Here is a 94,920-nt window from a genome sequence, read left to right as displayed (position 1 = left end):
GCCCTTCATGTTCCAGAACCTCAAGGTGTACCAGAAGGCGTTGGACTTCGCGGATTCCGTCGCCAGCTTGGTGGAGCCCTTCGACCGGCGTCACCGCGTGCTCGCCGACCAACTCACACGGGCGTCTATCTCGATCCCGCTCAACATCGCCGAGGGCAACGGTCGTTTACACGAGGGTGATCGCAAGCAGTTCTTTGCGATCGCTCGCGGCTCTGTGCACGAATGCGTCGCGCTGCTGGAACTGTGTAGGCGAAGGAACTTGGTGGACGAGAAACTCTGTTCGGGCCTCACGGCCCAACTCGAAACCGTAGGAAAGATGCTGGGAGGATTGATGTCAGGGCTCGAGCGGAAGAGCAGGTGAGCAGTGGAGCAGGGGAACAGGTGAGGCCAGGCGGCGGCTGCGGGAGCATTGAGGCGGCCATTCGCAAGCAAGGCGGCTTCTGCGCGATCACTACGTCTTGCACACCGAGCAATTCGCTGACTACGCGGCGGCGAGAGCCCGCGAAAAGCAGTTGAAGAGCGGGCAAGGGCGGGAATGGCTGGACAGACTGGAAAGGGGCTCGCGGGTGGGCGCGGTGAGCGCGGTCCACTTGCCGAGGACCACAGGACTGTGAACGGGATCCGGCGGTCGCCATGGCAGCGCGCGGCAGATGCGCTCGAGGCTGCATTCCTCTCGGGGCTTGCCGCCGCCGCGGTCGGCTACGGCGTGGCGACGGCGTTGGGATGCCTTCTGATGGGCACCGTGTCCGAGCCCCTCGAACTGGCCTGGCTCCTCTTCGTTACTCCTGGAACCGCCGTCGCTGGCGCTTTGGCTGGCGCGGTGCTGGGAGCGCTTCGACCCCGCCGAATCGGCCGCTGGCTGCTGCTGCTCGGGCTCATATTAGCAGCGACAGCCGTTACCGAGCTCGCGCTCATCGTCAGCGGACCCGTGACACCCGGGCGACTATTGCGCGATCTTGTCAATTTGCAGACGCTCGCTTTCTTCCTTGGGACGGCATCTGCGGGCGTGTTGACCGCCGCACTGGTATCATTGGTTCTCAGCGCGCGCGGCCCACAGGCGGTCAATACCAGCCGTCTGGTGATGGGCGGAGTTATCTTGGTGGCGCTTGCACTCGCGGGTGCACTCGCGCTCGCAGCATATTCAGCGGATTCTCGCAGCGTCAACGGTATATCGGTAGGTCCTGACGGTCGAATCTACGCGGCGACGAACGCGGGCCTCTTCACCGCTGATGCGGCTGCCACGAGATGGCATCGGCTGCCGTGCAGCGGGTGGCGGAACCTTGGCGTGCACGATGTTGCCGCCCACCCGCAGCGGCCCGGCATTCTCCTAGCCCAGCTTGCGGAAGCCGCTGTCAGCTCGGATGACGGCGGAGAAACCTGGCAGCCGCTGCCCGCGACCCCGCACCCCAGCGTAATCGCTGCCTCCCCTCACGGCCTGTATGCGGCGAACGATGAATGGCTGCTGGTTCGAGTCGATCCCGGGCACCGATGGCAGAGCCATCGGTGGGGTCGAGCTCAGGCAACTTGCCTGGCAGTGAGCGCAGACAATCCCGGCCTCATGCTAATCGGCAGCCGCGACTTTAGCGGCGGCAAAGGGCCGATGCTGACGCATGACGGCGGGAGAACGTGGCAGCGCACACGGCTGCCGGCGGGAGCGACTTCCGGCATTATGGATCTCGCCTTCGTGCCCACCACGCCGGAAGTCATGTTGGTCGTAGCGAGCAACGTCTTGCTGGCGTCCATAGACGGCGAAGACTCATGGCGTCCGGTTACAAACGTAGGCTCTACGTGGTTCTCTAAGGCGCGAATCTTGGCTGTTGCGGCAACGAAGCCTCCGACTATCTACGTCGTGACGGAATCATCGCTGCGGGTCTCCGCAGACCTGTGCCGGACGTGGAGAGACGCGCGCATCCGCGATGACAAAGATCGTTCCGGGGTACAGTGTGTCGCCGTTGACCCCTCCGACTCGCATACTGTCTATGTTGGTTTCAACGACGGTCTCTACCGTTCGCGGGACGACGGACGCAGTTGGCGGCGGATCAGGTAATTGCCGAGTCGACGCCGGCTGCACTTCAGAAGGCCCAGACCGGCGCTCGGTTCGTAGGAATGATCCCGGAGCAGAAGCCTGGCCGACGACAAGCTGCGCGCGCCCCACGATGAAATCCGCGCTGATCCCTGGCCGAAGTCTGCCCCTACATCCACTCCTGGAAGCGCTTGACCTCGGCCTCGATGCGAGCGCGGGCTTGGGTATCGGGCTGGCTCATGGGGCGCGCGGGGTAGGGCTGGCAAACGCCGATCATCTCCAGCGCCGCCTTGAGCGACCCGATGAGCGAGGTGCCCTCGAACCAGTAGATGCGGTTGAGGTCGGCGGCGGCGCGGTGGAGCTCGCGCACCCGCCTGAGGTCGCCCGCGCGCGCCGCGTCATAGATGGCGACCCACAGCTTGGGCGCCAGGTTGGCCATGCCCGGCACGCAGCCGTGGGCGCCCATGAGCAGGCTCGCCGCGCCGTGCATCTCGCTGCCCTGGAAGACGCGAAAGGCGGCGCTCTCCATGCGGGCGATGCCGAGGAAGAAGTTGAAATCCTCGGAGCTGTCCTTGATGCCTGCGACCTGAGGCAACTGCCGCATCTCGCTGACGAGCTCCAGAGTCAATGACTGCCCGACGCACGGGGGGATGTTGTAGAGCAAGATCGGCGCCGACGATGCCTTCGCCAAGGCTTCGAAGTGGGCTTTGGCTTCGTCCATGCTGCGCGGGACATGGTAGTAGGGCAAGATGGCGACCAAGGCGTCGGCGCCTGCGGCCTGCGCCTCCTCGACTCGCGCCAGCGCGCGCCGCGTGCTGGAATCCCCGACTCCCACCAGCACCGGCACCGCGCCCTTGACCTCGTCAATCACGATCTCGACCGCACGCCGCCGCTGGTCGTCGGTGAGCGCCGCGAACTCGCCGGTGGTGCCCATGACGAAGGCGCCGTGGACCCCGCCCTGCAACACGTGCTGCACCAGGCGTCGCAGCCCGGTTTCATCCACCGACTCGTCGGCGTGCAGCGGCGTCGCCAAGGGCACGACCACGCCTCCCAGACGTGAGACATCGAGCATTGCATCCTCCTCGCGCGCATGGGCGCGGCGAATTCGGTTTCGCCGGTTCGCGTCATCCTCCCACCGCCTGCGGTCAGGATGCGCTTGCCTTGGCGACCAAGCTTGACCCGATGACGGTTTCTGCGCCGCCCCCGCAGCAACCTGCGTCCGGGCGGCCGCGGTCACAACCGCGCGATGATGGCGTCCGTCATCTCGCGCGTGCCCACCGCGCTGGGGTCGTCGCGGGTCGGCTTCAGGTCGTAGGTCACGTCCTGACCCTCCGCGATCACCGCCGCCGTCGCCGCCTCCAGGCGGTCGCCGGCCGCCTGCTCCCCCAGGTGGCGCAGCAGCAGCACCCCGCACAGGATCAGCGCCGTCGGGTTGACCTTGTTCATGCCCTTGTACTTGGGCGCCGAGCCGTGGATGGCTTCGAACACGACCGCCTGGTCGCCGACATTGGCCCCTGGCGCCACCCCCAGGCCCCCCACCAGGCCCGCCGCCAGGTCCGACACGATGTCGCCGTAGAGGTTGGGCAGCACCAGCACGTCGTAGAGCTCCGGCTTCTGCACCAACTGCATGCACATGTTGTCTATCAGCCGCTCCTCGTATTCGACCCGCCCCGCATAGCCCACCGCCACCTCCCTCGCCGCCCGCAGGAACAGCCCGTCGGTGAACTTCATGATATTGGCCTTGGTCACCGCCGTCACTTTGCGCCGCCCGTTAGCGAGGGCGTAGTCGAACGCGAACCGGACGATGCGCCGGCTGGCGGTCTCCGAGATGGGCTTGATCGAGATCGCGGAGTCGGGGGCGATCTTCCCCCCGCTCATCTCGATGATCTGCTGCGCCTCGGGCGATCCGAGATCATACTCCACCCCGGCGTAGAGGTCCTCGGTGTTCTCGCGCACGATGACGAGATCCACGTTGTCGTAGTGCGAGCGAATGCCGGGGTAATACTTGCACGGGCGCAGGCAGGCGTAGAGGTCCAGGCGCTGGCGCAGCGCCACGTTGACCGAGCGAAAACCGGCGCCGATGGGGGTGGTGATGGGGCCCTTGAGGGCGACGCCGGTGCGGCCAATGGATTCGAGCACGGCATCCGGCAGCGGGGTGCCGTACTTCTCCATTACATCGGCGCCGGCTTCGACGGTCTCCCATTCGATGGCGACGCCGGTGGCCTCGATAGCGCGGCAGGCCTGGGCGATCAGCTCCGGCCCGGTGCCGTCGCCGGGGATGAGGGTGACGCGATGGGACAAGGTAGGACCTCCTCGGATGGGCTGAATCGTATTATAGCAGATGCGCGCGCGCCTTATCCCCGTCCATCCCGTCGTGACGCCCGCGGGTTGGGCAAGCGCGGGAAACGGAAGACCAGGAGATTGCGCTCGACCTGCAGCGGGGAGAAGGCGTCAACCCGTAAGGTCTTAGCATCCGGGGCCACTGGCGACAAGTCCCAGAGCTCGGTAGCATGATCGCCGTCCCAACTCATCTCGCGGCTATACACCGGAACCTGGCGCCCTTGGTCGTCGGACACGCGGAATCGCGTGTGGGTGCTCGTGGTGGTCGGGCGTTCAGTGTAGTCAATGGTCAACCGCACAGCGGCCTCGAGCGGCGAGGTGCTTTGAGACTGCGACCACTGGACCTCCGAAACGGCGAGAGTCATACCGTGCCCACGAGAGGTTAGCGGATGACGGTTCAGCCTGCCGCCCGGGCGCGGCAGGGGGAAGGTGACTGACGCAGCGGGTTTCGTTGGCCAGCGGGGGACTGTGACCACGTAGTCCAGCCTGCGGCTCCACGACGGAGGAAACGTAGACGCGATCACCGGCATCTCGTTCGCCGGGTATTCCTCGTGCACTGACCAGCGGTGTGGCTTCCAACAGGCGACCGGCAGGAGTCCCCAGACTGTCCGGCCCTCCATGCGCATATGGTCCCAGTCATACACGTGATCGAGCTGCACTCCGCGCCCTGTCACCAGTAGGAAGTAGCACGACACCTCTGGCCAAGACGAGCTTGACCAGCTCACAATGTAACTCCTGTTGCCGAGCCGGAGGATCTTCTTACCGCCCTCTCGCGGCCAAGGCTCCATAGTCCACAATGCCATACTCAGATGGCTAACCCGGACGGTCCTCGGGCGTCTCGCCCCAGAGGGTGGCTGCCGGGCGCCAATTGCGAACGAGATCGCGGCTGCGCACAGGCCGACAGCAAGCCACCGTTGCCGGCCGAGCCAGCTTCCCACAATCAGCGCGAGCATGACGAGTATCAGCACAGGCCACGGGAAGTCCCAGAAGGTTTGGTAGTAGCCGAAGAACGGTGCGCCCACAGCGGGCAGCGTGAGCAGCAGCGACACAGTCAATACGGCGCGGACAGGCCACCCGCGCGGCCGAAGCGCCGAGCGCCACAGTATCAGCGCCGCCGCGCCGAGGCCGAGAACCTCGACCATCACCCACTCGGTGTGCACATAAGCCGGGTGCGACCGGATAGTTCCCAGGGGCCACAGGAATAGGCTAAGCAACGCGGCGGCCAGGCACAGGCCCGCCCAGCGCCATTCGTGTCTCGCCCTTGGGGGCTGACTCGCATTCGTGCTCGCGGTCACGTTCCCAGACATTATTGTCCCCCTCCTGTCTGCGACACTGCGACGCGATCCCTGCTGACCCGTCCTCCTCATCTGCGCAATCTGCGTAATCTGCGGTTAGACGGTTGGCTTGCGGAAGATCAGCGCGAACTCGTGCACCTTGTTGATGCGAAATACCGCCGGATACCCCAGCGGGCGCAGGCGGTTGTATTCCTGGCGGCGATCCCAGATGAGCAGGTCGTCGTAGATGAAGCCGAGGTCCTCCAGCCGCCGCGCGAGGTCCGCGTGAAACGGATAGAAGCGCCCGTGCTTGCGCAGGTCCATCACTACCGCGATGCAGTACTTGCCCGGCCGCAGCGCCGTATGGACCTGCGCGAAGACCTCCGCCAGCGCCGCCAGGAAATCGTCATAACCGGCGATGCGCCCGAGGTCGGCGCCGTCGTCGCCGTAGTTGCGCACCGCCTTGCCATCGGCGCTGCGCCGCCGGGTCAGGATGTCCCAGTACGGCGGGGAGGTGATCACCAGGTCAACGGATTCCGGCGCGACGAAGCGCAGCAGCTCTCTTGCGTCGGCCACATGAATCGTGGCGGCCATCTTCTCGAACTCCTCTCCCTCGCAGGGAGAGGTCCTCCCGATTCCCATCGGGACGGGTGAGGGTGATTGGCGACTCCTGCCACCCTCTCCTTGATCCTCTCCCTGACAGGGAGAGGGGTTGTCGGGCGCGACCTCTCCCGAGGTCGCGGAGTTTCCGTCGCGCGCAAAGGGCGGTTGGATTGATGCCAGCCGTCGCCTAGCGATGGCCGCGAACTCCGCCGACAGCTCGATGCCGACACCCTGCATCCCCGCCTGCGCCGCGGCCATCAGGGTCGAGCCGAGGCCGGCGAAGGGATCGAGCACCACCTCATCCCCCGGCGCGGCGAAGCACGCGATGAGGCGGCTCGCCAGCGCCGCCGGGAACAGCGCCGGATGCTTCAGCCGCGCTTCCTCGGGTGTCTTGCGGAGGTCGCTCCACACGCTGATCGAATTGCGCGTCCACGCCTTGCCGTCAAGGCGGTTGGCGCGGGGCTGGTCCGGCTTGAGCATGTCACTTCTCATGGAGCGGCCGCCGCCACGAACCGCGCCATGCGCTCCAGCGCCTCCTCCAGCAGCGCCATGCTGGTGGCATAGCACAGGCGGATGTGCCCGGCCCCGCATGGCCCGAAGGCGTCCCCCGGCACCACCGCCACCTTATGCTGCATCAGCAGTTGCTCCGCGAACTCCGGTGAACTCAAGCCCGTCGGCGCGATCGAGGGGAAGGCGTAGAACGCCCCCTGGGGCTCGAAGCAGGGCAAGCCCATTTTCGCCAGCCGCGACAGCACCACCCGACGGCGGCGGTTGTACTCGTCCCGCATCTCCACCACTTCGCGCTCGGCCCGGCGCATCGCCTCGGCGGCCGCGCGCTGCGCGGTGACCGACGCGCACAGCGCGGTGTAGGCATGGATGCGGGTCATTGCGTCAATCAGCTCCGCCGGGCCGCAGGCGTACCCCAGCCGCCACCCGGTCATGGCGAAGGCCTTGGAAAACCCGCTCAGCAGCACCGTGCGCTCGCGCATCCCCGGCGCCGCGACGAAGCTCACCGGCTCCCCGTCGTAGCGCAGCTCGGCGTAGAGCTCGTCCGCGATCACCACCAGCCCCAGCTCCCGCACCACCTCCGCCAGCGCCGCCATCTCCTCGGCGTCCAGCGCCACCCCGGTGGGGTTGCTGGGGTAGCCCAGCAACAGCGCCTTCGCGTTCGCCGCCGCCTCCCGCACCTGCCGCGGCGTGACCTTGAAGCCCTGCTCCATGGTGGTGGCGACGCCAACCGGCGTCCCCGCGGCGAGGGCGACGCAGGGCCCGTACGCCACGTAGCACGGCTCGGGGAAGACGACCGCGTCGCCGGGGTCGAGCAGGGCGCGGCAGGCGAGGTCGAGGCCCTCGCTCACTCCCAGGGTGACGAGGATCTCGGTGGCGGGGTCGTAGTCCAGCCCGAAGCGCCGCCGCAGATAGCGCGCGATCTCGAGGCGCAGCTCCCAGGTGCCGCGATTGGGGGTGTAGTGGGTCTGCCCGCGCTCCAGGGAGTAGATGGCGGCCTCGCGGATATGCCAGGGGGTGATGAAATCCGGTTCGCCGACGCTGAGCGAGATGGCGTCGGGCATCGCCTCGACGAGATCGAAGAAGCGCCGAATGGGCGAGGGCTGAAGCGCGCGCACGCGCTGCGAGATGATGCTCCCGGGATCAGTCACGCCGAACCCCGCTCACATGCTGATGGGCAGCCGCTCGGCCTGCTCCGGCTGCTCGAGGATGTCGCCGTCCACCTTGTAGCGACGCAGGACGAAATGGGTGGCGGTGCTCTGCACGCCCTCGATGGTGGCGAGCTTCTCGGCGACGAAGAGCGCGACCTCGCGCATGGTGCCCCCCTCCGCCACCACGTGCAGGTCATACGCCCCCGACATCAGGTACAGCGAGTGCACCTCGGGGAAGCGCAGGATGCGCTCCGCCACCGCGTCGAACCCGCGCCCGCGCTCGGGCGTCACCCGCACCTCGATGAAGGCATAGACGCGCTCCGCCCCCGTGCGCTCCCAGGCGACCACCGCTTTGTACTTGCGGATGACGCCCGCCGCCTCCAACTCGCGGACGAGGCGGGTGACGCGGCGCTTGGGCAAGCCGGTGCGCTCCGCCATCTGGTCGGGAGTGGTGTGCGCGTCCTGCTCCAGGATCTGCAAGAGGTCCCGCACGCCGGGCTGCTTCATGACGCGAGTGATGTCAGCCATGTTCGTTCTCCCATGCGCGCCCAGTAGCACAGCCGTCCCGTTCGACAAGCTCAGGGCAGGCCTCGGCTGTGGGCGCCTCACTTACCGGCGGATATGGTAGGACAGCCGCCTGGCCTGAGCATCGCCGAAGGGTCCCGGCTGTCCTCGCGCTTGACGGGCGAGGACGCCCGTCCTACCGAATTGTGGCAGGCGAGACGCCTGGCCTACCGAATTGTGGCAGGCGAGACGCTTGGCCTACTTGTGCAGCGGATGCCCGAGGGCGTCCTCGACCGCCTCCGCGATCCCCTCGGCTATGGTCGGATGGGCGCGAATCCCGGCGGCGAAATGCTCGATCGGGGTATTGGCCCAGATGGCGGCCGCCGCTTCCGCGATCAGCTCGGTGGCGGAGGGACCGACGATGTGCGCCCCCACCAGGCGGTCGCCGGCGACCACGACCTTGATGAAGCCGTCCTTGTCGCCCATCGCGATCGCCTTGCCCAGGGCGCGGACGGGGAAGGTGCCGCCGCGCGCCTCCAACCCGCGCGCGCGCGCTTGCGCCTCGGTGATACCGACCGAGGCGATCTCGGGCGATGTGTAAACGCAGAACGGCAGCGCCCGGTAATCCATCTTCTCCTCGCCGCCCAGGGCATTGGTCACCGCGACTCGGGCCTCCGCGATCCCCGCGTGCGCCAGCAGCGGCGGGCCGATGACATCTCCCGCGGCATAGACGCCCTCGATTCCCGTCTCCATGCGCTCGTTGACCACCAGGCGGCCGCGCTCGACTTTAACCCCGATCTCCTGCGCGCCGCTGCCCTCAAGCACCGAGCGCCGCCCCACCGCCAGCAGCACCAGGTCCACCTCGACTTCGGCCTCGCCGTCGCCCGCGTCGTAGCTGACGACCTTGGCCCCGTTGCGCGCCGCGATGGCGGTGACCCGGGCCGGGGCGTGGATCCGGATGCCCATGCGCTTGCAGGCGCGCGCGAGCTCGGCCGCCAGCTCGGGCTCCGCCTCCGGCAGGATGCGGTCCGTCATCTCCAGGATCGTGACCTGGGAGCCCAGGCCCGCCAACGCGTAAGCCGACTCGCAGCCGATGAACCCTCCGCCGATGACCGCCAGGCGCGCGGGCGGCTGCGGGAGCGTCCACAGGTCATCGCTGGTGATGGCGTGCTGGTCGGCGCCGGGGAGGGGAATGACCGCGGGGGCGGAGCCGGTGCAAATGATCACCTTCTGCGCCTGCACCACCCGGCGCCCGTCCGCGCCCTCGACCTCGACGGTGCGCCGGTCCGCCAGGTGCGCGCGGCCGCGCACGACCGCGACGCCGTTGTGCTGCAGCAGGTACTCGACGCCCTTGCGCAGCCGCGTCACGGTGGCGGTGACGTGGCGCACCACCCGCGCCCAGTCCACCTCCACCGCGCCCAGGTTGATGCCGAAATCGCCGGCGCGGCGCGCGTGCTGGGCGACCTCGGCGCAGTGGATCAGCGCCTTGGCGGGGATGCAGCCGCGATTGAGGCAGGTGCCGCCGAGGAACACATCGCGCTCGATCACGGCCGCGCTCGCGCCGCGCTGGCGGGCGCGGATGGCGCCGGTGTAGCCGGCGACCCCGGAACCGAGAAACGCGACGTCCACCTTCAGCGCATCACCCATGCAGCTACTCCTCGGCGCCGATCTTGCCCGCGTCGCGCAGCTTCTTCAGCTCGCGCAGCGCCACGCGCTCGTTGGGCTCTATCTGCAGAATCTTGCGCCACTCAGCGGCCGCCTCGTGCGGCTTGCCCGCTCTGGCCAACGCGTGCGCGTAGCTGCGCTTGATGCGCACCGGCGAGTCCAATTCGGCCGCGCGTTTGAGATAGGGCAGAGCCGACTCGAGGTCATGCTTGTAGGTCCAGTAGTAGGTGTATCCGAACTGGTGCGGCAGGTCCCAGTTATCCGGGTTGAGTGCAATCCCCTGCCGGTATAACTCGACGGCCTCCTTTTCCCTGCCGACCGAGGTCGCAATCCAGGCGCCGGCGGAGTAGGCCTCGGCGAAATGCGGATCGAGCCGCACCAGGTCCTGGCAGATACCGACCACGGGCGGGATCTCGCCGGAGTGCCAGTACTCGTCGGTCTTCACCCACAGCGCGTCCACGATCATGCCCCGCACCGCGGCGATCTGCGCCTCCGCGGCCTGCTCCGTCTTGCCGGGAGCCGGCGCGGTCTCCGGGGCCGGCGATTGAGCAACCGCGCCCACGCCTACATCCAGCGCGAAGCCCAGTAGCACCACCACCACCACTACCACCACCGTCGCCGCCAGCCTGCTCCTGCTCATGCTCATCCTCCTCGTGGGTTCAGGGTTCTCGACAACGGCCGCGCGATCGCTGCCGCCGCCGCGGCCTTGAGCGCGTCGAGCGCGATGAACGGCATCACTCCCCAGGCGAACGCCGCCCGCAGCGGAGTCGCCTCTCCCTTCGCCGCCGCCCATAACGCCAGCCATGCCCAGCCGCACAACCAGATCATCGCCGCGCCCGCCAGCGCCGCCGCGTAGCTGGGCGCGCCGCGTCGCCCCCGGACCTCGCTCAGCCATCCCGTCAGGTACGCGGCGACCACGAAGCCCACCAGGTAGCCCCCGGTCGGCCCCATCAGCGCCCCCGGGCCGCCGCTGCCGGCGGCAAACACCGGCAGCCCCAGCGTCCCTGCCAGGACGTACTGCGCCTGGGCGGCCGCCCCCCAGCGGCGCCCCAGCGCCGCGCCGCACAGCAGCACGAAGAAAACCTGCAGCGTCGCCGGCACCGGCCACCACGGAATCGTCACCCGCGCCCCCAGCGCGGTCAGCGCCGCGCCCGCGGAGCTGATGAGCAGGCCGCGTGCCGCCTGCCGCGCCCGGTGACGAGCGTCGTCCTGCGTGCGAGCTTTCGTGCCTGTGAGTTCGGGTCTCAAGTCGTCCCTCCTCGCGGTCGAGGTTGCGGCTTTGGGGGTTTATTCGCCAAGCCGCCGAAATACCGCACATAATGCGACCCGGGCTCGCCCCGCCCCCGCCACGTTCGAGATTCAATCATTCCACCGGGCGCACTTTCCGCTGCGCCGCCGCTACCGCTGCCAGCTCCGTCGCGTACGCCGCTATCACCGCCTGCGCCAGCGCGCGCGGCTCCGCCCCCAGCTCGCACAGCGCGGCCGCGGGCACCGGCGCGCCCGCGGCGATCACATTCAGCCCCAGGTGGATCAACCCCGACGCCGGGGAGGTGGTGGCGATCGAGACCGAGAGCTTGCGCCCCTGCCAGAACAGATCATCGCCGCGCCGCTGGAGGTCGCCTGTGGCCCAGCCGCCCTCGGCTGGGAATGCGAGGCCGCCCGCGGCCGCCCCTGCAATCCGCGCCTGCAGACACTCCGCAGCAATGATCACCAGCAGCCGCTGGCGCAGCACGGCGCGCTCGAGGTCGGCGCCAGCGTGCTCGGCGATGAAATGCAGCATGCGCCGGCTGCGGATGGCGGCGCCGGCGGCGAGGTCCTCCAAGTCCACCATGTGCTCGGGCGCGACATCGCAGGGCCCGACGAACGCCGCGATGGCGTCGCCCTTGAGGCCGAAGGTCGCGCGCAGCCACCCGCTGCGCAGCTCGGCGCCGGTGTAGGCGATCTCTTCCTCAGCGAAATGGGTAAGCACCATCGAACCACCAAGGCACAAAGACGCCAAGGACAGAAGAGGACGAGCGAGGCGCCCGCCGCCGTTACCCATCCCTCCGACCTTGGTATCTTCGCGTCTTAGGGGTTGACGTCTTCTCGCCGGATCAGGAATACACGATCTTGAGCACCCGGTGGTGCAGGGTATCGGCGACGTAGACCGCGCCGTTGCTGACGGCGATGCCGGAGGGAGCGGCAAGCCGGCCGACGCCGGCGTCGTCGCCGCGGAAGGTGGCCAGGGAGGCGCCGCCCTCGTCGAAGACCTGGACGCGGTTGTTGCCGAGCTCCGCCACCCACATGCGACCGTCGCGGTCAACCGCCAGATCGCGGGGCTCCAGCATCTGGTTGGGCCCCGAGCCCGGGGAGCCGAGAGCCAGCATCTGCCGGCCCGAGGAATCGAGCTTGAGCACGCGATGGTTGAGCGTGTCGGCGATGTAGATGCAGCCGGCGTCGTCCACCGCCACCCCCTGGGGCTTGCGCAGCTGCACCGCGCCGATGTGCGACGCGCCGAGCGAGAAGCGGTAGATGCCCTCCGCGGTGAAGGACTGGATGCGGCTGTTGGCGGTGTCGGCGACATAGAAATTGTGGAACTTGTCGAGCGCGATGCCGGTCGGCGAATCGAACTGCCCGGGCGCTTTTCCCCGGCGACCGAGCGACAACAGGAGCGCGCCCGCGGCGTCGAATTTCTGCACCCGGTGCGTTCCCTGCTCGGCGACGTACATCGCCAGCGTGCGATCCACCGCGATCGCCTGGGGGCTGATGAAGCGCCCGCGCCCCGCGCCGTAGCGGCCGAGCACGAACAGCTCGCCCTCGCGGGCCAGCCGCTGCACGCGGTGGTTGTAGGCGTCGGCGATGTAGAGCGCGCCCAGATGATCCACCGCCACCCCGCCCGGGCAGTTGAGCTCCCCCGGCTCGCGGCCGAAGCTGCCGAAGAACTCCTCCACCCGCAGCCTCAGCTCCGCCGGGCGCCGGGGCGTCGTCGCCACCGGCCGCACCGCCGCCACGTGGCGCCGCGGCCGCCCGTCGAGCTCGAGATAGTCGAAACGGTCCCGCGTCATGGCTATTCGCCTCGGCTGTGTCCGGTCTGCTCGACGCAATCGGAGCATATCACAGGCGAGGGCGCCCTTCGACAGGCCCCTAAGCCCGCTGGGCCGGGGTGGCGGTCGCGGCGCGACCTAGCCACTCAGGGCAAGCTCTGTGCCACATCCGCTTGCGCCGCCAAACCCCTGGCCGCGCTCTAGTCAGACTCCTGATGCTCGCGCTGCGCGCTCGACGCCGGGCGCGTGCGCAGGTGCGCCCACTCGCGCAGGTAGTCAATGTCCTCGCTCATGGTGACCGACAGCGGCACCGTCTCGCGCAGGCTGCAGATGACGTCGTCGGTCGTGACCTCGGCGCCGCGGTCGAAAGCGCGGTAGAGGGCGGCGACCACCGCCTGCTCGACCTCGGCGCCGCTGAAGCCGTCGGCGGCCTGCGCGAGCTGCTCCAGGTCGTACCCCGCCGGATCGCGCCCCCGGCGGCGCAGGTGGATGGCAAAGATCTCGCGCCGCTCCGCGACCACCGGCAGGTCCACGAAGAAGATTTCATCGAAGCGCCCCTTGCGCAGCAGCTCGGGGGGGAGCTGGGTGATGTCGTTGGCGGTGGCGACCACGAACACGGGGGCGGTTTTCTCCTGCATCCAGGTGACGATGGTGCCGAACACGCGCGAGGTGGTGCCGGCGTCGGAGGCGCTCGAGCTCTGGGTGCCGGCGAGGCCCTTTTCGATCTCGTCCAGCCACAGGACGGTGGGGCTGACCGCCTCCGCGATCTTGATCGCCTTGCGGATGTTCTCCTCCGAGGAACCGATGTAGCCGGAGAAGATGCGCCCCACGTCCAGGCGCAGCAGCGGCAGTTGCCACAGCGAGGCCACCGCCTTGGCGGTCAGCGACTTGCCGCACCCCTGCACCCCCAGCAGCAGCAGCCCCCGCGGCTCGGGCAAACCGAACTGACGGGCGCGCTCGCTGAAGGCCTTGCCGCGCGCGGTCAGCCACGCCTTGAGCAGGTCGAGGCCGCCCACGTCGCGCAGGCTGGCGGCGGTGTGGAAGTACTCCAGCAGCCCCGACTTGCGGATGAGCTGCTCCTTCTCGGCGATGATGAGGTCCACGTCGAAGCGGCGGCGCTCGACGATGCACTTGGCGAAAACGTTTTCCGCTTCCGCCAGGGTCATGCCCGCGGTCGCCTTGAGCACCTGTTCGTGCTCGGCCGAGGTCAGTGACAGATCCTCGCCGGCGCGGCTGAGGCTCTCCAGCGCGGTGTCGAGCAGGCCGCCGAGCTCCTGCGGTCCCGGCAGGTCGTAGTCAATGACGGTGACGTCCTTCTCCAACTCGTCGGGCAAGCGCAGCACCGGCGACAGCAGGATGACGGTGACGTAGCTGGTGCGCAGGCGCTCGGTGAGGTCGCGCAGCTTGCGGATGACGGCGGAGGAGTGCTGGCAAATGTTGGGGCTAAAGAACGGGTGAAAGTCGCGCAGCAGGAACACCGACGGCTCGGTGGTAGTGCGGATGACCTCGAGCGCGCGCAGAGGGTCGCGAGTGCCGTCGTCGGGCGCGATCGGCGCGACCTCCAGCGAGCCCGACTGCAGCCCCATGGTCTCGCTCCACACCCAGAAGCGCTTGTTTTGCCGCGCCACCAGCTCGCGCAGCGCCGCCGTCACCCGCCCCTCCTCCCACGAGATAACGTAGAGGATCGGGTAGCGGGCGCGAATCAAGACATCTATCTGGCTGGCGACGGAATCAATCATGTGCCACCGCCTACGAGCGTGCAACCCCGGTAGGGGGTTCTTGGCTTACGCGCCCAAGCAACTGGCGGCCGGCCTGTCATTCCGAACGCAGCGCAGCGAAGTGAGGAATCCCCTACCCGGGATGCGCAAGGCCAACAACTGCAGCCGCGAGCAACCCCGGTAGGGGATCCCTCGCGTTGCTCGGGATGACGCACCCATTGGGTGAGCGACTCACGTTGACAATGCATCATCTGGGTCGAAACCACAAGTCCGGCATGCTGGCGATGGGCTCTTATCATACCCGGCCCGTCAGCTCCGCGCAAGGGCTTCGCCGCCCGCCCGCCGAAATCAAGGCGCCGGGAGCCTACCATGACCGACCGCAGTTTCGATTCGCTCGCATATTCCCTCGCCCGCTACGACGCCATGACGCCGCGCCTGCGCTTCAACGCGCAGACGCCGGCCGGCGCTCGCTCCTGGCAGCGCAGGCTGCGCCGGCGACTGGTCGCACTTCTGGGCGGCTTCCCGGCGCGGAAATGCGACCTCGCGCCGCGGGTGCTGGAGCGCCGCGAAATGGACGGCTACACGCGCGAGCAGATCACCTTCTGCAGCCGCCCCGGCCTGCAGGTGATCGCCTACCTCCTGCTTCCCGACGGCTTGCGGGCGCCGGGGCCCGCCATGATCTGCGTGCCCGGCCACGGGCGCGGGGTGGACGACATCGTCGGCATTGACGACGACGGCAACCAGCGCGCCGAATGGGGCGGCTACCAGAACGACTTCGCCCTGCAGGCGGTGGCCCACGGCTTTGCCGCGCTGGCGGTGGAGCAACTGGGCTTCGGCCGCCGCCGCGACCGCAAGGCGCGCGACGCGGGCGCCGGAAACTCTTCCTGCCAGCCGGCGGCGGGCGCGGCGCTGCTGCTGGGCGAGACCATGATCGGCTGGCGGGTGTACGATGTCATGCGCGCGCTGGACTACCTGCTGATGCGGCCCGAGGTGGACGGCTCGCGCGTGGGGTGTGTGGGCATCTCCGGCGGCGGCACCACCACCCTCTGCGCCGCGGCCGCGGACCCCCGCATCGCCCTTGCCTTCGTCAGCGGGTACTTCAACACCTACCGCGACAGCATTCTGTCACTGCCGCACTGCATGGACAACTACATCCCGGGCATCCTGCGCTGGGCCGAGATGGCCGACGTCGCCGGCGTCATCGCCCCCCGCCCCTTTTTCGCCGAGTCCGGCACCAAGGATACCATCTTCCCCGTCGCCGCGACGCGGCGCGCCTTCGAGCGCCTGCGCGAGATCTACCGCGTCTTCGGAGTTGAACACCGTCTGGGCCTGCACGTCTTCCGCGGCGAGCATCAGTTCAACGGCAGGCGCGGCTGGGCGTTCGCACGCAAACATCTCGGGTTGGGATGATTCCCGGTGGCGCCCCGACAGGTCGGGGTGAAATGGGTTCAGTTGGCCCCGAAGGCCGGGGCCCCACCTTGGTGTGACGAGAGGAGACGAGCATGTCCGACATTGATCTGAGCAAGTACCGCATAGTTGACCTCTCCTTCGAGGTGCGCCCGGAGGCGCCGGAGCCGGACCGGCCCTTCGAGATCGCGCGAGGGCTGCTGCACGACCGCACCTTCAAGTACGACATCCTGCGCACCCACACCCACGTCGGCACCCACGTCGAGGCGCCCGCGCATTTCTACGACGGGGGCAAGTCCATCACCGACCTGCCGCTCGAGACCTACATGGGGCCGGCGGTGCTGGCGGCGGTGGACCTGCCGCGCGCGACCGCCATTACCGAGGAATACCTGGAGCAGGTGATCGGCGACATCATGGCGCCGGGGCGAATTGTCGTCACCCGCGACGACCGCGCCGCACGCGAGAACGGTCGCACGCCGCACCTGACGGCGGCGGCGGCAGAGTGGCTGGTGGCGCGGGGGATGAAGATGCTCGTGCTCGACACCGAGATGGGCGCCGACATCGAGGAAGGGCGTGCCCTGCACGACATCATCATGAGCCGCGACGTCCCCATCGTCGAGCGCCTGGCCAACCTGGGGGAGCTGCGGCGCCGCGAGTTCTACTTCATGGCGCTGCCCATCAAGGTGCGGGGGCTGGACAGCGGCTGGACGCGCGCCATCGCCATCGAGGAGCGCTGAGGGGCGGGGAGGGATGTCATCGGGTGCAACCGTTCTCGGTGGAGATGGCCGGTACTACAGCGATACACGCGGCTCAATCAGTCCGGGAATGTGGCGCAGCCGTCTCGGCTGCGAATGAACTCAATTGGCGGGCGAGACCCTTCGGCGTCGCTCAGGACCGGTGTCCGCCCCACCGGAATGCAGTTGTCCACCTGGCAGTGAACATAATATGCGAGCCTCAACAAGATGACTGTTCCCCGAATTGTGGAGTGGCGGCGATCACAGCCGGATTTCGTCGTGTACCTCCCCCGTGACGCGGGCGGCACAGACGCTGAAAACCAGCACCTTAATGTCGTAGCCACGCCCTCGGGGTCTTTCCTCGCCTTCTGGACCCAGGCGACGGAGGAGAACGCCCCGGACCAGCGCGTGGTGGTGAGCCGTTCTACCAGCCGGGGCAACACCTGGTCGCCGCCGTCGGTCATTGACGGCGCACAGCCGGGCGATCCCCCCGGAACCGGCCTGGCGAGCTGGGAGTTCCCCATCATCGCGCCGGGGATGGCGGCCGACGGCGGAGCGCGGGTCTATTGCTTCTACAATAAGAACGTAGGCATCAATGACGCGCGCGAGGACACCACGGGCGTGCTGCGCGTCCGCTATTCCGACGACGACGGCCTGACGTGGAGCGACGGCACGTTCGACTATCCCGTCGCCCCCAACGCCTTGAGCAACCCCGACCTAGCGGTGCCCCCAAACTGGATCGTCTATCAGACCCCGGGGGCTACACGGGAAGGCCACGTGCTCGCGGGGTTCACGCGGTGGGCGAGCGACGCCATCTCCACCATGGGCTTGTTGGAGCGGTCATCGGAGGTGTGCTTTCTGCGCTTCGAGAACATCCTGAGCGAACGCGATCCGGCGCGGTTGGTGGTTACCACGTGGCCGCGAGCCGATCACAGTATTCGCATCCCCGCGCCGGGGAACCCCGAGATCAGCGTCGCGCAGGAGCCTTCGGTACAGGTGCTGTCCGATGGGCGGTTGATCTGCGTCATGCGCGCGCTGACGGGGATGGTTCACTTCGCGCTGAGCGAGGATGATGGTCGCAGTTGGGGCGAGACGGCGCCGCTGTGCCGCGAGCCCGGAGGCAAGCCCCTGCTCAACCCCATCGCCCCGTGCCCGCTGTACCGGTTCGGCGACGGGCGGTTTCTCCTCATCTTCTACAACAACGACGGCAGCGGCAACGGGGGCAGCGGGCCCACGGACTACCTGCGCAATCGCACCCCGGCGTATTGTGCCATCGGGAAACTAGGGACAGCTCCCTATTTCTCACTGCTGAGCAAGACGACCGACTGCCTGGAGGCGACACGAGTCCTCGCGCTCGACGCCCTGGCGCCCGTGGGCGGCCTGGCGGCGGATTACGAGGTATGGTACCGCTGAACGGCTCGGCAGGAACACTTAGGCAGCTTCCTTTTTCTGGTCCCCCAGCGACAGTCGCGGTTGCGCCCGCGCCGATGCGGCCCCTTCCGGCAGGACTCCGCGCGCTCGCGCTGGAAGAAAGACCCTGTTCGGGTAGGAGCACGGCAGGCCGCGACCCCACGGTTCTACCCCGACGAGAGACTACCGATGACCGATTGTCAGTCGCCGGTTGCGAAGAACAACCGCCGCTGCGTGTCCCGCGATGAGGGCGGCGCCGGCTGCGGGGTGCTGGTGGTGGGCAGCATCGCCCTCGACAGCGTCCAGACCCCCTTCGGCGCGGTGCGCGAGGTGCTGGGCGGGGCGGCGGTCTATGCCTCGGCGGCGGCGAGCTTTTTCGCGCCGGTGCGCATGGTGGGGGTGGTGGGCGGCGATTTCCCGCGCGAGCACCTGCGCCGGCTGGAGCAGTGGGACATAGACATCAGCGGGGTCGAGGTGCGCGAGGGACAGACCTTCCGCTGGAGCGGCTATTACGAGTACGACCTCAACCAGGCGCACACCGTCAGCACCCACCTCAACGTCTTCGAGGACTTCCACCCCAAGCTGGTTCCGGCGCACCGCGACACCCCCTACGTGTTCCTCGCCAACATTGACCCCGAGCTGCAGTTGGCGGTGCTCGACCAGGTGCGCGCGCCGCGCCTGACCGTGTGCGACACCATGAACTTCTGGATCGCCGGCAAGCGCGAGGCGCTGATGGAGGTGATCTCGCGCGTGGACGTGGCGCTCATGAACGACGCCGAGGCGCGCCAGCTATGTGATACCCACAGCCTGGTGCAGGCGGCGCGCATGATCCTCGACCAGGGCCCGCGCGCGGTGGTGCTGAAGAAGGGCGAGCACGGTGCCTCCATGTTCACCCGTGACGGCCATTTCTCCGCCCCCGCCTATCCGCTGGAGGAAGTGAAGGACCCCACCGGCGCGGGCGACTCGTTCGCCGGCGGGCTCATCGGCTATCTCGCCTACACCGACGACTTCAGCGACGACAACCTGCGCAAGGCCATCATCGGCGGCAGCGTCATCGCTTCCTTCGATGTGGAGGATTTCAGCCTCGAGCGGCTGGCGCGCCTGACGCCCAACGAGATCGTGGAACGCTATCGCCGCTTCCGCGCGATAACCGATTTCGGCGACATGTAACGGCAGTTCACCGCCGAGAACACGGAGACTTGCCCGCCTATGGCGGGGAACAGAGAACAGAGAGACCTAACCGCCGACGAACGCCGACAGACGCCGAAGAAGATGAACCACAAAGGCACAAAGGCACGAAGAGAAACAGCAATCCGAACCGCGGAGAACGCTGAGGAGGCGGAGAGGGATAATCCGCAGATGGCTAGGCCCTTCAGGCCGCCACGGCGGCAGCAAAGCTGCCTAGCGGTTTCGCAGACTGCGCAGATTCAGAAACCACGGAGAGCACAGAGGGCATGGAGGGAAGACGGCAGGGAACCGCCCATGAACGCTGAGGAGGCGGAGAGGGACAATCCGCAGATGTCACAGATTGCGCAGATTCCTGATCGAGAGGCATTCCATTGTCAATCTGCGTAGTCTCCGTAATCCGCGGATCAGATCCCTCTCTCTTTTCTGCGGTTGAACCTATCGGGAAGAGAGGTGAATGATGTTCAAGCTGGGAGTATTCACGGACGAGATTTCGCAGGATTTCGAGCACGCGGTGCAGGTGGCCCAGGAGTACCGGCTGCAGACCGTCGAGATCCGGTCGGCGTGGGACAAACGGCTGCACCAGCTCAGCGACGACGACGTCGCTCGCATTATGCGCATCCTCGAGCCCACGGGCATCAAGGTCTCCATCGCCTCGGCGCAGTTCTACAAGTGTGACATTGACGACGATGAGGCCTGCGCCGAGCACCTGCGCATCTTCGCTCGCTGCCTCGAGATCGCCCCCCGCCTGGGCACCGACATGGTGCGCGGCTTCACCTTCTGGAACACCGGCCACACCGACGAAATCTGGGGCAAGCTGCTGGAGCGCTACCAGCAACCGGTGGAAATGGCCGCCACCGCGGGCATCATCCTCGCCATCGAAAACGAGGCCGCCTGCAGCGTCTCCAACGCCCGCTATCTGCAGCGCTTCCTGGCCGACATCAATCGCCCCCACGTCAAGGCGCTGTGGGATCCAGCCAACGAGGTGTTCGCGGATGACGGCGAGCGCCCTTACCCCGACGCTTATCACCGGGTGGAGAAGGAGATGGTTCATTTCCATCTCAAGGACGCCCGCCGTGACGAGCAGTCGGGCGAACCGCGCTGCGTCGCCGTGGGCGAGGGGGTCATCAACTGGCAGGGGCAGATCAAAGCGCTGCTGGAATCCGGCTACAGCGGGACCGTATCCCTGGAGACGCACTGGCGCCCGACACAGCTCAGCGAGGAGCAGCTCAACCGTCCGGGCGGCGCCGAGTTCTCCAGCTGCGGGGAGTACGCCACCCGCGTCTGCCTCGACAACCTGCTGCGCATCGTCAAGCAGGTTACGGGGTAGGGGGCGGCAGCGCGCCGGCGGCTGGCGCCGCCGAGGCGGCGAACACGGAGGGGCGGCGGGGGCTCGGCGGGGGATCCCCTGGGATCCCCTACTGCGCGGCGAGGTAGATGCGGCCGCGGTCGGGCTCGAGGGTGACCTTTAGGCCCAGCGCGTCGCGGAACAGCCCCAGCGGCACCAGCGCCCGGCCCCGCATCAAGCGCGCCTCAGTCTCCAGGGTGAACTCCCTCGCGTCCACCAGCGCGACGCGGCTGCCCATGGTGAGCTTGATGTCATGCGCGAAGGCCCGCGCGCGCACGAGCTTGCTCGCCGGGATCCAGTGCACGACCCCCCCCGAGTGCTCCACGATCGCGCGGAACGGGGCGAGGGAGATGCCGCCCTCGGTCACCAGCGGGACATCGGTGTACACCGGCTCGCCGTTGAGAACCATCCCGGAGTCCCAGGGGATGCGCAGATCCTGACCTGCGGCGAGCCGGCCGCCTGTGAGCAGTCCGTTCAAGCGCGCGATCTCCTGTGTCGGCACCTGGTAGAGCGCTGAGACGCTGCCCAACTGCTCGCCCGGCTGCACCGTGTGCAGGATAAGCTCGCCCCGCTCCCCCCGCACGGCCAAGACCGCCGTCGGGGTCTCGGGCGCGCGCGCAATCTGCACCGGCGAACCCGCCGCGGGCGCCGGCGCCTGCGGCGCCAGGGCCGCGGCTTGGACCCCGACCGCCGGGGTCGCAACCGCGAGCGCGACGGCCGCGGACTGCGGAACTTGCGCGGCGGGGGGCAGCGCGGCTACCTGTACCACCCCCACCGGCAGAACATTGTGCGCCAGCGCCGCCTCCGGCGCGGACGCAACCGCGAGGGGCTCGTCCGCCGCGGGGTCGGCGACCGACGCGATGGCCGCCGTCGGCTCCGCCGCGCCCATGGGCTGCGCGGGGGCGGGAGCCGCCGTGACGGTCGTGGGTTCGGCGCGAGTCGCCGCCGGCGGCGCCGCGCCGGCGGGAGCGACGACTGACGGCCCGACCGGACTGCCGACCTCGGCGGATTCGAGCATGGACCCGATGGCGGCGTCGGGGGCCGCGGCTTCGGCGGCGGTGGCGGCGGCGAGTTCAACCCCCGGGAGCGCCGCCGCGGGCTGGCCGCGCATCTCGGTGCGCCCGCCGGGGTTATTGACGATCACGCTGACCAGTGCCGAATCGTGCCGCCGGTCGCCCAGATCGAAGGCGGTCGCCTTCAACGCGTGCGGGCCGTTGACGTAGCGCGTCGTATCCAGCGAATACGTGAACGGGGGCATGTTGGTCAGCGCGACGAAGGCATCATCAACCAGCAGCATGACGTAGCGCACGCGGCTCTCATCGGTATTCACGCGCACTTGGATGGGACCCGAGACCTCCTGTCCCTCCGCCGGGGCGGCGATCTCCACTCGCAGTTGCGCGGCGCCGGGTTGGCCGGCTTCGCCTTTCAGCGCGACCACCGCGTCCACGGCGTGGCTGCGGCCGGTCGAGTCATAGACGCGCGCCGTCAGCGTGTGGGAACCTTGCGCGAACTGGCCGCAGCGCCAGGTGAGCTTGCAACTGCCGGCGGCGACCGCGGGCGACATGGTGACGGTATCGTGCAGCTTGCCGTCCACGTACAGTTCCGCCGCGGTGACTTCGGCGTCCGCGCCGGCATCGAACAGCACGGTCACCGCCACCTGCTCGCCGACGACCACCGACGAATAGGCCGGGGAAGCGATGGCGGCGCTGGGGCCGTTCTCGCCCGCCGCCGCCGAGATCGTCAGGCCGGCCGCCAGAATGAGAGCGAAACCGAGGGTCATGCCGATGGCCGCAGCCTTGCGCATCGCGCTACCTCCTGCCGGGCGCTCGCCCGTGCTGCGTTTCGAGCCGGGGGAATGCTAGCACAAAGCCCCCTCCCCGTCAACCGAACCCCGGCGCGTTCGCCCCCGGCGCCAGCGCCCACCGACGCTGGCCGGCAGGATAATTCGACGCGCGCCGCGTAGTAATATGTCTATTGAGATACGGCGCGTATGCCGGTTCCACCTTACCCGGGAGGCCTATCGTGGAGGAAACCATCAACTTCGGAGTTATCGGGTGCGGGGTCATCGGCCCCTGGCATACGCGCGCACTGGAGCAGGCGCCTGGCGCCAGACTGGCGGTGGTGTGCGATATCGTCGAGCCCAAGGCGAAAGCCCTGGCCGAGCAGCACGGCGTGCAGTACCACACGGACTACCGGGAGGTGCTGGGGCGGGACGATATCCAAGCCGTGTCCATCTGCACCCCGAGCGGGATGCACGGCGAGATGGTGGTCGAGGCCGCCCGCGCCGGCAAGCACGTGTTGTGTGAGAAGCCGATGGAGATCCACGTCGCGCGAATGGACGCGATGATCGCGGCCTGCCGCGACGCAGGGGTGAAGCTGGGGGTGGTTTTCCAGCGGCGCACGCAGCCGGTGTGGCGGAAGGTGCGCGAGGCGGTGCAATCCGGCGCCCTCGGTAAGATGGTGCTGGGGGACGCGTACATCAAGTACTTTCGCAGCCAGGAGTACTACGACACCGCCGGGTGGCGGGGCACCTGGCAGTGGGATGGCGGCGGCGCCCTCATGAACCAGGGCGTGCACTGCGTTGACTTGCTGCAGTGGATCATGGGTCCGGTGCAGACCGTCTTCGGTCGCGCCGACCATCTGGTACGCAAGATCGAGGTCGAGGACACCGCGGCGGCGGTGCTCACCTTCGCCAGCGGCGCCTTCGGCGTGCTCGAGGGCACGACCTCGGTCGTCGGCATGGACCACCGGCTGGAGTTCCACGGCGAGCGGGGCACCATCGTCGTTGACGGCGACGATATCGTCAAGTGGGAGGTGCCCGGCGAAACCCTCGAGCAAGCGCGGTCCTGTGTCACCGTCGAGCGCGACGGCTCGGCCTCCGACCCCACCGCCATCGGCGCGGAGGGACACGTGCGCCAGATAATGGACCTGGTGGAGGCGATCCGACACGACCGCGAGCCTATGGTCAGCGGCGGCGACGCCCGCCACGCGGTGGAGATCATCCTGGGCGTTTACAAGTCATCGCGCCTCGGCGCGCCGGTGACTCTGCCGTTGGATTCGGAATAGGCGCGGTGGGGGGCGCCGCGTCCGCGAGGCGACTGCGATGATCACCGGCAGCCTCGCCGAGGTCTTCTCCGCCACCCAGGGCGAGGGGCTGTTCGTCGGGCAGCGCCAACTCTTTGTCCGCCTGGCGGGGTGCAACCTGCGCTGCCGCTACTGCGACACCGCCTGGGCGCGCGCGCGGACGCCCTGCTGCCGCGCCGAGCACACCCCCGGCGGTCGCGACTTCACGGCGCATGCGAATCCCCTCGACGCCGAAGGTGCGACGGCCCTCGTCTTGCGCCTGCAGGTGGGACGACTGCACGATGCGGTGAGCTTCACCGGCGGCGAGCCGCTGCTGCAGCCGGAGTTCCTGCGCGACCTGGCACAGCGACTGCGGGCGGCGGGACTGCGGGCGCACCTGGAAACCAATGGTACGCTCGCGGAAGCCCTCGCGCGGGTGTCGGATGCGGTTGACGTCATCGCCATGGACCTCAAGCTCCCCAGCGCCGCCGGGTTCGAGTGCTGGGACGAGCACCGCGCCTTTCTCGATGCCGCGAGACCCTTCATGCAGCGCCCCGGCGCCCTGCTGTTCGCCAAGGCGGTGTTCGCGCAGGCAACCACCGAGCAGGAAATCGAGCGCGCCTGTACGCTGCTGGCGCAGGTCAGCGCGGAGATACCACTCGTGCTCCAGCCCGTCTCCGCGGTTGCCGGCGGCCCCGAGCCGCCCGCGCCCGCCCACGCGCTCGCCCTGCAGGCCGCCGCAAAACCGCTTCTCGCCGACGTCCGCGTCATCCCGCAAACGCACAAGCTCATGGGGCAGATGTAGGAAGCCGTCTCACGATTTTGGTCCAAGAACCCCTTGACAGGGCGTTCATTCTGGATTATTATAGTCCATAAGAGAGGTGGAGATCTGCGTGGACGTCATCCGGCGAAAGACAGATTACGGGTTGCGCGCCCTGGTGGCGATCGCCCGGGCCGAGGGTCCGATGCGCACCGAGGAGCTGGCGGCGCAGGAGGGGGTTCCGGTAGCCTTCTTGCACAAGGCGCTGACCGACCTTGCCAACGCCGGGGTGCTCGACGGACAGCGCGGGCGGACGGGCGGCTTTACGCTGGCGCGCCCGGCCGACGAGATCACCGTGCTGGAGGCGGTCGAGATCATGCAGGGGCCGGTGGCGGTGAGTCGGTGTCTGCTCGGCGATGACGCCTGCCCGCGCCAGGAGAGCTGCGGCCTGCGCTGGGCGTGGGAGATGGTGCAGCAGAAGATCGCCTCCTTCTTGCGCGGCCTGACGGTGGAGGACCTGGTGCGGTCGCTGGGGCCGGCGCCGGGTGGAGGCAAGCGACGGCGCGCCGCGGTAAGCGCGGACCGCTGACGAAACGAGGAGAATGACATGAGCACCAAAGTTGCCAGGCAGATCATCCACATTGACGAGGACCGCTGCAACGGCTGCGGCCAGTGCGTGACTGCCTGCGCCGAGGGCGCGCTGGCGATCATTGACGGCAAAGCCCGCCTGATCAACGAGGTTTTCTGCGACGGCCTGGGAGCCTGCATCGGCGAGTGTCCGACGGGCGCCCTCCTCATCGAGCAGCGGACGGCCGACGAGTTCGACGAGGAGGCGGTCGAACGGCACCTGGCGCAGGCGACCGTTTCATCACGAGAGCCGCTGCCTTGCGACTGTCCGGGCTCGCTGGCCGAGGAGCTGCGCCCGCGGCGGGCCTATGCCGAGGCCGCGCCAACCGCGGCGGTCGCGTCGGAACTGCGCAACTGGCCGGTGCAGATTCACCTGCTGCCGCTGGAGGCGCCCTACTACGCGGGCGCGGACCTGCTGCTGGCGGCCGACTGCGTGCCCTTTGCGCATCCGGCGTTCCACCACGACCTGCTGCGGGGGCGCACGCTCGCCGTCGGCTGCCCCAAGCTCGACGACGCCGGCTTCTACGTCGAGAAGCTGGCCGGCATCCTGCGCGCCAACGACATCCGCAGCCTGACGGTGGCGCACATGGAGGTGCCGTGCTGCTTCGGGCTGCAGCGCGTGGCGGAGACGGCGGTGGCGCAGTCCGGCAAGTCCATTCCGGTGGAGACGACCGTCATCGGGCGCGACGGCACGGTCAAGTCCGCTCCCGATCGCGGGGCTGCGTGCCCGCACGCATGAATGGGGGGTAGGAGGTAACGCCCATGACGTGGGACAAGTGCCCGGGCTCCAGGCAGTTCTCCCAGCCGATGCCGGAGTTCTACCCGTGCCCGTGGTGCGGCGGCGAGGTCGAGATCTGGAGCGACGAGCTGCAGGCCAAGTGTCCGGAGTGTGGGCGCGAGGTGACGCGCGAGCGCATCCAGGGCTGTATTGACCACTGCGAGATGGCGCGCGAGTGCCTGGGCGCGGAGCGCTACCAGCGGCTGGTCGCCCAGAGCCGACAGGCCAAAGCGGTTGGCAACGCGCAGGCGGGGCCGACCGACTAGGACGACATGGACTGGGACCAGGAAGCCGAGGAGCTGCTGCGGCAGGCGCCGGTATTCGTGCGCCCGCTGGCGCGGCCGCGGACGCGCTTGCCCAGCATATCGCCGGTTGCGGCTTCCCCGAGTTCCTGGATCGCGGCTTGAGCCCGCGCCCCATCCTGTCGCACAATCGCTTTCAGGCGGCGGTGATGGAACGCGAAGGTGCTGCCCTGCGGCAACATCACCCCGACAGATCGGGGTGCTCAATCCGCCGGGGCATTCCCGCTTTCCGAGGTCACGTCCTGCCCAAGCGCCGGGCGGCCCCCACGCCGCCTGGGCAGGAGGCAAGCTCCCGCCTCACGAATGTATTTGCGAATCCACGCGCCGAACAGGGAGAACAACCATGCGCAAGGTCAAGATCGGATTCATTCCCTCCCACCGCGACCCGTTCAGCCGCAAGTGGGGGGCGCAGATGCGGCGGCGCTGCGCCGCCGCGCTGCGCAAGACCCCCGGGCTCGAGTTGGTCGCGCCCAGCCCGGAGCTGACCGCCGACGGCCTGGTGAGTAACATCGAGGAAGGGCGCAAGACGCTCGCTCTCTTCCGCGCGCAGGGGGTCGCTGGCGTCATCGTCGGCGGCATGACCTTCGGCCACGAGACCTCGGCCGTGGGAGTCGTGATTGCGGGCATGGCGCCGGGCACACCGGTGCTGCACTTCGCAGCCAAGGGAGCGCCCATCGGCGCGGACGGCCTGCGGGCCTCCGACTCGTGGTGCGGGCAGTTCATGCTGACCTCCGCCATGAAGCGCCGCGGCATCAAGTACGAGCATATCCCCACGTGCTTTCCCGAGGAGCCGGTGTTCGCCGAGCACGCCGCTCGCTTCGCGCGCGCGTGCGCGGCCCACCAGGCGTTCCACGGCGCGCGCTTCGGCCAGATCGGCGCGCGGCCGGAGGAATTCGAGTCGGTGTGGTGGGACGAGGCGTCGCTGCAAAAGCGCTTCCACCAGACCATCGTGCCGGTGGACCTCGACGAGGCATGGTCGCGGGCGGAGGCGATCCCCGCCAACGCGAGGCAGACGGTGGCGCTCGTGCGCAAGCTCAAGCGCGCCCTCGGCCCTTGCGACGCGCCGCCGGAGGCGCTCACCAACATGGCGCGCGTCGAGCTGGCCCTGGAGCAACTGGCGCGGGAGAAGGAGCTGGTCGCGCTGGGAGTCAACTGCTGGACGCGGGTGCAGGAGCGGCTGGGGGTATCGGTGTGCGGGGTGCTGGGCCGCCTCACCGACAAGGGCCTTCCGTGCGCGTGCGAGGTGGACATGTACGGCGCAGTCAGCATGTGGGCCGCCTACACCGCCGCCCTCGACCGCGTGGCGCCGCACTTCATTGACTGGACCGAGCTCCACCCCGAGCGCGACAACGTGTGGCTCGCCTGGCACTGCGGCAACTGCCCGACCAGTCTGTGCGAGAGCGGCTGCGCTCCGGCGCTGCGCGATCACAGCATCCTGCCGGTCAAGCCCTCCCACGGCACCGTCGAGTTCCGCATGAAGCCGGGGCCCGTGACCTGCATGCGCCTGGTGGAATACGACGGCGAGTTCACGATGTTCATCGGTCGCGGCGAGGTGGTAGCGATCGAGCCCTTCACGCGGGGGTCCTACGGCTGGGTGCAGGTCGGCGACGTCATGGACTGGGAGCGCAAGATGGTGGAGCACGGCATCATCCACCACGGCGTGCTCATCCACGACCCCGAGGTCGCCGCCGCCCTCGAGAGCTTCTGTCGCTTCAACGACATCGCCGTCGTCACCGCGGCGTAAGGGGGCGGCCGGCGGCGCCAGGGGGTGGCGGAGCCGCGGCCGCCAAGATCAGGATGTGAGCGGGCAGGCGGAAACGCTCGCGGGGCCGCCTGAGACGCGGCCGGGGGTGCGTGCGATTGAGGTGGGTGCGCGAGAACTGGCCGCTGGTGGTCGCCATAGCGCTGCTGTGGCTGAGCCTGGGGGTGATCCTCCATCAGTCGCTGTCTGTGACCGGCGGGAGCCTGGTCTACGGCCTGGATGACGCCTACATCCACATGGCGGTGGCCAGGCACCTGGCGCAAGATGGCATCTGGGGCGTCACCAAGTACGGCTTCAGTTCGTCCCAGTCCTCGCTGTTGTGGCCGCTGCTGCTGGCCCTTCCCTATCTGCTGGTGGGGCCGAGCGAGATCGTGCCCCTCGCGTTCAACATCGTCTTCGGGACGCTGCTGGTGGCCCTGATGTTCCTCCTGCTGAAGCGCGCGGGGCTGCCGAACGCCTTCATCCTGCTGGTGCTGGCGGAGCTGATCGTGTTCCTGCCGGTGCCGTGGCTGGCGTTCACAGGCATGGAGCACCTGCTGCAGGCGGTGATGGACCTGGCCTTCGTTTATCTCTGCATCCAGGCGCTCACCCGCCAAGAGCAGCCGCGCGCCAACGCAGTGCTCATGCTGGCGCTGACTCCCCTGATAACCGGGATCCGCTACGAGGGGCTGTTCCTGATCGCGGCGGCGATCCTGCTGTTCCTGCTGCGCCGCCGCTTCGCGCTGGCGATTGCACTGGCAGGCCTGGCGGCGGCCCCCTTGGCTGCCTACGGGGTGGTCGCGATCAGCCACGGCGGTTACTGGTTGCCCAATTCGGTGCTGCTCAAGAGCGCGTACTTGGACTTGCCGGGGGAGGTCGGGGGGCTGACGCTGGCGGCGCGCTCCCGCCTATGGTATCTGGTGGTGCCCTGCGTGCTCCTATACCTTTGGGGCCTGCGGGCGAGGCGCGGCATATGGCAAACGGAGCAGTTGGCGGTCCTGATTTTCCTGCTCGTCTTCGCGATGCAGGCCCTGCTGGCAAAGGTGGGGTTATCCCGCTACGACGCCTATCTCGTCGCCCTGGGCCTCTATGCACTCGCCGTTTCCGTGTTCGCGGCGCTGCGTTCCATCAGCATTTCGGAGGCAACCCGCGTCCGGGCGGCATTGCTGGCCATGGGGGTGCTGCTGGCCCTGCGTCCCGGCCAATGGGGCTTGTCCACCATGATCCTATCGCACGTGACCGTCGCGGACATCTACCAACAGCAGTACCAGATGGGTCGGTTCTACCGGCAGTACTATCAGGGGCAGGCGGTCGCGGCCAATGACATCGGCGCCGTGAGCTTCCTGGCGGACACCAAACTGTTGGACCTGTGGGGGCTGGCGAACACGGAGGTCACGACCGCGCGCCTGAATCGGACCTACAACACCGCGACCATCCGCCGGTTGGCGCGCGCCAAGGGAGTCAACGTCGCCGTGGTCTACTGGACATGGTTCACGCGCTTCGGCGGTCTGCCCCGCGAGTGGGTGATGGTGGGCAAGTGGCGCATACCGGCCAACGTCATCTGCGCCGAGGAGATCGTCACTTTTTATGCGGTTGACCCCTCGGAAGCGCCGATGTTACGCCGGCACCTGCTGGACTTCTCCTCGGAACTGCCGCCGCAGGTGGAGCAGTTGGTTTTTCAGTAGGTCCCGTGATTACGGCCCGGGTTGCAGACCGCCGTCCCCCATCAGCCAGGGACCTGATGGAAGGGGAGGGCTTTGCGAGGGCGAACAAGCACAAGGAGTCCCATACCGGGAACCGCTGAGCGATGGTGACCCTTGGTATGGAGGCGGGACCCAACCCTCGCGGGATCGCCTGAGACGCGGCCGGGGGTAAGTGCGGTTGAAGTGGGTGCGCGAAAACTGGCCGCTGGTGGTCGCCATAGCGTTCCTATGGTGGAACCTGGCGGTGATCCTTGAGCGCTCCCTGTCCGTGACCGGCGGGCGCGTGGTGTACGGCCTGGATGACGCCTATATCCACATGGCGCTGGCCAAGCACCTGGTGCAGGATGGCGTCTTGGGGGTCACGAAATATGGCTTCAGCTCCTCGCAGTCCTCGCTGTTGTGGCCGCTGCTGGTAGCCCTTCCCTATCTGCTGGTAGGGCCGAGCGAGATCGTGCCGCTTGCGCTCAACATCGTCTTCGCGACACTGCTGGTCGGCCTGATGTTCCTCCTGCTGAAGCGCGCCCAGTTGCCAAGCGTCTATATCCTGCTGGTACTGGTAGAGCTGATTATCTTCGTGCCGCTGCCGTGGCTGGTGTTCACGGGCATGGAGCACGTGCTGCAGGCGTCGGTGGACCTGGCCTTCGTTTGCCTCTGCATCCAGGCGCTCACTCGCCAGGACCAGCCGCGCACCAACGCAGTGCTCATGTTGGCGCTGACTCCCCTGATCACCGCCATCCGCTATGAGGGACTATTCCTGATCGCGGCGGTGATGCCGCTGTTCCTGCTGCGGCGAAGGTGGGCGCTGGCGATCGCGCTGGCAGGCCTGGCGGCGGTTCCGTTGGCGGCCTACGGGGTGGTCGCGATCGCCCATGGTGGCCGCTGGCTGCCCAACTCGGTGCTGCTCAAGAGCGCCTGCTTGGGCTTGGCGGGGGAGATGAAGGGGCTGGAGCTGGCGGCGCAATCCCGCGTGTGGCAAGTGGCAGTCCCTTGCGCGCTGCTGTTCGGCTACGGCCTGCTGAGGAGACGCGGCATATGGCGGAGGGAGCAGTTGGCGCTCCTGGTATTCCTGGTCGTCTTGGGGATGCAGGTGCTGCTGGCAAAGGCGGGGTTGCTCCGCTACGACGCCTACCTCGCCACCTTGGGGATCTATGCACTCGCCGTTTCCGTGTTCGCGGCGCTGCGTTCCACCAGGCTGTCGGACCGCGCCCGCCTGCGGGCGGCGCTGGCGGCGACCGGGGCGCTGCTGCTCATGCCGATCGGACAACACGGGCTGTACACGATCACCGTCACGCATATCACCGTCGCGAACATTTATCAACAGCAGTACCAGATGGGTCGGTTCTACCGGCAGTACTATCAAGGGGAGGCGGTCGCGGCCAACGATATCGGAGCCGTGGATTACCTGGCGGACATCAAGCTGCTGGACTTGTGGGGGCTGGGCACCCCGGAGGTAGCAGCCGCGCGCCTGAGCCGGACCTATGACACCGCAACCATCCGCCGGTTGGCGCGCGCCAAGGGAGTCAAGGTCGCCATCGCCTACCGGGGATGGTTCACGCCCTTCGGCGGCCTGCCCCGCGAGTGGGTGATGGTGGGCAAGTGGCGCATACCGGTTAACCTGATCTGCGCCGGCGACACCGTCACCTTCTATGCGGTTGACCCAGCGGAAGCGCCGATACTGCGGCGGCACCTGCTGGACTTCTCCTCGCAGCTGCCGCCGCAGGTGAAGCAGACGATGTTTCAGTAGGTGCGCCCGTCATCTTGCGATTCCGCCATTAGGATACGGCGGGGCCCAGCGTGGACCACCTGCAGCACCAGCCGACCGCTCTTGGTCGCGTGCACGATGCCGCCATTCAACGCCGCTGGCAGCTCCTGCGGTTGCCCCCAAGAGCGTCCGTGGTCGCGCGACCGCACCACGAAAGTCTGATCGGTCTCCACCGTCGGGATCGCCAGCAGGAGATCGCCCCCGGGCGTGCGGCACAGCGAGGGCATGCTCTGCCCCCCGTTGGCGCCCGGCGCGGGATGAAACCAGTTGCCCCGACCGGTCGGGGCGGTCTCGTCCCATGCGGGTGCCGGCGCCGCATCGCCGCTGACGCGCAGGTTGCGCAGCGCGAAGCCCCCATACCCGGCGAAGCCGATGCGCCCCGCGCCCGCCGTGATGTCGCTCACCACCGGTCCCGGGCGGCCCTCGACCCACACGCGAATCGTCGCGCCCGCGCACTCCACCCGCGCCTGGTACCAGCGTTCGGTCTCGCTCGGCACCCCCGGTATGATCGCCAGCTTGAGGTTGCGGACGTAGCCCGAGGAGTCAACCCTCGAGATCGCCGCCCAGAAGTGTTTGGCGCGCGCCTGCTGCGCGCACCACGGGAAGCTGACCCAATAGTAGTCATTGGCGCCCCGCGCGCGCAGGATGACCCCGACATCGCCGGCGCCGGTCTCGCGATAGCTCGCCAGGAACTCGAACCCCACGGTCGCGTCCGCGAACGCCTGCGGCAGATGGAACGCCAGGGCGTGGTTGTCAGGGGTGGTCGGGCAGTCAATCCGCCCTGCCGCGTCTTCGCTCCACGCGCCGTTGACAAAGGCCCAGTCGCGACCATCGCCGATTCTCAAGTTCATCGCCAGCGGTCTCCCATGGTGCACTTGCAGTCAACAGGCTGGCAGCTGCGCGTCTCCCGACCGGTGCTCTCCGAGGGGCCGACTTGGCGCCTCGAACCGCGCACGCCCAGCCTCCGCGACCCGCGCGAGGTCCGCGGAGACTACTCTCGTCCGCCTCCCAGCCGCCGCCACACCTCCGCCTCGCCCAGGCCGTGGACGCGCACGGCCTTGCGCCGCGATTTCTCCCCCGACACGATGTGCAGTGACGACCGCGCGACCCCCAGGTGCTCGGCGATCTGCGCCAGCATCGCGCGGTTGGCCTTGCCCTCGACCGCCGGCGCGGTGACCGACACGATCACCTCTCGCGCCGCGACGTCGGCCTCGATAGCATCGGCCGCCGCCCGCGGGCGCACGCGCACGCGCAGGGTCACCGGGCCTCCCGTGCTTTCCGTTTTCTTGCGCAAGTCGCCCACCTCACGGGCGCCCCGACCGGTCGGGGCGAGACAACCGCGACTTCAGCGAAGTCGCGCCCCTAGAGCAGGAATAGCGCGACCGCGGTAGCGAAGTTGAAAAGGCCGTGCGCGACCATCCCCGGCAGCAGCGACCCCGTGCGCTCGTAAACCACGCACAGCGCCACCCCGAGCACCAGCACCGGCACGAAGCTCACCCAGTTGAGGTGCACGAGCGCGAACACCACCGCGCTCGCCAGCGCCGCCACCGGCATCGTCCAGCGCTTGCGCATGCCGCCGTAGAGGGCTCCGCGGAACACCGTCTCCTCCACCACCGGCGCGGCCACGCACAGCAGCACCAGCAGCAGCGCGCGCGCCGCCAGCCCATGCGCCCGGGTCATCTCGGCCACCAGCAGGTTGACGGGCGGCGCGGGCAGCAGGCGACTGGCAACGACGACCGCCGCCATGGCCAGCGGCAGGGCCGCAGCGTAGGCGCCGATGCCGTGGGCGATGCTCTTGGCCACCGACAGGCGGCGCCAGCCGGCGGTGCGCAGGCCCGTGCCCGGCGGCGCCACCGCCGCGGCAAACCACCACAGGGCAAGCACCGAGGCCGCGATGTATGAGGCCAAGATGGCGGCGATGACGCCCGTCGTGCCCAGGCGACGCGCGAACGCAAGAGTGCCCCCTGCCACGAGCGTGCTCAGCACCAGCCACGCCCCCACCAGCTCCAGGCCCGCCCACGCCCCCCAGGGGCGTTCGGGCAGGCCGTGGTAGGGGCCGAAGCCGGCCCGCCGCAGGATTCCCCACAGCAGCACCCCGACCCCCAGCAGCATGAGCGCGATGAAGCCTGCCATCAACGCCCCCACCCGCTTGACCAGCCGCACCCCCGCCTCGAACATGCTCCGGCGCAGCTCGAGGTCCCGCTGCACGCGGCCGCCGCTGACCGCGATCTGCGATTCGATCAGCAGGTGCGCCGGCACCCGCTGCGGTATCCACGCCGCCGCTTCGCTGACCAGCCATTCCTGCGTGAGCCGGTTGTTGGCGTAGAGTTGAGCCAGCAGCGACAGGACGTCGCGACGGCCGATGTCCAGTGACCCCTGAAGCACCCGCAGCGCGCGCATGGTATCGCCGCCGTGGGCATAGAGCGCCGCCGCCGAGGCGATGGCGGCGGTATGCTCCTGCGGGTCCTGGAGCCCCTGCGCCGCCCGCTGGAAGTACGCCGCCGCACTCTGGACGCCCATGCGCGCGAAGCGCCCCGCCGCCTTGCGCTGCCGCAGGGCAAACGACCGGTCGGACTCAAGGCCCTCCAGGTAGTAGGTCAGCCCCAGCACCACCCGGCCCTGGAAGAGATCCATGCGCGCCTGGTGGGTGCGCATCTGGGCGCGGCCGGCGTCGGTGGCGGTGGACACCACGACCTCGGCGGTCAGCCCCAGCGCCGCCAACCCCAGCAGCACCACCGCTGCTGCGATACGGCCCCGCGAGTCTCCCTGCGGGGCCGGCTGCGGTTGCGGTCTCGGCTCCTCGCTCGCTAGCATGACTGATCCGGTACCGTTTCGGCGCGCGAGCCGCCCGCCAGCAGGTGGAGGTAGGTCTCCAGCAGCCCCCGGAACTCGGCCTCGAAGCGGGCTCGCTCGCGTCGCAGCTCCTCCACCTCGCGCGCTATGCCCTCCGCGTCGCGCCGGGCCGCCGCCAGCGTCTCGCGCGCCTGCTGCTCGGCCTCGCGCACCATCAGGCTCGCCTTGTCCTGCGCGCGACTGCGCGCCTCGTCCGCCGTCTTTTCCGCCAGCACCAGCGCGCTCTTGATCATCTCCTCCGTATCCCGATACTGGCGCAGCTCCCGCTCCGCCTTCTCCAGTTGCTGCTTCAGGCGGTCGTTCTCCTCCAACGCCTTGCCGTATGCGTCCGCCACTCGCCCCATGAAGTCGTCCACCTCGGTCTGCACGTACCCCCGCAGACCCTGGCGGAACTTCTGGTTGACGATGTCAATGGGCATGATGTCGTTGACCACTAGAACGCTCCTGCCACCAGATTGACGATTATCCGCTCCGCGACCCACAATAGGAGCAAGAGAACGATGGGCGAGAAGTCGAGCCCCATGCTCTGCACGCGCAGCATCGAGCGCAAGGGCCGCAGCATGGGCTCGGTCAGGTCGTGGATAAGGCGCACCAGCGGATGCCGGGCATCTACCCGGATCCAGGAAATGATCACTCGCGCCAACACCAGCAGCTGCAGCAGCCAGAAGGCCATGTGGATGAGCGATATCACTTGCATGTTCACGCCGATCTGCGCCGGGGTCACGGGTCCTCTGCTCCCAACTCGCGCGCGCGGCGCCAGGCGGCGACGACCGCCTCCATCGCCGCCGCGCGCAGCCCGCGCGCCTCGAGGGCGGCGACGCCGGCGGCGGTGGTGCCCGCGGGCGACATCACCGCGTCCTTGAGCTGCTCGGGGTGCCCCTCTCCCGCCAGCACCATGCGCGCCGCTCCCAGCACCGTCTGCGCCGCCAGCTCGATCGCCACCACCCGCGGCAGCCCGGCCGCAACTCCGCCGTCAGCCAAAGCCTGCATGAAGACGAAGGCATAGGCCGGACCGCTCCCCGAGAGCCCGGTGGCGGCGTCGAGCAGCGCCTCCGGCAGCTCGATGACCCGCCCCACCGCCGCCAGCACCTCTCGCGCGGCGGCGATGCCCTTCGCCGACGCGGGGCTGTCCGCGGCGATCACCGCCATCCCCTCGCCCACCACGCAGGGCGTGTTGGGCATCGCCCGTACCACCCCCGCCGGGCAGTCCCGCGGCAGCGCCGCGCGCAGCGCCCGCGTCGTGACCCCCGCGGCGAGCGACAGCACCGTCTGGGTTGCAGCAGTGAGGGAGGGAGCGACTTGCGCGAGCGCGGCGGGGACGTCCGCCGGCTTGACCGCGATCACGATCAGGGCCGCCCCGGCGGCCGCTGCCGCCGTGTCGGCGCACGGGGTCAAGCCCAGGCCCTCGACGGCGCGCAGGCGCGCCGGGTCGTGATCGAAGGCGCGAATCGAGGCGGCGGCGGCGCCGGTGGCGATGAGGCCGCTCGCCAGCGCCGTGCCCATGCGGCCGGTGCCGATGATCGCTATGGTGCGGGCGTCGGACATAGTAACGCCGCAGCGTGACGCCGCAGCCCCGCGCGCGGCCCGGTGTGGCGCGCCCGCGCCTGGCCTGCGCCCACCGTGGGGCTGCGAACAGCCGTCACCGCCGGCGGTGGGGACGCCGCGGCGATCCTAGGAGGGATCGCTCCAGAGGTCGGCGGCGACGGGCTGCTCGTCCGCCTCGGCGGTGATGAGCATGGCCGCGGGTGCGAGGACGTAGATGCCGTCGCCTGCCTGCTCCAGGTGGCCGTCAATGGCGTAAACGACGCCGCCCAGAAAATCGAGCACGCGGCGAGCCTGAAGATCCTCGAGCATGCGCAGGTTGACGATCACCGGCCGGCGCGCCTTCAAGCAATCGGCGCAGACCTGGGCGTCATCCAGCGACTTGGGCCAGCGGACGAAGATCTCGTCCTGGCGGGGATGGAGAAGCAATCGTGGTTTGGCGCCGCGGTCCGCGCTCACCGGCGCCGCCGTCTCATCGCCGTCGTCCTCGGCGAACAACCAGCCCTTGACCCGTTCCACTACGCCTGACATGCGACCCTCCCGGTTCTGTGATGTGTGCTGCAAGTGTGCTGTATGCCGTCAGCCTACGGCCGGCAACGGGTTCGTGGTGCCCTATTCGGTTGTGTTCGCCCGTGCGCAGCGGGCGAGCAGTTGAACGCTGAAGCGCCTGCAGGCCAAGCCAGCCGCGACCGTCTCGCCGATTCATCCGTTCCCCTGCTCACCGGCTGCGGCCGGGCGGGCGCCGAAAATCGCGGTGCCCACCCGCACCATGTTCGCTCCTTCTTCGATCGCGACCTCGAAGTCCTGGCTCATGCCCATTGACAGCCATGTCATCGGCGCCCCGGGGAGGGAAGCCGCGATCTGCTCGAACAGGCGGCGCAGCAATCGGAAATCGGGGCGCGCCGCCTGCCGCTCCGCGCCGAACCGCCCGATGGTCATCAGCCCTCTTAGCTCGAGGCCCTGCAAACCGGCCACGACTTCGGCCAGGCCCGGCGCGTCATCGCCGGCGACCCCGAACTTGGTCCCTTCGCCGCTGGTGTTGACCTGCACCAGCACCGCCAGCCGGCGCCCGGCGGCGCGCGCCCGGCGATCCAGCTCCCGCGCCAGGCGCTCGCTGTCCACCGTCTGCACGAGGTCGAACAGCTCCACCGCTTGCGTGGCCTTGTTGGTCTGCAGGTGTCCGACCAGGTGCCAGCGCACGCCGCGGCCGAGGCGCTCGATCTTGGCGCGCGCCTCCTGGACGTAGTTCTCGCCGACATCGGTGATCCCCGCTGCGGCCGCGTCGGCGATAAGTTCGGGGGCGATGGTTTTCGCGGCGGCGACGAGGGTGATATCCTCGGGGCGGCGCCCAACACGGGCGGCCGCGGCCGCGACCCGCTCGCGCACGCGCGCCACGTTGTCCGCGATATCAAGGTGCGATTGCGAAAGCGCGCACATTATACCACACGCTCTTGACCGGAGCAAACGCTTTTTTACCAGGCGGCGGCTGCGGCGACCATGACGTGATATGTTTCGCCGCGTGCGCTGCCTGGCCTTTCCGCGCAGCCGAATTCACGCTCGCGTTCTGCTATAATCTAGGCAGTCGCGGGCCGCCGACCATGGATTCCCGACCGCGGACGGCCCGCCGCGATCGCGAGGCTCGCGGATGCCGGAACTGCCGGAAGCGGAAACCATTCGCCGTCAACTCGCGCCTGAGATCAGCGGCCGCCGCATCGTCGCAGCGCTCGTCGGCAAGCGCGACCTCCTGGGCCGCCACCGCCAGTCGGCTCGCCGGTTTGCGCGCCTCGCGGTCGGCCGGCGCATCACCGCCGTCGGCCGCCGCGGCAAGGCCCTGGTGCTGACCCTCGACGACGCCGATACCCTGGTCGTGCGCCTGGGCATGAGCGGACGCCTGCTGGCAACGGCGACGGACGAGCCGCGAGCCACGCATACCCACGTCACGCTGCGCCTCGAAGATGGCCGCGAGCTGCGCTATGTTGACCCCCGCCGCTTCGGGGAGGTCTATGTCGCCCGCGGCACCGACCTGTCGGCGATCCCGGGGTTGACCAGCCTCGGCCCCGAGCCGTTCGGGCGGGGCCTGTGCGCGCATCTGCGCGCCCACCTGCCGCGCCGCTCCGCCGCCATCAAACCGGTGCTCATGGATCAGCGCCTGCTCGCAGGCGTGGGCAACATCTACGCCGACGAGGCGCTGTTTCGCGCGGGGGTACACCCCGCGCAACCGGCCAACACCCTGACCGACGACGAGACATTGCGCTTGGGCCGCGCGCTGCCGCAGGTCCTGCGCCGCGCCATTCGTCGCTGCGGCACCTCCTCCGCCGACGGGGGCTACGTTGATGCGCGCGGCGCGCCCGGGGACTTCCAGGGCTGCCTAGCGGTCTATCAGCGCGCGGGGCTGCCGTGCAAGCGCTGCGGGGCGGAAATCAAACGCATGGTGCTCGCCGGTCGCTCGGCGCATTTCTGCCCCGCCTGTCAGCCGCGCCGCCGCCGGCAGGGGCGACGCAGATGATCCACGTCGGCACTTCCGGCTTCAAGTTCCCCGATTGGAAGGGCAGCTTCTATCCCGGCGATATGCCCGCGAAGGAGTGGTTGAGGTACTACGGCGAACGCTTCGACTGCCTGGAGGTCAACTCGACCTACTACCGGCTGCTGCCCGCGCGCACGTTCCATTACATGGCGCAGAAGGTGCCCGCCGGCTTCCGATTCACGGTCAAGGCCTACGGCGGTCTCACTCACGAGCCGGGCGCGGGCGACGACGAGGACTTCCAGGCGTTCCTGGATTCGCTGCAACCGCTGCTGGAGGCGGACAAGTTCGGGTGCGTGCTGGCGCAGTTCCCGCACCGCTTCCACAACACCGAGGACAATCGCCGTTACCTGCTTGAGTTCAAGCAGCGCTTCGGCGCGCTGCCGCTGGTGGCGGAGTTTCGCAGCCGCGAATGGGCGCAGCCGGCGGTGTTCGATCTCCTGCGTGAGGCCGGCATCGGCTTCTGCGCGGTGGACGAGCCGCGCTTTAGCAGTCTCATGCCGCCCGTCGCCGTCGCCACCTCCGCGATCGGCTATGTGCGCTTCCACGGGCGCAACTACGAGAAATGGTGGAAAGGCGACGCCAAGACGCGCTACGACTACCTCTACAGCGAAGAAGAGCTGCGCGAGTGGACGCCCAAGATCCGCGGGCTCGAGGAGGAGACCGAGCGCGTGTACGTGTTCATGAACAACTGCTACGGGGGCCAGGCCGCCACCAACGCGGCGCAGATGAAGGAGCTGCTGCAGCGGGAGCTGGGCGCGTGACGCGGTCCGCGTGCCGGGCGCCGCGCGCGGTGGGAATCGGGGTCACTCCAGTATGCGCACCCGCACCGTGCGCCGCCCCCAGGCCAGCGCTTCGCGGTAGGTGTCGAAGCCGAGGTCTATGCGGCGGCCCTTGATGGCGCTGCCGACGTCGGCGGCGACACACTCGCCGTAGCCGTCAACGTAGAGCCGCGTGCCCAGGGGGATCACCCGCGGATCCACCGCCGCGATCCCCTTGCCCGCGCGCACCCCGATGGCGGTGTAGCCGCTGGCATAGCGCCCGCAGCTGCGCGGCCCGGGGTCATAGCCCGTCGCCTCCAGGTATAGCACCTGCCCGCCGCGCGAAGGAAAGGATACGGTCCCCCGCACCACCACCTGCGGCCGCATCGGCTCGAGCGTCCGCTGCGAGATCACGCTGCGCTGCGTCTCCGCGCCGTCGCGGCGCCAGACCTCCAGCGTCGCCAGCGCCCGCCCCGGCCGGCCCGGGCGCAGGGTAATCGGCCGGTGCACGCGACGATCAAGGCGCACGCGGGTGGCGATCGGGATCTCGATCTCCCGCTCGACCACTTCGCGCGTCACCCGCACCACGCGCACGACATCGCCCTCCGCCACCACGCGCTCCAGCGCAGGCTCGACGCGGTCGAGCTCGCCCAGCGCGATACCCGCGCTCGCCAGCAGCTCGGCGACCATCACCGGGTCGCTGCGAAGGGTTGATTGCTCGCCGTCGGCGAGCAAGGTGACCATCACCCGCCCGTCGTCGGGCGCGGCGTCGGCGCACAAGGGGGTAACGCCCGCGCCGCCGATGGACCACGTGATCAGGCAGAGAGCGGCAATCAGCGCGCTGAGCATCCCCAGGCGCCAGGCGCCGGGGAATACCGGCTCGAAGCGATGCATCCTACCCGGGCCGCGGCCGCGTGGTGCCATACAGGGTCCTCCCTCGGAGTTGTCCGCTCCGGAGCGACGCCACCGTCTGGCTCCGCCCGCCGCACCAGGAACCCAGCGCCCCGTCAACCGTGAGCTGATGGGTACGTTCCATGTCGGGGCGCAATTCTCGCCACGACAAAGGATATCCCATGCAGGTCAATCTTGACGCGGCACCAGCCGAGGCGCGACTTGAGCAGCATAGGTCGTGGTGGGACTGTGCGTGGGGCGGTGCTGCGATGCGAGGCGGCGATTGGTGCTGTCAGCCCTGGTCGGTGGCGCCGGTTGAGAACCCTTCGGCTCACTCAGGGCAAGCTCCGGGCCACCATGCAATTCCGGCCAAATTGTGTCGGACTCCAACGGGCGCCCCGACCGGTCGGGGCGAGATAGTCTCCGCTTCGGCCAGGTCGCCCCCTTGAGTCGCGACTCGTCAATCTAGCACAGGGCGCCATGGCCTGTCAAGGGCTGCGCCGACTGACTGGGGGCTGCGCCGACTGACCCAGCAGCTCCTGCCGAGGGGGTGTGAACTCGGTACGTTGGTGTGAGCCCTGCCATGTAGCACTGCCGGGGCTTGCCCGCCGGTCGCCAGGCGGGGCCCCCCTTCGACCCATTCGACGAGCCCTTAAGCCCGCTGGGCCGGGGTGGCGGTCGCGGCGCGACCTAGCCACTCAATAGGGCAGGCAAACCCGCGGTGCATCGCCCCCGCTCCGGCTGGCGGCCCAGCCCCGCGAACGGCTACGCCCCGAACTTGTCCTGCGTCATCACGAGACTGGTCAGAATGGGCATGATGTCGGCGCCGCGAATACGCCCCAGTCCGCCGACGGCGGTCGCCCGTTCGCCGAACTCGCGCACCGCGTCGGTGCGCACGCCCGGCCCCGCCAGCGCCAGCGGCAGCGGGTCGCCGGAGTGATCCTGCACCGCTACCGGGGTGGAGTGATCGCCGGTGATGACGATGTAGGCGTCGTCGCCCAACTGCTCGGCGATGTACCCGGCCAGGCGGTCGAACTTCTCCACCGCCGCGACCTTGCGCTGCGCGTCGCCGTCATGGCCGGCGAGGTCGCTGGTCTTGAGATTACACAACACGAAATCATTCGCCGCCAGCGCCTCCACCGCCGCCTGGGCCAGCGCCAGCTCGTCGGTGTCGTAGCCGCCGGTCGCCCTCGCCACCTCGGGCACCGCCATCTTCAAGTAGCGGCCGAGACCCTTGATCAGCCCGACCTCGACCACGCACGCGCCGCTCAGCTTGTGGCGCTGCTCGAACGGCTCCAGGTGGGGGGCGATGCCGGCGCCCCGCGGCAGGACGATACTAGCCGGCGGCTTGCCTTCCCGGCGGCGCTGTTGGTTGACGGGATGGCCCTTGAGCAACTCATACGAGCGGCGCACGAACTGGTTGACGGCGCGGGCGGTCTTCTCGCTTGCGGGGTCGCCGCCGCGGGCCTGCCAGACCTTCTGGCCGGTCTCGTGGGGGTCGGTGTCGGTGACATCGTGGCCGAGGCCTTCGCCGCGCAGGATGAGGGCGGCGCGGTGCTCGATGGACTCCTTGAAGACGGCGGTGACGCCATCGAGCGTCATGCCGTCGAGGGCCTGGGCGAGTTCGCGGGTGCCGTGCTCGATGCGCCCGGCGCGGCGGTCTTGGATGACGAAACCGTCGTCCACGGTGGCGAAGTTGCAGCGGAAGCAGATGTCGCCGCCGCGGACATCCATGCCGATGCCGGCGGCCTCGAAGGGGCCGCGCCCGGTGTAGGTGGTGTGGGGGTCGTAGCCGAGCAGGGCGAGGTGGGAGGTATCGCTGCCGGCGCGGATGCCGGGGGCGATGGGGTCCATGATGCCGCACTCGCCGCGGGCGGCGATGGCGTCGAGGTGGGGCTTGCGGGCCGCCTCGAGCGGGGTCTCGCCGTCGAGCTCCGGGCACGGGCGGTCGCCCAGCCCGTCGCAGATCAACATCGCTATCTTCGCCGTCGCGTGACTCACCTTGCGGCCTCCTTGCGTCAAGTCTCCTGCGTGTTCGGCACGCGCGGGTCATAACCCTTGCGCCCCGCGTTGACCGTGGAAACAGGGCTATGCTAAGATGCAATCGCAGCGTCGCGCCGCGTGGTCGGACCTCACGCCGCGCGCCTGCCGACACCCATTATGGGCGACTCCGTCAATACCATCCTCGCCACCGACTGCGGGAGCACCACCACCAAGGCGATCCTCATTCGCCGGGGGGATGACGGCTACCGCTTGGTCGCGCGCGGCGAGGCGCCGACGACGGTGGAAGCCCCCTTCGACGACGTCACCGTGGGCGTTCTCAACGCCGCGGGCGAGCTGGAGGACCTCACCGGCGAGTCGTTCGTCCACAACGGGCGGCTGCGGGTCGGGGGCAACGGGTCGGGGGGTGCCGACCTTTACGTTTCGACCAGCAGCGCGGGCGGCGGCTTGCAGATGTTGGTGACGGGCGTGGTCAAGAACATGACCGCGGAGAGCGCGCAGCGGGCGGCGCTGGGCGCGGGCGCGATCGTGATTGACGTGCTGGCGGTGGATGACGGGCGCGAGGATCACGAGCAGATCGAGCGCATCCGCAGCCTGCGCCCGGACATGATCCTCATGTCCGGCGGCACCGAGGGCGGCACCGTCAGCCACCTGCTCGACATGGCGGAGATCCTGCGCGCCGCCGCGCCCAAGCCGCGCCTGGGCAGCGGGTTCCAGTTGCCCGTGATCTACGCCGGCAACGCCGAGGCCCGCGAGCCGGTCGCCGAACTCCTGGGCACGGCGGTCAGGCTGACCGTGGTTGATAACCTGCGGCCGGCGCTGGAGCGCGAGAACCTGGGGCCGGCGCGGGCGGCCATCCACCAGCTCTTCCTCGAGCACGTCATGGCCCAGGCGCCGGGCTACGACAAGCTGCTGGGGTGGACGACCGCCCCGGTGATGGCGACCCCGGCGGCGGTGGGCGACATGGTGCAGATCGCGGCCCAGGCGCAAGCGCGCAGCGTGTTGGCGGTGGACATCGGCGGGGCGACGACCGACGTGTTCTCCGTCTTCGGCGGCGAGTTCACGCGCACCGTGAGCGCCAACCTCGGCATGAGCTACAGCGTCTCCAACGTGCTGGCCAAGGCGGGGATCGAGGGCATCGCGCGCTGGGTGCCGTTCGCGGTCGAGGAGGGGGACCTGCGCAACCGCCTGCGCAATAAGATGATCCGCCCGACCACCATCCCGCAAACCCCCGATGACCTGTTGATCGAGCAGGCGGTGGCGCGCGAGGCGCTGCGCCTGGCGCTGGCGCAGCATCGCCAGTTGGCGGTCGGACTGCGCGGGGTGCAGCGCCGGCGCACGGTGGGCGATACCTTCTCCCAGGACGCCGGCGCGGAGAGCCGGGTCAACCTGATGGAGCTGGGGCTGATCATCGGCAGCGGGGGCGTGCTGTCCCACGCGCCGCGCCGCGAGCAGGCGGCGCTGATGATGATTGACGCTTTCCAGCCCGAGGGCGTGACCGAACTGGCGGTGGACAGCATCTTCATGATGCCCCAGCTCGGGGTGCTGGCGCAGGTGCTGCCGGAGGCCGCGCACGAGGTTTTCCGCCGCGACTGCCTCATCCCGCTGGGCACGGTGGTGGCGGTGGTGGGCGCCTCCAAGCCCGGCGCCTCCGCGGTCGTGGTGAGCACCCCCGACGGCGACGTCGAAGCGCTTTTCGGAGAGCTGCGGGTGTTCCCCCTTGAAACCGGAGCCGAGGCCGAGGTGACGGTGCGCCCGGCGCGCGGCCTGGATGTGGGCGCGGGCGCGGGCCGGCCGCTAACGGTCCGCGCGCGCGGCGGGGTGGTGGGGCTGATCATTGACGCGCGCGGGCGCCCGCTGGAGCTGCCGTCGCAGGACCGCGCGCTGACACTGCGGCGGTGGCTGCGCCAGGTCGGCGCCGACCCGCAGGCGCCGCGCGCCGCCGACGCCCCCGGCGCCGGCGCAGGGGGAGAAGGTTAGCCATGCCCATCGCCTATGCCTGCGGTCTGACGGTGACCGCGAATATCGTCCTGCGCAAGGAGCGGCTACTGCCCGTCGCCGGCGAGGTGCTGGTGGCGCAAGGGCAGCAGGTGGAGGCGGAAACGCCGGTGGCGCGGGCAATGCGACCGGGCAATCTGACGTCGATCAAGGTGTCGGAGCGGCTGGGGGTGAACCCCGGCGATGTGCCGGGGACGATGCGCAAGGCGCCGGGGGAGGCGGTCACGGCGGGGGAGGTGATCGCGGAGACGCGCAGCTTCTTCGGGCTGTTCCACAACGCCTGCGCCTCCCCGGTGGCGGGGGTGATCGAGCATGTCAGCCCGCTGTCGGGGTTCGTGGCCATCCGCGAGGCGCCGGTGCCGCTGGAGGTGCTGGCGCACATCGGCGGGCGCGTGGAGCGCGTGATCGAAGGGCAGGGGGTAGTGGTGGAAACCCAGGCGGCGCTGGTGCAGGGGATCTTCGGAGTGGGCGGCGAGCGTCGCGGCGTGGTGCGCATGGCCGCGCGGGGGCCCGAAGCGCCGCTCGACCTCTCGCTCGTCGGCGAGCAGGCGCGGGGCGCGGTGCTGGTGGGGGGTGCGAGCGCCGACGGCGAGTCGCTGGCGGCGGCGGGGCGGGCCGGCGCCGCCGGGGTCGTCGTGGGCGGCATCGCGGACACCGACCTGCGGGCGTTCGTCGGCTACGACATCGGGGTGGCGATTACCGGCCAGGAGCAGGTGCCGTTCACGCTCATCATCACCGAGGGCTTCGGCAGCGTCGCGATGGCGGCGGCGACCTTCGAGTTGCTGGCGTCGCTGGCGGGTAGGCAAGCCTCGATTGATGGCGAGACGCAGATCCGCGCGGGGGTCATCCGGCCGGAGATCATCGTGGCGCGAGGGGGGATTGTTCCTGAACAGGGACCGTCATCTGTCGGGCGGATACAGTCCGCCTTGGGCCCGTCCCCGCCCGCGCAACTGGCGGTGGGGGCGCAGGTGCGACTGATCCGGGAGCCTTACTTCGGGCGGCTGGGGAAGGTGACGGCGCTGCCGGCGCAGCCGCAGCCGGTGGAGACCGAGGCGAAGGTGCGCGTGGTGGAGGTGGAGCTGGAGGACGGCCGCCGCGCGCTGGTGCCGCGGGCCAACGTGGAGATGGTGCACGGGTGAGCTCGGAGCATGTGAAGCCACCCCGGTGATGATGAGAAGCGGCGGAAGGCAGCGGTCAGGGGAGCCGCTGCGGGACGTGAACCAGCGTTGAACGGGGACGGGCGCTATCCGCGAACCGCATCCGCGTCGCCCGCGCCGCCGGCAGGGCTGCGGGGCTCGGCGCGTCGGCGATTGGCGGCGCTGCTGGTGTACGCGTTCGGCACCGCCTTCTCGGGCGCGCTGATGCCGGGGCCGCTGCTGGCGGTGACGGTGGCGGATGCCGCGGCGAACGGCTTCTGGGCGGGACCGCTGCTGATGGTCGGGCACGGGCTGCTGGAGCTGATGGTCATCGCCGCGCTGGCGGTCGGCCTGGGGGCGGCGCTGCGCAAGCGCTACGTCTTCGCCGCCCTGGGACTGATCGGCGGCGGCGTGCTGGTGTGGATGGGCTGGGGCATGCTGGTGTCGCCGGGCGCGGGTGGGGTTGGCTTCCTCGACGCGGGGAGGGGTCTGGCCGGCGGCGCACCCTGGCGCCTGGGCAGCGCCGGGCGCGAGGTCGCCCGCGGGCTGCTGATCAGCCTGTCGCATCCTTACTGGAGCTTGTGGTGGGCGACCCTGGGGATGGCGCTGGTCGCGCGCGCCAGGCGCGACGGAGCGGTCGGGCTGGGGGTCCTGTTCGTCGGCCACGTGGGTTCGGACCTGGTGTGGTACTGCCTGGTGGCGCTGGGGGTGTCGTATGGTCGTTCGTTCATGTCGCCGCTATTCTATCGGTGGTTGGTGGGCGCATGTGGGGCGTTCATGGTCGTGCTCGCCGCCTACTTCATCATCTCCGGCGCGCGCGAGCTCGTGAATCCTCGGGCGAGGCAAGAGCAGCATGAATGACAGAAGGCGCGACAAGGGCCTGCGCCGGGGGCTTGCGATCGCCATCGTCCTGGTGATGCTGGGGTGGCTGGGGCTGATCCTGATCCTGTCCCGCCGGGACGCGCTTCCGCGGCGGCAGCCGGAGGCCGTCTTGCCGATCTACCCGTCCGCCCTTGAGCTGCGGGAGAATTCGGTCCCGGACCGGGACTGGAAGACGGCCGCCTACTACGTCGCGCTCGACTATCCCTCGATCGAGGTCTTTCAGCACTACGACGACCGCATGACACAGCAGGGATGGTCGCGCGAGGGCGCCCCGGACCTGCCCCAATGGCGGGTGGCGCGCGACGACCACCGCCGCCACGCCACCCTGGTGGCAGCATGGCTGTCGCCCGACCACTTGCTGCAACTCGATTTGTGCCTGGAATGGAAGGAACCGGAGCGCGCGCCGCGAGAGGCGGAGAATGAGAAGCGGATGCGCGTGACCGCGACCATGCAGCGCACCGCCGCGCCCTTCCTCAAGCGGTCGCCCAAGCGCCCGGCTCCGGCGGACAAGGCGGAATCGCCTTTCGCGCACTGACGGGCGCCGTCGCGCCTCACCGTACAAGCCTGCCTCGAGCGGTCGCCGGCCGCGAGAGACGGGTCACGCGCCCTTCACCTCGGGGCGCCTTCGTCGGCCCCCGCGTCCTCTTCCTCGGCCGGCGCTTCTCCCGCGGCGGGCGCTTCCTCGCCCTCAGGCGCTTCGGTCGGCGCGGCGGGCGCGACCTCCTCCACCGCCCGCGGCAGGGTCATCGAGACCACCATGCCGCTCGCCTCGCTGACCAACGTCACCTCGGAGGGCAGGGAGAGATCGCTGACGTGCAGCGCGTGGCCGATCTCCAGTTTCGAGATATCGAGCTCGATCCGGTTGGGCAGCTCAGTCGGCAGGGCCACGACCTCGACCTCGCGCAGGACATGGTCGAGCACGCCGCCCTGCTTCAGCCCCGGCGCCTCCCCGATCACCACCACCGGCACCTGCGCCGTGATCTTCTCGGTCAGGGAGATGCGCTGGAAGTCAACATTGAGCACCTGGCCCGTCAGCGGGTGCACCTGGATCTCGCGCAGCATCACCGTCGGCGGCTCCTCGCCGCCGTTCTCCACCTCCAGCCGCACGACCGCATTATGGCCGCCCGCGCGCAAGACCTCGAGCAGGCGCTTGGCGTTGACCGCCAGCGCCACCGGCGCCCGGCCCCGACCATACAGCACCGCCGGCGCCAGCCCTTGGCGGCGCAGCCGCCGGGCGGCGCTGGTGCCCGCCTGCTCCCGTTTCGTCACCGCAAGTTCCCGCTGTTCCATTGCTTCCTCCGAAAGCGCCCCAGGGGGCCATGGCCGAACCTCGGGCAGACCCAGTTATGAACGACCAAGACCCCGGACCCCGGTTGTTCATCCCCCGGGCTGGAGCCCCGACATGTCGAGGCGGCCGCCTTTCCGCTCTCCTTTGGGGCCTGGTCTCCCGCGCCGGCCGCGCGCCGCCGGCTAGCGCTTGTCCTCGACCCACAGATGGTCGAAGAGGGAGCTGACCGACGCGTCCTCGTGCACGCGGCGGATCGCCTCCGCCAAGAGCGGCGCCACCGATAGCACTTTGATCTTGGCGATGCGCCGCTCCGGAGATAGGGGCACGGTGTCGGTGACCACGACCTCCTTCAGGGGAGCGTCGGCCAGCCGCGCAATCGCATCGCCGGAGAAGATGCCATGGGTGGCGCTGGCGTAGATTTCCGCCGCCCCGCGCTCCGCGACCGCGTGCGCCCCCAATGCCAGCGAGCCGGCGGTATCTATGATGTCGTCAATGAAGATCGCCCGCTTGCCGTCGAGATCGCCGATGACTTCCATCACCTCCGCCTGGTTGGGCTGGGGGCGGCGCTTGGCGATGATGGCGAGGCTGGCGTCGAGGCGGTCGGCCACGGCGCGGGCGGTGCCGACGCCGCCGACGTCGGGGGATACGACGACGGTATCGGCGTCGGCGAAGCCGCGGGTGATGAAGTAGTCGGCAAGCAGCGGCCCGGCGTTGAGATGATCCACCGGCAGGTTGAAGAAGCCCTGGATGGAGGGAACGTGCATGTCCAGCGCCAAGATGCGGTGCGCGCCGGCGACGGTCAGCAGGTCCGCGATCAGGCGCGAGGTGATGGGCTCGCGGCCGCTTGCTTTCTTCTCCTGACGCGCGTAGCCGTAGTAGGGCACGACCGCCACGATGCGGCGCGCGGAGGCGCGCTTGAGCGCGTCAATGATGATCAGCAACTCCATGATGTTGTCGCTGGTGGGCGGGCAAGTGGGCTGGACGACGAAGACATCCGCCCCGCGCACGCTCTCGTTGATCTTGACCCGGATCTCGCCGTCGCTGAAACGGCCGACCTCCGTCTCGCTCAGCGGCAGCCCCAGGTAGGCCGCGATGTCCGCCGCCAGCTTGGGGTTGGCGTTGCCGGTCAGGATACGCATGTCGTGGTTGCTCACACGCTGCCTCCGCTACCGGGACCTGCGCTGCAGGATCAGCTCCGCCTGCTCAAGTTCGGCCGGAGTGTTGATGCCCATGACCACCGCGGGATCGTCCGCCTTGACCACCGCTATCTCCAGCCCCCGCGCCGCGAGCAGACCGATCGCATCGGTGAGGTAGTACTCCCCCTTGACCGCGTCCGGCCGGATCTCGGCCGCGATCTCGAAGATCAACGGCGCCTGGAAGCAGTAGATGCCGGCGTTGATCTCCTTGACCGCCAGCTCGTCGGCGGTCGCGCCCGCCGCCTCCTTGATGCCGACAACGTGTCCGTCGGCGGCGCGGAGAATGCGCCCGTAGGCGCCGGGCTCGTCGAGCTCGACCGTGACCATGGAGGCCGCGGCATTACGCGCGGCGCACTCGCACGCCAGCCGCCGCAGCAAGTGGGCCGGCACGAACGGCACATCACAGTACAGCGTGATGAGGTAGCCCTCGAAGTCGCGCAGAGCATCCCGGGCGCAGCTAAAGGCGTGCGCGGTGCCACGCGGACAGTCCTGGACCGCATAGCGCACATCGTTTCCCAGAACCTGGCGGACAAGCTCACCCCGATGGCCGATAATAACAACAATGTTGTTGATCCCGGCCGCCAGCACCGATCTGACAACGCGCTGCACGACGGACTGCCCCCCGAGGCCTAACAGCGCCTTCGGGAGATCGCTGCCCATGCGCGTCCCCAGGCCGGCAGCCAAGATGGCGGCCGCGGTGCGGTTCTCTTGCGACATTTGCTGCGTTGATCCAAGCTGATGAATTGCCTGCGACCCGCCTGCCGGCCCGACGACCGCCGCCAGCGCTCGCGCCTGCCCGCGAGCAGGAACCGTGGCGCTGCAGTCGCCGTGTGGCTGGCGGGGCAGGATTCGAACCTGCAACCTAAGGATCCAAAGTCCTTCGCGCTACCGTTGCGCCACCCGCCACCGCCGCTGGATTCTAGCACAACCACGCGCCGCGTGTCCACCAGGACGAGCCTGCGGGTGGAACCGCGGAAAGTTGGGATGGGTCGCGAGAATCTGTAGGGGCGCACGGCGTGCGCCCGCTCCACCCCGACCGGCCGGGGTGCCACATTCGGGCACACAACCGGCCACCCCAACCAAGAACGGTCACACCCGCGTATCCCCGCGCGCAGGCCGGCGGCGCTGCGACACGGGCTCCGGGTCCGTGCCTTCGGCGGCAGCGCGCCAGAGGAAATCGCGCGCCGGGGTCTAAGTACCTACCTGACTCTCCCCCGTTGCACCGGGCGAGACCACATGATGTCCGACGAGCGATTGGATTTCCGCCTGCGCCACGTCGTCGGGCAGGGGCTGAACTTTTGTTTCTACCTGCTCGGCCGGGCGCAACTGCGCCTGCCCGCCCTCACCCGACCAGCGCTGTGGCCCGTGCCGGACGACGACCCCTTCGCCGACTTCGCGCGGCGCTTCGAGGTCGCCGACGCCGGTCAGCTCGAACCCCTGCACATCGAGCCGCTGTGGCGGCCGTGGCTGCAGGCGGTTGCGCGCACCTGCCCCGACTCCGCCGCCGACGCGCTCGCCGCCATGCCCGACCTGCGCGCGCGCCCCCAGGCGCGCAACACCCTCCAGCGCTTCGGGCGCATGCAGCTCAACGACTTCCTCGAGCGCTGGACCGGCATCCGCCTCGACCTCGACGGCCGCCTGGCCGACGCCCTGCGCACCTTCGATCTCGCGCGCATCCTCGTCCGCCACCAGGACGCCCTCGGCGTCGAGTACCGCCCCGGCCGCGCCACCTTCCACTATCACCTGTTGCGAGTCTTCACGGTCAACCGGTTCGGGCTCTCGGTCGTGCTCGGCGCCGCCTATCTGGAGCGGCCGGAGCGCCTGGCCGGCGCCGTCGCCCACGCGACCTTGCACGCGCTGGTGGGACCGGCGGAACTGTGGGAACGCGAGGAGATCAAGCCGCTGCTGCAGGCGCTGGGCCGGAGCCTGCGCATCGGCTATCTGAGCCCGCGCGACGCCGCCGAGGAGGCGCTGTGCATCCTGGCCGACGTGATCGAGCACGAGGGCGAAGCGGTGCCCTTCGACCGCATCGAGCGCAGGATTGGCGCGCCGGCGCTGCGCCTGCTCGCGCGCGCCTTCTACGATACGCGCCGCACGCGTCGCTCCCAGGGCCTGGCGCAGTGGATCTCCGCGGCCCTGCAGGAAGCCGCCCGCGCGCGGCCGGGCGCACTGGGATCGCAGATCTGAGAATGTCATTCCGAGGGGGACCGCACGACCGAGAGCCTGCCCCGAGCCCGCCGAGGGGAATCCCCTACCGCATCTGCGCGCCATCTTCGGCCATAGTTTCTCTCCGCCGGGTGAAACAAGCCATCGCCGAAATGCATACTACCATTGGAACCGCCGACTGACACCGACGAACGCCGATGGACATGACCGATGATCGCGAACTGATAAGGCGCACCTTTGACGGCGACCGCAGTGCCTTCGACGACATAGTGCGCCGCTACCAGGATGGGCTGTATCGCCATCTCCTGCGCCTTGCCGGCCGCCACGAGGAAGCCGAAGACCTCTGCCAGGAGGCCTTTATCCGGTTCTACCGCGCGTTGCCACGCTTCAACCGCGCCCGGCCGGTCGGCCCCTTCCTCTTCGCCATCGCCACCAACCTCTGGCGGGAAAGGGCGCGCAAGGCCCACCTTGCCGAGCAGCCGCTCGACGAACAGCAACCGGCCGGGGGTACGCCGGTCGCCGAGCAGGCCATGGCGCGGCTGGAGCATGAGCAGGTGCTCGCGGCGGTGGCGCGGCTGCGCCCGGAGCAGCGCGAGGCGGTATCGCTCTACTACGATCAGGGGCTGAGCTACCGCGAGATCGCGAGCATTACCCGCGCGCCAGTGGGCACGGTCTCGACTCGACTGCGGCGCGCGCTGGAATCCCTGCGCCGAGCGCTGCCGAGCGAGGCCGCCGGGCTGGCGATCATCGCCGGGGGACAGGCGCCGCCCGCTACGGGCCTCGTCACCGCGCTGCAAGGGCAAGGGGCTGCGCCGCCGAGCCTGGCGCCGGCTATCGCTCACAGCATCGGCCACGCGGCTCCAGCGACTGTCGGCTTGTTGCACGGTGTCTGGACCCTATGGAAGGAGGCTGGACTGATGGTCAAGGGGATTTACGTCGCGCTTGGTTTGGCAGTAGTGGGCGGAGCGGTGGTTGGCGTGCCGCGGTTGGTCGGAGACCATGGTGCATCGCCGCCAGCGCACCCGCGCTCGGGTGGCCGCATAAATGTCAAGCATGAAGCAGCGATAAGGGCGGCAGGCATGCAGCGAAACTACGAAGCCATACGCCATCTTGCTGCTGAGGTGGAATACACGCAGGAGGCGCCCCAACAGACCATGCGCAAGAAGTTCCTTATGAAGTATGTGGCGCCAAGCACTGTCTACTTCGAGGACCTCGAATCCACGATGTCGCCCGAATCCGTCATGCCGCGCATGAGCGTATGGACCGACGGTCGGGAGATACATCAGGCCGAAGAGATGAAGCAGCCGTCAGGCGAAGACTTGCTCACCGGCAAGGTACTCCATGCGACTGGAACCGCCATGGACTGGAGAGGGTTCCAATTGGGCAACCCTCTTTCGGTGATCCGCGGGACTGGTCCTAACCTTGTGCACTGGCGGGAGTTGCAGTCGCAGGCTGAGTCGGGACACGCACGGTGGGCGCGCCCCGAGACGCAATTCGGGGTCAAGGGATTCGGATTCCTCTTGGATTGGGCGAAGGGACACCAGGTGTACTACTGGATTGATGATGTCCACGGCTTCATCCCGAGGATTGTCAGCTTTCGCGTAGGTGGCGCGGTGCACGGTGAGCAGAGAGTGAAGGAGGTGAAGAAGGCAGGCCATGCCTGGCTGCCGACGCGGATGACGATGCACACGAAGAACGACGACGGGAGCACAACCATAGGGGAAATGCGCGTTCTGTCTTTCGATGCGAACACGAAGCTTTCGCCCAAGGACCTCGAGCTTCACTTCAAGCCGGGGACCGAAGTGAACGATGAGATACACAAGACGCACTATACCGTCGGGAGCGGCAGGGCACATCCAATCGCGCAGGGTGCCCTGAAGGCATGGGTTAGGAACGCTCAGCAACTCATGCTCGCTTTGCGCATGTTCGCCAAAGATCACGACGGGCGCTTACCTAATGCAGCTACCTGGATGGACGATATCAAGCCGTACCTCCGGAGCGAAGATGTGCTGCGCTGCGCAGGGGAGAAGCATAAGTACAGCTACGCAATGAATGTCGCAGTGAGTGGCCTGAACCTCTCCGACATCGCCGACCCGGCAAACATGGTCGTTCTTTACGAGTTCAGCTCGGACACGCGCAACGCCGCTGGCGAGCCGCCCAGCCCGAGCGTGCCCGGCCTGCGCCCCGGCGGCCGCCTCTACGGCTACGCCGACGGCCAGGCCGAATTCGTGCAAGCGAAGTAGAGGCTACGAGGTCCGTCGAGGTTCGAAAGAGTCGGCACAGATTCAGGCCAGGGGGTGTCTCCCACGTTGGGCGCACGCCGTGCGCCCCTACCTTCCCGTTCGGCGTCAATCGGCGTACATCGGCGGTTTGCTCTCATCCGCGTCTTCCGTGGCCAAAATGCTTGCCTCGTCGCCGCGGGTCACCCGATGGCCTGGGGGCACGACCAGGAACTCCGCCTCGTCCCATTCGCCGTCGAGCAGCTTGCACAGCAGGCGCAGATCGCCGGGCAGGTCGGTGAAATCCCACGACCGCTCCTGCGCCACCCGCAGCGCCTCGGCTCGCAGCGCTTCCTGCGGCCCCAGCCCCAGGCCGATGAACGCCGCCCGCGCGTAGTTCTTGATCCACGACTGGCTGATCTCGTACAGGTATTGCGCGTTGTCCTCGCCGTATTTGGCGACCAACTCCTCGTAGGGTATCTGCAGCCCTTCGCCCTCCTCGCGGGTGCGCGGGACGCCGCCGCCGGCGCGCTCCACCCAGCCGGAGGTGTAGTAATAGGTCCCCGGCTCGTCGTGGAAGTGGCGATGATAGGCGTCCTTGGAGCCGAGGAAGAAGGTGATGCAGTCGTGGGCGCGCGGGATCACCAGCGGCGTGTCACGCGCGACCAGGCCCAGCGTGCCGTTGCTGCATAGGCCGTAGCCGAGGGCGATGGCGTCGTACTTGACATGTGGCACCCCGATCCATCGGGGTGAATGGGCGCGATGAATCGCGCCCCCACGGGCGTCCGTCGCGTCTATCGCTTGCTGCACCTCCGCGCGCAGCGTCTCCGGGTTGTCGTGCAGCCCGCGACGCAGGAACTCGAGGTCAATGACGTGCGGCGACCGCGCCGCGCACAGGCAGACCTCGCGGAACAGCACTTCGCAGGCGATGACCTTGATTCGCATGTGCAATGCTCACCGCAGAGACGCAGAGGGCGCGGAGATTCGCGGCTGCGGATTGACGCGGATCAGCCCTGACGGTGGGAACGAGCTGCGGGCAGCACGCGGAGAAGCCCGCTCAGGTCGCTCGCCGCATAGTCGGGGGCATCATCTCCGGTCGGCACAGACTTCCCTTGTCGGTTTATCCAGAGCACAGGAATCCCCTCGGCCTTCGCTCCCCGGACATCAGCCCCAATAGAATCACCCACATGCAATACCGCCTCCGGCGGCAACCCCAGCAGGGAAAGAGCACGTCTGAACGGTTCGGGCCGCGGCTTGTAGGCTCTGCAGTCCTCGCTGGTCACGATCAGGTCGAATGACAACCCATTGTGCGCGAGGGCAGCCGCCAGATCATCGTTGTCAATGTTGCTCACCAGGCAGATCGGCACGCCGCAACTAGCGAGCACTTCTCTGCTCTCGGGGAACAGCTCCGGCTGCGTCCAGTAGCGCCACTGTGATTGACTCAGTGTGACCGCATCGAGACGCGGCCCGAAATGCAGCAGGGTCTCCCGCAAAGACGCAACCGCCAATTCCCGCTGACTTCCGAAGCTCTCCCCGTGGCTGTGCAGGCACATGTCTGCGAAGGCGCGGCCCCAGTACGAACCGATCCGGCGCGAGGCCGCGTCATTGCCGCACGCGCTCGTCACCTGCTCGCAAATGGCGGCGATCGCCACGTCGTCCTCTTCGACGACGGTGCCGTAGAAATCCAATAGTATGGCGCGCGGCCAAGTCATGGTGTTCATGCCTCACCGCAGAGACGCAGAGAGCGCGGAGCGGAAACGTAGGGGCACAGTACGCTGTGCCCGGCTCCGGAGGGCGCGATGAATCGCGCCCCTACCATCGGCGTCCGTCTGCGTTTGTCGGCGGTTCAATATCCCTCTCCGCGGCCTCCGCGTTCTCTGCGGTTCAACCCTTGCTTTCCACCTCGGCGGTCAGGTGGGCGACGAACTCGTCTAGCCCCTGCGCGCCGAGGTCGCCCGCGCTGCGGGAGCGGACGGAGACCTGCCCCGATTCCGCCTCGCGGTCGCCGACGACGAGCATGTAGGGCACCTTCTGCACCTGCGCCTCGCGGATCTTGTAGCGCATGCTCTCGTTGCGGTCATCGAGGTCGGCGCGGAAGCCGGCGGCCGTCAGTCGCTCGTGCACCCCGCGCGCACATTCCTGATGCCGCTCGGCAATCGGCAGCACCACCGCCTGCACCGGCGCCAGCCAGGCGGGGAAAGCGCCCCCCGTGTGTTCCACCAGCCCGCCGAAGAAGCGCTCGATGGAGCCCAGCAGCGCGCGGTGCACCATCAGCGGGGTGTGCGCCTGCCCGTCGGCGCCGATGTACTCCATGTTGAAGCGACTGGTCAGGTTGAAGTCGAATTGGATAGTCGGCCCCTGCCACACCCGCCCCATGGAGTCGCGCAGCTTGATGTCAATCTTCGGCCCGTAGAACACCGCCTCGCCCGGCGCGCGCTTATAGGTAACCCCTTTGTCGTCCAGCGCCGCGGTCAGCGACTTCTCCGCGATCGCCCAGTCCTCGTCCGACCCCATGTACTTGGCGTGGTCGGCCTCATCCCGCACGCTCAGGTCCACCTCGAAGTCCTGGTAGCCGAAGGCGTTCATCATGAACAGCGTCAGGTCGAGCACGCCCTTCACTTCGTCGCCGATCTGCTCCGGGGTGCAGATGATGTGCGCGTCGTCCTGGGTGAACCCGCGCACGCGCAGCAGGCCATGCAGCACCCCGGAGCGCTCGTAGCGATAGACGGTGCCCAGCTCGGCATAGCGGATCGGCAGATCGCGATAGCTGCGCATCCGGCTCTTATAGATGAGCAAGTGGAAGGGGCAGTTCATGGGCTTGAGGCGGTACTCGTCCTCGTCAATCATCAGCGGGCCGTACATGCCCTCCTTGTAGAAGCTGAGGTGGCCGCTGGTTTCCCACAGGTGGGCGCGCGCGATATGCGGCGAGAACACCAATTGGTAGCCGCGCTGGTAGTGCTCGCGGCGCCAGAACTCTTCGATCAGGTAGCGCACCAACGCGCCCTTGGGATGCCACAGCACCAGCCCACCGCCCAGCTCCTCGGGGATCGAGAACAAGTCGAGCTCTTTGCCCAGGCGGCGGTGGTCGCGCAGGGCCGCCTGCTCGCGCAGGCGCAGGAACTCGTCGAGCTGCTCCTGGGTGGGGAAGCTGACGCCGTAGATGCGCTGGAGCTGAGGGCGGCGCTCGTCGCCGCGCCAGTAGGCCCCGGCGATGCTGAGCAGCTTGACCGCGCCGACGCGCCCGGTGGAGGGCAGATGCGGCCCGCGGCACAGGTCCACGAAATCGCCGTCGCGGTAGATGCTGACGCGGTCATCGGCGATCTCCTGCAGCAGCTCGACCTTGTAGTCCTCGCCGCGCTCCTTGAAGAAGCCGACGGCGGCATCGCGGGCCATCTCCTCGCGCGCGAAGGGCAGGTCGGCGGCGATGATGCGCCGCATTTCGTCCTCAATGCGCTCCAGATCCTCGGGCACGAACTTGTGTGACAGGTCGAAGTCGTAGTAGAAGCCCTCGGCGATGGCGGGGCCGATAGCCAGGTGCGCGTCGGGGAAGAGCTGGGTGACCGCCTGCGCCATGATGTGGCTGGTCGAGTGGTGATAGACCTCGCGCCCCGCTTCATCCTCGAAGGTCAGGATCTCCAGGCGGTCGCTTGCCGGCAGCGGGGCGGTCAGGTCGAGCAACGCGCCGTCCGCGCGCGCTGCGACCGCCTGCTGTGCCAGAGGGGACACCCCGATCGGTCGGGGTGCCACATTCCCCTGGTCGCGAGTTTGCAGCCACTCGGCGATGGTTTGCTTCCCCGCCTGGGTCTGATCCACTTCGATGATAATGCTCATGAGTCCCTCCGGAATGGAGCATGGGCGCCCCGCCCGTGTCCGGCTCCCCCGCAACTAAAATGCCCCCCGTTGCCGGGAGGCGAAATCACGCAGCGCGCTGCTGGACGAGCCGACGCGCTACGCGTAGGTTGTCGTAATCGTGGTGATGGACAACATGTTTGGTGGTGGGCGGTGTAGGAATCGCACCTACGACCTTCTGCGTGTCAAGCAGATGTTCTCCTACTGAACTAACCGCCCACTTCGGCGTGATTATAGCCCGATCACTCGCCATTGTAAAGGACGGGCGGGCGCGCCGCCAACGGGGGTGAACGCGGCTATTCCCACTGGATGGCAGAGAGCCCCTCGACCGACATGAGGTCGAGGGTAATCATCTCCGTGGTCACCCCCGGGGGCAGGCGCACGACCAGGCTCATATCCTCCTGGCCCTGCTCGAGGTTCGGCACCACCTCCACCGATTGGATGCGCGCGCCGAGGCTATCTAGGACCGCCTTTACCTGGGGCAGAAAGCGGCGCACCTGCGGGGCGCGGATGAGCGCCAGGCGATACTGACGCTTGCTGACGATGCCCTTCTCGACCCGCCCCAGCAGCGTCAGCGTCAGCAGCACCATCACCGAAGCGAGCACCGCCACCACCAGCGTCTGGCCGCCGTGGGCGATGCACAGCCCGATCGCGGCGACGGTCCACAGGCTGGCGGCGGTGGTCAGCCCGCGGACGATGTTGCCATGGCGCAGGATGGTTCCCGCCCCCAGGAAGCCCATGCCGCTGGCCACCTGGGCCGCGATGCGCCCGGGGTCGGCATGGGCGTAGGTGGCTACCATTGACTCCGACACCATCATGTAAACCGCGGAGCCTACGCATACCAGCACGTGGGTGCGAAACCCGGCCGGCCGGTCGAGGGTTTCCCGCTCCCAGCCCACGGCGCCCCCCAGCACCACCGCGATCAGGAGCTTGGCCAGCACTTCCGGCGTTGACAGCCCCGATAGGAACATGCTCGCTTACCTCGCGGTGCGGGAGCAATCAGCGGCCCTCCGGGACGCGACCTCACGATCGCATCCCGGCCTCCGCAAGCTGCTCCTGCACCCAGGCGGCAGCCGCCTGCGCCTGCTTGAACTCGGCGCCCCGGTGCCCTCGCCGGCGCACCTCGGCCAGACCCTCGCCCGCGCGCTTGCCCGCCACCACCTGCAGGGGGATGCCGATGAGATCGAGGTCCTTGAACTTGACCCCCGGGCTCTGGTCGCGGTCGTCCAGCAGCACTTCGACGCCGGCTTCGTCCAGTCTCCGATGGATTTCCTCACCCAGGTCGCGCTGCGCCTGATCCTTGAGGTTGACGATCACCACCGCGCAGTGGAAGGGGGCGATGCCCAGGGGCCAGATGATGCCGTTGTCATCATGCCCCTGCTCGATGGCGGCGGCGACGATGCGGCTGACGCCGATGCCGTAGCAGCCCATGACCACGGGACGCGACGAGCCGTCTTCGGCGCGATAGAGAGCGTTGAGGCGGTCGCTGTAGTAGGTTCCCAGCTTGAAGATGTGGCCGAGCTCGATGGCGCGGCGCTCCTCCAGCGGCGCGCGGCAGCGCGGGCAGGGGTCGCCGCCGGTGACCAGGCGCAGGCTCGCCCACTGGTCAACGGAGAAGTCACGACCGGGGTTGACGTTGACCAGGTGGGCGTCGTCCTCGTTGGCGCCGGTGACGTAGTTGGCGCCGCCCCGCAGCTCGTGGTCGGCGATGATGGTCATCTGCTTCAGCCCCACCGGCCCGGCGAAACCGACGGCCGCGCCGGTTGCCTCGCGCACCAGCGCCGCCTCCGCCAGCGCAATGTCGGTCGCGTTGACCGCGTGCGACAGCTTGGCCTGGTTGAGGTCGCGGTCTCCCCGCACCAGCACCGCCACCGGCTTGCCGCCGACGCGGTAGATCAGCGTCTTGATGAGCCGCGCACTCTCCACCCCGAGGAAGGCGGTGACCTCGTCCACCGTCTTCATGCCGGGGGTGGAGACCTTCTCCAACGCGGGCGCGGCATGTGGCACCCCCCCGTCCTGGGGCGCCGCGTACTCCGCCATGTCCCCGCTGGCGGCGTAGCCGCACGACGGGCAGATGAAGACCAGGTCCTCGCCGCTGGGGGACGGCAGCATGAACTCCTTGGCCTCGACCCCGCCCATGGACACCGCCTCGGCGTCAACCTTGACATATTGGAGCCCGCAGCGCGCGAACACGCGCTCGTAGGCGGCCTCCATGCGGTCGTACGCCGCGTTCATGCCGGCGTGGTCGCGGTCGAAGCTGTAGGCATCCTTCATGATGAACTCGCGCGCGCGGATGAGCCCCCCGCGGGGACGCGGCTCGTCGCGGAACTTGGTCTGGATCTGGTAGAGAATGAAGGGCAGATCGCGATAGGAGCCGACGTCCTGGCGCACGAGGTCGGTAATGGCCTCCTCGTGGGTGGCGCCGAGGATGAAATCGCGCTCGCCGCGGTCGGTGAGGCGCAGCAAGTCCTCACGCCCGGCCCGCCCGCTTTGCTGCCACAGCTCCTGCGGATGCAGCGCCGGCAGCAGCAGCTCCTGCGCCCCGGCGCGGTCCATCTCCTCGCGCACGATGGCCTCGACCTTGCGCAGGACTCGCCAGCCCAGCGGCAGGTAGGAGTACACCCCTGCCACCAGTTTGCGGATGAACCCGCCGCGCAGGAGCAGCCGGTGGCTCGGCAGCTCGGCGTCGGTCGGCACCTCCCGCAGCGTTGGAAATAGCAGCTCAGATGCGCGCAAGCGCGACCTCCCCGGGATCCGATAAGCCAGGCGCCGCTATCATAGCACACAAGCTGCGCAGGGGCAACGGAAGGGAGGCGCTGCCCTGGAGCTCCGTTATTGTGAGAACGATGACTCTGACCGGGGCGGGCCTTCGCGGATCGTCGCTACTCCGGCGCTAACCGATAGAGGTACGCATCGCCGTGCCACGCGTTCGCATCGAACCGGCTCACATGCAGGATGATGTCGCCGTTCTCGCGATCCTCGTGCGCGTCGAAGTTCGACAGTTGCAGCGACGGATCGTCATGCGGCCGGCGATCATCAACCACCACCACGCGGTCCCTGATGAGCAGCAGATTGGCGCGGTCAACCTCGCCGATGATGAGGGGATACCGGGGCTGGTTGCCGCGCGGGTTGTCGGGCGTGATGTTGCCGAGCCAGTAGCAGCGGCCGTTGGAGTGGCGCAGGAGCAGCGAGATGCTGCTGGGCGAATAGAAGCCGCCGCCGTCGTCATAAGTCCACGGCTGCGGCGCGCTCCAGGCGCAACCGCCGTCAGTGGAAACGGCATACCACTTGCACCCGGGCAGCGCGAGATTGGCGTCATTGCTGCCGCGCATGACCATGAGCAGGCGGCCGTCGGGCATCTCGGCCACGGTCGGCTCGATGGCGCCGCGGGTGGATTTCGCCGGCTCGAGGGCCACGCGCTGCGAGACCTCCCACCTCATCCTCAACCCTTCGCGCCAGGCGCCGATCAATACCACCGCCTCGGTATAAGTCGCCCCGCCGCCGGGATTCCAGTATTCGCCGTCAGGGCCGAGGGGCGTCACCTGCATGGGGAAAAGCAGCCTGCCGTCGCGGCTGCGGAAATACGGGCGGGACCCGGTTATGATGGCATTCTTCCCGACCCACACGCCGTCGAGGGGATGTTCCGGCGCGTAGTCGCCCTGCTGGATGATCTGCTCGTCAACCTGGTTGGTGCGCCCGCCGTCGGTCGAAACCTGGTAGCTCAGGTAGTAGGTGGTCATTCCCTCGAGGGGGTCGTCGGTCGGCAGCGTCCCCTCCAGCACAATCGTGATCAGGCGATCGGTTTCGGGGTCCACGAACCCCGGGGCCGGCACGCGGCGGTGAAGGCCTTGGGGCGTTTGCGCGACACAGTCGCGGGCTTCCCATGCGGACCAGGTTCTGCCGTTGTCGCGGGAGAACGCGATTTCCACGGCGTCCATGAGATCGCTGCGAGTCTCCACCATGCGCACCGCCATTTTCTCGACCCCGTCGCGGCGCGTATAGAACGAGTTTCCATACACCAGCGCGCCCGGCCCGGGCGAGGGTATGAAAACCTGCTTGCTCTTCAGTCTCACGGGTCTGTCTCCTCTCGCTTGCGGCAAGCACGGCCGGCATGGGGCGTTTCCGCCGAACTTCGGGCTGGGCGGTAGACTGCACCCTCACCGGGCCCGCCTTCGGCGGGCGTCTGCGGCCCGGAAACCAGAGCAACTCGGTTGTGCCCCCGCAGCGCTACGCGCTCACAGTCCGAGTATGCGCTCCGCGTTGGTGCGGGTGATTTGGTCGAACGCGGCGCGAGAGATTCTCCCCTGCGCCAGGGCGTCCTTGAGGTACGGAATGATCGGCGCCTGCTGGCCCGCGTGGCACAGGTCGGTGCCCAAGATCAGCTTGCCCTGGAACGCCTCCAGGAATCGGTAGCCGAACTCGGGGTCGCGGGTCAGGGCGTTGTAGCCGCTGTTCGCCGAGAGATCGCCGTAGAGATTGGGATGGCGTTCCAGCAGCCTCGGCGCCGCGCCGCCCGCCGCGACTTTCCCGCCGGGATAGGCGCTGAAGTCCCGCGGCGTGACATCGCCGGAGATCTCAGCCCAGAAATGCGCCCCGTGACCGAGGAACACCGTCGCCGGCAGGTCGCGCAGCATCTTCTCGAAACGCGGCAGGCCCTGCTCGTCAATGTTGGTTTGGGCGGTGAGATCGAGGATTACGGGCATCCCCAGGCGGCCGCAGATCTCGTAGATGGCGCACAGCCGGGGGTCGTCTATGGGGAGACCGCAGATGCCCTCGCCGAATCCTCGACATCCGCGTTCCCGGTATTCGTTGAGCACGCTCGCAAAGTCCGTGGACCGGTCGCCGGCCCACCGCCGCGGATCAACATTGCAGAACGGGATGAACCGATCGGGGTGGCGGCGGCAAACCCGCAGCACCTCCGCGGTCGTGACGTAGAAATAGGTCTGCTCCGGGTTCTCCATCGGCAGCAGCGCTGCTTTCTCGATCCCGTGGCGGTCCATGAAGTTCAGCAGGTAGGACGGGCGCAGCGGCGGCTCCAGATACAGCCGTCCCACATGAAGATGAATGTCAATCATGTCGCAGCCCTCGCCCGATCTGTCGTCGGCATTCTCCGCCCCCGCCTCAACTCCTGCGCCCTCCCCCCGGAAAGAGGTGCGCCGGGTGCGCGCGACGAAACCGCGTTTCCGCCGACGCGCGGCCCTATGCGGGCGAGGTCGCCAAGTGGCTAAGTCGCTCCGCGACCCCGACTGGTCGGGGCTGCGACGCCTAGGGGCTGCCACTTTTCCCCGATGCGCACGAGTAGGGGCGCATGGCCATGCGCCCCTACTGTCATAGCGAGCGCCTCCCCGGCGAGCCGGGGAGGATGATTCGCGGCGGAGCATGTTGGCGCCCATCCGGCCCCGGCCCATCATCGCCGGCCGCGCCGCTAATCCTCCTGGCGCAGGTGGCGTAGACCCCCCGCGGTGGCGACGATGACCTCCGTCGCCAACCCCAGGAACAGCCCATGCTCCACGATGCCGGCGCGCGCCTGGAGGCGCTTCGCCAGTTCGGCGGGCTCGGCGATGGGGCCGAAATCGCAGTCCAGGATCAGATTGCCGTGGTCGCTGCTGAAGGCGCGCCCGTAGTCGCCGCGCCGCACCGTCACCCGCGCGCCCAGCGATTCCAAGTATGCGCGCTGGGCGTGCCAGCCGAAGGGAACGACCTCCACCGGCAGCGGTGAGCGCGTCCCCAGCGCCGGCGAAAGCTTGGACTCGTCCACGACGATGATCTCTCTCGCGCTGGCCTGGGCGACGATCTTCTCGCGCAGCAGCGCCCCGCCGCCGCCCTTGATGAGGTTCAGGTGCGGGTCCACCTCGTCGGCGCCGTCAATCGTCAAGTCCACCTCGGGGTGGTCGTCGAGCGAGGTCAAGGGGAGGCCAAGCGCGCGCGCCTCCTGCTCGACCTGGGACGAGCACGGCACCCCCAGGATATCGCGCAGCTTGCCCGCACGCAGCAGCTCCGCCAGCCGCCGCGCCGCCCACGCGGCGGTGCTGCCGTGGCCCAGCCCCACCACCATCCCCGGCTCCACATACTCGACGGCGCGCTCCGCCGCCTGCCGCTTCAACTCGTCACGGTCGAGGTTCATTCTCCCGTTCCCCCCGGTTGACAGGCTCGGCCCTGAGGTCACAGGCTAAGAGCCGGTGCCACCCAGCAGCGACTTGGCCGCCGCCGCCACCGCCTGCGCCGTAATGCCGAAATGCTGATAGATGGCCTCGTAGGGCGCGCTGGCGCCGAAGCGGTCCACCCCGATGACCGCGCCCTCCAGGCCGACGTAGCGCTCCCATCCCAGGGTGACGCCCGCCTCCACCGCCACCCGCGCCCGCACCGCCGCCGGCAGCACGCGCTCGCGGTAGCTCTCCGGCTGGCGGTCGAACAGCTCCCAACTGGGCAGGGATACCACGCGCGCGCGGATACCTTCGGCTGCCAGGTCTTCCCCCGCCTGCAGGGCGATGTGCACCTCGGAGCCGGTGCCGATAAGGATGACCTCCGGTTGGCCATCGGCGGACTGCCACAGCGTGTATCCCCCGCGCTGCAAGCCCGCCGCCGGGGCGAAGCGAGTGCGATCGAGCACCGCCACGTTCTGCCGCGTCAGCGCGAGCGCGGTCGGCCCCGAGGTGTTGTGCAACGCGGCGCGCCAGGCCTCGGCGGTCTCGGTGGCGTCGGCGGGGCGGATCACCGTCAGGTTGGGCACGGTGCGCAGGCCCATCAACTGCTCGACCGGCTGGTGGGTGGGTCCGTCCTCGCCGAGGCCGATGCTGTCGTGGGTGAAGACGTACACGACGCGCACCCCCATCAGCGCCGCCAGGCGCATGGGCGGGCGCATGTAGTCGGAGAAGATGAGGAAGGTGGCGGTATAGGGGATGGTTCCCCCGTGGCGCGCCATGCCCCCGGCGATGGAGCCCATGGCGTGCTCGCGCACCCCGAAGTGCAGGTTGCGCCCGCAGTGATCCTCGGGGCTGAAGTCCCCTTCGCCGTCCATCAGCGTCTTGGTGCTGGGGGCCAAGTCGGCGGAGCCGCCGATCAACGCCGGGACCCGCGGCGCCAGCGCGTTGATGACCTTGCCCGAGGCGCTGCGGGTGGCGATGGGCTTGGTACCCGGCGGGAAAAGACCCTCCAGGTCCGAGTCCCACCCATCAGGCAGCTCACCCTGCAACTGCCGCTCGATCTGCGCGGCCGGCTCCGGGTAGGCGTCGCGGTATGCGGTCAGGCGCCGCCGCCATTCCTGCTCGGCCGCTTCGCCGCGCACCACCGCCCGGCCCATGTGGGCCGCCACCTCCTCCGGCACCAGGAAGGCCGGCTCCTGCGGCCAGCCGAGGGTGTCCTTCGCCGCCTTCACGCCGTCGGCGCCCAGGGGCTCGCCGTGGACCTTGGCCGTGCCCTGCTGGGGGCTGCCGTAGCCGATGACGGTGCGGCACACGACCAGCGACGGCCGCTCGGCTTGCGCCTGCGCCTCACGGATCGCCGCTTCCACCGCCGCCAGGTCATTGCCGTCGAGCGGCCCCAACACCTGCCAGCCGTAGGCCGCGAAGCGCGCGCCCACGTCCTCGCGGAAGGCGATGCCGGTGTCGCCCTCGATGGAAATGTCGTTGTCGTCGTAGAGGACGATGAGCTTGCCCAGGCGCAGGGTGCCGGCCAGACTCGCGGCCTCGCTGGAGACGCCCTCCTCCATGTCGCCGTCGGAGGCGAGGACATAAGTGTGATGGTTGATGATCTCGTGACCGGGCCGATTGTAGCGGCAGGCGAGCCAGCGCTCGGCGATGGCCATGCCGACGGCGTGCCCGAAGCCCTGGCCCAGGGGGCCGGTGGTGACCTCGACGCCGGGGGTGGGGCCGTACTCGGAATGCCCGGGGGTCCTGCTCTTCCACTGGCGGAACTGCTTGAGGTCGTCCAGGGACAGGTCGTAGCCGGTCAGGTGCAGCAGCGAGTAGATCAGCATCGAGGCATGGCCCATGGACAGGACGAAGCGGTCGCGGTCCGGCCAATCGGGGTTGCGGGGGTTGTACTTCAGGAAGCGGTCCCACAGGGTATAGGCCACCGGCGCTACTCCCATGGGCGCCCCCGGGTGACCGGAGTTAGCCTTCTCCACGGCGTCCACGGCGAGAAAGCGAATGGTATTGATGCAGCGTTCATCGAGTTGCGCTTGATCGGGTCTCATGGGTCCTCGCTTCCCCGGATGGTGATGAATAGATATAGGCGGCGGGGCGGCGCCCCGCTGCGGTCAGATATGGGCTCTGCCGATGAGCGACATGAACTCACTGCGGGTGGCGGCGGAGTCGTGGAAGCTCCCCAGCACCGAGGAGGTGATCATCAGCGAGTTCTGCTTCTCCACCCCGCGCATCATCATGCACAGGTGCCGCGCCTCGATGATGACGCCCACGCCCTCGGCGCCGATGCCCTCCATCACCGCCCGTGCGACCTGCTCGGTCAGGCGCTCCTGGATCTGCAGCCGCCGCGCGTAGGCGTCCACCAGCCGCGCCAGCTTGCTGATGCCGAAGACCTTGCCGCGGGCGATGTAGCCGATGTGGCAGCGCCCGAAGAACGGCAGCAGGTGGTGCTCGCACAGGCTGTAGAGCTCGATGTCGCGCAGGATGACCATGTTGTTGGTCTGCTGGGTGAAGACCGCGCCGGCGATGATGGTCTTGAGGTCGGCGCCATAGCCCGCGGTCAAGAACTCGAGCGCGGCGGCGACGCGCCGCGGGGTCTTGACCAGGCCCTCGCGCTCGGGGTCCTCGCCGATTTCGGCCAGCAGCTCTCTCACCAGTCGCTCGACCTTGTCACGATTCATGGGCGATACCCTCTCGCAGAAGCCGCGTGTACTCCGGCAGCGGCTGCATGTCGTGGGCTGCCATGGCGGCGGCGACCTCCCGAATGGGATCCCCGCTATCGGGCAGCACCAGCTCCGGCGCCAGCTCGTACAGCGGCAGCGCCAGGAACGGGCGCTGCGCGATTTGCGGATCCGGCAGCACCAGCTCGGCGTTCGCCATCACCAGGTCATCGTACAGCAGCAGGTCCAGGTCTATGGCGCGCGGCGCGTACCGGTCGGCGCCGCGGCGGCGGCCCAGTTCCTGCTCGATGCCGCGCAAGGCGCTCCGCACCTGCGCCGGCGCCAACCCGGTCTCGATCTCGACCACGCAGTTATAGAACGGCGGCTGCTCGGGGCGGCCCACCGGCGCCGTGCGATAGACCGTCGAAACACCCATCACGCGCGCGTCGCGGGCGAGCCGGCGCAGCGCGGCGCGCAGGTTCCGCTCGGGGGCGATATTGGAGCCGATGCCGATGAACGCGCGCGCCATCGCCGCTACCCCCGGCAGCGCGTGATGCGGACGCCGACGCTGCGCGCGAAACGCAGCGCCGACGGCTTGCTCACCGTCACCTGCGCCTCGCGCACGCCGGGGTGGTCGAGACAGATCTCCGCGACCCGCTGCGCCAGCGCCTCGACCAGGTGGAACTGCGATTCCTCGACTGCGGCCAAGACGCGCTTCTTGATCGCGCGGTAGTCCACCGCGTCCGCGAAGCGGTCGCTCTTGCCCGCGGTGCGGGTATCCGTCGCGAGCGCGAGGTTGATGACGACCTCCTGCTTCTCGCGGCGCTCCTGGGCGCTGACGCCGAGCACGCAGCGCGCGACCAGGTCCTCAATCAGGATGCGGTCCATAGCGGTACTCCGCCAGGTGCCGGCCGCCGTCAACGTAGAGGACCTGGCCGGTGATGAACTCGCTCTGGGCGAGGAAGACGACGGCGGCGGCGACCTGCTCCGGCTCGCCGTGGCGCTGAAGCGGCACCCGGGCCGCCAGCCGGTCGAGGTAGGTTTCGTCCTTGCCCGCGGGCGGCAGGATCAGCCCCGGCGCCACCGCGTTGACCCGCACCCCGGGGGCGAACTCCAGCGCCATCGTGCGCGTGAACCGCTCCAGCAGGTGCTTGCTCATGATGTATGCGACGTGCGCCGGGTCATAACCTCTGAGCCGGGTGTCGAGGAAGTTGATGACGACCCCGCGTTTCACCGCTCGCGCGAACGACCGCCCCAGCGCGAACGGCGCCCAGGCGTTGACCTCCACCATCTCCAGCAGGCGCTCGCGGGTGAGGTCGTCCACGGTGTCGGCGGGGAAGGCCGCGGCGTTGTTGACCAGGATTTCGAGCGCGCCGGCGGCCTCGAGCGCGCGCGGGACCAGGGCGTCGCACTGGCGGGGATGGCCGAGGTCGGCCTCCAGCGGCCACGCGCGCACGCCGCGGGCCTCCAGCTCTCGCTGCAGGTCGCGTGCCTCGGCGGCGGAGGCGCGATGGTGAATGACGATGTTGACGCCCTCGTCGGCCAGCGCGAGCGCGGTCGCGCGGCCGAGGCGCCGGGCCGCCCCGGTGATGAGCGCGGTCATGCCGCGCAGGGATTGCGCATTCATATCATCAGCTTGCCAGGGCAAGTCCACTGGCGACAGGCGCGGGGCGCGTGAGATCACTCCGAGCCGCAGGCCAAGACACCCATCATGGGGGCACTCCGGATGGGGGATTTTTCACTCGCCGCGCCAGCGTTACGTCACAGCCGCATCATGCGACGTGCGCCGCCACTACATGCATGTGTCCGCGCAGCGGGGATCCTTCTACGCACTAGGTGACCGAGATTCGCGCCCCCTTCTCCGTCGCCGGACTTGGAGCGCCGCCAACCGACTCAGGGCGCTCGCGCCGCGCCAGAGGAAGACAAGGAGAATCCCAGGCACAACCAGGGAGGCGGCCCAGGCGATGAACACTAACCAGCCGAATACCTGATCGTCGGAGTGCATGGAACCCTCAGCCCCACATCTGCCACGCGCTTCTCTGCCTCAGACCATGGTCTTCCTGCTGACTGCCATCTGTGCCGTGACTCGCGAGGATGAACGATGCTGAGATAGTGGAAGTGAGCAACCGCCGACGCAAGAGTGCGAAGTGTCGAGGTCGTCGCCGTAGTGCAGAAGGCTCTCGCGCATCTGGGCTTACCATTGTTCCGCGCTAGGCAATCTTGCGGGCAGGATCTAGTTCGACGACGCCGTGGGGATCCCTGCCGAGGAGATGCCCTCCGGAAACACAAGAAGGGCCACGCAACCGCCCTTGCGCAAGTACCCGCTTGCGTCCACGCCGGCTCAGACGGGTGTGAGCGAAAAGCGGGAACTATCCAAGCTCACCCCTCCCCCCCCGCCGCAGGCGGACAAGTTCAAGGGGGATGACTGAGGTCGGGGTGGAGTGGTAGTGCAGCCGTCTCGGCTGCGAAACGATCGGCAGGCGAGACGCCTGCCGCACCAAACCTATCCCGCCCATGGCGGACGACCCCGCCTACGGCGGGCAACCCTCACTCGGCTCGCCGCGGGCTCGCCGACCTCTCCCTCGAAGGGAGAGGGGTTTCTGTCCGCACGCTAACCAGACTCGAACGCCCCCTTAGAACCGCTCGGGGCCCTACGCCAGCTCGTCCACCCTGGCCGCCATGATGAAATCGTTGCGGGACAGCCCGCCGATCTTGTGCGTCGAGAACTCCAGCCGCACCTGGTTGTAGGCGATGTAGATGTCGGGGTGGTGGTCCTGCTCCTGCACGATCTCGGCGACGCCGTTAACGAATTCCATCGCCTCCTCGAAATCGTCGAGGGTGAACTCGCGCTCGATCACCCCCTCCTTCAGCGTCCACTGCGGGATCTCCTGGGCCAGCTTCTCCGCCTCCGGCCGCGACAGGGGCGGGGTCGTCGCCGCCACCGGATGACATTCCTGCTCCGCCAAGTCCATCACGTCCTCCCGTCGGCGCCGTCCCGCGCGCCCTTACTTGATGGCGCCGCGCAGGTCCTCCGCGGTCATCCGCCGGCCGCCGCGAATCAGCTCCCGCGCCGCCTCCACCTGGTCCCACACGTTGCACATCATCGCCCCTCGCACCTGCCCCTCCCGCAGGTAATAGATGACGCCCGTGTCGTTCTCCTGCCGCCAATCGGCGAAGGTCTCCAGTCGGGCGTCCACCTCGCCGACGGCCTCGTAGCCGAAATCGAAGAGGTCGGAGAAGAAGTACGGCATGTAGGTGAACGCCTCCTGCGCCCCCGCCAGGTTGCGCCCCGCCTGCTTGCCCTGGTTGACCGCGTTATCCCAGTGTTCGACGCGCGTGCGCTGCCCCAACACCTGGTAGGGGAAGAACGCGTTGTCGCCGGCGGCATGGATATCGGGGGCCGAGGTGCGCAGGTATTCGTCAACCACAATCCCGTCGTCGAGGGTCAGCCCCGCCCCCGCCGCCAGCTCGCTCGCGGGCGCGATGCCGATGCCGGCGATGACGATGTCGGCCCGCAGGCGCCGGCCGCCGCGGGTGGCGACGATGAGGGCGTCATCATGCCGCTCGATAGCGGTAGGCACGTCTCCCGACAGGACGGTGATCCCGCGCTCGATGTAGGTTTGCTGGAGCGACCGCCCCAGGGTTTCCGGGAACACGCGCGCCACCAGGCATTGCTCCGGGAAGACCATCGTCACCTCCACCTGGTTGAGGCTGAGCGCCGCCGCCATCTCCGAGCCGATGAAGCCGCCGCCGATGACCACCGCCGACTTGGCCGCCGTCGCCCGCGCGCGGGTTGTCAGGTAATCGTCCAGGTAGCGGTAGTAGCAGACGCCCTCCAGGTCGCCCCCCGGGATGCCAAGGGTGCGCGGGATGCCGCCCGTGGCCAGCAGCAGCTTGTGGTAATGGTGGAGGTCGCCCTGGTCGTCGGTGATCGTCTTGCGCTGCGGATCGAGGCCGACCACGCGGACGCCGAGGGCGAGGTCGGTCGAGTTGGCGGCATAGAACGCCTGGTCGTGGAGGAAGATGTCCGCGACCTGCTTCTTGCCGAACCACAACTTCTTCGACAGCGGGGGGCGGTCATAGGGCAAATGCTTTTCCGCGCCGACCAGCAGGATGCGACCATCGTGGTCACGTTCCCTGATCCCTTCGATCGCCGCCGCGCCGGCCGGCCCGCCGCCGATGATGACGTACTGGTAGTCATGCTCCGCCATGATTTCGCCTCCATAAGCTCCGTGAATTCCGGTGTAGGGGCGTGATTCATCACGCCCTTGTCTCCACGCCTCCCCATGCGCGATGGATTCCCCACGGAGTGTAACAGATTGGGAACAGCTTTGGTCGCGCAGGCGCGGCACAAAGGCGGGATTCGGCCGGGGCGGAGTGAGCCGGGCACCACCGCGCCGTAATCGGTAGGCCAGGCGTCTCGCCTGGCCAGGCCAGCGGACAAGCGAGACGCTTGTCCCACCATGGGAGAAGCCCCGTAAGTTTCCGCCCGGCTTTGCGTCTATAATAGTCGGGAACATGTCCCGCCCCGACCCCATAGCCGAGGACGCGGCGTTGGTCGCGTGGAGCAACGGGGCGTCACCGCTGGTGACCTTCCGGGTCGAGGGGCTGCCTGCAACCTGGTGGGTGTCAACGATGGAGATAGGCCAAGAAGCAGCGCGCTGCATCGTCCCGGCGACGCGCCCGGCACTGCTGGCTCTGGATGCGCCCTGCCACTTCAGAGCCGCATGACATCCTCTCGCTACTCACCGAGCGCCTCGACGTCACGCGGAAGGCTCAGACGGCTCACTAGCCTGCGGTATTACTTCTAGTCCATCCTTGTTGAACCGTCCGTCGATGATGTCGCCCACGGTGTATTCCTTTGATACGAAGAGCCGTCGGGCGCCGCTGAAGGCATCATATCCGGAGACGATGAGCCGCAGTTCCGTCCTATCGCCCAACCGCAGTAGATCCTCCGGCAGCAGAGATCGGTTCTGTGCCTTCTCCCTGACCTCTGCCGGATAGGGAGCCTGTCTGAACTGCTCCGCGTCGTTCACCAGAAGCGGCACAATTTGGCGACGTGCCCCTGTGCGCACGGGTCCCATCTTAGGGACCCTGCATATGGGGTCACCGTACTCGACAGGAATGCTGGACACCCACCAATTGCCAGGACGGGTCGCGACCAAGCGCTTCACTCGAAGTCTGGCTGTCACCTCGACATCCATGATGGCTCTCCTGCCAGCGTTCTCAAACTTGACGCGGTACTCCCAGGGCGGTTTCCTGTCCTCTGCGGGAAGCCTGCTTATTGATTGAGAGAAGCGCACGTTGGGAACCACAACGTGGAACAGGACCCACCAGGCAAGAAAGCAGGTGACCGTCCCGGTAACTAGCCCATTGCCACACCGATCAGTACGTCGTTCACAGCTGTGCCGCCTCCCGCACTACCATGTCCGCGGCGGCGCTTGAGCGTTCCACGGCGCCCTGTACTGCTGCAAGGAGCGCCACAGTCACAGCGAGGGCGCTCGCCAGGGTCACCCCACCACAATCACTCATCCCGCGCACGTCAGCGGTTTGCCGCCTCTCCCCGCGCGGCACAGTCTTTCCGACAGCCCTGCGGGCGACGGCAGCGTGGTTGAGGTGCTCAGTCACGGTTTTCGGTTGGCGGCAGTCAGTTCGCGGTGCCACACATCGAGATGAGCCACCTCGGGCTTGCCGAGGACATCGACGTACTTCTCGTAGGCCACGGCCAGGCTTTCGACTGCGCTGCTCCAGTTGGCCCGAATCCGGTTTACCTCGTCCCTTTTCGCGAGCATGTAATGAAGCCGGCAAAGCTTGATGCTTTCAGCGGTGGGAACGCTGATAGGCCGCCCATTCTTGTCGGACATATCTCTGGTTCGACCGAACTCAACAAGCCGATCCGGGTTACCTGCCAGCACCCGGCGACAGACTGCGCAGCCGCATATCTCTGCGTGAAAGTCGATCCCAGACTGCACGGAAGGGGCAATCAGCAAGACGGTCGTCACATTGTACCGCTCGCAGAGCGGCGGAACATAGTACTTCGGTGGCGGAACACTTCCGCCCGTCACAGGCACAATCGACCTGCGCTCTCCGTAACCGAGGCCATGCGAGAAGCCGCAAAGGCCAAAGCGAGAAAGAAGGGCGGAGAGGCAGCCGCCGTAAGCGTTGTAGACCGAGTGCCCATTCTGGCTCAACGCTCTCACAAATCTGACGAGATTCTGCACGCCCAGAGTCCCGATGGTCCGCTCCGTGGCGTCATCGAACCAGAACATGAAACCCGTCGCGCCAGCCGTCACGTAGGCACCCGCGATCGTGTCTAGCAGATTTGCAGCAAAGAGAATCCCGCTGGAAAGGCACAGCATGGCGTAGATTGGCTGCTCGGGCTGGAGGGAGACAGCGGCGCGGAGAAGCCGCGTGTTCAGTGAGAGCGCCGGCTCGATGACCTCATCAATGTGGAAGTAGGGTGCAATCGCCCCAGCAGGCGAGAGTCCGGTGAGTCCGCCGAACGCCTCAGGGGCAGCATCTTTCATCTCATTCGCTATATCATCGAAGCGGTGTAGTTGGTAACTGATGACGGCCTTGGCAAGGTCAGACACGTCCGAATCTCGCTGGAAGGCATCCGGCCCTATCGCCTCCTTGCCGGCCAGCTTCAGTATGACCCCGCCATATCGTTCGGCTAGAGCGGCAAATGAGCGTTTCATCCCCCCGCGCTTGGAGTTGCTATGCAGCACCGCAGGACTCAGCCCGAACGCGTATGTCATCGGGTCGAGCAGAAAGGGCTTGCCTTGTGTAGCCAGGAACGAGGCTGTGGCCTTCGGGGTCGCCTCTACCAGGTTGGCATTGACGATCATGCCGTCGTAAGCGGACTTCAGATGGCGGTAATACTCCGCTTCGGCGTGCGTTCCAAGCCGATACAGATTCTGGGGGGCCTGTGCAGCGGCAAATGACATCAGCGGTTCCCCCCTCCACTTCGCGGGCCAGAGCGAAGACGCTCAATCACCATCTCACGACACAGATCTCGGCGGAAAGGGTTGTGGCCATGTTCCACGCTGACAGAGACTGTGCTGTTCACCACAAGGAGACCTATGCCTGTCTCTTCGAGTTGCGGCGTTCGGACACGCAGCGCCCGGCATTCTGGCAGAGCGATGTAGACGGCGTCGGCGAAGAGCTGGTAATACCGCGCCTGCTGCATCCCGCGGCGCCAGTCCTCTCGCTTCGCCTCCACAGCCAGCAGCGTGTCGCAGACAGGATCGTAGGAGCAGACATCCGCGACCTTTCGGAGAAAGGCTACCTGCCGCTCCACAAGACAACCAGGTCGGGAGAGGAACTCGGCCACCGCTTCCTCGATCTCGATCTCGGTCATGCTCGGCACTCCCTACAGCCCTTGCGCCCTCATCAGCCTTTCGCAGCAGCAGATAGCGGCATAATTGCCACCATAGCTGAGTACCAAGGCCGCGCCGCTCCCCACACCCATCCAAGTCGCATACGGGAACGGGCTGAACGAAAATGCGCCGCCGAGCAGCACGGCCAGACACGAAGCAACCAGCCCGAGGGCGGAAGCAAACATGCTCCTCTCGGTACCAGAGACCCACTTGCCTAGCCGAATCGGCGCGTCCAGGCGGCGAACACACCCCCTGGACCGACGCAAGAGACGCCGCATCTGGCCGGCTGTCCCAGCTTCCGGACCCGACTCCGCCATGCATCTATCAGCCAGGTCATGGAGACGCTGGATGTGCTCGCGCAACTCAAGTACTGCTCGCTCCCAAAGTCGCGACTGGGCGGCGGCAAGATCTCTGGCACGCTCCATCCGCTTTGAGTTGTGAAGCAATGCGAGCGCGCCAGCTGCGAATGCCAGAACCGCACCTGCCGCCCCCATCTGCGCGGTCGTAGGAACCATCACAGTATACGATCCCTGATCTCCGATTCGCTTGCCGATTCCGGATACTGCGTGTAGACATACCGGATGAGGTTCCTCAACGACATGCCTCCGAACCTCGATTTGGCGCTCTCAAGGGCATGCCGCTCGTCGGAGCTGAGCGAGTCAAAGACGGCCTTCGCAGAGGCCATGCCCCTGGGCGTGAGGCAGAATTGCCTCTCGTCAGGATTCGCCTCGAGGGCGTCCTCGCCAGGCACATCATCTAGAAGGTACTCCAGGCCCTTCACGTCCTCCTCACTAATTTCCGCCCCGATGCTGCCTTCCGTTTCTGCCTCCGCCATGAGTCCCTCGACCAGCTTGTCCTCCTGCTCAGTCTCCTCGGCGCTCGCCGCCCCCGTATCTCTCCTGTCCGTGATGAGATTCAGGTTCTCGAGGAAGCTGATCTCGTCATACAGGGCCGCCGAGTACGGACCGAACCGGTACGGCTCGAAGACCAGAACCCCCCGGCCGCCTTTCCGCAATCCGTACTCCTCCTGCAGGAGGAACAGTAGTTTCTGCAGGCGCGTGATACCGGCGATGGGTTCTCCGGGCATCCGCCTTGCGCCAGGAGCGTATAGCAATGCCAGCAACAGGGCTCTTGGGCCTGTAAGCGGCATGGTTCACCTCCGGTCGGTGTGGTCTATTCGAAGCCGACGCGTTAGAGTTCCACTCCCGCCAGCCATTCACCTGGCACCCAGAATCGGGCTCGATCCATCCCCGGGGCCAAGGAGTTCTCTCATCTCGCACGCCCTCCCTGCCACTTCTCCCACCTCGCGCGCAGGTCGCGCATGCCCGTGATCTCCGCCAGCAACTTCATCGCCGCATCGGGCACTGCGTACTCGCCGCACTCCCAACGCTGGATGGTCGCGGGGGTGATGGAATACCCGCGAACGATCATCTCGTGGGCGAGCGCGGGTCGCGATACGCGAGGCTCCTGCCCTTCCCTCCACTGACGCAGAGGATTCGCCCTGTACCATTCCTCGTACTCTTTCAACGGTCATCCCTCCGGTGCTGCCGCTGTTGGCGCTGATGCTAACACACGTTTGGCGGGATCGTCAAGAACGCACGGCACATTGACGCGCGCCTGTGCATGATAGTAGCAACAGCAGCGCGAGGGCGCTCACTCCCCCATCGCCTTGATGATGACGCGCTTGCGGCGCCGGCCGTCGAACTCGGCGTAGTAGATCTGCTGCCACGGGCCGAGGTCGAGCTTGCCCCCCGTCACCGGCACCACCACCTGGTGGTGGACGAGGATGCTCTTGAGGTGGGCGTCGCCATTGGTTTCGCCGGTGCGGTGGTGGCGATAATCAGGCCCCTGGGGGGCGAGGCGGTCGGCCCACTCGTCAATATCCGCGATGATGCCCTCCTCCGCGTCGTTGACATAGACGCCGGCGGTGATGTGCATCGCCGACACCAGCACCATCCCCTCGCGGATGCCGCTCTCGGCGACCACGCGCTCGACCTCGGCGGTGATGTTCACGTACTCGCGCGAGCGCCTGGTGTTCATCCACAGGTAGTCGGTCGCGAATTTCATCGTCTGCTCCTTTCGCGCGGGCACGGTGGCCGAGTAAGCCGCGGCCCCGCCCGACGCCGGAATCGCATCCGTTTTTCGCCGTTAACCGCGCAGGGGCCTTGAGGCCCGCTCCGGCGCCTTGGCTGCGGCGGCCTGTGCGCCGTCTGGTGCGTGCGGTGCGGATCGGAGGGCTGTAGTGGCACGGTTCGTGCTGCCCCAAGCGGCGGGCAGCCGTTTCCGGCTGCCCTCGATCCACGCGGTTCGGCCACGCGAGCGGGGCTGTGGCCTCCCTTCCCTCGGGAAGCAGCGGCTCACCACCCTGGCGCGCTGACCTACCTGCGGCCGAACCGGCGTCCGGCGGGCCGGCATTGACGCTGCCGGCCCGCTTCGGTTTCGCCACACCGCCTGCTCGGCAGGTGGGCAACCTCCCACACCAGAAATAGGACTTTCCAATCTACAAGCAACGGCCACGCTCATCCTGGCCGAAGGAGACCCCATGACCATGGGAATCGAGAACCAATGCGCCAGCTACGAGATCGGCCCCAACGGCGAGAACTCACACCTGATTGACCGGCGCACGGGCATGGACTACTGCGTCCGGGAGCCACGGCTCCCGTTCGCTCAAGTCAAGCAGGCGGGCCGGTATCACGGCGCGTCAGCGGTCTCGTTTCGGGACGGGCGCATCACGGCGCAGTTCGGCGATGCGGGAGTCGAGGTCGTGCTCGCGGCAGTCGAGCAGGGGCGCTACTTTACCCTGGAAGTCCTGTCGGTCGCGGGCGAAGGGGTGGAGGAGCTCGTGTTCGCCAACATCGGTCTCACGCTTGAGGGGACGCTGGAGGAGGAGTTCGCCTGCTGCGCGCTCGCCCTCAACCTGCAGACCAATGTGTCCGGGCTGCCGGGACCGAGCAAGCACCTGTGGGCGGCGTGCTATCCCCGCTTCGGCTTCGCCGGCGCCAAGGTCGCGCTCATCGCTTGCCCCCAGGGCGAGCTGCGGCAGGTGATGCAAGAAGTCGTGAGCGCGGCGCCGGAGCTGCCGCATTCCTCCATCGGCGGGCCGTGGGCGCTCGACGCCGAGATCAACCGCGGGTCATACCTGTTCAACCTCGCCAACCTGTCGGAGCAGACCGCGGATGACTGGATCAGGCTAGTGCAGGCGCTTGGCTTCAACCAGATAGACTTCCACGGCGGCGCTTCCTTCCGGTTTGGGGACTGCCTGCCCAATCCGGAAACCTACCCGCGCGGCTTCGCCAGCCTCAAGGCGGTGATTGACCGGCTGCACGCCGCCGGCATCAAGGCCGGCCTGCATACCTACGCTTTCTTCATTGACAAGCGCTGCCCGTGGGTGGCGCCGTCGCCGGATCCGCGGCTCGCCAAGGATGCGTGCCTGACCTTGGCCGCGGCGCTGGGCGCCGACGACACCGCGGTGGCGGTGATGGAGGAGACCGAAGGCATGTCCGCGGTCACCGGCTTCTACGTGCGCAACAGCGCCACCCTGCAGATAGACGACGAGCTGATCACCTATGCCGGTGTAGCCCAGGATCCGCCCTACGGCTTCACCGGCTGCGAGCGCGGCGCCTGCGGCACGCGGCCCGCTCCCCATGCCCCGGGGGCGAAGGTGCATCACCTGAAGGAGTGCTTCGGCCTGTTCGTGCCCGATGCCGATTCCACGCTGTTGGGCGAGGTGGCGGAAAGGACCGCGCAGGCCTTCAACGAGTGCGGCTTCGACATGATCTACCTCGATGCGCTGGACGGCGGAGACATCCTCGGCGGGGCCGAGAACTACTGGCACTACAGCTCTAGGTTCGTGTTCGAGATATGGAAGCACCTGCAGCGCCCCGCGCTCATGGAGATGAGCACATTCCACCATCACCTGTGGTATGTGCGCTCGCGCTTGGGTGCCTGGGATCACCCCCGGCGCAGTCACAAGCGATTCATAGACCTCCACGTTGCTGTCAACCAGGGCAATCTGCGGATGTTGATGCCTGGCCACCTGGGATGGTGGGCGGTGAATACCTGGTCGGGCGCCGAGGGGGAGCCCACCTTCACGGACGACATCGAGTACCTGTGCGGCAAGGCCCTGGCCACCGATACCGGCCTCTCGCTGATGGGGGTGGACCCCGACAGCATAGCGCAAGTGCCGGCCTTCGCGCGGCTGGCGGCCGTCTTCAAGCGGTACGAGGATCTACGGCACGCCAACTACTTCCCGGAGTCGGTCAAGGCGAAGCTGAGGGCGCCTGGCGGCGAGTTCACGCTGGAGCAAGCCGCAGACGGCAAGTGGTTCTTCCGGCCGGTGCAATATGCGAAGCACAAAGTGCAGGGCAGCGACGGCTGGAGCAACGTCTGGACCACGTGCAGCAAGTTTGGTGGCCAGCCCGCGCAGTTGCGGATCGAGGCGCTGCTGTCGGCGGGCCCGTACGACGCGGCCGACAACTTGACGCTGGCGGATTTCGCGGACGACCGCGACTTCGCCGATCGCGTCGCCCAGGCCGGTGTGCGTGCGGATCTGCGCCCCGACGCGGCCGAGGTGAAGGCGGGCCCCGTCAGCGGCCGCTACACCGCCACCAGCGAACTGCAGCAGCCCACCGCAACGTGGGCGGGGATGACCAAGGTGTTCCCGACCCCGCTCGACCTCGGTGAGCGCCAGGCGCTCGGCGTTTGGGTTCACGGCGACGGGCAGGGGGAAGTGCTCAACTTTCAGCTCCGCAGCCCGGAGCACGTTGTCGCCGGCATCGGCGACCATTACGTCATTGTGGACTTCACCGGCTGGCGCTACTTCGAGATGATCGAGCCGGAGGGCGCGCGCTTCGAGGACTATCACTGGCCCTACGGCGATCTGCACTCGATTTACCGCGAGTTCGTGGACTACCGCCAGGTGGCATCGCTCGGCCTATGGTACAACAACCTCCCGCCGGGGGGACAGGTGGACTGCCGCCTGAGCCCCATCCGGGCGCTGCCGCTGGTCGAGATCAAGTTGCGCAACCCGGCGGTGACCATCGGCGGCAAGACCGTCGTCTTCCCGTGCGAGATCGAAACCGGCTGCTACCTCGAGTTTCGCTCCATGTCGGATTGCAGGCTCTATGATCCCCAGGGCAAGCTGATTGCCGAGGTGCAGCCCGAGGGAGAAGCGCCGGAGCTTGCCGCCGGCGACAACCAGGTCGCTTTCACCTGCGACGCACGGGCCGACCAGACCGCGAGCGCACGCGCTTACGTCACCATCATCAGCCAGGGCGAGCCGCTGCGCGAGTGAGAACCGGACGCGCGGGCGCGAATGGAGATGGCCCCATGAACGGCAAGGAACGAGTGCGCGCCGCGATCAACCGGGAGCCGGTGGATCGCGTGCCATTGGGCTTCTACGTCGTGGACTGCGACACCATCGAGCGCGTGATCGGGCGCGAGACCTATGTGCGCAACAAGATCAAGGCCCAGCTCGCGCTGTGGCAGGGCCGGCGCGACGAGGTGGTGGATAGCTACCAGCGTGATACCGTCGAGTTCTACCGCAAGCTCGAGGTGGCCGACGTCATCGCCTTCAAGGAGGCGCCGATCGTGCCGCCGCGCGGGTGGGCGCCCGAGGACCCGCCGAAGCAGATCGCCGACAACACGTGGCGCGACCGCAAGGGGCGCGTGTGGAAGGCGTCGCTGGAGACGAACAACATCGCCTGCGTCGAGGATCCGACGGTCGAAGCGACTGCCTACACCGTCGAGCAGTTCACGGGGCCGGTCGAGGTGCAGCCGCCCGACCCCACCATCTTCGAGGCGGTGGACCATGTGATCGAGCACCTGGGGGGCGACCGCTACATCCTCGGCGACTCGGGCGGGTTTGCCGCGATGGTGCTCTTGGGCGGATGGGAGCGCGGGCTGCTGGAATACGCGCTCCATCCCGAGGTGGTGCGCGCGGCGACCGGGCAGGCGGTCGCGCGCCAGAACGCGGCCGACGAGTACATGCTTCGCCCCGGCCAGGACGGGGTGTTCTTCCAGCAAGACTTCGGAACGACCAAGGGGCCGTTCATCTCGCCGCGGATGTTCCGCGAGTTCTGCTTCGAGGCGATGCGCGAGCGGGTGCGACGCGCGCGCGCGCTGGGCTACCAGGTGGTGCTGCATAGCTGCGGCGATAACCGCCCGCTGATCCCGATGTTCATCGAGGCGGGCGTGCAGTGCTACCAGTCGCTGCAGGACATCCCGGATATGGAGATCGGCGGGCTGAAGCGCGACTTCGGCGACCGCCTGTGCCTGTGGGGCGGGGTGCCGGTGGAGGACTTGATCGCGGGCACGCCCGATGACATCCGCCGCGACGTGCGGCAGGCACTGGAGCGCGGCGCCCGCACGCCGGGGTTCATCCTCGGCCCCAGCCAGTCCATCGCCTACGGCACGAAGTACGATAACTTCATGGCGCTGCTGGATGAGTTCCACCGGCTGGCACCGAAGTACGGCGGCAGTTGAACCACCAAGGTGGCTAGGTCAGCAATGCTGACCGCCACGGCGGCCCCTGGCCTAGCCGCACAAAGACACGGTAGGCCAGGCGTCCCGCCTGGCATCCTCGACGGGTTGGCAGCCGAGACGGCTGCCCTACCGTTCGTGTCTTTATCGTTCCAGACACGCAGGAGCAACCAATGAAAGAGACCATGACCCCGCGGGAGCGCTGGCTGGCGGTGCTACGGCGGGAGCGGCCGGATCGCGTGCCCATGGACTATTGGGCGACCGGCGAGGCGACGGAGAAGCTCCTGCGCCATCTCGGCTGCGCCGATCTGGGCGAGGTGTTTCACCGCCTGCACATTGACGCTCCGGTGACGGTGAGCGGCCGCTACGTCGGCCCTGAGCCGCCGCCGGGTGAGGACCTCTTCGGCTGCCGGCACCAGACCGTGGATTACGGCACGGGCGCCTATTCCGAGTGCATTCACAACCCCCTGGCGAAGTATGAAACCCTGGAGCAGTTGCAGCGCGACTATTCCTGGCCCAGCCCTGACTGGTGGGACTACTCCGGCATCGCGGGTCAGGTCGAGGGCAACGAGCATCGCCCCCTCCGCGGCGGCGGGTCGGAGCCGTTCCTGCTCTACAAGAACCTGCGCGGCCAGGAGCAGGCGTTCATGGACCTGGTGCTGCACCCGGACCTCGTCCACTTCTGCCTCGACCGTCTATTCGACCTGGCCCACGAGAACACGCGGCGCATCTACGAGCAGATCCCCGGCCAGGTGATGATTACCTATGTCGCCGAGGACCTCGGTTCCCAGGAAGGTCTGATGCTGTCGCGCGCGCACATCCACGAGTTCCTGCTGCCGCGCATGAAGCGCATGATGGAGCTGGCACACGACGCCGGCGCCTACGTCTTCCACCACAGCGACGGCGCGATCCGCGAGATCCTGCCCGACCTGGTCGCGGCCGGCATAGACGTGCTCAACCCCATCCAATGGCGCTGCAAGGGCATGGAGCGCGAGGGGTTGAAGCGCGATTTCGGCGAGCGGCTGGTGTTCCACGGCGGGGTGGACAACCAATACACGCTGGCCTTCGGCACTGTCGCGCAGGTGCGGCAGGAGGTGGAGGATAACCTGCGCATTCTCGGCGCCGGCGGCGGCTACATCCTGGCGCCGTGTCACAATATTCAGGCCGTCAGCCGGCCCGAAAACATCGTCGCCATGTACGAAACGGGGTATGAACAGGGGTGGACGTAATGCTTGCCGGCGAAAGAAGGCTCACCCGCCTCCGGCGGGCGAGACCAGGGAGGGGCGTGACATGGAAGCCCTGATTGCGCTGCTGCTGTCCGCCATCCTGGGCACACTCGGGGTCTCGGGAAAAGTCGAGCGGGGGATCGAAGCGCAAATGCGCGAGACCCTGGGCCCGGTCCAGCAAGTCAAGGTTGAGGTGCGCCGCGGCCATCGGTCGCCGTTCTCCCGCCAGGTGGACCAGGTCGAGATCACGCTGGTCGGGTTCGACCTCCATTCGCTGCCGGAGGACGGCGGCCTGCGCATCGGAGGCGGGGGCGACCTCGTCGGCAGGGTCGGCAGCGTCGCCATCCATGCGCGCGACTTCCGCATCAAGGAACTGCCGGTGGAACGGCTCGACCTCACGATCAAAGACATTCGCTACGACCTATGGAAGGCGATCTGGCGGCGCAAGCTGGAGATCATTCGCGTCGGCAAGAGCTCCGCCGAAGCCAGGCTCACGGCCGCCGGCCTGACCAAGATGGTGGCGCCGCGGGTGACGCAGGTCGAGGACCTGCGCCTGGCCTTCGGCTACGGCGAAATCACGGTCAGCGGCTATGTGCGGCGCGGCGTGCGGATTCCCGTGCGCCTGACCTGCAGCCTGGAGCCGGCGGGGGGCAAGGTCTTCCTGGTGGACCCCAAGGCTCACGTCTCGATCGTGCCCGTGCCCGCGTTCATTGTTGACCGCCTGATGAGGGACATCAACCCCGTCGTTGACCTCAACGAGGGGCGACAAGGGCCGTTCGCGTTCTCGATCAGGCAACTGCTGGTCACGCCGCGAGACCTTCGCGTGCGCGCCGACCTGCGCCCGCGCAAGCTTTAGCCCGGATCATGCATTGTCAACGCGAAGCGCACAGCCAACGAGTGAGCCTGGAAGGGTGGTGGTGTTCTTGGTGGGACGGCGATCAAGCGGAGTGTTCTAGCGCAACCAGCTCAAGTCGCGCCCGACAAGCAATTCGGTCATCTGCGCATGGTGGGTGTTCTTCATCGCAATCGTCCGGGTCTGCATGCCGTGCGCTACCGCGAGCGCCGCGACGTCTTCCGCGTTGTCATAGGTCATCAGGAAGTCGCCCGCGACGCGCGCCGTGGTCGCAAATAACCTCTCATGGTCGAGGACGTGATGCGTGTAGAGCCGCATGCCGGCCCTCTTGCCGGCCGCCGTGTACGGGGGGTCTACGAAGAACACCGCGGTCTTTCGGCGCGCGTAGGTGCGGATGACCGCAATGCCATCGCCCTCGGTGAAAGTGATGCGGTCGCGGATGCTCGCTATCGCCCGTATCCGTCCAGCTAGCGTTCTGGGATACCATCGGGACTTCAATCCCCGCCCGTTTTCGCCGTTCTTCATAGGCCTGCTACCGGGCGCGATAATGCCGCCGTGATAGGTGCGGTTCTTGACTAGGGTTCGGAAGGCCAGCGCCGGCGTGGTCGGGTCTGTGTTCGCAAGCTCCGCGCGCACATTCTCCAAGGTCGGGGTGAAGGACAACACGCGGCCGACTAACCACTCGCAGTCGTCGCTGAGGATAGTCTTCCAGACGGCGGCGACCTGCTCATCAAGCTCGACCAGAACGACCTTTTCGGCCAAGCGCTCAAAGGCTACCGTAAGGCCAACAATCGCGCCGCCCGCGAATGGCTCCACCAACACGGAGGGCCGCTTCGGGAGAGAACGCAGCCATTGACGGACGCGCGGAATCAGCCAGGTCTTTCCGCCCGGATAGCGGAAGGGACTGCGCTGCGGAACCGACGCGACGTTTACCACCTGGTCGGCCGTCGGCGCCCCGTCCAGATCCAGTTGATATCCTATGCTAGTCATCGCTGACGCCCGATTGTGAGTTGCCCTCTAACTGAGTGGCCAGCTTCTTCTGCAGGACGCGGACGAAATCGGCCATGGGGCCAGGGGCAGATCGCGTAATCTTGGCGAGGCTCTCCTCAAACTTGGTGTACACGACTCGGCGACGCTTCAGCGTGTAAACGTTCCGCGCCGCGTGGTGCTCCAGGTCGTAGACAAACCACGCGATGTCCGCTCTTTCACATGCCACGGCGTCAAGGGCGGGCAGCGTCTCAAAGAAGCCCGTGTTCAGAGCCACCGCGGTCTTCTTTCCCCAAGAATGAAGAATGCCGCCTTTGAACAGCAACTGTGGCGCTAGGCGCTTTCGAGAGGACGACAGATAATCAGGCCCAGGGTAGTTCGGTTGCCTCGCCCAGTTCATTTCTTGGCGCGCCTTCGGGTTCTGCATGTAGTACGCGAATGGGTTACGCACGTTGCCGGTGATATACACCGCCTGCACCTCCAGCGCGCCGAAATCTAGCACGCGCCCCGCGTCATCAACAGACACGAGGACGAGGTCGATATCGCCCGCGAGTTTGCCGTACTTGTCTTTCACGCGCACTTCGGTTAACGTCGCCAAGTGCGCGCTGGCCGGGAAGAAAAAGGACGCCGCGTCTTTGGCAACAAGCCAGTCTTGGCGAAACCGCATAGGGCAGGTGATGACCACCTTGTCGTCAGCAAAGACGCTACACACGCCGAGCGGGTCATCTTTCTTGTCCTTCGTGCATTTCGCTGCCTTGAAAGGGCAGACGCGCTCGCGGCGGTGCTGTATCGCTTCGGGACTCATGTTGTCAACCGGGAAACCGAAGACCTCGGCGAGGGGCTGCTTAGCGATGGGATAATCTCCTCATGCGGCTGCCTTTCGGATCGGCTCAGGAAACCTCTTTCTGCGGCAACCACTCGTGCGCGATGTACTCGCGCAGGATGTGCAGGTTGTCAGCCCTATGAGCGTGCCTTGGTTCAATCTGAAGCGGGCTGGGACCAATACTATGTTCAACAAGGGGACGGGGATTCCTGCCAAGGGTGGGTCCTGGCGGCGGGGGCAGGATTGCGTCAAGTGATAAGGGTGGCTAGGTGGGAGTCGGGAAAAGGTGGGGCGGGTAACGCGGGCGCATGGGAGGGAGATGGCCCTGGGGTCGCTCTGGGGTGTGGCTGAGGTGACAGTGGCCAGCTGGGAAATCAAGGCGAGCGGGGCCGCGAAACTGACCTGCCGCGCGTACCGGATTGCGTTCACGCCGTCTCGGAACGACATCCCCGAAGCCTCACGCATAATCCGGGTCTAATCGAGATCATGCGCCGCCAGCGTGTGGCCTTCACCTGGCGGGTGAGGACCGGGCGCGACTTCGCCCGAGGGCGCGGTTCGCGCCCCGAAGAATCGGGGCGCGCCCAAGCATCCGCCGGCGTGCCACTCTATTGCTCTTCGTCTCCGAGTCCCCTGCTCAACTGCTCCCCTGTTCACCTTACCCGGGAGGGGACAGTTCCTTCCCGCTCCGGGCCTGGGCGGTGTGCTGGGCGGCGGGGAACTGTCCCCTCGCCCCGCATCGCACCCCGATAGGCGTGGCACGATTCTTGCGCTATGCCCGTTACGAACGGGCCTCCCGGGGAACTGCCGCTCCTCGCGCCCATGCCTGAGGAGCGAGTGCCTTGCACATTGATGTGCTGACCCAAACCATCATCTCCGGCTTCCTGGCGAGCGCGGCCATGCTTGCCTTTCTCCTTCGCTTCGGCCCCCGCCGCCCGCACTGGCCGCAGATCGTCGCCGCAGTGGTCTTCCTCGATCAGGCCAGCAAGTGGATTGTGGCTAGGGCGCTAGCGACCGCCACGGCGGCCAACGGCCTAGCCGTCGGTCAGCTCGCCCACAACGGCCCTCACCATTCGTACCTCGGCGGCGCGATGGAGGTCGGCTACTACGCGAACTACCTACAGGGCTTCGGCGGCACGTCAGCGTGGCTGTTGTGCGCGACCCTGGTAAGCGCCGTCGCGAGCGTGCGGCTGTACCAGATGCTGGCGGAGCGGGGCTACCGGATGTCGTTTGCCACCGAGGGCGGCCTGGCGCTGGTGCTGGGAGGCGTGGCCGCACTGGCCGCCGAGCGAGCATGTGCCGGCTTCGTCGTGGACTTCCTCCAATTCGGGGCCCGCAGCAACTACGTTTTCAATTTCGCCGACCTGGTGGCGTTCGGGGGCGCGCTCATATTGTTCGTGCGGGCCATGATCGCCCTGCCTGGTCTCATCGAGAGAGAGCTGGCCGGCGCCGGCGGGGGGGTGCAAGGATGATCCATGCGCGAGCGTTGCGCGCGGCGACGGCGCCGCGCACTCCCGCCCCGGATACGGCGACCAGCGGGCGCCTGGTGATGCTGGAGCGCGCCGTGCGCGCAGGTCATGCCAGCGCCGACGCCCTGGTGCGCCAGTGGGGGACTGGCGACCCCTGGCGGCTGGCGGAAGCGCTCGGCATCCGTATCGAGCTGCGCGCGCGCTGTCGCGACAACCCGCGGCTGCGCAGCGAGGCGCTGACCGACGCGCCCGTCATCGTCCTCTACACCGAGGCGCTGGGCGACCTGTCGCGGCTGTTGGTGCTGCGGGCGCCGCGCCTGGCGACGGTTGCGCTCGACGTGATCGCCGTCGCCACCGAGATCTTCCGCTACCTCCAGCGCGCGCGCCCGGAGATCTTGCAGGGGGTGAGCCGTGATTGGCCGCGGGTGGCGCGCGAGGTCGCCGCCCACGCCTTCGCCCAGGACCTGCTGGAGCTTCCCTTCTTCCCCGCCGAGATAGACGCCGTTGATCACCTCGCCCGCACCCCCGCCCAGGTCGGCCTCCGGCGGGATTGAGGCGGCGCCTGACCGCCGGCTTGCCCTGCGAGCGCAGCGCACCCGCTCCGGCGCATTGTGCGGGAGGGGACAGTTCCTTCACGCCCCGGGCCTCGGCGCTGCACTGGGCGACGGGGAACTGTCCCCTCGCGCCCGGGGGAGAGGATTGGCGGAGGCCGCGGCGAACACAACCCCAGCCACAGCTCTCCGCGATCGCGCGGTGGCCGGGGCCGCACGCGCCCGCCGATGTGAGCGCGGGGGCTGCCGTCGGAGGAACCGATTGACGTCCGGTCAACGGATGCACCAAGCCCGCGAGGCCCGCCTCGGCGATCATATCGCCGCCGCCATGCGCTGCGTGGTCCTCATCACCGTCTTCGCCATGACCGAGTGGGCGCGGCCCGCGGCCGGCTTCACCGAGCTCGATTGGGTGGTGGTAATCGGCTCGGTTTACGTGCTGGTGACCACCTTCGCCCGGACGCCCCGCGCAGGGGCGGGACGCGACCGCGCCCTCATCTTTACCGTTCTCGACCTGTTCCTCATCACCTGGTTGGTGCGGGTCACCGGGGGCTTGCGCAGCGAGCTGTACGTGCTCTACTACCTGCCGGTGCTGCAGGCGGCGCTGCGGCTCGATCTGCGCGACGCGGTCGGCGCCTCGTTGCTGGCGGCGGGTTGCTACATCTTGATCGGTTTCATCGGCGGCTCCCTGGAGGCGCCGATTCCCGTCACCGGCAAGCTGCGCATGGCGACCTTCTCGTTGTCGGCGGTAACGATCGCGACCGTGCTGGGGGCGGTCGCCAAGCAAGCGCGCCTGCAGCGCGATGAGCGCGCGCGCGCGCAGGAGCTGCTCGATCGCACCGCGGCCATCTACGAGGTCGCTCGCGCCATCAATGCGAATCTCGACCTGGAGCAGCTGGTGGCGCAACTGGCGCAGATCGCCGCTCGCGAATGCGGCGCCGACGCCGTGCGCGTGGTCTTGCTCTCCGGCGACGGCGAGCCCCACGTGCGCGCCGCGGCCGGGCGCGCCGAGATCCTCGGCGAGGGCGACCAAAGCCTGGAGGCGGCGACGTGGGTGCTCAAGCACGAGGAGACGCTCGCGATCAAGGCCGGGAGCCCCGCGCCCAAGGACGCCCCGCAGGTGCGCGCGCCCGGCGGGGTGGATCACTACCTGGCCGCGCCTATGATCGGCGGAGGGCGCCTGGCGGGCGCGATCGAGCTGGCTTCGGGCGGCGCAGGCTTCCGCGACGTGGACGAGGACCTGTTGTCCGTCATCGCCGCCCAGGCGGCGGTGGCAATCGAGAATGCCAGGCAGTACGGCCGCGCGCAGTTGCTGGCCATGACCGACCCGCTCACCGGGATGTGGAACCACGCCGAGTTCCACGAGCGCCTGCGGGAGGAGATCGCGCGCGCGCAGCGGCACGGCCGCCCGGTGTCCTTGCTCTTCGCCGACGTCGATAACTTCAAGGCCTTCAACGACCTCCACGGCCATCGCCTGGGCGACGAATTGCTGCGACAAGTCGCCGCGCGGATTCAGTCCGCGGTGCGCGGCAGTGACATCGCGGCGCGCTACGGCGGCGACGAGTTCGGCGTTATTCTGCCCGAAACGCCGGTGCAGGGCGCCTCCGTCGGCAGCGACAACCTGCGCCGCGCGGTCGCCACCGAGCCCTTCCGCGTGGGCGGCCACCGCGTCAACGTCACCATCAGCGGCGGCGTCGCCGCCTACCCGGAGGACGGCGCTACCGCCGAGGAGTTGATAGACGCCTGCGACCTCGCGCTGGGCGAGGCAAAACGCAGCGGCGGGAACTACATCAGGCTGCGCAGCCAGTCGTAGGAGCACCGCGGGCGGCGCCCCTGCAAGCGCGGGGGCGCGGGACCTCATCGCGCGGGGGACAGGGCCATCGAGGAGCTCGTCATACTCATCCTCCAGCGCGGCAAAGCCAAGCTCGCGCGCTTCGCGCTCGAGCTGACCGGCGAGACCGACTGCCCGGTCAATCCGCCTGACTTCCTGGCGGCGCTGCGGCGCTGGCGTCCGGACCTGGTGACCGTCGTTGACGCGCCCGGCTTTGCCGAGGAGCTGGCGGCCGAAGTCAACCGCGCCAGCGGCGACGAAACCATGCTGCTCATCGCCCCCATGCCGGCGGTGGCGGGCGAGCTCGCGCCCACGCGCATCGGCCTCGTCTTGCCCGAGTCCTTCGACGCGCGGCGGCCCAAGCGCCTGCTGGGCTCGCTGCTGCAGGCGCTGGCCCTCAACCCGGTGACCAAGCTCGTCGGCGGGTGGGCGCTGCAGGCGCACGTCGAGCAAAGACTGCGGGCGGGAGAGAACTTCGCGTTTCTCTACCTCGACATTGACAACTTCAAGGCTTACAATGACGTTTACGGGTTCGCCCAGGGCGACGTTGTCATCAAGCTGCTGGCGAGCGCCATCACCGCCGCCGTCAATGCGCACGGCAACCCCGGCGACCTCGCGGCGCATATCGGCGGCGACGACTTCGCGGTGCTCACGACGCCCGACAAGGCGCGCGCCATCGCCGACCGCGTCATCGCCGCCTTCGATCGCGATGTGCCCTCCCTCTACACCCAGGAGCACCGCCAGCGCGGCGGCCTCGCGGTCCGCGACCGCCGCGGCGACCTCGTCACCTATCCGCTGATGACCCTGTCCGTGCCAGCGGTGGTGACCTCGCGGCGGCCGGTCCGCAGCTACCGCGAGTTGAGCGACATCGTAGCCGAGCTCAAGGCCTACGCCAAGTCCGCGCCCGGCAGCGCCTACGTCGAGGAGCGCCGCAGCGGGGAATCCGCTCCCACCAGCGATTCCGCAGCGTGAGCGAAGGGCCCGCGCGGCCGGTTGGTGGAAACCACGGTGCTGCGTCGGCGCCGGGAGGGGCAGGCAAGGAGGCTCAGATGAGATGGTGGGCCCTGTTCTCGATGTTCGCGCTGGTGCTGCTGATCCCTCAGCGCTCACTCGGGGATGGGATGGTGATCGCGCCCTCCAGCGTGCTCGGTTACCTGTCAGAGCAGACGCAGATAGCGGTCGTCGAGGTGAAGTCGGATTTCACCGTGGGCGTGCACCTCTTCATCTCCCTGCTGGAGTCCTCCGGCCAGTCGCGGCAGGTGCATTTCCTGCTTCCTTTGCAGACCATGCCTCGCGAGTTCACCGTGCGCGAGCAGACGCTGGAGGCTTTCTCGAACCAGCACGTAAAGCCCCTGGATCGTATCTACGAGGCCGCCCGGGCCGAACAATCGCGGATGCGGATGGACACCGTCAGGGGCTACGCCCTTGGTTCGCTGCTGGCAGGCCCCTATTCCATGGCCGTCGGAGCGGTCGCCGTTTGGGAGACGCGGTCGTGGCAGGCTGTGTCGCCGGCTGACGCTCCGGCGGCGCGCCGGGGTGTGTCGGTGCCGGTGCCGGAACTGAGCGTGGAAACCAAACACTCTCGCACCGATGTCTATCGCGCTTTGAAGCGCGAGGAGTTGGCGGCGCTCGCCAGCCTACCAAGCCTGCCCGAGGCCGTGGGCAACGCGCTGGCTGGGTACGAGGGCCGGCCGTTCGCGCTGGTTCGATTGCGCACAGTGCCAGCGCCTCCCAGTGCCGCCCGCGACCGCGCTGGGCCGGGGCGGAGGCTGCCAGGGGCCGCCGCGAAACAGCCCGGTCTTCATTTCCACTTCACCCAGGAGATGCAAGCGCAAGGTGGCGTCCATCTCTACGAGTACCCGCTCGGCACCGGCCAGGGCTGGGAACATGCAATACAGCTGACCCAGGTTTACGTGGTCGCGCCGGAGGCTCTGGCGCTGACCGTGCGCTTCCCCGACCGCGGGAGAGGGCAAGGGTGGCTACCGGATTCAGAGGCCGCAGGGAATGCTCTCGCATTCGCCGCAAGGGGGCGGCAGGTGCACATGGCGGAGTACTGGGATTCAAACCCCAGGCAGGATGTCAGGATCAGTGTGAGATCCGGGGCGGGCAGCGAGTTCACACGTGCGCACGGGAAAGAGGCGCTGCTGATGGCGGCGGTCTGGATTGGATTCCCAGCGTTTGGGTTGCTGATATGGCTCGGGGGGGTGCGCGCCGCCATTTGGACCGGTGAGCGCAAGCAGCAACGTCGGTTCGCGGCTACCGCATGGCGGAGCTGGTGGGTGGCGCAGGCGCTGTGGCTCCCGGCCGTGGGGGCGGCGGCATGGTTGCTCAGAGGAGCTGGCGACTTCTGGGAGCTGTCGTGGCCCGGGGCCGACTCGCTGGTGCTGGGACTGTGGTTCGCGTCCGGGCTGGGGGTAATGCACGTCGTGCTCATGCTGGTACCGCGGCCCGCGCGCGATTTCGCCCAACGCGCGGGGCTGGCCGCCGCCGTCACCGGCCTGATCTACGTTGCCGCCTCCTCGCTCGTGCTGAGCTCGTTCATCTGGTAATGGGAGCTACTGGCGGCAGAATGAATATCGTCATGCGCCTTTTCCGCCGAATGCCATTGGGCACCGGTGTGTTCGTCGTGGTTGCACTGGGGACAGCCGGCATCCCTGTCGCCGCGTCCGCGGAGACGGCAACCGCCCCGGTCCAGGTCTTCGCTCCTGGCGCCCTCCATTTCTCTCAACTGGACAACGGACTGCGCATCGTGGTCAAGGAAGACCATTCCGCCCCCGTGGTCGCGGTCAACGTCGTCATTCGCGCCGGCACGCGCTGCGAGACGGCGCAGAACAACGGCATCGCGCACTTCCTGGAGCACATGATCTTCCGCGCCGCGCGCGGCGGCGGCGAGGACTCGCTCGCGGGGCCGATCGAGGCCGTCGGCGGGGTCGTCAACGGCGGCACCCTGCGCGATTTCACCTATTTTCGCGCCGTCACTGCCCCTCCCGATCTGCCCCTGGCGCTCAGCGCCCTGGCGCGGGCCTTGCTTCACCCCGCGTTCAGCAACCAGGCGGTGTTCGCCGAGCGCGTGGTCGTGCTCAGCGAGCTCCGACAGGTCGCCGACGACCCGGAAGCCGCAGCGTGGGCCCGCGCCTTCGCGCTCGCCTACGGCGACCATCCCTACGCGCTGCCCATCGGCGGCACGGAGCAGTCGCTGGTGCGCATCAACGCCGACCTGCTCGCCGATTTTCACCGCCGCTGGTATGTGCCGGACAACGCCTCTCTCGTCATCGTCGGCGACATTAATCCGGCGGTCGCCCGCGACGCGGCGGCAAGCGCCTTCGGCGCCTGGGCGGCGACCGGCGCCACCCACCCTGCGCCGTCCCCGCCCCCGCCCGCGCCCCAACTGCCGCGCACGCACGTCGAAACGCGCGAGCTCTCGCAGGCGACGGTGCTCATGGCGTTCAGGGCGCCGGGCATCTCCGCCCCGCGCGAGGTGTGCGCGATGGACCTGCTGCTGACCATCCTCAGCGAGGGCTACACCGCGCGCCTGAAGCGCGCCCTGGTGGAGACGGGTATCGCGGACGAGGTGAGCGCCGACTTCCTGACCCAGGAGATGCCGGGGCTGTTCGCCATCCGCGCCACCTGCGCCCCGCAACGCCTGGCGCAAGCGCGGCGTGCGCTCGCGGGCGAGATCCTGCGGCTGCGGCGGGAGCCTGTCACTGACGGCGAGTTCGCCAAAGCGCAGCGGCGGCTGGCCTACAGTTACGTCTTCGCCAACGAGACCGTGGAAGACCAAGCGGCAACGCTGGGGTTCTACGAGGCGATAGCGACCTACGAGTTCGCCGTCGCCTATCTCGACCAGGTGCGCTCGCTGACGGCGGCCGAGGTGCTGGCGGCCGCGCGCAAGCACCTCGACCCGGAGCGGGCGGTGTGGGTGGCGATCGCCCCGTCGGTGGCGCCCGCCGACACGCCCGAGGTGGTGCGCGTCCAGGGAGCTGACCGATGAGCCGGCGGCTGCGAGCGCTCGCGGGGCCGGTGCTGAGGTCCGTGCTCGCGGCGGCGGTGCTCCTCGTTGCGAGCGCGCCGGGCATGGGCGCCGCAGCGAAGGAGGTGCTTGACAACGGCCTGGTGGTGATCACCAGCCCCGCCGCTACGGGCAGCGTGGTCGCAGTGGAGGTCTTGATCAAGGCGTCGGCGCTGGACGAGCCGCCAGGCAAGGCCGGCCTGCGCCAGCTGGTGCAGCAGACCCTGGCGCGGGGCAGCGAGAACATGTCCGGCGACGACCTGGCGGCGGCCCTCGACGACCTGGGCGCGGACTTTGACACCGGTCTCGGGCTGGACTACGTCGAGGCGTACGTCGTCTGCCTGAGCCAGGACCTGGAGCGGGCGATGGCGCTGCTCGCCGAGGTCGTGCGTCGCCCCGTCTTCCCCGCGCAAGAGCTCGAGACGCAGCGCGAGGTCGCGCGCCGGCATCTGCGATCCCTGCGCGCAGACCCGTTGCAGACGGCAGCGCAACTGGTGCGCCAGGGGTTGTTCGAGGGACACCCCTATTCCGTACCCATCCAGGGCACCGAGGACTCGCTGGCGGTGATAACGCGCGCCGACCTGGTGGGGTTCCACCAGCGACACTACGCGCCCGGCAATACCATCATCGCCGTCGCGGGCGGCATTGCCCGCGACGCCGCGCTGGCGGCGGTGCGACACGCTTTCGGCGACTGGCGAGGGGCGCCGGTGCCGGCGATCGCGGCGCCCCCTGTGGAACCGCTGGAGCGCTCGGCGCTCCAGTTGCGCCAGGCGCCCGTCGGCCAGGCCTATTTCATGCTCGGCTATCCCGCGGGCAAGCCGCGCCCCGAAACCTTCTGTGAAATGGAGGTCATCCGGGTGCTCCTAGGCCGGGGCATGGGCGCGCGCCTTTTCGGCGCCCTGCGCGACCGCGCGGCCGTGGCCTACGAAGCCGAAGCCTCCTACGTCGCCCTCGCCCACGGCGGCTACCTTGCCGCTTACGTGGCAACGGCGCCGCGCGACCTCGATCACACCAAGCAGCTCACGCGCGCCGAATTCGAGCGCCTGCGCGACGAGCCGGTGGCCGCGTCCGAGCTCGAGCGGGCACGGCAATCCGCCGTCGGCGCCCATGCACTTGCCCACCAGAAGACGAAGGATCGGGCCTTCCACCTTGCATGGTACGAAGCGATTGGCCTCGGCTGCGACTTCGACGCGCGCTACGCCGGGGCGATCACATCGGTCACCGCCGAGCGGGTGCAGGCGGCGGCGCGGGCCCATTTCAATCACTACTGCCTGGGGCTGGTGCTGCCCGGGCGCTAGCCCGGATTATCCGTGATTCGGGCTGGAGCCCCGCCATGTCGGGGCGGTCACCTGCTCACCTCAATCGCATGTTTCGTCGCGCAGTGTGCGCGTGGCATACGAAAGCCGGAAAAGGACTTCTGCTTGCCGGCGCCGAATCTATGCCATACCTGGGGATGGGGAAGGGACGCAAGAGGTGCCGCCGACGCCCCCGCTTGGAGGAAAGGCATGATGATGGATCGCAGAGAGCCGCTTAGGATCCCCGACCAGCACCCGATGCGTATTTTCAGCAACCCGCGCCTGACCAGCCGTGAGAAGAAGCTGAGGCAAGAGGTGGACGGCTACGTCATCAGCGAGGTCGAGGGCGCGGCGCGGCTGCTCGTCGGCAAGCGAACCATGGTCGTGGACTCCAGCGTTGACCTGCCCGATGCCGTGTGTGACGGCTTCACCTTCAAGCGGCGGCTCGTGCTCCTGGACGGCGGCAACTGTTATCTGTTGGCCAGGTGGAAGCCCGACCGCTACATGCGCCGCAGCGCAAACGGCCAGCGCCAGAAGTGGTTCATTGACCGCCAATGCTTTCCCACCAATGCGCAGCGTTTCATGGCGGACAAGGCCGCCCAGGCGCAGGAGGCAATGCAGGCCGGCGAGGACTGAGCCCCCCACCGGGCCCAGGTGACGTTCGCCGCGGCGCCCTTGCGTCGAGGTGCGATGGGCGAACGCGCGGACAGGCAGTGCACTTGCAAGGAGTGCAACAGAGAGTTTAGCTTTACCGCCGCCGAGCAGGAGCAGCATGCCCTCCGTGGCCACCGTCACGCTCCCAGTCGCTGCCCCACTTGCCGCGAGGCGCGCGCCCTGCGCAACCCGGAGCGGGCCGGCGGGCGCAGCCTGCACCCGGTGATCTGCGCCAGGTGCGGGGCCCCCATCCGCGTTCCGTTCGTCCCCCGCACTGAGAGGCCCGTCTACTGCCGTCCGTGCTTCCTGGAGATGCGCGGCGAGTAGCGGCCCGCCCCCGCGCCCACCGCCATGACCGCTGTCCGTTGTGGCTGGGCGGCCCCGGCCACCGTCACGGTCACTCCCACCTGCGCCAAGCCTCCACGCAGCCTCCGAGTGTGACCTGTTTCGGCGGGTATGGCGTAGTCGCGCACTAGGATGTGGCCCAGCCGCCCTCGGCTGGGAATGGGTGGCCACACAGGGCCGCCCCTACAGGATGGGGACCATTCCCACTTTTCGAGGTCACACCCGCCTCCCAATCCGCCTCCCAACCCGCCTCCGCGAAGCGGTTGACATCTGCGGCCAATGAGGTATAATAGACCTGCCAACGACCATGCGCATCGTGCGTACGCGAGAGACCGTCAGCAACGTCTGCGACCGCGCCGCGACCGGCGCGACCACAGATACGTTTGCGTGGCGGGAACCTCATGCGGGTTCCCTGCCGCCGGCCTTGTCCTGATGGTTTGACGCGCGACGCGAGACGGGAAAAGGACCAGCGGCAGGGGAGGCGAAAGCCTCCCCTGTAAGTTCCGGCAGGGTAGCTCAGCGGTAGAGCAGGTGAATCATAATCACTTGGTCGGGGGTTCGAATCCCTCCCCTGCTACCAGGGAGGACCGGGTTGGGGGCGTTGGTCTAGCCAGGTTAGGACGCCGGCCTTTCAAGCCGGAGATCACGGGTTCGAATCCCGTACGCCCTACCAATGAGCAGAGGAGGGAGCGGTAGCTCAGTTGGTAGAGCACCGGACTGAAAATCCGGGTGTCGCCAGTTCGATTCTGGCCCGCTCCACCATCACCCAGGGGTGTAGCTCAGTCTGGTAGAGCGGCGGTCTCCAAAACCGTAGGCCGCGGGTTCAAATCCTGCCACCCCTGCCAGGGACCTTGACAACCGGGTTCGCGGATATGCTTCGGCAGCCGCAGCGGCACGGGACGTAGCTCAGTTTGGCAGAGCGCCTGGATGGGGGCCAGGAGGCCGCCGGTTCGAGTCCGGCCGTCCCGACCAGTGGGGGAGTAGCTCAGCTGGGAGAGCACTTGCATGGCATGCAAGGGGTCGTGGGTTCGAATCCCATCTCCTCCACCACCCTTCGCCCTTGCCGCTTCGTTGAAGCGCCAAGGAGCTACGGGTGGTCAGCGGCCAGCGAACATCGCTTCGCCCTATCAACTGCTCCACTGTTCTCAGGTTCCCATCTCTCGCTTCGCGTGGGGGTGTAGCTCAGTTGGGAGAGCGCGACAATCGCAATGTTGAGGCCGGGGGTTCGAGTCCCCCCACCTCCACCACCCTTCGCCCTTGCCGCTTCGTTGAAGCGCCAAGGAGCTACGG

Annotated in this window: 85 protein-coding genes and 9 tRNA genes; 43 read left to right on the top strand and 51 right to left on the bottom strand. The window is 68.1% G+C overall.

Annotated elements, in window-relative coordinates; translation table 11 throughout:
- Positions 1 to 361, top strand: a 361-nt coding sequence (locus VM221_06030) for a four helix bundle protein (protein ID HUT74374.1), incomplete at its 5' end; no start/stop codon positions are given.
- Positions 362 to 610: 249 nt separating this feature from the next.
- Positions 611 to 2,047 (top strand): hypothetical protein, encoded by a 1,437-nt coding sequence (locus VM221_06025; GenBank protein ID HUT74373.1) that lies wholly within the window; start codon positions 611 to 613, stop codon positions 2,045 to 2,047.
- A 145-nt stretch (positions 2,048 to 2,192) separates the two neighbouring features.
- On the opposite strand, the gene VM221_06020 is transcribed toward VM221_06025, so the two are convergent.
- From VM221_06020 to VM221_05965, 12 genes are all read right to left on the bottom strand, one after another.
- Positions 2,193 to 3,095, bottom strand: coding sequence for a dihydrodipicolinate synthase family protein (locus VM221_06020; GenBank protein HUT74372.1), 903 nt, complete (start codon positions 3,093 to 3,095; stop codon positions 2,193 to 2,195).
- A gap of 161 nt (positions 3,096 to 3,256) precedes the next feature.
- The gene (locus VM221_06015) at positions 3,257 to 4,324 is read right to left on the bottom strand and encodes an isocitrate/isopropylmalate dehydrogenase family protein (GenBank protein ID HUT74371.1); all 1,068 of its coding nucleotides are present in this window, start codon (positions 4,322 to 4,324) and stop codon (positions 3,257 to 3,259) included.
- A gap of 53 nt (positions 4,325 to 4,377) precedes the next feature.
- The gene (locus VM221_06010) at positions 4,378 to 4,728 is read right to left on the bottom strand and encodes a hypothetical protein (protein ID HUT74370.1); all 351 of its coding nucleotides are present in this window, start codon (positions 4,726 to 4,728) and stop codon (positions 4,378 to 4,380) included.
- Between the two features lie 1,026 nt (positions 4,729 to 5,754).
- The gene (locus VM221_06005) at positions 5,755 to 6,732 is read right to left on the bottom strand and encodes a DNA methyltransferase (protein ID HUT74369.1); all 978 of its coding nucleotides are present in this window, start codon (positions 6,730 to 6,732) and stop codon (positions 5,755 to 5,757) included.
- Positions 6,729 to 7,898, bottom strand: coding sequence for an aminotransferase class I/II-fold pyridoxal phosphate-dependent enzyme (locus tag VM221_06000; GenBank protein ID HUT74368.1), 1,170 nt, complete (start codon positions 7,896 to 7,898; stop codon positions 6,729 to 6,731). Before VM221_06000 ends, VM221_06005 begins: the two co-directional genes overlap by 4 nt.
- 12 nt (positions 7,899 to 7,910) lie before the next feature.
- Positions 7,911 to 8,426: an Lrp/AsnC family transcriptional regulator gene (locus tag VM221_05995; GenBank protein ID HUT74367.1), complete on the bottom strand. Its 516-nt coding sequence runs from the start codon at positions 8,424 to 8,426 to the stop codon at positions 7,911 to 7,913.
- 234 nt (positions 8,427 to 8,660) lie between these two features.
- The gene (lpdA, locus tag VM221_05990) at positions 8,661 to 10,049 is read right to left on the bottom strand and encodes a dihydrolipoyl dehydrogenase (GenBank protein HUT74366.1); all 1,389 of its coding nucleotides are present in this window, start codon (positions 10,047 to 10,049) and stop codon (positions 8,661 to 8,663) included.
- Between the two features lie 4 nt (positions 10,050 to 10,053).
- Positions 10,054 to 10,707 carry a hypothetical protein gene (locus VM221_05985; protein HUT74365.1) on the bottom strand — a complete coding sequence of 218 codons (654 nt, stop codon included), beginning with the start codon at positions 10,705 to 10,707 and terminating at the stop codon, positions 10,054 to 10,056.
- A gap of 2 nt (positions 10,708 to 10,709) precedes the next feature.
- A complete protein-coding gene (locus tag VM221_05980; protein HUT74364.1) occupies positions 10,710 to 11,315 on the bottom strand; it encodes a biotin transporter BioY in 606 nt (201 codons plus the stop codon).
- Positions 11,316 to 11,430: 115 nt separating this feature from the next.
- Complete coding sequence (locus tag VM221_05975; GenBank protein ID HUT74363.1) at positions 11,431 to 12,039, bottom strand: DUF366 family protein; 609 nt, start codon at positions 12,037 to 12,039, stop codon at positions 11,431 to 11,433.
- A gap of 121 nt (positions 12,040 to 12,160) precedes the next feature.
- Positions 12,161 to 13,111, bottom strand: a complete 951-nt coding sequence (locus tag VM221_05970; GenBank protein HUT74362.1) for an NHL repeat-containing protein — start codon at positions 13,109 to 13,111, stop codon at positions 12,161 to 12,163.
- 179 nt (positions 13,112 to 13,290) lie between these two features.
- A complete protein-coding gene (locus VM221_05965; protein HUT74361.1) occupies positions 13,291 to 14,829 on the bottom strand; it encodes an AAA family ATPase in 1,539 nt (512 codons plus the stop codon).
- A gap of 348 nt (positions 14,830 to 15,177) precedes the next feature.
- Here VM221_05965 and VM221_05960 point away from each other — a divergent pair, with 348 nt between their 5' ends.
- The 5 genes from VM221_05960 to VM221_05940 all read left to right on the top strand — a co-directional run bounded on the left by VM221_05960 (position 15,178) and on the right by VM221_05940 (position 20,874).
- Positions 15,178 to 16,218 (top strand): alpha/beta hydrolase family protein, encoded by a 1,041-nt coding sequence (locus tag VM221_05960; protein HUT74360.1) that lies wholly within the window; start codon positions 15,178 to 15,180, stop codon positions 16,216 to 16,218.
- Positions 16,219 to 16,310: 92 nt separating this feature from the next.
- Positions 16,311 to 16,952 (top strand): cyclase family protein, encoded by a 642-nt coding sequence (locus tag VM221_05955; GenBank protein HUT74359.1) that lies wholly within the window; start codon positions 16,311 to 16,313, stop codon positions 16,950 to 16,952.
- 225 nt (positions 16,953 to 17,177) lie between these two features.
- Positions 17,178 to 18,362: a sialidase family protein gene (locus VM221_05950; GenBank protein ID HUT74358.1), complete on the top strand. Its 1,185-nt coding sequence runs from the start codon at positions 17,178 to 17,180 to the stop codon at positions 18,360 to 18,362.
- A 186-nt stretch (positions 18,363 to 18,548) separates the two neighbouring features.
- The gene (locus VM221_05945; protein HUT74357.1) at positions 18,549 to 19,529 is read left to right on the top strand and encodes a PfkB family carbohydrate kinase; all 981 of its coding nucleotides are present in this window, start codon (positions 18,549 to 18,551) and stop codon (positions 19,527 to 19,529) included.
- 472 nt (positions 19,530 to 20,001) lie between these two features.
- On the top strand, positions 20,002 to 20,874 hold the full coding sequence (locus VM221_05940; protein HUT74356.1) for a sugar phosphate isomerase/epimerase: 873 nt from the start codon (positions 20,002 to 20,004) through the stop codon (positions 20,872 to 20,874).
- Positions 20,875 to 20,962: 88 nt separating this feature from the next.
- Here the strand turns inward: VM221_05940 and VM221_05935 are convergent, their stop codons facing one another.
- Entirely contained in the window at positions 20,963 to 22,696 is a 1,734-nt protein-coding gene (locus tag VM221_05935) for an Ig-like domain-containing protein (GenBank protein ID HUT74355.1), read from the bottom strand.
- A gap of 218 nt (positions 22,697 to 22,914) precedes the next feature.
- On the opposite strand from VM221_05935, the gene VM221_05930 reads away from it, so the two are divergent.
- The 8 genes from VM221_05930 to VM221_05895 all read left to right on the top strand — a co-directional run bounded on the left by VM221_05930 (position 22,915) and on the right by VM221_05895 (position 31,610).
- Positions 22,915 to 23,958, top strand: coding sequence for a Gfo/Idh/MocA family oxidoreductase (locus VM221_05930; GenBank protein ID HUT74354.1), 1,044 nt, complete (start codon positions 22,915 to 22,917; stop codon positions 23,956 to 23,958).
- A gap of 37 nt (positions 23,959 to 23,995) precedes the next feature.
- Complete coding sequence (locus VM221_05925; GenBank protein HUT74353.1) at positions 23,996 to 24,760, top strand: 7-carboxy-7-deazaguanine synthase QueE; 765 nt, start codon at positions 23,996 to 23,998, stop codon at positions 24,758 to 24,760.
- Between the two features lie 88 nt (positions 24,761 to 24,848).
- A complete protein-coding gene (locus tag VM221_05920; GenBank protein ID HUT74352.1) occupies positions 24,849 to 25,304 on the top strand; it encodes an Rrf2 family transcriptional regulator in 456 nt (151 codons plus the stop codon).
- A gap of 18 nt (positions 25,305 to 25,322) precedes the next feature.
- Complete coding sequence (locus tag VM221_05915) at positions 25,323 to 26,081, top strand: 4Fe-4S binding protein (GenBank protein HUT74351.1); 759 nt, start codon at positions 25,323 to 25,325, stop codon at positions 26,079 to 26,081.
- Positions 26,082 to 26,104: 23 nt separating this feature from the next.
- On the top strand, positions 26,105 to 26,386 hold the full coding sequence (locus tag VM221_05910; GenBank protein ID HUT74350.1) for a hypothetical protein: 282 nt from the start codon (positions 26,105 to 26,107) through the stop codon (positions 26,384 to 26,386).
- A 379-nt stretch (positions 26,387 to 26,765) separates the two neighbouring features.
- On the top strand, positions 26,766 to 28,166 hold the full coding sequence (locus tag VM221_05905) for a hypothetical protein (protein HUT74349.1): 1,401 nt from the start codon (positions 26,766 to 26,768) through the stop codon (positions 28,164 to 28,166).
- A gap of 116 nt (positions 28,167 to 28,282) precedes the next feature.
- Positions 28,283 to 29,848: a hypothetical protein gene (locus VM221_05900; GenBank protein HUT74348.1), complete on the top strand. Its 1,566-nt coding sequence runs from the start codon at positions 28,283 to 28,285 to the stop codon at positions 29,846 to 29,848.
- Between the two features lie 205 nt (positions 29,849 to 30,053).
- Positions 30,054 to 31,610, top strand: a complete 1,557-nt coding sequence (locus VM221_05895) for a hypothetical protein (GenBank protein HUT74347.1) — start codon at positions 30,054 to 30,056, stop codon at positions 31,608 to 31,610.
- Here the strand turns inward: VM221_05895 and VM221_05890 are convergent.
- From VM221_05890 to VM221_05855, 8 genes are all read right to left on the bottom strand, one after another.
- Positions 31,604 to 32,479, bottom strand: a complete 876-nt coding sequence (locus tag VM221_05890; GenBank protein HUT74346.1) for a hypothetical protein — start codon at positions 32,477 to 32,479, stop codon at positions 31,604 to 31,606. The genes VM221_05895 and VM221_05890 overlap by 7 nt on opposite strands.
- Before the next feature lie 140 nt (positions 32,480 to 32,619).
- Positions 32,620 to 32,922 (bottom strand): DUF167 domain-containing protein, encoded by a 303-nt coding sequence (locus VM221_05885; GenBank protein HUT74345.1) that lies wholly within the window; start codon positions 32,920 to 32,922, stop codon positions 32,620 to 32,622.
- A gap of 68 nt (positions 32,923 to 32,990) precedes the next feature.
- Positions 32,991 to 34,442, bottom strand: a complete 1,452-nt coding sequence (locus tag VM221_05880; protein ID HUT74344.1) for a type II CAAX endopeptidase family protein — start codon at positions 34,440 to 34,442, stop codon at positions 32,991 to 32,993.
- Positions 34,436 to 34,915 (bottom strand): DivIVA domain-containing protein, encoded by a 480-nt coding sequence (locus VM221_05875; protein HUT74343.1) that lies wholly within the window; start codon positions 34,913 to 34,915, stop codon positions 34,436 to 34,438. The genes VM221_05880 and VM221_05875 overlap by 7 nt, the downstream gene beginning before the upstream one ends.
- Complete coding sequence (locus VM221_05870) at positions 34,915 to 35,205, bottom strand: YggT family protein (GenBank protein HUT74342.1); 291 nt, start codon at positions 35,203 to 35,205, stop codon at positions 34,915 to 34,917. The genes VM221_05875 and VM221_05870 overlap by 1 nt, the downstream gene beginning before the upstream one ends.
- Positions 35,202 to 36,026: a pyrroline-5-carboxylate reductase gene (gene proC, locus VM221_05865; protein HUT74341.1), complete on the bottom strand. Its 825-nt coding sequence runs from the start codon at positions 36,024 to 36,026 to the stop codon at positions 35,202 to 35,204. The genes VM221_05870 and proC overlap by 4 nt, the downstream gene beginning before the upstream one ends.
- 126 nt (positions 36,027 to 36,152) lie before the next feature.
- Positions 36,153 to 36,554 carry a cell division protein SepF gene (locus tag VM221_05860; protein HUT74340.1) on the bottom strand — a complete coding sequence of 134 codons (402 nt, stop codon included), beginning with the start codon at positions 36,552 to 36,554 and terminating at the stop codon, positions 36,153 to 36,155.
- Between the two features lie 171 nt (positions 36,555 to 36,725).
- On the bottom strand, positions 36,726 to 37,460 hold the full coding sequence (locus VM221_05855; protein ID HUT74339.1) for a YggS family pyridoxal phosphate-dependent enzyme: 735 nt from the start codon (positions 37,458 to 37,460) through the stop codon (positions 36,726 to 36,728).
- A gap of 208 nt (positions 37,461 to 37,668) precedes the next feature.
- Here VM221_05855 and mutM point away from each other — a divergent pair, with 208 nt between their 5' ends.
- Both mutM and VM221_05845 read left to right on the top strand, forming a co-directional pair.
- Positions 37,669 to 38,529 (top strand): bifunctional DNA-formamidopyrimidine glycosylase/DNA-(apurinic or apyrimidinic site) lyase, encoded by an 861-nt coding sequence (gene mutM / locus VM221_05850; protein HUT74338.1) that lies wholly within the window; start codon positions 37,669 to 37,671, stop codon positions 38,527 to 38,529.
- Positions 38,526 to 39,308: a DUF72 domain-containing protein gene (locus VM221_05845; GenBank protein ID HUT74337.1), complete on the top strand. Its 783-nt coding sequence runs from the start codon at positions 38,526 to 38,528 to the stop codon at positions 39,306 to 39,308. Before mutM ends, VM221_05845 begins: the two co-directional genes overlap by 4 nt.
- A gap of 42 nt (positions 39,309 to 39,350) precedes the next feature.
- Here VM221_05845 and VM221_05840 read toward each other — a convergent pair whose 3' ends face one another.
- Positions 39,351 to 40,229 (bottom strand): 3D domain-containing protein, encoded by an 879-nt coding sequence (locus tag VM221_05840; GenBank protein ID HUT74336.1) that lies wholly within the window; start codon positions 40,227 to 40,229, stop codon positions 39,351 to 39,353.
- A 732-nt stretch (positions 40,230 to 40,961) separates the two neighbouring features.
- The gene (locus VM221_05835; GenBank protein HUT74335.1) at positions 40,962 to 42,197 is read right to left on the bottom strand and encodes a 2,3-bisphosphoglycerate-independent phosphoglycerate mutase; all 1,236 of its coding nucleotides are present in this window, start codon (positions 42,195 to 42,197) and stop codon (positions 40,962 to 40,964) included.
- Positions 42,198 to 42,356: 159 nt separating this feature from the next.
- On the opposite strand from VM221_05835, the gene VM221_05830 reads away from it, so the two are divergent.
- The 4 genes from VM221_05830 (at position 42,357) to VM221_05815 (ending at position 46,748) form a co-directional block, all read left to right on the top strand.
- The gene (locus VM221_05830) at positions 42,357 to 44,177 is read left to right on the top strand and encodes a glutamate mutase L (GenBank protein ID HUT74334.1); all 1,821 of its coding nucleotides are present in this window, start codon (positions 42,357 to 42,359) and stop codon (positions 44,175 to 44,177) included.
- A gap of 2 nt (positions 44,178 to 44,179) precedes the next feature.
- Positions 44,180 to 45,334: a hypothetical protein gene (locus tag VM221_05825; GenBank protein ID HUT74333.1), complete on the top strand. Its 1,155-nt coding sequence runs from the start codon at positions 44,180 to 44,182 to the stop codon at positions 45,332 to 45,334.
- A gap of 171 nt (positions 45,335 to 45,505) precedes the next feature.
- A complete protein-coding gene (locus tag VM221_05820) occupies positions 45,506 to 46,192 on the top strand; it encodes a LysE family transporter (protein HUT74332.1) in 687 nt (228 codons plus the stop codon).
- A complete protein-coding gene (locus tag VM221_05815; protein ID HUT74331.1) occupies positions 46,185 to 46,748 on the top strand; it encodes a hypothetical protein in 564 nt (187 codons plus the stop codon). The genes VM221_05820 and VM221_05815 overlap by 8 nt, the downstream gene beginning before the upstream one ends.
- 74 nt (positions 46,749 to 46,822) lie before the next feature.
- Here VM221_05815 and VM221_05810 read toward each other — a convergent pair whose 3' ends face one another.
- The 4 genes from VM221_05810 to VM221_05795 all read right to left on the bottom strand — a co-directional run bounded on the left by VM221_05810 (position 46,823) and on the right by VM221_05795 (position 49,603).
- Positions 46,823 to 47,503, bottom strand: a complete 681-nt coding sequence (locus tag VM221_05810) for a 50S ribosomal protein L25 (protein ID HUT74330.1) — start codon at positions 47,501 to 47,503, stop codon at positions 46,823 to 46,825.
- A 180-nt stretch (positions 47,504 to 47,683) separates the two neighbouring features.
- Positions 47,684 to 48,640, bottom strand: coding sequence for a ribose-phosphate pyrophosphokinase (locus tag VM221_05805; GenBank protein ID HUT74329.1), 957 nt, complete (start codon positions 48,638 to 48,640; stop codon positions 47,684 to 47,686).
- A gap of 27 nt (positions 48,641 to 48,667) precedes the next feature.
- A complete protein-coding gene (locus tag VM221_05800) occupies positions 48,668 to 49,414 on the bottom strand; it encodes an NTP transferase domain-containing protein (protein ID HUT74328.1) in 747 nt (248 codons plus the stop codon).
- Between the two features lie 114 nt (positions 49,415 to 49,528).
- Positions 49,529 to 49,603, bottom strand: a tRNA-Gln gene (locus tag VM221_05795).
- Between the two features lie 330 nt (positions 49,604 to 49,933).
- Between VM221_05795 and VM221_05790 the strand changes: the two genes are divergently transcribed.
- Together VM221_05790 and VM221_05785 are read left to right on the top strand one after the other, a co-directional pair.
- The gene (locus VM221_05790; GenBank protein ID HUT74327.1) at positions 49,934 to 50,884 is read left to right on the top strand and encodes a hypothetical protein; all 951 of its coding nucleotides are present in this window, start codon (positions 49,934 to 49,936) and stop codon (positions 50,882 to 50,884) included.
- A gap of 176 nt (positions 50,885 to 51,060) precedes the next feature.
- The gene (locus tag VM221_05785) at positions 51,061 to 53,106 is read left to right on the top strand and encodes a sigma-70 family RNA polymerase sigma factor (protein HUT74326.1); all 2,046 of its coding nucleotides are present in this window, start codon (positions 51,061 to 51,063) and stop codon (positions 53,104 to 53,106) included.
- 105 nt (positions 53,107 to 53,211) lie between these two features.
- Here the strand turns inward: VM221_05785 and VM221_05780 are convergent, their stop codons facing one another.
- From VM221_05780 to VM221_05675, 22 genes are all read right to left on the bottom strand, one after another.
- Positions 53,212 to 54,027: a DUF1638 domain-containing protein gene (locus tag VM221_05780; GenBank protein ID HUT74325.1), complete on the bottom strand. Its 816-nt coding sequence runs from the start codon at positions 54,025 to 54,027 to the stop codon at positions 53,212 to 53,214.
- A 62-nt stretch (positions 54,028 to 54,089) separates the two neighbouring features.
- Complete coding sequence (locus tag VM221_05775) at positions 54,090 to 54,803, bottom strand: HAD family hydrolase (protein HUT74324.1); 714 nt, start codon at positions 54,801 to 54,803, stop codon at positions 54,090 to 54,092.
- A 163-nt stretch (positions 54,804 to 54,966) separates the two neighbouring features.
- On the bottom strand, positions 54,967 to 56,913 hold the full coding sequence (gene thrS, locus VM221_05770; GenBank protein ID HUT74323.1) for a threonine--tRNA ligase: 1,947 nt from the start codon (positions 56,911 to 56,913) through the stop codon (positions 54,967 to 54,969).
- 162 nt (positions 56,914 to 57,075) lie between these two features.
- Positions 57,076 to 57,150 (bottom strand) — tRNA-Val (locus tag VM221_05765).
- 77 nt (positions 57,151 to 57,227) lie between these two features.
- Positions 57,228 to 57,902 (bottom strand): MgtC/SapB family protein, encoded by a 675-nt coding sequence (locus VM221_05760; GenBank protein ID HUT74322.1) that lies wholly within the window; start codon positions 57,900 to 57,902, stop codon positions 57,228 to 57,230.
- Between the two features lie 52 nt (positions 57,903 to 57,954).
- Positions 57,955 to 59,667: a proline--tRNA ligase gene (locus VM221_05755; GenBank protein ID HUT74321.1), complete on the bottom strand. Its 1,713-nt coding sequence runs from the start codon at positions 59,665 to 59,667 to the stop codon at positions 57,955 to 57,957.
- A 146-nt stretch (positions 59,668 to 59,813) separates the two neighbouring features.
- Positions 59,814 to 61,004 carry a sialidase family protein gene (locus VM221_05750; protein ID HUT74320.1) on the bottom strand — a complete coding sequence of 397 codons (1,191 nt, stop codon included), beginning with the start codon at positions 61,002 to 61,004 and terminating at the stop codon, positions 59,814 to 59,816.
- A gap of 162 nt (positions 61,005 to 61,166) precedes the next feature.
- Positions 61,167 to 62,006, bottom strand: a complete 840-nt coding sequence (locus tag VM221_05745; GenBank protein ID HUT74319.1) for an amidohydrolase family protein — start codon at positions 62,004 to 62,006, stop codon at positions 61,167 to 61,169.
- Positions 62,007 to 62,356: 350 nt separating this feature from the next.
- Entirely contained in the window at positions 62,357 to 63,055 is a 699-nt protein-coding gene (gene rpiA, locus VM221_05740) for a ribose-5-phosphate isomerase RpiA (protein HUT74318.1), read from the bottom strand.
- Between the two features lie 45 nt (positions 63,056 to 63,100).
- Complete coding sequence (gene tkt, locus VM221_05735; GenBank protein ID HUT74317.1) at positions 63,101 to 65,125, bottom strand: transketolase; 2,025 nt, start codon at positions 65,123 to 65,125, stop codon at positions 63,101 to 63,103.
- 63 nt (positions 65,126 to 65,188) lie between these two features.
- Positions 65,189 to 65,755, bottom strand: a complete 567-nt coding sequence (gene folE, locus VM221_05730; protein HUT74316.1) for a GTP cyclohydrolase I FolE — start codon at positions 65,753 to 65,755, stop codon at positions 65,189 to 65,191.
- Entirely contained in the window at positions 65,745 to 66,263 is a 519-nt protein-coding gene (gene folK, locus VM221_05725; GenBank protein ID HUT74315.1) for a 2-amino-4-hydroxy-6-hydroxymethyldihydropteridine diphosphokinase, read from the bottom strand. Before folK ends, folE begins: the two co-directional genes overlap by 11 nt.
- Before the next feature lie 5 nt (positions 66,264 to 66,268).
- Positions 66,269 to 66,622: a dihydroneopterin aldolase gene (gene folB / locus VM221_05720; GenBank protein HUT74314.1), complete on the bottom strand. Its 354-nt coding sequence runs from the start codon at positions 66,620 to 66,622 to the stop codon at positions 66,269 to 66,271.
- Complete coding sequence (locus VM221_05715) at positions 66,603 to 67,361, bottom strand: SDR family oxidoreductase (protein HUT74313.1); 759 nt, start codon at positions 67,359 to 67,361, stop codon at positions 66,603 to 66,605. The genes folB and VM221_05715 overlap by 20 nt, the downstream gene beginning before the upstream one ends.
- 1,024 nt (positions 67,362 to 68,385) lie before the next feature.
- The gene (locus VM221_05710; GenBank protein HUT74312.1) at positions 68,386 to 68,706 is read right to left on the bottom strand and encodes a 4a-hydroxytetrahydrobiopterin dehydratase; all 321 of its coding nucleotides are present in this window, start codon (positions 68,704 to 68,706) and stop codon (positions 68,386 to 68,388) included.
- Positions 68,707 to 68,739: 33 nt separating this feature from the next.
- Positions 68,740 to 69,945, bottom strand: a complete 1,206-nt coding sequence (locus VM221_05705) for an FAD-dependent oxidoreductase (protein HUT74311.1) — start codon at positions 69,943 to 69,945, stop codon at positions 68,740 to 68,742.
- A 552-nt stretch (positions 69,946 to 70,497) separates the two neighbouring features.
- Positions 70,498 to 70,938 (bottom strand): hypothetical protein, encoded by a 441-nt coding sequence (locus VM221_05700; protein ID HUT74310.1) that lies wholly within the window; start codon positions 70,936 to 70,938, stop codon positions 70,498 to 70,500.
- A 420-nt stretch (positions 70,939 to 71,358) separates the two neighbouring features.
- A complete protein-coding gene (locus VM221_05695) occupies positions 71,359 to 72,681 on the bottom strand; it encodes a hypothetical protein (protein ID HUT74309.1) in 1,323 nt (440 codons plus the stop codon).
- Positions 72,681 to 73,094, bottom strand: a complete 414-nt coding sequence (locus VM221_05690; protein HUT74308.1) for a hypothetical protein — start codon at positions 73,092 to 73,094, stop codon at positions 72,681 to 72,683. Before VM221_05690 ends, VM221_05695 begins: the two co-directional genes overlap by 1 nt.
- A 533-nt stretch (positions 73,095 to 73,627) precedes the next feature.
- Positions 73,628 to 74,263 carry a hypothetical protein gene (locus tag VM221_05685; GenBank protein ID HUT74307.1) on the bottom strand — a complete coding sequence of 212 codons (636 nt, stop codon included), beginning with the start codon at positions 74,261 to 74,263 and terminating at the stop codon, positions 73,628 to 73,630.
- Between the two features lie 119 nt (positions 74,264 to 74,382).
- Positions 74,383 to 74,640: a hypothetical protein gene (locus tag VM221_05680; protein HUT74306.1), complete on the bottom strand. Its 258-nt coding sequence runs from the start codon at positions 74,638 to 74,640 to the stop codon at positions 74,383 to 74,385.
- 126 nt (positions 74,641 to 74,766) lie between these two features.
- Positions 74,767 to 75,180 (bottom strand): secondary thiamine-phosphate synthase enzyme YjbQ, encoded by a 414-nt coding sequence (locus tag VM221_05675; protein ID HUT74305.1) that lies wholly within the window; start codon positions 75,178 to 75,180, stop codon positions 74,767 to 74,769.
- Between the two features lie 475 nt (positions 75,181 to 75,655).
- Here VM221_05675 and VM221_05670 point away from each other — a divergent pair, with 475 nt between their 5' ends.
- From VM221_05670 to VM221_05655, 4 genes are all read left to right on the top strand, one after another.
- Positions 75,656 to 78,406 carry a hypothetical protein gene (locus VM221_05670; protein ID HUT74304.1) on the top strand — a complete coding sequence of 917 codons (2,751 nt, stop codon included), beginning with the start codon at positions 75,656 to 75,658 and terminating at the stop codon, positions 78,404 to 78,406.
- 35 nt (positions 78,407 to 78,441) lie between these two features.
- Positions 78,442 to 79,596, top strand: coding sequence for a uroporphyrinogen decarboxylase family protein (locus VM221_05665; GenBank protein HUT74303.1), 1,155 nt, complete (start codon positions 78,442 to 78,444; stop codon positions 79,594 to 79,596).
- Positions 79,597 to 79,766: 170 nt separating this feature from the next.
- Positions 79,767 to 80,822 (top strand): uroporphyrinogen decarboxylase family protein, encoded by a 1,056-nt coding sequence (locus VM221_05660; GenBank protein ID HUT74302.1) that lies wholly within the window; start codon positions 79,767 to 79,769, stop codon positions 80,820 to 80,822.
- 61 nt (positions 80,823 to 80,883) lie between these two features.
- Positions 80,884 to 81,675 carry an LmeA family phospholipid-binding protein gene (locus VM221_05655; protein ID HUT74301.1) on the top strand — a complete coding sequence of 264 codons (792 nt, stop codon included), beginning with the start codon at positions 80,884 to 80,886 and terminating at the stop codon, positions 81,673 to 81,675.
- A gap of 96 nt (positions 81,676 to 81,771) precedes the next feature.
- On the opposite strand, the gene VM221_05650 is transcribed toward VM221_05655, so the two are convergent.
- Together VM221_05650 and VM221_05645 are read right to left on the bottom strand one after the other, a co-directional pair.
- The gene (locus VM221_05650; GenBank protein HUT74300.1) at positions 81,772 to 82,662 is read right to left on the bottom strand and encodes a DNA adenine methylase; all 891 of its coding nucleotides are present in this window, start codon (positions 82,660 to 82,662) and stop codon (positions 81,772 to 81,774) included.
- Positions 82,655 to 83,464 carry a NotI family restriction endonuclease gene (locus VM221_05645; protein ID HUT74299.1) on the bottom strand — a complete coding sequence of 270 codons (810 nt, stop codon included), beginning with the start codon at positions 83,462 to 83,464 and terminating at the stop codon, positions 82,655 to 82,657. The genes VM221_05650 and VM221_05645 overlap by 8 nt, the downstream gene beginning before the upstream one ends.
- A gap of 857 nt (positions 83,465 to 84,321) precedes the next feature.
- On the opposite strand from VM221_05645, the gene VM221_05640 reads away from it, so the two are divergent.
- The 16 genes from VM221_05640 to VM221_05565 all read left to right on the top strand — a co-directional run bounded on the left by VM221_05640 (position 84,322) and on the right by VM221_05565 (position 94,877).
- Positions 84,322 to 84,951 carry a signal peptidase II gene (locus tag VM221_05640; GenBank protein ID HUT74298.1) on the top strand — a complete coding sequence of 210 codons (630 nt, stop codon included), beginning with the start codon at positions 84,322 to 84,324 and terminating at the stop codon, positions 84,949 to 84,951.
- The gene (locus VM221_05635; protein ID HUT74297.1) at positions 84,948 to 85,502 is read left to right on the top strand and encodes a hypothetical protein; all 555 of its coding nucleotides are present in this window, start codon (positions 84,948 to 84,950) and stop codon (positions 85,500 to 85,502) included. The genes VM221_05640 and VM221_05635 overlap by 4 nt, the downstream gene beginning before the upstream one ends.
- Before the next feature lie 259 nt (positions 85,503 to 85,761).
- Positions 85,762 to 87,309 (top strand): sensor domain-containing diguanylate cyclase, encoded by a 1,548-nt coding sequence (locus VM221_05630; GenBank protein ID HUT74296.1) that lies wholly within the window; start codon positions 85,762 to 85,764, stop codon positions 87,307 to 87,309.
- Positions 87,310 to 87,516: 207 nt separating this feature from the next.
- Positions 87,517 to 88,299 carry a GGDEF domain-containing protein gene (locus VM221_05625; protein ID HUT74295.1) on the top strand — a complete coding sequence of 261 codons (783 nt, stop codon included), beginning with the start codon at positions 87,517 to 87,519 and terminating at the stop codon, positions 88,297 to 88,299.
- Positions 88,300 to 88,376: 77 nt separating this feature from the next.
- On the top strand, positions 88,377 to 89,876 hold the full coding sequence (locus tag VM221_05620) for a hypothetical protein (protein HUT74294.1): 1,500 nt from the start codon (positions 88,377 to 88,379) through the stop codon (positions 89,874 to 89,876).
- Positions 89,877 to 89,896: 20 nt separating this feature from the next.
- A complete protein-coding gene (locus tag VM221_05615; protein ID HUT74293.1) occupies positions 89,897 to 91,318 on the top strand; it encodes a pitrilysin family protein in 1,422 nt (473 codons plus the stop codon).
- The gene (locus VM221_05610; GenBank protein ID HUT74292.1) at positions 91,315 to 92,634 is read left to right on the top strand and encodes a pitrilysin family protein; all 1,320 of its coding nucleotides are present in this window, start codon (positions 91,315 to 91,317) and stop codon (positions 92,632 to 92,634) included. Before VM221_05615 ends, VM221_05610 begins: the two co-directional genes overlap by 4 nt.
- A 207-nt stretch (positions 92,635 to 92,841) precedes the next feature.
- Positions 92,842 to 93,267, top strand: a complete 426-nt coding sequence (locus tag VM221_05605; protein HUT74291.1) for a hypothetical protein — start codon at positions 92,842 to 92,844, stop codon at positions 93,265 to 93,267.
- Between the two features lie 54 nt (positions 93,268 to 93,321).
- Positions 93,322 to 93,612: a CxxC-x17-CxxC domain-containing protein gene (locus VM221_05600; protein ID HUT74290.1), complete on the top strand. Its 291-nt coding sequence runs from the start codon at positions 93,322 to 93,324 to the stop codon at positions 93,610 to 93,612.
- 523 nt (positions 93,613 to 94,135) lie between these two features.
- Positions 94,136 to 94,210: transfer RNA gene (locus VM221_05595), tRNA-Met, on the top strand.
- 15 nt (positions 94,211 to 94,225) lie between these two features.
- A tRNA-Glu gene (locus VM221_05590) sits at positions 94,226 to 94,303 on the top strand.
- A 13-nt stretch (positions 94,304 to 94,316) separates the two neighbouring features.
- Positions 94,317 to 94,392, top strand: a tRNA-Phe gene (locus tag VM221_05585).
- Between the two features lie 6 nt (positions 94,393 to 94,398).
- Positions 94,399 to 94,475, top strand: a tRNA-Trp gene (locus tag VM221_05580).
- Between the two features lie 50 nt (positions 94,476 to 94,525).
- Positions 94,526 to 94,602: transfer RNA gene (locus VM221_05575), tRNA-Pro, on the top strand.
- 2 nt (positions 94,603 to 94,604) lie between these two features.
- A tRNA-Ala gene (locus VM221_05570) sits at positions 94,605 to 94,680 on the top strand.
- 121 nt (positions 94,681 to 94,801) lie between these two features.
- A tRNA-Ala gene (locus VM221_05565) sits at positions 94,802 to 94,877 on the top strand.
- Positions 94,878 to 94,920: the final 43 nt, after the last annotated feature.

The organism is Armatimonadota bacterium (assembly GCA_035527535.1).
Taxonomy (GTDB): Bacteria; Armatimonadota; Hebobacteria.
The sequence above is the reverse complement of the archived record's forward strand: the minus strand, read 5'-3'. Positions and strand labels throughout refer to the sequence as shown.

Excerpts from the sequence above, each read along its gene's own strand:
- VM221_05650 (HUT74300.1), bottom strand. The coding sequence starts at position 82,662 with ATGACTAGCATAGGATATCAACTGGATCTGGACGGGGCGCCGACGGCC.
- VM221_05785 (HUT74326.1), top strand. The coding sequence starts at position 51,061 with ATGGACATGACCGATGATCGCGAACTGATAAGGCGCACCTTTGACGGC.
- VM221_05780 (HUT74325.1), bottom strand. The coding sequence starts at position 54,027 with ATGCGAATCAAGGTCATCGCCTGCGAAGTGCTGTTCCGCGAGGTCTGC.
- VM221_05965 (HUT74361.1), bottom strand. The coding sequence starts at position 14,829 with ATGATTGATTCCGTCGCCAGCCAGATAGATGTCTTGATTCGCGCCCGC.
- VM221_05810 (HUT74330.1), bottom strand. The coding sequence starts at position 47,503 with ATGGAACAGCGGGAACTTGCGGTGACGAAACGGGAGCAGGCGGGCACC.
- VM221_05970 (HUT74362.1), bottom strand. The coding sequence starts at position 13,111 with ATGACGCGGGACCGTTTCGACTATCTCGAGCTCGACGGGCGGCCGCGG.
- VM221_05700 (HUT74310.1), bottom strand. The coding sequence starts at position 70,938 with ATGGATGTCGAGGTGACAGCCAGACTTCGAGTGAAGCGCTTGGTCGCG.
- VM221_05940 (HUT74356.1), top strand. The coding sequence starts at position 20,002 with ATGATGTTCAAGCTGGGAGTATTCACGGACGAGATTTCGCAGGATTTC.
- VM221_05880 (HUT74344.1), bottom strand. The coding sequence starts at position 34,442 with ATGCTAGCGAGCGAGGAGCCGAGACCGCAACCGCAGCCGGCCCCGCAG.
- VM221_05610 (HUT74292.1), top strand. The coding sequence starts at position 91,315 with ATGAGCCGGCGGCTGCGAGCGCTCGCGGGGCCGGTGCTGAGGTCCGTG.
- VM221_05985 (HUT74365.1), bottom strand. The coding sequence starts at position 10,707 with ATGAGCAGGAGCAGGCTGGCGGCGACGGTGGTGGTAGTGGTGGTGGTG.
- VM221_05715 (HUT74313.1), bottom strand. The coding sequence starts at position 67,361 with ATGAATGCGCAATCCCTGCGCGGCATGACCGCGCTCATCACCGGGGCG.
- folK (HUT74315.1), bottom strand. The coding sequence starts at position 66,263 with ATGGCGCGCGCGTTCATCGGCATCGGCTCCAATATCGCCCCCGAGCGG.
- VM221_05600 (HUT74290.1), top strand. The coding sequence starts at position 93,322 with ATGGGCGAACGCGCGGACAGGCAGTGCACTTGCAAGGAGTGCAACAGA.
- VM221_05645 (HUT74299.1), bottom strand. The coding sequence starts at position 83,464 with ATGAGTCCCGAAGCGATACAGCACCGCCGCGAGCGCGTCTGCCCTTTC.
- VM221_05805 (HUT74329.1), bottom strand. The coding sequence starts at position 48,640 with ATGCGTATCCTGACCGGCAACGCCAACCCCAAGCTGGCGGCGGACATC.
- folE (HUT74316.1), bottom strand. The coding sequence starts at position 65,755 with ATGAATCGTGACAAGGTCGAGCGACTGGTGAGAGAGCTGCTGGCCGAA.
- VM221_05695 (HUT74309.1), bottom strand. The coding sequence starts at position 72,681 with ATGTCATTTGCCGCTGCACAGGCCCCCCAGAATCTGTATCGGCTTGGA.
- VM221_05950 (HUT74358.1), top strand. The coding sequence starts at position 17,178 with ATGACTGTTCCCCGAATTGTGGAGTGGCGGCGATCACAGCCGGATTTC.
- mutM (HUT74338.1), top strand. The coding sequence starts at position 37,669 with ATGCCGGAACTGCCGGAAGCGGAAACCATTCGCCGTCAACTCGCGCCT.
- VM221_05830 (HUT74334.1), top strand. The coding sequence starts at position 42,357 with ATGGGCGACTCCGTCAATACCATCCTCGCCACCGACTGCGGGAGCACC.
- VM221_05855 (HUT74339.1), bottom strand. The coding sequence starts at position 37,460 with ATGTGCGCGCTTTCGCAATCGCACCTTGATATCGCGGACAACGTGGCG.
- VM221_05690 (HUT74308.1), bottom strand. The coding sequence starts at position 73,094 with ATGACCGAGATCGAGATCGAGGAAGCGGTGGCCGAGTTCCTCTCCCGA.
- tkt (HUT74317.1), bottom strand. The coding sequence starts at position 65,125 with ATGAGACCCGATCAAGCGCAACTCGATGAACGCTGCATCAATACCATT.
- proC (HUT74341.1), bottom strand. The coding sequence starts at position 36,026 with ATGTCCGACGCCCGCACCATAGCGATCATCGGCACCGGCCGCATGGGC.
- VM221_05710 (HUT74312.1), bottom strand. The coding sequence starts at position 68,706 with ATGGACTTGGCGGAGCAGGAATGTCATCCGGTGGCGGCGACGACCCCG.
- VM221_05760 (HUT74322.1), bottom strand. The coding sequence starts at position 57,902 with ATGTTCCTATCGGGGCTGTCAACGCCGGAAGTGCTGGCCAAGCTCCTG.
- lpdA (HUT74366.1), bottom strand. The coding sequence starts at position 10,049 with ATGGGTGATGCGCTGAAGGTGGACGTCGCGTTTCTCGGTTCCGGGGTC.
- VM221_05815 (HUT74331.1), top strand. The coding sequence starts at position 46,185 with ATGAATGACAGAAGGCGCGACAAGGGCCTGCGCCGGGGGCTTGCGATC.
- VM221_06005 (HUT74369.1), bottom strand. The coding sequence starts at position 6,732 with ATGAGAAGTGACATGCTCAAGCCGGACCAGCCCCGCGCCAACCGCCTT.
- VM221_05945 (HUT74357.1), top strand. The coding sequence starts at position 18,549 with ATGACCGATTGTCAGTCGCCGGTTGCGAAGAACAACCGCCGCTGCGTG.
- VM221_05845 (HUT74337.1), top strand. The coding sequence starts at position 38,526 with ATGATCCACGTCGGCACTTCCGGCTTCAAGTTCCCCGATTGGAAGGGC.
- VM221_05605 (HUT74291.1), top strand. The coding sequence starts at position 92,842 with ATGATGATGGATCGCAGAGAGCCGCTTAGGATCCCCGACCAGCACCCG.
- VM221_05935 (HUT74355.1), bottom strand. The coding sequence starts at position 22,696 with ATGCGCAAGGCTGCGGCCATCGGCATGACCCTCGGTTTCGCTCTCATT.
- VM221_06020 (HUT74372.1), bottom strand. The coding sequence starts at position 3,095 with ATGCTCGATGTCTCACGTCTGGGAGGCGTGGTCGTGCCCTTGGCGACG.
- VM221_05960 (HUT74360.1), top strand. The coding sequence starts at position 15,178 with ATGACCGACCGCAGTTTCGATTCGCTCGCATATTCCCTCGCCCGCTAC.
- VM221_05620 (HUT74294.1), top strand. The coding sequence starts at position 88,377 with ATGAGATGGTGGGCCCTGTTCTCGATGTTCGCGCTGGTGCTGCTGATC.
- VM221_05660 (HUT74302.1), top strand. The coding sequence starts at position 79,767 with ATGAAAGAGACCATGACCCCGCGGGAGCGCTGGCTGGCGGTGCTACGG.
- VM221_05800 (HUT74328.1), bottom strand. The coding sequence starts at position 49,414 with ATGTCGCAAGAGAACCGCACCGCGGCCGCCATCTTGGCTGCCGGCCTG.
- VM221_05925 (HUT74353.1), top strand. The coding sequence starts at position 23,996 with ATGATCACCGGCAGCCTCGCCGAGGTCTTCTCCGCCACCCAGGGCGAG.
- VM221_05675 (HUT74305.1), bottom strand. The coding sequence starts at position 75,180 with ATGAAATTCGCGACCGACTACCTGTGGATGAACACCAGGCGCTCGCGC.
- VM221_05910 (HUT74350.1), top strand. The coding sequence starts at position 26,105 with ATGACGTGGGACAAGTGCCCGGGCTCCAGGCAGTTCTCCCAGCCGATG.
- VM221_05955 (HUT74359.1), top strand. The coding sequence starts at position 16,311 with ATGTCCGACATTGATCTGAGCAAGTACCGCATAGTTGACCTCTCCTTC.
- VM221_05840 (HUT74336.1), bottom strand. The coding sequence starts at position 40,229 with ATGGCACCACGCGGCCGCGGCCCGGGTAGGATGCATCGCTTCGAGCCG.
- rpiA (HUT74318.1), bottom strand. The coding sequence starts at position 63,055 with ATGAACCTCGACCGTGACGAGTTGAAGCGGCAGGCGGCGGAGCGCGCC.
- VM221_05790 (HUT74327.1), top strand. The coding sequence starts at position 49,934 with ATGATGTCCGACGAGCGATTGGATTTCCGCCTGCGCCACGTCGTCGGG.
- thrS (HUT74323.1), bottom strand. The coding sequence starts at position 56,913 with ATGAGCATTATCATCGAAGTGGATCAGACCCAGGCGGGGAAGCAAACC.
- VM221_05745 (HUT74319.1), bottom strand. The coding sequence starts at position 62,006 with ATGATTGACATTCATCTTCATGTGGGACGGCTGTATCTGGAGCCGCCG.
- VM221_05665 (HUT74303.1), top strand. The coding sequence starts at position 78,442 with ATGAACGGCAAGGAACGAGTGCGCGCCGCGATCAACCGGGAGCCGGTG.
- VM221_05775 (HUT74324.1), bottom strand. The coding sequence starts at position 54,803 with ATGAACACCATGACTTGGCCGCGCGCCATACTATTGGATTTCTACGGC.
- VM221_05635 (HUT74297.1), top strand. The coding sequence starts at position 84,948 with ATGATCCATGCGCGAGCGTTGCGCGCGGCGACGGCGCCGCGCACTCCC.
- VM221_05825 (HUT74333.1), top strand. The coding sequence starts at position 44,180 with ATGCCCATCGCCTATGCCTGCGGTCTGACGGTGACCGCGAATATCGTC.
- VM221_05655 (HUT74301.1), top strand. The coding sequence starts at position 80,884 with ATGGAAGCCCTGATTGCGCTGCTGCTGTCCGCCATCCTGGGCACACTC.
- VM221_05915 (HUT74351.1), top strand. The coding sequence starts at position 25,323 with ATGAGCACCAAAGTTGCCAGGCAGATCATCCACATTGACGAGGACCGC.
- VM221_05670 (HUT74304.1), top strand. The coding sequence starts at position 75,656 with ATGACCATGGGAATCGAGAACCAATGCGCCAGCTACGAGATCGGCCCC.
- VM221_05705 (HUT74311.1), bottom strand. The coding sequence starts at position 69,945 with ATGGCGGAGCATGACTACCAGTACGTCATCATCGGCGGCGGGCCGGCC.
- VM221_05860 (HUT74340.1), bottom strand. The coding sequence starts at position 36,554 with ATGTCAGGCGTAGTGGAACGGGTCAAGGGCTGGTTGTTCGCCGAGGAC.
- VM221_05890 (HUT74346.1), bottom strand. The coding sequence starts at position 32,479 with ATGAACTTGAGAATCGGCGATGGTCGCGACTGGGCCTTTGTCAACGGC.
- folB (HUT74314.1), bottom strand. The coding sequence starts at position 66,622 with ATGGACCGCATCCTGATTGAGGACCTGGTCGCGCGCTGCGTGCTCGGC.
- VM221_05905 (HUT74349.1), top strand. The coding sequence starts at position 26,766 with ATGCGCAAGGTCAAGATCGGATTCATTCCCTCCCACCGCGACCCGTTC.
- VM221_05685 (HUT74307.1), bottom strand. The coding sequence starts at position 74,263 with ATGCCGCTTACAGGCCCAAGAGCCCTGTTGCTGGCATTGCTATACGCT.
- VM221_05615 (HUT74293.1), top strand. The coding sequence starts at position 89,897 with ATGAATATCGTCATGCGCCTTTTCCGCCGAATGCCATTGGGCACCGGT.
- VM221_06010 (HUT74370.1), bottom strand. The coding sequence starts at position 4,728 with ATGACTCTCGCCGTTTCGGAGGTCCAGTGGTCGCAGTCTCAAAGCACC.
- VM221_05995 (HUT74367.1), bottom strand. The coding sequence starts at position 8,426 with ATGGCTGACATCACTCGCGTCATGAAGCAGCCCGGCGTGCGGGACCTC.
- VM221_05975 (HUT74363.1), bottom strand. The coding sequence starts at position 12,039 with ATGGTGCTTACCCATTTCGCTGAGGAAGAGATCGCCTACACCGGCGCC.